We start from the raw sequence: 115343 nt of genomic DNA on the forward strand, positions 1-115343 counted from the left end.
ATTGGCAATGAACAGTCCGGCAATGCCGTACAGCGCCGGAGGAACCTCCTTGCCTTTGCCGGTAGCCAGCTTCACTAGCGGATAGGTGATGAAGCCAAACGCCATGCCGTCCACGATGCTGTAGGTGAAGGGAATCATCACCATCACCAGGAACGCCGGAAACAGCTCGGTCATGTCACCGAGATCCATCTCGCGCACACTCTGCACCATCAGGCCGCCGATCACGATCAGAATCGGCGCAATGGCGCTGTCCGGCACATAAGCCAGCAGCGGGATGAACAGGAAGGTCGCCCCGAACAGCAGGCCGGTGACAAGCGAGGTTAAGCCGGAACGGCCGCCGGCCGCAATGCCGGCGGTAGATTCGGCAGCGGCGACCACCGGACTGCTGCCGAACAGACCTGCTGCGATGTTGGCGAGCGAGAGCGCCCGCAGACTGCTTTTGAAGCGTTCCGGGCGTCCTGCCATCAGCGTCTGGGAAGAGATCAGGCCGATATTCTCGAAGACCACAATCAACAGCAGCAGGAAGACGGCAATCCAAAAGACCAGGCTGACGAATCCGCCCCAGTCCATACCGGCGAACACGCTGCCGTATCCGCTGAACACATGTCCCGGCTCGGTATTCTTCGGCGCATGGGCGGCTCCCAGCAGATAGGCAAGACCTGTGCCCACGAGCATACTGATCAGCAGTCCGCCGCGTGTGCCGCGGATGAACAGCACCAGCGCCAGCAGCAGCGTCACCACCGAGGTAATGACCGCAGGCTCGCTGAAATGCCCGATGGCGACGAAGGTGGTGGCATGGGCAATGACAATCCCGCTTTTTTGCAGGCCGATGAAGGTCAGGAACAGCCCGATGCCGACTGTGATCGCATGCTGCAAATTATGTGGAATGGCATCGCTGAGAATGCGGTAGAGCGAGGTGAAGGCCACAATGGCGAACAGCACACCGGTCACTACTACCACCGCCAGCGCCTCACGCCAGTCCAGCTTCATGGAATGCACCAGCGTGTAGGTGAAAAAGGCATTGATCCCCATACCCGGAACCACGATAATCGGCGTTTTGCCGCCAAAGGCCATCAGCAGGCAGCCCGTGACCGCTGTCAGCAGCGTGGCTACCATCCCGGCCCGCAGCGGCATGCCTGCGTCTGCCAGGATCGCCGCGTTAACCATTACAATATATACCGAAGCGAAATACGACAGGATGCCGGCCGCCCACTCCTGTTTCCAGTTGTCGCCCGGTTCCATTCCCACGCTATTCCGCCAAACATTCGATTTCATGTGTACAAACCTCCACTGATTTTCAAGTTCCGCCAGCTATTCCCCGGCTCGCCGCATCAGGTATCAGCGGCTCCGCCGGTATAGCTATTATGCCTTTCTATTACCGCTTCAAGCCGCAAAAGGGCATACAGCCGGAAACCGGCTACACACCCTTTTACCTGTTAAAACCTTATTCAAATGTAATGCCGCCCGTTTCGAGCAGATCCCTTACCGTTACACTGACCATAATCAGGCCGACTACAGGGGGTACAAAAGAAGTACTGGCCGGAGGCTGCTTCGCCTTGCGCCGGTCCGGCGCATTCGCAGGCACAATCTGCTCCGTCACATCTTCGCGCGGCTTCACGGGCTTCTCGGTGGAGAAGACCACCTTCACGCCCTTCTTGATGCCTTCCTTACGCAGTCTGGTACGGATCACCCGGGCAATCGGATCCATAGTGGTCTTGGAGATGTCGGCAACCTGGAAGCGGGTCGGGTCCATCTTGTTGGCCGCTCCCATGCTGGAGATCAGCGGGATCTTCCGCGCCAGGCATTCCTTGATCAGATGAATCTTATAGATAATCGTATCCGAAGCGTCAATGACATAGTCCAGCTTGTATTTGAACAGCTCCTCGTACGTCTCTTCGGTGTAGAACATATTCAGGGGAATCGCTTCACATTCCGGGTTGATCAGCTTGATGCGCTCCACCATCAGATCGGTTTTGTTCTGGCCGATGGTCGTCGTCAGCGCATGGAGCTGGCGGTTGATGTTGGTAATATCCACGGAGTCCTTGTCAATCAGGATAATCCGGCCGATGCCGGTCCGGGCCAGGGCTTCCGCCGCCATGGCGCCGACGCCGCCGATCCCGAGCACAGCCACTGTGCTGTTCTTCATGATCGCCAGGCCCTCCGGCCCGATCGCCAGCTCCGTACGCGAGAACTGATTCAGCATGATGTCAGCCTCCTATGATTTATTTCTTGTCCTTCTCCGGCTTCGGTGCCAGCTTGATGTGCAGCTGCTCCAGTTGTCCGGCATCGACCGGGGACGGGGCATCCATCAGCAGGTCCGTTGCACTTGCCGTCTTAGGGAAAGCAATGGTCTCACGCAGATTCGTGCGGCCTGCCAGCAGCATAATCAGACGGTCGAAGCCGAACGCGATGCCGCCATGCGGAGGCGTGCCGTATTCAAAGGCATCCATCAGATAGCCGAATTTCTCATAGGCCAGCTCCTGCGAGAAGCCCAGCGCAGCGAACATTTTCTCCTGAACATCACGCTTGTAGATACGTTGGGAACCGCCGCCTACCTCATAGCCGTTCAGCACCAGGTCATATGCCTGTGCGCGGATAGCGCCAGGATCGGTATCGAAGAGATGCAGGTCTTCGTCCATTGGGCGGGTGAACGGGTGATGCTCGGCCACATAACGCTTCTGGTCTTCATCGTAGCCGAGCAGCGGGAATTCCGTTACCCAGGCGAATTTGAACACACTGTCATCGATCAGGCCAAGCTGGCGGCCAATCTTCAGGCGCAGGGCGCCAAGCACATCCGCTACCACCTTCTTGGTATCAGCAGAGAAGAGCAGCAGGTCGCCTTCTTCGGCACCTGTGCGCTCCTTCACGGCAGCGATTTCTTCCTCGGAGAAGAACTTCACAATCGGTCCCTTGAATTCGCCGTCCTTCACCTGAATCCAGGCCAGGCCCTTGGCGCCGTAACGGGCCGCGTAAGGTCCAAGATCATCAATCTCCTTGCGGGTCCAGGTACCGCAGCCCTTGGCGTTCAGACATTTCACTTCTCCGCCCTTCTCGATTACGGAAGCGAAGACCTTCACGCCGCTGGCGGCCACGATGTCATTCATCTCTACCAGCTCCAGGCCAAACCGCAGGTCCGGCTTGTCGGAGCCGTATTTGCCGATCGCTTCAGCATAGGTCAGCCGCTGGAACGGTGCGGATACCTCTACCCCAACCGTCTCCTTCAGCAGGCGCTGCATGAGCTTCTCCATCATCGCCAGCAGCTCATCCTGCGGCATGAACGAGGTCTCGATGTCGAACTGCGTGAATTCAGGCTGGCGGTCAGCGCGCAGGTCCTCATCACGGAAGCAGCGGGCCATCTGGTAATAACGCTCGATACCGCCGACCATCAGCAGCTGCTTGTAGATCTGCGGCGACTGCGGAAGCGCGAAGAATTCGCCTTCATGCACACGGCTGGGCACGAGATAGTCCCGGGCACCTTCCGGCGAGCTTTTGGTCAGAATCGGAGTCTCTACATCGATGAAGCCTTCATTGTCCAGGAAATCGCGGAAGATCTTAGCCGACTTGGAACGGAGCAGCAGCGTCTTATGCATCTCCGGACGGCGCAGGTCCAGGTAACGGTATTTCATGCGCAGGGATTCGTCTACTTCCACCCCGTCTTCGATGAAGAATGGAGGCGTCTTGGCCGCATTCAGCACTTCGATATCTGTAATCTGCACTTCGATCTCACCGGTCGGCAGGTTGCGGTTAATCGTCTCCTCATCACGCTTCACCACGGTGCCTGTCACGGACAGCACGTATTCACTGCGCACCTTATCGGCAATCTGCAGCGCTTCGCCGGAATAGTCGGGGTTGAAGACAATCTGTACAATCCCTGTCCGGTCGCGCAGGTCAATGAACAGCACGCCTCCAAGGTCACGGCGGGTCTGTACCCAGCCGTTCAATGTTACGGTCTCACCGATGCTCGCTGTTGTTAATTGTCCACAGTTATGGCTTCTGGTCATCTTTTATCCTACCCCTTCATGATTGAAATTACCTATACTCGTACTCGCTTAATCGTCTAATTCTGAATCAGCGCCTGGGCCAGCTCGTCCAGCTTGACGGTCCGCTGCTCGCCGGTCTCCATCGACTTCAGTGCGATGACGCCGCTGTTCAGCTCGTCTTCACCGAGAATCGCCGTATACCGGGCCGACATGCGGTCCGCCGACTTCATCTGCGCCTTCATCTTGCGTCCCAGGTAGTCGCGCTCCGCAGAGAAGCCCAGGCTGCGCAGACGGAACAGCTGCTTCGTGATTTCCAGATCTGCCGCCTCGCCCAGTGCGACGAAATACACATCCAGCGGCTTCGCCGCTTCCAGCGCCACACCCTGATTCTCCAGAATCAGCAGAATCCGCTCCAGGCCGATCCCGAACCCGATGCCCGGCTGATCCGGTCCGCCGATCTCCTCGACCAGACCGTTGTACCGGCCGCCGCCGCCCACCGTGTCGATGGAACCGATGCCTGCCGCTTTATACTCAAACGCCGTATGCGTGTAATAATCAAGGCCGCGTACCAGACGCGGGTTGATGCTATACTCCACACCCATCACATCCAAGTGGCCCTTCACCTTGGCAAAATGCTCTGTACACTCTTCATCCAGACTGTCCAGAATGGAAGGCGCCCCGCCGAACTTGTCCTGATCGACCTTGCAGTCCAGCACGCGCAGCGGGTTGCGTTCCATCCGCCGCTGGCAGTCGCTGCACAGGCTCTCTCTCATCGGTCTCAGGAAATCCAGCAGCTTCTCGCGGTAAGCCGCGCGGCTGGGTGCGTTGCCGACAGAGTTCAGCTCCACCCGCACATCCTTCAGCCCCAAATCAATATAGAACTGATATCCCAGCGAGATGACTTCGGCATCGATGGCCGGGTCTACAGCGCCGAACGCTTCAATCCCGAACTGATGGAACTGGCGGTATCTGCCTGCCTGCGGCCGTTCATAGCGAAACATCGGTCCGATATAATACAGCTTGCTGACATCCGGCTCCCCGTAGAGCTTGTTCTGGACATAGGCGCGTACCACGCCTGCTGTCCCTTCGGGACGCAGCGCCAGATCGCGGTCACCCTTGTCCTTGAAGGTGTACATCTCACCTTCCACAATATCCGTTGTCTCCCCGACTCCGCGCTCGAATAGTCCGGTATGCTCGAACAGCGGAGTACGGATCTCCCGGTAATTGAAGCGGCGGCATAGCTCTCTTGCCTTAGCCTCCACCACCTGCCATTTCTCTACTGCACCCGGAAGTACATCCTGCGTACCTGTAGGTTTCTCGAATCTTTCTTTAGCCACAGTCTATCCCTCCTGAAAATAACCCCTTAAAACAGCAAAAAATCCCTCGTCCCTGTTCAATTACAAACAGGGACGAGGGATTATCATAACCAATAATTCACCCGTGGTACCACCCACATTCCGGGCTCAATGCAACTTGCTCTGCATAAGCTCCGCTCTAAGCGGTTAACGCCCGCCTACGCGCATTCGGCTACTGACTGAAGGCTCTAATGCTGCCTGCGTTCGCCGTGCGTTCTCGGGGAGGTCATTCGTCCGTTCATCAACAGAATCCTTACAGCCGTGCGGATCAGCGGTATGGTCCTCCTTAACTGGACGACAGCCATGATCTGCGGGATTCCTCTCTGGGGTTGTGGGTTACGGATTACTTGGTCCCGTCATCAAAACAATATAAACTTACCTATACTGTTAGATTCTACTGAACCACTGCGCTAAAGTCAAGGATTGAATTAGTGTAATCCCTAAAAACAAAAAAGTGACCTGCAGCCGATTGCTGCAGGTCCATCATCATATATTATAAAAAAGGGGGTCATGCTTCTATTATAAACACGCTATATTAAGGAATCATGAATGTAGTGTTACAAATGCATTACAGAAAAGAAAGCGTTTCACCAGGCCGTCCGAATTCCGTCTGTCATGTTAAACAATAGGTTACACTAACACGCTATTCCTTGTCTATAGAATTCATGCCTTTTCCTTCGTATAAATACAAAACAGCTCCAGCCCCTCATAACGGAGGGCTGGAGCTGAACTTAACGTTCAGGTTAAGCAGCGGTCCTGCTTAATCAAAAATCTCCACATAAGCCTGCTTGCCGCGCAGAACCTCTACCACTTCATTGTATTGGTTCTCGGCCACCTTGAGATCCATCACATAATGCAGGTGCTCCAGGTCACTGTCTTTCAAATCGTTCCCTCTGTGGACCTCGCCCTCGTTGCGCACTTCATCTGCCCGCACTTCATCGGTACGGTTCAGATCATCGTCTGCCGCAACGGCAGGGACTATCGCCGCACCTGACCCCATACCGGTTGAACTTCCGGCAGCGTACACGCCTCCTGCACCTGTAGAAGCGGTATTCGTGGAGCCCAGCGGAATCAGAATATTGCGCCGGTTGTTCGCCCCATTATTCAGAGGGTCCGTTAACGCCGATACTTCAATTCCCTCTACACCGTACGGAATCAATGCTGTCTTGGCACCTTCCGCTGCACTTTCTGTACTGAAATAGGCCTGGATTCTTTTACTCATTGTAAATCCCTCCCATAAATTAGTGTTATTCCTCTCGGAGTTTAAGCTTTATTACAACACCTTAAGCAGCTCACGCACAAATGCGGGCTCATCCTTGGGTGTGCGTGAAGTAATGTAATTGCCGTCCACGACAACCTCTTCATCCTTGAACTCCGCGCCGGCATTGATCAGATCATCCTTCAGCGGCGGATAGGAGGTCAACGTGCGGCCCTTGAGCAGTTCAGCACTGATCAGAATCTGTGGTCCGTGGCAGATCGCGGCAATCGGCTTGCCTGCACGGTCTGCATCCTTCACAAATTGCAGAATATCAGGGTCGAGGCGAAGGTTCTCCGGCGATGATCCGCCTGGAATAACTACAGCATCATAATCTGCGGCTTTCACCTCGCTGATAGCTTTATCGGCCGTGTAGGATACGCTTCCTTTTTTGCCGAGCAGTGTCTCATTCTTCTTCAGACCAATGATTTCTGCCTGGTGGCCTGCCTGTAATACCTCTTCGTAAGGAACCTTCATTTCGGAATCTTCAAAGCCATTTGCGAGCAGAAATGCTACTTTACTCATGAGATAGATATCTCCTCTCTACGCTATTCTGTTCTCGTCATTCTATTACCCGCATTCCCCGGCTTTATAACCAGACCGAACCGCTTCCCGCAAATTCTGTCCAGTAAATATTGCCGCGCTGCTCCGAAAAATCCAATTCACCGCATCCCTTTATGTACGCATTTACGTACGCGGCAAAAGACCGCGGCCCCTTCGCTGGAGCCCCTGCAGCTCCTTCAGGTCCCCGGCCTCCTTCGCAGTCGCTGAAGCTTCGGCCATCGACCCGGCCGCATGAGCCTGTATGGTGTTCCATATCCATGCTTTTGGTGCTTGTCTCATTTCTGTTTGCTCCCCGTACTTGTGAATAATGGTTCATCATTCTTAGTCTATCCAGCAAGGGAGGCCGCTATCCCGGATGGTTAACTCCAAGCAAAAAGACCCCACTTATGTGGAGTCCCGTGATGTATCTTATCAAGTGGAAACGGCTTTGTTGTCCTTTGTAAGGACGGTACCGTTTCGGCGAGAAATAGAAGGATAAATTATCGTGTGAAACATATAAATTCTTATATTTACAGTTGAGTCGGCAGCCGCCCGCTCCTAATTCTAACCCTTGCTGTCCAGCAGAAGCGTCACCGGTCCCCAGTTCGTAAGGGCGACATCCATCATCGCTCCGAATACGCCAGTCTCTACCTGCAGGCCTCCGGCACGCAGCTCCTGGTTGAAGTAGTCGTAGAGCCGCTCTGCCTCAGCCGGAGCCGCCGCCGCCATGAAGTTCGGGCGTCTGCCCTTGCGGCAGTCGCCGTACAGCGTGAACTGCGAGACAGACAGAATGGCGCCTCCGGCTTCTGTCACACTGTGGTTCATTTTACCGGCAGCATCCTCAAAAATCCGCAGTCCGGCAATCTTGTCGGCCAAATACTTGGCATCCTTCTCCGTATCCTCATGGGTGACGCCGACCAGCAGCAGCAGGCCCTCTCCAATCGCTCCGGTCACTGCCCCGTCCACCGTCACACTGGAGTTCTTGCAGCGCTGCACAACTACTCTCATCTCATCCTTCAGCTCCTTGCCTTAGCACCTTATTGCATAATGCGGTTAACGGTATACACATCCTTGACCCGCTTCACTTTGTCGACCACAGACTGCAGATGATCGGTATTGCGGATCAGAATCGTCATATGGATCATCGCCATCTTGTTCTTGTCGGAGCGCCCCGTTACCGCTGATATATTGGTCTTGCTCTCCGATACCGCCTGCAGCACCTCGTTCAGCAGCCCGTTGCGGTCATGGCCGGTAATCTCAATATCGACGCTATAATTGGCCTCCATACTGCCTTCCCACTCCACTTCGATCACGCGGGCTGCTTCCTCCCCGTCCATCTCATTCGGAATGTTCGGACAATCCTCACGGTGTACGGATACGCCCCGTCCACGGGTCACATACCCGATGATATCGTCGCCGGGCACGGGATTACAACATCGTGCGAAGCGTACAAGCAGATTGTCAATCCCTTTGACACGGACCCCGTTGGTCGGCTGGTTGCGCTTCTCCCCGCTGGATTTGATCGCCTTCATCTCGGAGGTAAGCTCCAGATGGCCTGCGGCCTCCTCCTGGTCCTTGCGCAGCTTCTCAGTCAGCTTGGAAGCGATCTGCGCGGCGGTAATTCCGCCGAAGCCGACCGCCGACAGCATATCCTCGACATCATTGAAGGCGAACTTCTTCGCAGCCTCGGACAATTTGTCCTCCGTCAGCCAGTCAGAGACCTCCACGTTCAGGCGCTTCAGCTCACGTTCAATGGCCTCCCGGCCCTTCTCCACGTTCTCCTCGCGCTTCTCCTTCTTGAACCACTGCTTGATCTTGCTCCGTGCATGCGAGGACTGGGCAATCTTCAGCCAATCGCGGCTGGGTCCGTATGAATTCTTCGAGGTCAGGATCTCCACGATATCCCCGGTCTTCAGCTTATGGTCGAGCGGAACAATACGCCCGTTCACCTTAGAGCCAATCGTCCGGTTCCCGACCTCGGTATGGATACGGAACGCGAAATCCAGCGGCACCGAGCCTGCAGGCAGCTCTACCACCTCACCCTTAGGCGTGAATACGAAGACCAGATCGGAGAAAAAGTCCATTTTGAGCGATTCCACGAATTCTTCGGCATCCTTGGCTTCATGCTGCAGCTCCAGAATCTCGCGGAAGAACGGCATCCGGTTCTCGGGATTCACATTGTTGCTGCTGCCTTCCTTATACGCCCAGTGGGCGGCAATCCCGAATTCGGCTGTGCGGTGCATCTCCCAGGTGCGGATCTGGACTTCCGTCGGCTCTCCCCCCGGCCCTACTACGGTTGTATGCAAAGACTGATACATGTTCGCCTTGGGCATAGCAATATAGTCCTTGAAACGGCCCGGCATCGGCTTCCAAAGCGTATGAATAATGCCCAGAGTGGCATAACAATCCTTAATATTGTCGACGATAATGCGGATAGCCAGCAGATCATAGATTTCGTTGAACTGCTTGTTCTTCGTGTTCATCTTGTTGTAGACACTGTAGATATGTTTCGGGCGTCCCGAGAGATCGCCCTCGATGCCCATTTCATCCAGCTTGGCGCGGATGCGGCCGATGACACTGTCGATGAACTGCTCGCGTTCCGCCCGCTTCTTGTGTACAAGATTGGCAATCCGGTAGTATTGCTGCGGATTCAGGTAACGGAGCGCAATATCCTCCATCTCCCACTTGATCGCCGAGATCCCCAGCCGGTCCGCAATGGGACAAAAGATCTCCAGCGTCTCATAAGAAATCCGGCGCTGACTCTCTTCGGACTGGTATTTGAGCGTACGCATATTATGCAGACGGTCCGCCAGCTTAATTACGATCACCCGGATATCCTGCGCCATCGCGATGAACATCTTGCGGTAGTTCTCGTTCTGCTGCTCTTCCTTGGAGCGGAAGCGGATGCGTTCCAGCTTGGTCAGGCCGTCCACCAGCATGGCACAGGTATCGCCGAATTTCGTGCGGATCTGCTCCAGGGACACCGTCGTATCTTCCACAACATCATGCAGCAGCGCAGCAATAATGGATATGACATCCATTTGCATATTGACGACAATATCTGCGACCGCGAGCGGATGCAGAATGTATGGCTCCCCCGACTTCCGGACCTGCCCGTGATGAGCCTGATCGGCGAATTCGTAAGCTTCACGGATGCGGAGAAGATCTTTTTCTTTTATATAGGCGCCAGCCTTTTCGGTTAGTTGCTCTATGCCCATTCTCGTCGTATCCGTTTCCCTTCTATAATAAAATGAACCTGCAAGCATGCAGAATTTGCAGGTTCCAAATGTTCCCGGCTGCATTACGCTCAGGTTAAAGTTGTCTATAATTATGACGCTTACGAGGGATTCCGTCAACACTTGCCATAGCGTGGGTTTCCTGTCAGGGAAAGGGTCAAGAAAAGACAATTTTGTGGCACGGGTAAAAATGTTGTTGTAAAAAACCGCTGTTCTATTTAATCTAGTAAAGGCGGTTTTGTATAAAGTAAGCATTGTCAAATCAAATTAGACCAGAAAGAGAAGTGAACTCCATTGCAACGCGAAATTCAAGTTAACGAAAGACTCCCTTGGGGCCCGGGCTTCCTCCTGAGTCTTCAGCATCTGTTCGCCATGTTCGGCAGCACCGTGCTTGTGCCCAACCTGTTCGGGGTAGATCCCGGTATGATCCTGCTGATGAACGGTATCGGCACCCTGCTCTACATTCTGATCTGCCGCGGCAAAATCCCTGCCTATTTGGGTTCAAGTTTTGCCTTCATCTCCCCGGTGCTGCTTGTGCTGAAAGAGCATGCCGGCGATCATGAGCGCGGATATTCGCTTGCACTGGGCGCTTTTATCGTGACTGGCGTTATTTTCATTCTCGTGGCCTTAATTGTACGTTATGCCGGTACCGGCTGGATTGATGTCGTATTCCCTCCTGCAGTCATGGGAGCGATTGTTGCCACGATCGGACTGGAGCTTGTGCCTGTAGCCGCACGTATGGCCGGACTGATTGCTCCTGATGGTGTGGCTGCCGCCGACTGGACGCCTGACGGCAAAGCCATTACCCTGTCGCTCGTTACACTCGGCGTTACTGTTCTCGGTTCCGTGCTGTTCCGCGGCTTCCCCAAAATCATTCACATCCTCATCGGTATCGTTACCGGTTATGTACTCGCTTATATATTGGGTCAGGTGAATACAAGTGCCATCTCTGAAGCAAGCTTCCTCTCCCATCCCACTATTATTACTCCATCCTTCAACTGGCAGGTCATTCTGACGATCATTCCTGTATCGCTTGTGGTCATTGTAGAGCATATCGGCCATTTGCTGGTGACCAGTAACATTGTCGGCAAAGACCTGACCAAAGATCCGGGGCTGGACCGCTCGCTGATGGGTAACGGGATTTCTACAGTAATGTCCGGATTCCTGGGATCTACTCCAAATACCACCTACGGTGAAAATATCGGTGTTATGGCTCTGACCAAGGTGTACTCGGTATATGTTATCGCCGGAGCTGCCGTAATTGCCATCCTGCTGTCGTTCTCCGGAACGTTCTCCTCGGTCATTGCCAACATTCCGCTACCGGTCATGGGCGGTGTATCCCTGCTGCTGTTCGGTGTTATTGCTGCATCGGGCCTGCGTATCTTCGTTGAGCAGAAGGTCGATTTCTCCAAAGCCACCAACATGATTCTGGCTACGCTGGTCCTGGTTGTAGGTATCAGCGGCATCTCTCTGAAGCTTGGCGGTGTAGAACTGAAGGGGATGGCACTGGCGACTATCGTCGGCATGGTCCTCGCCTTGCTCTTCAAGCTGATCGAAGTGCTCGGCCTGTCCAATGAACAGGAAGCGGACAAGTCAGCTCATTAAAATAAATGTCTATATGCGATGCTGAACGTAACTGCGGTGGATTTTGAACTTCCGGCCGCTGTTGTCACCAGATTTCTTGATTAATACCGCTTATTACGGTGGAAATCCGTAGACAAAGGCGGACGCTTACGCTCTACAGTTCCATAATCCCCTCCGTTACTCACATCTGTAATTGTCTATCCAGTTCAACCTATAACAAAAAAGCGGACTGCTGTCTTCATTCGACAGCAGTCCGCTTTATATTTCCCGGGAAAAGTTACCGGGCACGACGATTAATCCTCGTAAGTCAACAGGGTAACCACTTCAATATCCGACAGCTTGTCCCGTCCGGACAGGGCTGTGAGTTCGATCAGGAATGCAGCACCGACCACTTGTCCGCCAAGCTGCTCCACCAGGTTGACAGAGGTAGCAATCGTCCCGCCGGTAGCCAGCAGATCATCCGCAATCAGTACCTTCTGTCCGGGCTTGATCGCATCGGTATGCACAGCGAGCGTATCCTTGCCGTATTCCAGATCATAGCCCACTTCGATTGTCTCATAAGGGAGCTTGCCGCTTTTGCGGATAGGCACGAAGCCTACCCCGAGCGCGTAAGCCAGTGGTGCGCCCACTACAAAGCCGCGCGCCTCCGGTCCGGCAATAACATCGATCTCCAGATGGGCCACCAGAGCCTTAAGCTCATCAATGGCTGCACGGTACGCAGCGCCGTCCTTCAGCAGTGTAGTGATATCTTTGAAGCTGATTCCGGGCTGGGGGAAATCTGGAATTACTCGAATAGTGTTTTTGAAATCCAACATCATCATCTCCTAAAAGTAAGCGGGGATCATCCCCGCTGAAGTAACTCGAACCAAATGGCTGCGGCACCGGGCGCTGACGGTTATGAGACGTCTAAACGGTGCGACAGCATGAATTCCTGCAATTCACTGCGGCTGCCTTCCATGAAATACTGCTCCATCTCCGCCGTCTTGCCCAGTCTGATGAAATGCTCTGATGCGCTCAGACTCTTCGCGGCAGGCTGCGGGACAAAGGTGATATTACCGCCGCTGCGCTCAATGAAGTCAAGCTCAGCAAACACATCCAGCATCCTGCTCACCATACGCACACCAAGCGCAGACTGGCGGCTGAGCCGCAGCAGCACTTCATGCTCAGGAGTTGGAGACGCAGCGATTGCTGCAATCCATTTATATAACGATTTGAAATGATCACGGGTAGGAACCTGCAGCCGGTCACGCCCGTCACGGATCGAATGCAGCAGGGCAATATTCTCCGCCTCGGGAAAAGCAGCGAATAGCGCTTCGAGCTGCTCCGGGGACTCCGGCATATCCAGCAGACAGAGCAGCGACAGTCCCGCTTCGTCACGCGCGGCTTCCGGCTGATGTACAGCAGAGATCCCGGCCGCCTCATCGTATACCCAGAGGGACATGCCCTTCAGATCACGCAGCGGCGTGGTGCGGCTGTTCTGGAATACCGCCGCACTCCGGCCCGGACTGCTGCCGCTATAGGTACGCAGCAGCTCCTGAATATGCGCAGCCTGCTTCACGGCATCAGCTGCTCCGCGCAGATCGAACAGCTGCGCCTTCGGCACCGCCAGATCCTGCAGCATCAGCTGCGGCTTGCGTGAGCCGTTCCATTCATTGACGGACAGCTCCGCGAGTACATCCACGATAGTGCCGTCCGGAAGCAGCTCGGCCAGCGGCCCCTTACCGAAGGCTACGGCTTCAATCGTCAGCTTGTCCTGTTGCAGGACAAGCTTAAGGTGCTTGCCGTCCTGGCCCATCTTGCGTGTCTCCTTGACAGCAGCTCCGCGCAGAATGAACTTCGGCAACGGATTCGCCATCCCGAACGGAGCCAGCCGTTCCAGCTCAAGCGCCGCCTGCAGGGTCAGATCCGCAATGGACACCTCCCCGTCAGCAGCCGTGACCGCTACGAAATCCTCCGGCGTCAGGATAGACGCAGCATAGCTGTTCAGCGCCGCATCGAAGGCTTCCAGCTTATCCTGCGGCAGACTCATCCCCGCCGCAGCCGGATGTCCTCCGAAGTGGTCCATCAGTCCGGCGCAAGAGGACAAGGCCGCATAGATATCCAGACTCGGAATGGAACGGGCAGAGCCTTTGCACATTCCTGTATCCGGGTGAATGTCCAGTATAATGACCGGACGGTAATACCGCTCCAGCAGCTTGGAGGCCACAATGCCGACAACACCGACATTCCAGCCCTGCTCCGCCAGGACAATAATATCCGGCAGTCCGCTCCGGCCGATTCTCTCTTCCAGCTTCGCTGTAGCTTCGGCGACAATTCTCTCCACCACCAGCTGCCGTTCCTTGTTCAGCAGATCCAGCTCTCCGGCAAATTGCTCCGCCTCTGCCGCATCTTCTGTCGTCAGCAGTGTGACTGCCCGCCCTGCATGATCCAGTCTTCCGCTGGCATTAATCCGCGGAGCCATCCCGAAGGCGATATTCACCGCACTGACGGTGTTCATCGCAATACCGCCCACCGAGAGCAGCGCCCGAATGCCCGGGAATGACGAATTCCGCATGCTGCTGAGTCCTCTGCGCACCAGACTGCGGTTCTCACCCACTAGCGGCATCAGATCAGCCACCGTACCGATGGCGGCAATCTCACACCACTCCTCCGGCACTTCGCCGCCAAGGAGCGCTTCAGCCAGCTTATAAGCCACGCCCACTCCGGCCAGACCCTTGAACGGATACGGGCAGTCCGGCAGCTTCGGGTTAATCAGAGCATACGCCTCAGGCAGCAGCTCCGGCGGTTCATGATGGTCCGTGACAATGACATCAATGCCCAGCTCAGCGGCATAGGCAATCTGATGATAGGCACTGATACCAGTATCAACCGTAATTACAAGAGATACACCCTGCTGGACCGCCCAGTCAAGCGCGTGATTATGCAGTCCATAGCCTTCATTGGAACGATGGGGAATATAAATGTCAAAAGAGGCGCCGAGATGACGCAGAAGGTAGATCATCAGCGCTGTGCTGGATACCCCGTCTGCATCATAATCACCGTACACCAGAATATGCTCTTCCTCTTGCAGTGCCTTCTGTATCCGCGGCACCGCTTCAGCCATTCCCTTGAGCAGGAATGGATCATGTCTATCTTCCGCTCCTGAATCCATGAATACCCGTGCTTTGTCAGCGGTATCCATCCCTCTTTGCACCAGCAGCGAAGAAAGGAGCGGAGAAATAGAAAGGCTCCGGGCCAGTTCCGAAATACGCTCGGAATCGGCTGCCGGAGATTGCCATCTTGTTTTTGAATGAAGCAATACAGTTCACCTTTCTCTCACCTTGCAGACTACTGAAGCAGCGTGGGAATATCGTTGTCCACGAGCTCGTGATTGCTTTTATAAGGATAACCCGGATCATACGGCACAACTTCCATATGAACCTCGCCCACATGAACGAACCGGTGCTGCAGCAGCTTCCGCGCACATTCGGAAATATCCTGGGCTTCCATTACGCTGATCCGCGGATTCACACTAATCTTCACATGCAGATTCACATAGCTGCCCTCCTCCAGCGCCCGGAGCTGCTCCACCCGGATGACTCCGTGCACCCGCTGAACGGTCTCGATGAAGCTGGCCGCTTCCTCGGAAGGAAGCTCCTGAATCTTTTTGCTGTACACAGAGGAAGCAATTAATGAATAGCCTTTGCGGAGAATCAGACATCCGGCCAGCAGGGCTGCGATAGGGTCCATATAGAGCAGAGGATGCCAGTTCAGGTATCCTCCGGTCATGGCCAAGGCAATCCCGATAAATACAGTTATCGACGTATACAGGCTGAACCGGTGGCTGTCGGCATAGGCAGCGTGACTGCCGTCGCCCTTTTTCTTGTAATAACGGTACTGGTATTGAAACACAGCTTCTTTGAACACAATGCACAGCAGGACAGCGGCAAGCGCTGACTGCCCCGGTGCCGTTAAATGCCCCCGGGTTAAATCCCGGATGGCCGAGAAGGCAACCTGCAGCCCGCCCATAATAATCAGCACAGAGAACAGGATAGCCGCCATCGGTTCCTTGCTTCCTTGCGCAGCCCGGCTGCGTACTGCTGAGCCTGCGGTCTTATGACTCTGCTTCGGGTTCCACGGAATCACCGCTGCCAGCCTGGCCGCGGCATCTGCTCCGGAATAGATTGCATCCCCCATCAATGCCTTGCTGCCCGACAGATAACCGATACTGCCCTTGACTACAGCCAGCAGCGTATCACTAAGTATTCCGGTCCAGGCAACGGTTTGTTTCCGGGGTAATGGTTTGTCATTCATAACGAGGCCCTCCTTACCACTAGCAGGTAAACTCATGATGATGATATCAAGCACAGCGTTCTGACCCGGGAGATTCCGAAAAGCCGCGTCGCTACAGACGCGGCTTACAGAACAACCGGGTGTTAGACTTTGGCCGGGGTCTTCGCCGCCGGCTTCTGGCGCTTCTTCAGGAGCAGCCAGAGCGGACTTGCGATGAAGATCGATGAATAGGCTCCGAAGAGCAGACCGATAACCATGGCCAGCGAGAACATGCGGATCGACTCGCCGCCCATAATCAGCAGGAAGAATGCGGCGATAAATACGGTGAACGCTGTATAAAGCGAACGCATAAGCGTCTGCGCCACACTCTTGTTGACCAGATGCTTAAGATCCTCATACGACTTTTGTTTGCCGAAGCGCAGATTCTCACGAATCCGGTCAAAGATAACGATGGTATCGTTAATGGAGTAACCGATAATGGTCAGCACCGCGACAATGAAGGTAATGTCTACCTCCAGTCGGAAGATGGAGAAGATCGCTACAACCATAAAAGCGTCATGAAGCAGCGCCACAATGGAGGCCAGCGCGAAACGCCATTCAAACCGGATACTAACATAAATGATAATCCCGATGCTGGCAAGCAGCACAGAATAAATCGCATTCCGGGCCAGCTCCTTGGCCATTTCGGTATCTACGGTGTTGATCTCAAAAGACGCCTTCTCATCAATCTTGTTGATTGACTTCTTGAGGGTCTCGCTCTGTGTATCACTCAGCTCTTGATCATAACGGATGTTGACCCGCTTGTCGCCGATGGTAATCGCCGGTTCGTGCTCGATCCCCGCATCCTTTAGAGCCGGCTGAAGCTCAGTCAGCGTGAGGCTCTTCGAGAGCGACACATCCACATTGGACCCGGCCTTGAAGTCAACGCTGTAGTTCAGGCCGAAGGTGGCCAGAAAGACCAGACCTGCCACAGTAAGGGCAATCGAGAAGATATAGAAGAATTTACTTAAATGTACGAAATCAAGCTCTTTCTTAAAGCGCACTGATGTCACTCTCCTTTACCCCAAATTGCTTCGGCTTCTTGAGTGCGCCGGCTTTAACCAGCACAGTCAGCATCCAGTGGGCAAAATAAAGGTTTGTTACGATACTAAGTACAATTTCCACGATCAGAATCAGTGCGAAGCCTTTGACCGCACCAGTACCGAAGGCGAACATGACAGCCGCTACGATAATAGTGGTTACATTCGCATCCATAACTGTACGGAAGGAGGTCTTGTTCCCTGCTTTGACGGAAGACATAATGCCCTTCCCGCTGCGCATCTCTTCCCTGATCCGTTCATTGGTAATGATATTGGCATCGACAGCCATCCCTATACCGAGAATGAACGCAGCAATCCCGGGCAGAGTCAGCGTAAAGTCCGCCAGGACAAATACCAGAATCAGCAGCCAGGTGTGCAGGATCAGCGCGAAGCTGGCCAGTACGCCCGGAAGCCGGTACATGAAGAGCATGAAGATCAAAATAATCACAGAACCGACAATACCGGCCCTGACAGTCTCATCCAGGGATTGCTTACCCAGTGTAGCTCCTACGCTCTGGGAATATTTCTCAGTCAGCTTCAGCGGCAAAGCACCGAGGTTGATCGTATCGGCAATCTCACGGGCTTCATCCAGTGTATATCCCCCGGAAATCGAAGCCTTACCGTCGGTCAGGACAGCTCGTACCGTTGGAGGCGAAGATAACAGGTTCTCGTCCAGATAGATGGCAAGTTCCTTACCCAGCAGGCGCTCGGTAATCTCTGCGAATTTCTTCTTGTCTTTGATGGAGATGCTGATCTCAGGACGGTTCAGGCTATCGCGCTGCACCTCTGCCGCACCTTCAACAAAGTCACTGCCTACAAGCTCAATCTTGCTGAATACCCCGGGAGCATCCCCTTCTTTGGCACTGCGGAAGGTCAGAACTGCGGGTTCTTTCATTTTCTTGCGGACCTCTGCCTCGTCGGTAACACCTGCGATCTTCAGACGGATGCGGTCCGTCCCTTCGGTCGTTACCTCAGGCTCGCTTGTGCCGAGTGCATTCGCCCGCTTCTCCAGGCTCTCTGCAGTCTTCTGCAGCGAAGAACGGGTCAGAGTTCCTCCCGTATCCATCGGCTCTGCGTGGTACAGAATTTCGAATCCGCCCTTGAGGTCAAGACCCAGACGGACTCTGTCCAGCAGCCCGGGAGTAGTAAATACCATGACGCCGGTTAGAACGACCACGGTAATGATAAAGCTCAACATTCTCTTCATGCTCTAGCTAGTTCCCCTTTCATTACTTCAATATTCCTATTATAGCTACGTGCGAAATGACCGTCAATTCAGAAGGAATGACGGTGTCTTGATTCACACAAAGAAACGGCCGGTTCTGCTGCAAAGCGAGGATACCTCCGTTTGATAGGACAAGTCTGAACACTCTTTCCTTACTTTACTGCTTCCCGTACCCGTTTGCAAAAGAAAATCGTTCCTTTTGACAAATCCCCCCGTTAATTCAATCCCCGGTAGGCCGCCAGAGTCAGATAAGTCATATAGCTGCCTGACTTAAGCGAATAGATGTCATTGACCAGCCGGTGCAGGGGAGGTCTTCCCTCCTTGGCATAATTGCGGCTGATGCAGTCCCAAATATCCTTACCGGTCACATATTCATAGCCGAGGAGCCGGAATTCCTCCGCTTTGCTGATGCACATGGCTTCGATATCTTCACTAAGCTCGTCATATCTCCATTGTTCCGATTCCACGTGCAGGCACCTCCAAAGATTCCTCAATTACGTATGCTCAGTGGTACGTATTCGACCTTACGCTGATACTTTCCTGCTTCCGGCCAAAAAACTTGTCTATGGAATGCTTGTCATGGAGCCCACCTGTACCGGCATATCCTTATACAAGCCTGGGTTGATATTAGCGGTAATTCACCTGCAGTTTCATCTCATATGTAGGAAGAAGGAGTGCCCTGTGAGGAAACAGACTTTTATACAAGGAACGATTATCCTGCTGCTCGCCGGTATCATTAACCGGATGCTTGGCTTCATTCCCCGCATTGCCCTGCCCCGGATCATCGGTGCCGAGGGGGTCGGTCTGTATCAGCTTGGATACCCGTTCTTCATTGTGCTGATTACAGTGATTACGGGAGGAATCCCGCTGGCGATTGCCAAGCTGGTCGCGGAAGCCGAAGGGGAGAACCGCCCGGAGCAGTCACGCAGAATCCTGCAGACCGGCCTTGCCCTCAGCCTGTCGCTGGGCATTGTGTTCACCTTCGTCGCCCTGTTCAGCGCCTCCTGGGTATCCAGCGTTCTTCTGACGGACCGGCGTGTGTATTATACCTTCGTCAGCATGACTCCCATGATCGCAATCGTCGCTGTCTCCTCCATCTACCGGGGGTACTTTCAAGGCAGGCAGAATATGATTCCCTCGGCGTTCTCCTCGGTGCTGGAGTCGGTCATCCGGATCTTCTTCATGCTGTGGTTCTCCTGGATGCTGCTGCCGAAGGGAATCGCCTTTGCCGCTGCGGGTGCGATGCTGGGTGTAACCGTGGGGGAGATCGCCGGAATGCTGGCCCTGCTGGGGCAATATTATTTTAACGACAAAAAAGACAGGTCTGAGCCCCCGCCTTCCGTGGATGTAAGTGTTCAGAATACACAGGCCAGTACCGGACAAGAGCCTGCGCAGACAACCGCACCTGTCCTGAAACGTCTGATCGGCATTTCTGTTCCGGTCACCGCCGGACGCCTGATCGGCTCGTTCTCTTATCTTCTGGAATCCATTATTACCGTGCGCAGCCTCGCCCTTGCCGGAATCGCAGCTGCGGCCGCAACCGCACAATATGGTTCCTTGCAGGGAATGGTGATCCCGCTGCTGCTGCTGCCGGGCGTGCTCAGCTCCTCGCTGGCCGTCTCCCTCGTCCCTTCCTTATCCGAGGCCGCCGCCCGCAATGATCTGCCCACGATTCATAAAAGAATGCACCAGGCCCTGAGACTCGCCATGGTCACCGGTGCACCGTTCGCTGCCGTTATGTATATTCTTGCTGTACCGCTCTGTACGCTAATGTACGGCAATGCAGCGGATACGGCCCCTATGCTAAGGATGATGGCCCCGTTCGCTGTGTTTCTCTACGTCCAGGCCCCGCTGCAGGCTGCCCTTCAGGCCATGGACCGGCCGGGCAAGGCACTGATTAATACACTGATAGGAGCCGTTGTCAAAATCCTGCTGATTCTCCTGCTGGCCTCCCGGCCCGAATACGGAATCCTGGGAGCCATCATCGCCATTATGGTCAACAGCCTGCTTGTCACGCTTCTGCACGGATACAGTGTAATCAAGCTGACCGCCATGTCCTTGCGCTGGTCGGACCCGCTCAAAATTCTGGCCGCCACCGTGATCATGGCCGCCGGAATGTCGTACGTCTATACCTCTGTTCCGGTCTCACCGTCACAGTGGGTACAATTTCTGGCCGCTGCTGCCTGCGGCATGGCCATCTATATGAGCATCTGTCTGTTATCCGGGCTGATCTCCAGGCGTGATCTGGAGCGAATTCCCTTCTTCAGACGCTGGCGCAGTTAGGTCTGCTTGCCTTTATTGGGATTAATCGGGGCAATATAGAGCTCCCCCTTGTGATCCACCGAGCACAGGAAGACATCCCGGAAATCAGAGACACCCTTCTGACGGATCTGGGTTCTAAGCCAGAACCGGTTCTTGCCGATCATCTCCAGATTGCTGTCCTGCACCTTCCCGTCCATAATCAGCGGGATGGGCAGCCCTTCATACCGGATCTTATGCTTCGGCAGCTTCACGGAAGCAGTGCCGCCGGATGATCCGGCATCGCCTGAATCCTCCTGGCTATCGCCGTTCTTCTCCTTCCGCTCTGCGCCGGAGCTGCTGTTGCCCGACTGATTGGAGGAGGTGACATTCTGGTTCTTCTCGATCACCGTTAACTGCCCGCTGGTCTCCAGGATGGCGAATTCCACATCGGCCGGACTGACAATATTCTGCCCGCGCAGCTGCAGCAGCAGATCATCAATGTTATACCGCTGTCTGCGCATCTCGCCCCGGTGAATTTTACCGTCTGAGATCAGGATGCTTGGTCTGCCGTCCACCAGCAGGCGCAGCTTCCGGCTCTTCAGGCTGAGCTGTGCCACGATTACCTGAATCAGCACCAGGGTCGCCATAGGAACGACTCCGTCATAGATGGGACGTTCGATATCTTCAATGACGAACACAGCAATCTCGGCGATCATTATGGAAATGGTCAGGTCAAATACAGACAGCTTGCCGATCTCCCGTTTGCCCATGATTCGCATGCTCAGGAAAATGAAGATATACATCAGCACGGTCAGAAAGATATGAGTCGTAATATGCTGGAACATATTCTCTTCGCTCCCCTTCCGCTTCTCCCCCACACGGGCGGATTAATGTACCCCTATTCTGACCTGACCGGCAAGGGAACATTCGGAACGCTGCTGCTTAATTACTGGTAAAAGTCATACCGACCATTCTTGTACTATTGGGGCAAGCCTCCCCATACAATAATTAGTATCCGGTTAACAAACTTTTAGGGGGTTTTACCATGTCTCTGATCAGGCGTCTATTCTCATGGAAAATATCTAGTCCGGTATTATCGGGTTTAATCCGCTCGTTCCTGTGGATGATGCTGGGTGCGTTCTTCCTCTCCCTTCTGCTCTGGGGCAGCGGACTGCAGGAACAGGACCTCACCATGTACACTTATATTGTGCACGGCGTGGCTGCCGCATTCGGAGGCTTGACCGCAGGCAGCAGGGCCATCCGCAAAGGCTGGTACCAGGGCGCACTCACAGGCATGTTATACGGACTGGCTGTACTGCTGATCGGATTTCTGGCGCTTGACAGCTCTCCGGGGGGAATGGACTTCCTGTGGGTGCTGGCGGCCGCGGGAATTAGCGCACTTGGAGGAATGTTTGGAGTTAATTTACAGAAATCCTAGTTAATATAATTCCCGAAAATTGAAGCCTTTCCTTGAAAATATGGTACACTACAAATATCTGACTTCATATGAGCGATTATCAAGGAGGCTTCGAATGCTTTGCTGTACCAGTCCATGAATCTTGTAGTTGTATATACCGTTGCCATTGTTGTGATCCTAATCTGGATCGGGGCACGGCGCAACCCGCTGATAGCCTTAGTCGAAATCGGGAGAGAACTGCTGCACTCCTATAAATTTGCACTCATTATTATAGGAATGTTCAGCATTCTTGCCCTGAATAAATATGAGCTGCAGATCGAAGAGAAGATGCGGCTGACCGCAGACTACACAGGTTTTGTCTTCGGCCTGGAAGGGCATTTCGTCCGGATATTTCAAGAGCTGTTCTATGCACCTTGGCTGACACCAGTTATTGTCTTCTTCTATATCTTCATGCTTCAAGCCGTGCTGGCGGCTTCGCTCGGGATCTATCTGCTGGACAAAAACCGCGTGATCCTTTATGCAACCTGCTACACCATTATTTTAACGTATGCCATCGCTATTCCGTTCTATCTGTATTTTCCGGTTAACGAGGTATGGTCCTATGCGCCCGCCGGGGTGCGGTTCATCATGCTGGATGTTTTTCCAAAGTTTGAACAGGAATACCGGCCGCTGTCCGGCCTGAATAATTGCTTCCCGAGCCTGCACACGGCAATTTCCGTATCCATGGCCCTGCTCGCTTACCGTTCCGGCAACCGCCGCTGGATGGTGATCACTACCATTTCTGCGGTAGCTATCGTATTCGGAATTTTCTATCTGGGCATTCACTGGCTGACCGATATGATTGGCGGCTCCCTGCTGGCTGTGCTGTCTACGGCGATCGCCGTACCGCTTGCCAAGCTTACCCTGCGCGGCGGGGAACAGGGGCTAAGAGTCAGAGGACGGGTCACCAACACACGTTAATGCCCACGGATTATCTACTATTTCAAAAAAAACCGGCGTTTTCTCCTAAGAGAAACGCCGGTTTTTATGTAATTTGGTGCAGAGACATCTACATCTTGTCTTCTACTTCCACTACTGCATGACTGATCGAGCCCCGGTCAAAGGTCAATCGGGTTACATCATTAACCCGCAGGATCACGATGTCATCCGAAATCTCCATGATTGTTCCGTGCAGACCGCCGATGGTAACTACCTTATCGCCCTTCTTCAGAGCCTTGAGCATTCCGTTACGCGCCTTGGTCTTCTTCTGCTGCGGACGAATCAGCAGGAAGTAGAACACAACAAACATCAGCACGAAAGGACCTACAAGACCCAGTATGCTGCCCCCGCCGCCTGTACCGGCTGCCATATAAAACTGTGACATATCATTTCCCCCCTTTCAAGAATAAACATGAACACTCCGTTACGTAAGGTCTAGAAGCCTTTTAGATTATCATATAATCCGTATTGTGCAAAAAACTCATCGCGAAAATCAAGCAGCCGATCTTCCATGATGGCTTCACGCACTTTACGCATCAATTCCAGCAGGAAGTGTAAGTTATGGTAGGTTGTCAGCCGCAAGCCGAAGGTTTCGTCGGCCTTAATCAGATGACGCAGATAAGCACGGGAATAGTTCCGGCAGGTGTAGCAGGTACACTCCGGATCAAGCGGCCCGAAATCACGGGCGTATTGAGCGTTGCGCACAACGAGTCTTCCCTGACTGGTCATGGTTGTTCCATTGCGGGCAATACGGGTAGGCAGAACACAGTCGAACATGTCTATTCCGCGAATGGACCCTTCCAGCAGCGCGTCCGGTGAACCAACGCCCATCAAATAGCGCGGTTTCCCTTGCGGCAGCAGCGGAACCGTGTAATCCAGCACTTCATACATAAGCTGCTTGGACTCTCCGACGCTGAGTCCTCCAATAGCATACCCCGGGAAATCCATGGAAGTCAAATCAGCCGCGCTCTGGCGGCGGAGATCCTCATGCATGCCCCCCTGTACGATGGCGAACAGTCCCTGATCATTCGGACGGGCATGGCTCTTGAGGCAGCGTTCGGCCCAGCGGGTGGTGCGCTCCAGTGATTTCTTCACATACTCATATTCAGCCGGATAAGGCGGGCATTCATCGAAGGCCATCATAATATCGGAGCCGAGTGCATTCTGGACCTCCATCGCCACTTCCGGAGACAGGAACTTCTTGTCCCCGTTCAGATGGGAGCGGAAATGAACCCCTTCTTCGGTGATCTTGCGCATGTCGCTCAGGGAGAAGACCTGAAAGCCGCCGCTGTCGGTCAAGATCGGACGGTCCCAGTTCATGAACTTGTGCAGGCCGCCCGCTTCGCCGATGATCTCATGACCCGGACGAAGGAACAAATGGTACGTATTGCTCAGAATAATCTGTGCCTCCATCTGCTTGAGCTCTTCAGGACTCATCGTCTTGACAGTGGCCTGGGTGCCAACCGGCATGAAGGTCGGTGTGTCAATAATTCCGTGCGGGGTGTGGACTCTTCCAAGCCGTGCTCCGGATTGCTTACAGGTCTTAATGTGTTCGTAAGTGATTGCTGCCATTGGTTTAACCCTTTCTCTTGCTTAATAAATGAACATTGCATCGCCAAAGCTAAAGAACCGGTACTGCTGCCTGACCGCTTCTTCATAGGCGGCGAGAATCAGCTCCCGGCCGGCCAAAGCGCTCACCAGCATGACCAAAGTGGACTTGGGCAGATGGAAATTGGTGATCAATGCATTGACGACAGTGAATTCATACCCCGGATAGATGAAAATATCCGTCCAGCCGCTGCATGCCTCAATCGGCTCGCCCTGGCATTGTCTGCCTACGGTCTCCAGGGTCCGGCAGGAGGTTGTGCCTACAGCTATTATTCTTCCGCTTCTTGCTCTGGCTTCATTAAGCACATCCGCCGTTTCCTGGGACAGCTCGAAATATTCGGCATGCATGACATGCTCCTCCACTGTCTCTACGGACATCGGACGGAAGGTGCCCAGACCGACATGAAGTGTGATATAGGCGATATTCACACCGATGGCTGCAATCTGCTCCAGCAGCTCTGTGGTGAAATGCAGACCCGCTGTCGGCGCAGCCGCCGAGCCTTCATGCCGGGCATAGACGGTCTGATACCGCTCACGGTCATCGAGGGTTTCCTTGATATAAGGAGGGAGCGGCATAGAGCCAAGCCTGTCCAGAATCTCCTGGAAAATCCCCTCATAGATGAAGCGGAGTGTACGGCCACCCATATCCCCCTCATCTTCAATCACAGCACGAAGCTCTTCACTGAAGACGATGACTGCTCCGGTCTTCAGCTTCTTGCCGGGCTTCACCAGCGCTTCCCAGCGGTCCCCTTCCAGATTCTTAAGCAGCAGGACCTCCGCCTTGGCGCCGGTGTCTTCCTTGACCCCGAACAGTCTGGCGGGGATAACCCGCGTATCATTAAGTACAAGCGTGTCTCCCGGGCGGAACTGCCCCAGTATATCCTTGAAATGACCGTGGTCCAGTTGACCGTTCTCCTTATTGACGAGCAGCAGTCTGGATGAACTGCGGTCGGCAAGCGGAGTCTGGGCAATCAGCTCCTCCGGCAAATTGAAATCATAAAGTTCAACATTCATAATAGGATCTTCATTCCTTAATTATAGTAACGTTATTGAAATAGTGTTGCAATATTTGCTTATAATCATACCCTTTGTCGGCCATCCCCTTCACGCCCCATTGGGACATGCCGAGTCCGTGCCCGTAACCCCAGCCGATGAAATAGAATCCCGGACTGCCGGTCACGACTCTGGACGTCTGATCTGCGCCCATCACGACCGTTCCGCTGCCGCCGGACGTCACTTGGCCCGAGGCAGACAGCACTCCGGCCGAGCCGGAGCTGCCGATTGCAGCTGTAGAGCCGTCAGCGCCTAATACAGTATAACTTCCGGCAGGTACAATATCAAACAAGGTGCTGGGCAATCCGCCGAAGGAGGCACGGAACAGATCCGGGTACTTTACCTGCAGAATCTGCCCGTTCGCCTTGACCTCCACCGCTCTTCCCGACGGCCCGCGCCGGGTAACCTCCAGGCTGGTTATGGAAGAGGGCAGAGTGCCGCTGGTCTTGCCGGCCAGACTCTTCAGCAGCTCGGCCGAAGAATAAGGTCCCTTGATCCAGCTGTAATTGCCGGATTCATAGACCTGATTCAGCACTACGGCGTTCTGGCCGGGATTCAGCTTGCCTGACGGAGCCGCACTGCTGTCAGCGACAGGCAGCGGCCGGATATTCACATCCTTGGTAGTGGCTGTGGCAAGGGGAAGCCCTGCGGCTGTCTTGCTGCCTGTTAATTTGATATTATCCTCCCGGGCATAGCCGGAGACGCCGCTGTCCAGCAGCACATAATACCACTTCTTGGATGAACCCGCCCCAGCCACATCCTCTGCGCTGACCACGCTGCCATAGTTACTGCCTCCGCTGTTCCATACTTCGGACGGATCAGCCGTAACCCCGCCGCTGTTCGAGGAGAACACCGCCTCCACGACCTTGCCCCCGCTCTTCAGCACTTCACCCGCCGTTGCATCGACTGCCTTGATGATTGCGGGTGCTTCTGCACCGATTCCGTTATAGACCTGACTGAGCGTGGTATCCACCACATTGGCAACCTCGAAGCGGGTACCCTGGGACAGTGCATAGCTGCGTGCCGCTACCGCCTGGGCCTTCAGCGCCTCTTCCGGCCAGCTGGAGGATACCTCTCCCCCTACTACCGCATACAGATATTGTTCCAGCGGAACTACGTTAATGACCGACAATGAACCATTCAGATTGCCCAGCTCCATATCGCCGCGGTAGATCCGCTTGGACCGCTCGGTAAGCAGGATTCCCTTCTCATTGCCGGACACGATGAATTTCGTGTCATTACCTGATAACAGATAATGAAAGGCCTGGACTTCACTGCTGAAATCAAGCCCTGCGTCCATGCGGATAATCAAGCCCGGTGTACCCGGAGCCACTGGCGTCAGAGGAAGCTGAGGAAGCAGCGCCGCTGCCGAAGCAGAGACCGCAGCTAGCTCACTGTCACTTGATGCCTCGCCTACCCATACCTCGGTGCGGGCACTGCCGCCTTCACCGGACACGAATACCGGCCAGGCATCCAGACCGGCAGTGGTCAGGCTGCCGACTACCGCCTGGGCCTCCTCCAGCGTGGAATAGGCCCCCGCAGACAGATGCTTCGTTCCGGCCACCGCAGGGGTCTGCCCCTCAGGAATCGGCAGACCGGCTTTGAGGACTGCGCTCAGCCCGTTATTGGCTGCACTCTCACTCGCATAGCCTCCGGTATATAGCTGATATACCTTGCCGCCGCCTCTGGCGGTCATGAAGATCTGCGGCTTATTGGAGGCGGACTGGAGCTTCTTCGCCGCATCCGCAGCGCTCTGCCAGCTTGGCGTCTCCAGCACCTTCACCCGGAACCCGTCCAGACTGACACGGACTTTGTTCTGGGCCGGAACCGACAACAGAGGGCTGCCGCCGGCAGCCGGAAGCAGGCTGAGGCTCTGCTCGGACTGCAGGGTGATCAGCGGTACAGTAGATTTATATTTGCTGCCAATATCGGCATACAGTGCAACCCGGATCGACCCGCCGGAATCGGCGCGGGCGTGATCTGCCGGAAGCAGCAGGCTGCCTGCTGCAAGCAATGCAGCCAGCGCCCCCCGGCCCAGCAGCCCGATCCCTGTTGTTGTCCACTTCGCAAGTTTCATTGTAGGCCTCCTATAAAGTATTAATGATATCAAACACACAAATCCTCACACCTGATTCGTACGATGAGCAGAAATCAGTTCTGCTGCGGAGGAAGCGGAAGTCCAAGATGATGATACGCCGCAGGCGTAACAACACGCCCGCGCGGCGTGCGCTGCAGGAACCCGATCTGCAGCAGATAGGGCTCGTATACATCCTCAATGGTCTGGCTCTCTTCGCCTATCGTAGCAGCGATAGTATCCAGCCCGACAGGTCCGCCCCGGAAGGAGCTGATCATGGATTGCAGCATCTTATGGTCGATGCTGTCCAGTCCCCGGGGGTCCACCTGGAGCATCTTGAGCGATTCGGCGGCAATCTCCGGGGTGATAATTCCGTCACCGCGGACCTGGGCGTAATCGCGTACCCGCTTCAGGAGGCGGTTGGCAATCCGCGGCGTCCCCCGGGCCCGCAGGGCAATCTCTTCTGCGGCATCGCCCAGAATCTCGATGCCCAGCAGCTCGGCGTTGCGGGCCACGATGAAGCTCAGTTCATCGATGGTGTAGTACTCCAGCCGGCTGACCACACCGAAGCGGTCACGCAGCGGAGCAGACAGCAGCCCCGCGCGTGTCGTCGCTCCTATGAGTGTGAAGGGCGGCAGGTCCAGCCGCACCGACCGTGCGCTCGGACCCTTGCCGATCATAATATCCAGCGCGAAATCCTCCATCGCCGGATACATCACCTCCTCCACCGTCCGGTGAAGACGGTGAATCTCGTCAATGAACAGCACATCGCCTTCCTGAAGGTTGGTCAGCAGCGCTGCCAGATCGCCGGGCCGCTCAATTGCCGGACCGGAGGTGGTCCGCAGATTGACGCCCAGCTCATTGGCAATAATATTGGCCAGCGTCGTTTTGCCGAGTCCCGGAGGCCCGTACAGCAGCACATGGTCCAGCGCTTCACTGCGCATCTTGGCCGCTTCTATATAGATTTTCAGGTTCTCCTTCACCTGGTTCTGGCCGATATATTCACCCAGATAACGGGGGCGCAGGCTTAATTCCACCGCCTGCTCGTCCATCATCAGGTTAGCCGATATAATCCGGTCATCCATTCTTCCTCACTCCGTTCTTCAGGGACCTATTTGGCGATATACAGCAGCCCCAGCGCCTTCTTCATCAGCACATCCACCGGTCCGGCATCCGTGCCTTCCTGCTTCATCTTCAAGTACACCCGGTCCAGCTCCGCATCGGTATAACCGAGCGCCTTCAGGGCATCTCTGGCTTCTTCCCACGGCAGCGCCTCCGCCTTGCTCTGCGCTTCTGCCGCTACTGCGAACAATCCCGTCTGCAGGGCTGCCCCGCCGAAGCCGTCCAGCTTGTCCTTCAGGTCCAGAATCATCCGCTGCGCCGTCTTCTTGCCGATGCCCGGCAGCTTCGTCAGGAAGGTGATATTCTCCTGATAGATAGCCGCGATCAGCTGATCCGGCGTTCCGCCGGTCAGAATGCCCAGCGCGACACGCGGGCCGATGCCCGTTACCTCAATCAGCTTGCGGAACAGCCTCTGCTCCTCGCGTGACGGGAACCCGAACAGAAGTGTAGCATCCTCGCGGGTCTGATAGTGAATGAACACCGTCACCGGACCCTCCGTCTTGGCAAAAGCATACGGGTTCGGGCAGAATACCCGGTATCCCACGCCCTGCACATCCAGCACAACATATTCCGGCTCCAAATGGGCAACCGGCCCTCTAAGAAAATCTATCATTTTCGCAATACCTCATTTAATTTGGAATTAAGACTCACGGAATGGGCGTGGCATACCGCCACCGCCAGCGCATCCGCCACATCATCGGGCTTCGGCACAGCCGTCAGCTTCAGGAGCAGCTTAACCATCTCCTGCACCTGCTTCTTCTCTGCCTTGCCGTAACCGACTACGGCCTGCTTCACCATCATGGGGGTGTATTCCGCCACCGGAAGCCCGCGCTGCACAGCAGCCAGAATCAGCACTCCGCGTGCCTGCGCCACCGGCAGGGCCGTGGTCACATTGCGGCTGAAGAACAGCTTCTCTACCGCCACCGCATCCGGCTTATACTTATCGATCAGCTGCACCATGCCTTCATAGACATGCAGCAGACGCTCCTCCTCCGGGGTATGGGCCTCGGTCTGGATACAGCCATATTGGACCGGCGTTAATTTGTTGCCAACCTTATCTACGAAGCCGAAGCCGACAATCGCCAGCCCCGGATCAATCCCCAAGATGCGCACAATCCTTCTCTCTCCTCTATGCCCGGGCGGATACTCCGGCCCTAAAGCGAACATATGTATTCCTTCCACCCATTATAGCAAAAAAATTTCCCCGGGAGACAAAAAGTTTGTCCCGGGGAAAGGAAACGGTGCAGAACACAACAAAGACCCGCAGGCCACTTGCGCACCGCGAGTCTTCATATTACTGCTTTCTGTAATCTCTCCCTCACTCCGCATGCATCACCTGTTCCGAGGAGTCCCGTGCATAGTCGCTGAAGGTGGAGAGGACGCTGTTGTACTCCTCCAGATCCTGTACCCGGATGCCCTGATGAAGCTGCTCCCAGATTCCCTTGGGCAGAGAGGATTTGATCGAGCCCATATCCATCTGGAAAAAAGTCTTCATGACCCGCTCCGCCTCGGGCGGTCCTTGGAACAAGGTCAGGTTGCCCTGCTCGTCCACTCCGAAGTAGGCTTCTTTCTTGGTCAGCGGCGACAGGTCATTGACCCGCTGCTCCAGCCACAGGTCACCTTCCCGGCTGAGCCAGCCGCTCCAGCCCGCATGCCGGACAATCAGCTCGTTAAGCTGGGCCGGTGTCCGCTTGCCGGGCAGGGTCTGCACCTCTTCACCGGCTACATAGAGGGTCTTGAGATGCACCGTTCTGCTGATCGCTTCCTTGTCCACAGCCTTCAGCAGCTCTTGACTGTTCATTAAGGCTACATCCTCTTCAGCATCACTGTCTGTAGGTTTATATACGGCCGCAACAGCCGGAAGGCTGCTTCCGGGCTCCAGATTCTGCCCTGTGCTGCCGCTCAGGAATGACGAATGATTCAACAGGATGCTGATCTCTCCCGGAACCTGCATGCCGCGCCAGGCGAGCAGCGTCAGCACCAGGCAGGCCGCACCTACCCAGGGAGCTTTTTTCCAGCGTCTCCACCGCCGCCACAATTGTTTTTTCAGGTGAATAGCATTCACGTTAATCCCTTCATTCTGGTTTTTTCCTATTGTGACCTGTGAAGGGATCATTTATGCGTAAATGCTTGAAATTCATCCCAGCTTGAATTCAACCTGCGCTCTGCGGATTCTCAATCGCCCCCAGGAACAGCACCACTCCGGTCTGCGTATCCCGTATCATGAACAGGAACGGCCGGTTGACGTTCATTTCGAAGGGCGCGTCTACAGGCGGCGCTGATCCGGCACGCATATCAATTACAGTGGAAGCCGCCGCCTCCGTTCCCCGCTCGTTCACATCAATATGTGTTTTGTGGATGACCTGTTCCACATAAATCGGGCGGTCCAGATCCGCCATAAGGGAGAAATCGCCCTCTCTCTGGTCAAAAGCAAGCTTCACGCCCAGCGTCTTCAGCACCTTGGAGAGTTCTGTGCCGTAGCTGGCCGTGAACCTCGGCAGCAGCAGCGTACCCCGGGAATCGGCAAAATCCGCATCCGGCGCCAGCTTCCCCTGCTCCAATTGACTCACAAGCTCCCCGAGCGAGGAATGTTCCGCCGGGAGGACGACTACCATCTCCATCTGTCCCTCTCCGTAGGGAAGCTTCACCGCCTGCCAATCCTCATGGAGGGCATACGGGAACATTCCGCTCCGCTTCATCATCATCGCCTGCACCGCAGGGCCGGCCGGAGGATTGAAGTCCGCCTGCTTCGTAGCCTGTTCCTCGAACACATCCGTCCAGCTTCCTTTGAAATACAGCGCATTGACAAGGACGGCAACAGCCTGCGGTCCGGGCGGCTCGGTAAGCATCTCCTGGATCTTGTCCCCTGTATGGTCTGCCACCCATCTGTTAATCTCCTTAACAGACTTCGGCGCTGCCAGGTCCGTGGTCTTGATCTGGGCCTCATAGAAGTCCTCACCGTTCCTCAGATAGTCCCTGCGCAGCGGCAGGCCCTTCATGCCCCAGACTGAATTCGCGATCTTCAGCTCTACGCCGGGTCCTCCATTATTCAAAAGCTTCATTAATGACTGATGACCGGTATTCAGCTTCTGCCGTTCGTCCGGCGTATAGCCCAGCAGCTTCCCCAGCTCCTCTGCCGTCTCTCCGGCACTGCCGCTATAGGCCAGGGCCAGAGCGGCATCGATACTATACGGGGATATCGTCAGATTACCGCCACCCTGCTGCCATAATTGGCTGAACAGCTTCACGCCCAGCTGGTTGCTTCTCTCAGCCAGACCCGAGTCGAGCTCTGCTGTGGCAGCCTGTCTCTCTGAATAGCTCATGCCCGAACCTCCTTCACTGCAGCCGCCCAAGAGCAGCACGGCCAGTATAAGTGCGGATAATCTTTTGCCCATGCCGATCCCCTCCTTGGCTCCATCTGTAACTCTACCCACTGACGCTTAGGATGGGGAAAAGTTGCAAATTCATCGCACCGGGAATACAAAATTGCCGTTCATCCGATTGAAGGCTTATCTTTCTATGCCATCATTTGCTATACTCTATATTAACGAAAAAAGTTAAAAACTAAAACAAAGGGGATATCCTTGATGATTATTCAGCCTAAAACACGCGGCTTTATCTGTACAACAGCTCACCCGGAGGGATGTGCCGGACAAATACAGGAACAGATCGATTATGTACGGTCCCAAAAGAAGCTTACCGGCCCGGCGAACGTGCTGGTCATCGGCGCTTCTACAGGCTATGGACTGGCTTCGCGGATTGCCGCTGCCTTCGGCGCAGGCGCGAACACCATCGGCGTCTTCTTCGACAAAGCGGCCGAAGGAGCCCGCACAGCTTCCGCAGGCTGGTATAATTCTGCTGCCTTCGAGCTGGAAGCGGCCAAGCAGGGGCTGAAATCCTTCAGCATCGTCGGCGATGCCTTCTCGGATGCCATCAAGACCAAGACGATTGAGCTGATCAAGGCCGAATTCGGCACCGTTGACCTGGTCGTGTACAGCGTGGCCTCCCCGCGCCGCACCCATCCGGTAACCGGAGAGGTGTTCTCCTCGGTCATTAAGCCGGTAGGCGAAGCCTATACGAACAAGACGATGAACTTCCACACCGGAGAAGTCTCCACCGTTACCATTGAGCCGGCCACGGAAGACGAAGTCCGCCAGACCATCGCCGTGATGGGCGGAGAAGACTGGGGCATGTGGATTAACCAGCTACAGGAAGCCGGTGTGCTGGCAGACAGCGCAACTACAGTGGCTTATTCCTATATCGGACCCAAGATCACGCATCCTATCTACAGAGATGGAACCATCGGTCAGGCGAAGAACCATCTGGAGCAGACCGCCATTTCCCTGAACGATCAGCTCTCTGCCACCGGCGGACGGGCCTTCGTATCGGTGAACAAGGCGCTGGTTACCCAGTCCAGCTCGGCTATCCCGGTGGTGCCGCTGTATATCTCCGCCCTCTACAGAGTCATGAAGGAGAAGGAACTGCACGAGAACTGCATCCAGCAGATGTACCGTCTGTTCGCGGACCATCTGTATAATGGCGGTGAAGCGGCTGCCGACGGCAGCCACCTGATCCGCATTGATGACTGGGAGATGCGCGAGGATGTGCAGATCGAGGTCATGAGACGCTGGAATGAGCTGGAGACGGACAATGTACCTGAGCTGGCAGATCTGGCAGGCTATCAAGACGACTTCTTCCATCTGTTCGGCTTCCGCACCGCAGGCGTGGATTATGAAGCCGAGACAGACCCTGCCGTTGATATTCCCAATATGGTGTAAAAGCTTGCTAATTGCTTAACGCAAGTGGAACAAAATCACCATGCGCGTGTCTAAGATTACCTGCGCGCCTGCACCCAAGCATAATGTATGCTTTTTTCCACATACATTCGGACTATGCACCTGCACCCGAGCACATTGTATGCTGTTTTCCACATACATTCAGCCCATGCGCTTGCATCCGAGCACAATGTATGCTGTTTTCCACATACATTCAGCCCATGCACCTGCGCCATTCCTATATACAAAGGAAGCCGCCCCCTCCCGGGAGCGGCTTCCTTTGCGTTCTGTCCGGCCTTTGAGCAAGACCTGTGCCGGGAAATCCGCATAGCTCCGTCAGTCTATTCGTCCCGCAGCCGCTTCTGGTACAGCACCACGGACACAAGGGTTAACAAGGCTGTCCAGGCCGCAATAATCAGAAGAGGCAGCCAGATCTCCGCTGCCGTATTACCAGCAGGGCTGAGGTTAAGCAAACGTACCAGCTGGCTGCTGGGCATGTAGTCCAGCACCCCGAACAGCGGATAATCCTTTGCAAATACAGCCCCCCAAGGTGCGCCCATGAAGATAAAGGCTACAGGAATGATGGATAAGGAAGCATCCAGCAAGGTCTTGGAGAACAGACCGCAGATCGTCCCGGCTGCGGTGTAGAGAATAATCGACAGCACGATCGCAGCCAAGAATGCCCCTGTATTTACAGGCTCATAGCCAAACAATAGAGTAGAAATGGTGAGAACCACCGCAGACATGACAAAGACCAAACTGCTTTTGCCCATGAGCACATCCATCGTCGTAGCCGGTGTCAGCATGAGGGTGCGAAGCGTGTTGCGCTCCTTCTCTTCCGCAATCAGGCAGGCTTGAGCGAAGCAGGTCAGCAGAACAAACGAACTGTTGTACAGAAGTCCGGCGGCTCCAGGCAAGGGTGTACCTGCGCTTTTGAACAGCACAGCAAACAGAATCGGAAACAGCAGCATAATGGACAGCGCATAATTGCGCGAGAATTCCTTGTAATCCTTCACAAAGATCGCGCTGGCCCGCTTATAGGAGATATTCATAGCAGCTCACTTCCCGTCATTGTGATAAAAATATCGCCCAGGTTCGGTTCCTTCGTCTCTAAGCGCTCAATAAGTCCCCGCTTCATCCAGTCCGCGATCCGCTCACCCGTTCCCCCGTCCACCGGAAGCTCATAGTCTTCTCCGCTGGTCAGCTCTACACGGATTATATTCTCGCGGTGCTGCCGCTTCAGCTCCTTCGGAGAGCCGATCGTCCGGATGCGTCCCTGATAGAGAATCGCCACACGGTCACACAGCAGCTCCGCCTCTGCCATATCATGCGTAGTGATGAAGATGGTGGTACCCTTCTCATTCAGATAGCGTAAGCCTTTATAAATATGCGCTGTATTCACCGGGTCGAGTGCCGAGGTCGGCTCATCCAGGAACAACAGCTCCGGCTCATGAATAATGGCGCAGGCCAGCATCACCCGCTGACGCATCCCTCTGGACAAGGTGCTCACTTTCTTTTTGCGCTCACCGCTTAAATTAACGAACTGCAGCACCTGATCCACCGCAGAGCGGGGAAGATCATACAGCTTCCGGTAGAGCTCCAGATTCTCCTCTATGGACAACCGCTCATACAGGCCGCTGTTATCCGTCAGAATGCCAAAGCGCATCTTCTGGGCCGACTGCTGCATCGCCTCCGCCGGCTGATCGAATACTCTGGCAGCTCCGCCTGTCGGCTTTAGTTGTGCAGTCAGAATCTTGATTAGCGTAGTTTTGCCCGAACCGCTCGGACCGAGGAACCCGAAAATCTCCCCTTTGGGAATACTGAAGGACACCTCTGTCAGCGCATCTCTCGACCCGAAGGTCTTACGGACCTGCTCTACCTGAATAACCGCCATCTCGCCACATCCTTTAGTTGTTGATGGCTTAACGATATCCAGAATCCAGGGGTTCAGCCACCAAAACCGGGTGAATGGTACCTATTTCGGCCTGAATAGTACCTTTTACAGCTTGAGCAGCGCCTTAAGTTCCTGCAATTTGGAGCGGGATAACGGAACCACGGCCTCCTTACCGGTGTTCAGCCGCAGACTGTAGCTGTTCTTCGTCCAGGTAATAATCTCGCGCACCTTTTGCAGATTGACGATGTAGGAGCGGTGGCACCGGAAGAAGCCGAAATTCAGCAGCCGCGCTTCAAGCTGGGTTAAGGTCAGGGCACAGTCATAATGCTCACCGCCCACATGGACCAGAATAGAGCCTTCTACACTTTCAATAAAATCTATCTCGGGCGGATCAAATAAAATCACCTTATCCTCGCGTTTGGTAGAGACCTTCTGCAAGGTGATGTTGGCCTCATCCTGCTTCTGTGCCTCCGGCCTGTCCTCTTCGGAATCCCGGATATCCAGCTGATGAAGCCCGGACCCGCTCAGCCGATAGATGACATCGCAGGAGATCAGCGCATCCTCCAGATTTGAGGTCAGAATGAGTATTCTTTTGCGCTGCGACAGGTCATCCAGTATCCGCTTCAGCTGGCGGCGGTCCTGCTCCTCCAGGTAGAAATACGGCTCCTCAAATACGAGCGTTGACTGATGGGCGAAAAAGGCCCGCAGCAGGGTGACATATGCCCTTTTCGTTGAGCTGAGCTGCATCAATCTGACCTTACGTTCCTCCTTCAGCGCAAAATAATCGGTTAACACAGCCGCGCGCTCCTCCCGTCCCGACATTCGGATCAGAAACGTGATTAGCTCCTCTACCGTCAACCGCATATATTCATTCTGCCCGGCCCACGACAAATAATTGCCGGGTTCCCGTGACAATTGCTCCATCAATAATTGCTTGCGCCTCAAATCTGTTATAATACCAACCGAAGGGTTCGCGGACAAATCGAGCTCGAGCTTCGGCATAATTAATTCTCCGTCTTCATATATAGGTTGAACTTGCATGTCTTCCTCCCGCTCCAGGCTCTCTGGGATATATAGTGCAATTATAAAGTTAAGCCAGGTATTTGTCAGGTACGGCCAAATTCAACGCAAGGAAGGCGGCGTTCTGCCATGGGACTGCATCTGCTGGGATTCGTCCTCCCGATACTCGTATTACTGCCCAATCTTATATTTATAGTGTTCCCGCCCCGGCGTGTTCCCGGCTCCTTAGCTTCCACCCCGCTGATCTTCACGCTCCTGGAGCGGGCAGGCCAGATTGCCTGCCTCACGCTGCCGATTGTCTACGGCCGAATGATTGCCGCTCAGTCCCTGGGAGTATCCGCCATACTGATGGCACTCTGTCTGCTGATCTACTATGGCTGCTGGGTGCGCTATTACCGGAGCGGGAGAGCATTCGCTGCGTTATTCAAGCCATTGCTGGGCGTGCCGGTGCCGATGGCTGTCTTTCCGGCGCTCTATTTCCTGCTGCTTGGCGTTTGGCTCCAGTCCTGGCTGTTCATTGTTCCGGCCTGTCTGTTCGCAGTCGGCCATTTAGTCAACAGCTGGAGCGTCTACGGGCAGGTCCGTCGATAGCAGATCTGCAATATAACTATAGTTTTGTGAAACAAACCTACAGCTTGATCGGCTTATAGTATGGTTAAGCACACTATAGCGATATTATGGAAGGATAGGAACGACACCAGTCATGGACATCTTGAATAAGGTGTATGACCTGATTACAGCATCTGAGGATAACACGGAGTGGGATTTAAGTACAACTCAATAATTAAACAAAGCAAGAGACGATGAGCGTACCCGTTCGTTTCTTGCTTTTTCTCATCCAAGTTCTCCTTTTTCGCATGTATTGATGGCACCCGTGAACAAGCACCAGTCGAAATAACATAAGAAACCTAAAAAAAATGAAAGGCCCTCAGCTTCCCGCCCTCTCCTCCTCTTCAATCCTCATCAATCCCTCAAAATAACGTAAAACATGATGCGGAAAAACGGTTCCGCTTTTATTTTATAATGATGGCGTAGCGCTACACTGAATAGTAAGCGGTTTCAAAATGTGGCTCAACGTTTGAGCAGCACAACCATCAATCATCCCCGAAGGAGACTACTATGAGGAAAAAAAGGTTCTTAATGCTGCCCTTGGTCATCCTGCTGTCATTCATGCTGGCAGGCATCGCCAGTGCAGAAGTTACCTCCAATTATGTGAACCCGCTGATGGGAGGCGCAGACCCCACCATTGCCAGGGCCGCAGACGGTTACTACTATTCCGCTTTTTCCGGGGACAACAACATCACATTGAAGCGGCATGAGACCATTCTCGGCGTCTCCGTTGCCAAGAGCAAGATTGTCTGGAAGAAGCCCGATAACTTCGGATTCGTGTGGGGGCCTTATATCTATCGGCTGGAGGGCAAATGGTACCTCTACTTCTCCTCCGGCCCGGAGGAGAGCTTCGGTTATGGACATCCCAGCTCTTATGTGCTGGAGAATGCGTCTCCCGACCCTTTTGAAGGCACATGGGAGCTTAAGGGCGAATCGGCCAATGCAGACAAGGACGGGCAGGTCACTGTCAAGAAAGGGCTGCTGAACACACAGGGCTACGGTCTGGCCTGCGGCGTAGTCACGATCCAAGGGCAGACCTACTTCACCTACACCAAATACTACTATTACCCGGACCCGCAGAATCCTGCCAACACGAAATTCGATGAGAGTCCGACCATTGTCAAAATGAAGAACCCGTGGACCCTGGAAGGTCCGGAGGGAGTAGTGGCCCGGCCGCAGTATGACTGGGAGAAGCACCGGGATAATGTCAATGAGGGTGCGGCAGTTGTTGAGCGGAACGGTAAAACCTATTTTGCCTATTCGGCCAGCAGCTTCATGAATGACAACTATTCGGTTGGCGTGTCCGTCGCAGGTGACGGCTCCGATGTGATGAAGGCAGAGTCGTGGGTGAAGCATCCCGAACCGGTGATGAAACGATCGGACGAGAACAGCTCCTACGGGCCGGGCTCGCCGCTCTTCCTGAAGTCGGAGGATGACTCCGAGGACTGGATCTTGTATCACGGGATACCGACCCACGGGCAAGGCGGCGGTAACCGCGGAATCCGGGCCCAGCGCATCCATTGGGACGATCAGGATTTCATCAATCTGGGCATCCCCTCCAATCCCGGCACGGTGCTGAACCGGCCCTCCGGCGAAGAGCGCAGCGAAATCTACGAAGCTGAAGATGCCGCTCTGTCCGGCGTATCCAGAATCACTGGCAAAACTGCTTATGCTTCAGGCGGCCTGTATGAGAAATTCAGCAACAATAGCGCCGGTGATTATGCAGAGTTCACGGTGAACACTGACGCCAGCGGAAGTTACTCATTGGATTTCAGATATAACAACGGCTCGGTGAATCCCGTGAATATGAAGCTGGCCGTCAACCAGGGGGCAGCGCGGGAGGTTTCTTTTGCCTCCAATGCCGGCTTCGACGCGAACTTCGATCTTACCTCGGTACAGAATATTCAGCTCAATGCAGGAACCAACAAGATCCGCCTGTCCGGCAAGAGCAGCCTGGCCCTGGATGCCATGATTCTTAAGCGAAGCACCCTGTATGAAGCCGAGAACGCCGTGCTGTCCGGCAATGCCAAGGTGGACCGGGACCATCCGGGATATAGCGGAACGGGCTTCGCGGGCGGACTGTGGGTCTCAGGCTCTGCAGTCAGCTTCAAGGTGAATGCCGCTGCGGCGGGCAGCTACTCTATTAATCTGGCCTACAGTCTGGGCTTCAATGATGACCGGACCTTAAGCATGTATGTGAACGGGCAAAAGATCAAAAAGGTGGATTTCTTCAGCCTGGGAAGCTGGGACCGCTGGGCTGACCGGTATGACAATGTTTTCCTCAGAGAAGGGGAAAATACAATCATGTACCGCTATGACGCCGGGGACACCGGCAATATCAATCTGGACTACATCACCGTTACCGAGGCGGCCACCTGGCATTATGGGGCGGAAGATGCCCTCCTCACAGGCTCGGATGATGCTGCGGTTATCTACGCCAGGAACGGCAATATGGGCACCGGTTATGTATCCGGGCTGGCCCGGGCGAACTCCTCTGTAGCGTTTGCTGTTACTGTGGAGAATGCGGCTTCTTACGATGTGAAGCTGAGATACGCCAGAGAAGCGGCCGGCAAAACGCTGGGCCTGTATCTGAACGGCAGCAAGATCAAGAACATTACCCTCCCTGCTACCGGCGGAGCTGTTGTCTGGAGAGAGCAGCTTGAGACGCTAAGCCTGAAGGCGGGCAAGAACATCATCACTTACAAGAATGAGACGGACAACTCAGGAAGCATCAGTATCGACAGCATTCATCTGACCAAGCGGACCCCTTGGAGATATCAGGCCGAGGATTCAGCCCGGACCGGCAGTCTGCAGGTGGCCAGAGACCATCTCTGGTATGAAGGCAACGGATTCGTAGGCGGATTCGAGCAGACAGGCGATGCACTGACCTTCGAGGTGAATGTGCCCAATACGGCGGCCTATACTTCAACCCTGCGGTATTCCGGCGCACAGAGCGCCAATATCACCATGACGATGGTTGTGAACGGCCAGAGAATCAAGCAGGTCTCCCTGCCGCCTACTGCCAATTGGGAGATGTGGGCGAACAGCACAGAATCGGTGAACCTCAACGCTGGTAAGAACACCATCCAATTCATCCGTGAGCAAGGCGATACCGGCAGATTCAATGTTGACAGCCTCACCATAGACAAGACCAGCGGCGGATTCATGAGCTCGATTGCCAAGGCCATCATCCCCGAGAAGATGGTCAAAATCCAGCCGAAGCACAGTGGAAAAGCGCTCGATGTGGACAAAGTGTCAAGTGATCCGCTGGCGGTCATTAACCAGTGGGCCAACGGAGACGGCAATAACCAGCTCTGGAGATTCCTTGACCTTGGCACCGGCTATTATCAGATTCAATCCGTCCAGAGCGGCCATGTACTCGACCTGCTTCCCGGTTCAGCCATCCAGCAGCTCTGCCAGAATACAAGAGCCACCGATACTATACCGGATACCCAGCAGTGGAAGCTGACTAAGGACGGGGAGTTCTACAAGATTATCAACAAAAGCAACAATAAAGTGATTACGGTTGAAGGCGCATCCGTCAACAACGGGGCTGCTGTAAGGGTCGCGGATGACCAGGGCAAGGATCATCAGCGGATGAGAATCGAAATCCGTAACCTCAGCAACAGCGAGATCAGCGCACTGGCCGAGTCAGGGGGCCGCTATGATGTCACGTTCAATGCCAACGGCGGCAGTCCGGCCCAGACGGTTGTTCAGGCCGTATACGGGCAGCCGCTGACAGCTCCCGAGGTAACGAAAGAGGGCTATGAGCTGGAGGGCTGGTTCGATGATACCGCCAAGTGGGATTTCGCCTCCCGGACAGTACCCGGAGCCCTGACGCTGACAGCGAAGTGGACGCTTAAAGCCCCGGAAATAAAGATTATCAATGAAGGCCCGCTTCGCGCCGGAGCAACAGGCATCCTCCGGGCTGCCGGAACAGGGACAGGAACGCTCTCCTACTCCTGGTATCTCGATCAGGGAGAAGGCTACGGGGAACCGGTCGGCTCGGGCGAGGTGCTAACCATTCCTGAACTGTCGGAAGCCATGAGCGGCTACCGCTACAAGGTGGTCGTGACCGGAGAAGGCGGCCTGACCGGGGAGCAGGAGTATCTCCTGAAGGTGCTTCCGGCCGATGGGGAATGGACGCCTCCGGCGTTCGCAACCGATCTGCCGTCTCTGCTGGAGACCGTAGCGGGCGAGCCGCAGATGCTGCTGGTTGAGCCTGCTGGCGATATTCAGTCTATCGAATGGGAGGTGAAGCAGCCCGGTGCTGAGGAATGGCAGCCGGCAAGTGTAACCGGCGCGGTCTACCGCTTCACCCCGGGCCTTGAAGACAACGGAACCCGGTACCGTGCGGGACTGATCGGCCAAGCGGACGGGAAGCCTGTCCGTATTACCGGAACAGAGCTTACGCTCAAGGTGTATCCGGCGCATGAGCTTCCGGCCATCCAATCATTCACAGCAAGCGTCAATCCGGTCGTGGAAGCCGGACCGGTATCCCTCAGTGTAGTAGCTGCCGCCACCTACGGTGAGCTGAGCTACCGCTGGCTGAAGAATGATCTTACTCTGGACGGCGTCACCGGCAGCAACCTTATGATCGATAAGGCCGCGCTATCGGATACAGGCGTCTATAAGGTAGAGGTGAGCAATACCCGCACCATTGGCAGCCATACGTATGTGGACACTGTCCAGACCGGTCCCATCGAACTGAAGGTCAACACTCCGCCGGTAACGCCGACGAGCCCGCCTTCATCAACGGATCAGCCGCAGGCGACGCCTGTGCCTTCCGCTAAGCCGCAGCCTGCAGCAACTCCGCTGCCCGGGACTGCAATCATTACGGCCGCCCAGTTGACCGGTTCTCCGTTGGACGGAATCGTTACGGTGCAGGTGGGGCAAGCGGCGGCGGTTGAGCTTCCGGTGAATGCCGGGGAGCTGCTGGGCACCCGTTCCCTGCGGCTGCAGGGAGACGGCATAGAGCTTGTGCTTGCGCCCGGGCTGCTGAAGCAGTTGGCTGAAGCGGCACCAGCGGTCCAGGGCAGCGTTGCCAAGATTCTGCTGAAGGCGGAACAGAAGGCGCTTGATGCCAGCAGGCTGAAGACAGAGGCTGGCGTATCCCTGAAGGGCAGACTGCTGGAGTACGATCTGAGCCTGTCAGGAGCGGATGGCACCCTTCACCATCTGGAGAATGCTGCCATGCCGGTCAGCCTGACTCTGGCAGCAGACGGGCTTAACCCCAAGCTGACTGGTCTGTACAGCGTAGGAAGTGACGGTACGCTCACCTATATAGGCGGAGCGGTTGAAGCCGGAAGGCTGACCGCGGCGCTTAACGGCAGCGGGACCTATGCGCTGCTGGAGTATTCCAAGCAGTTCAGCGATGTTCCTGCTGCACACTGGGCTTCGGATGCTGTACGTGAGCTGTCGGCCAAGCATCTGATTCAGGGCATCTCGGAGCTGGCCTTCCAGCCCGGCCGGAATATCACCAGGGCTGAATTCGTCCAGCTGATGGCAAATACATTGCAGATCAGCGGCGGCGGCAGCCATTCCTTCGCAGACGTTCCGCAAGGCGCATGGTATCAGAGCGCGCTGTCCGGGATGGTGCAGGCGGGCCTGATTACAGGACGGACGGCAGATTCCTTTCAGCCGGATGCGGAGATCACCCGCGAAGAGATGACAGTGATTCTGCTGCGGGCTTATAAGTCACGGTCAGGTGCCCTTCCGGCAACTCCGCTAAGTCCTTCCTTCAAGGATACTGCACGCATTTCCGGCTGGGCTGCGAATCAAGTGGCTGACGCCGTTGCACTCGGCTTTGTGCAAGGGCGGGCTGACGGAACCTTCGCTCCGCAGGCCCCTGCCACCCGTGCAGAAGCTGCGCAGATAGTGTTGAATTTGCTGAATGTACTGAATATGCTGAAGTAAGCCGGTCCACCCAAAAACACCTTCAAGGCATTCCGTCCTAAGACAGGAATGAAACCTTGAAGGTGTTTTTATCTCAGCATCTATGACTTGGCCGCGCTGCGGATCAAACCGGCAAGAGCTGCGATTTCCTGCGGATCATACGTGGCTCCGAGCAGAATCCAGCCGGTCATTTGGCTGTGGGGTCCGAGGTAGACGGTCTCGCCGTCTATGGTTTTCTGCTTCATGGAGTTGGGCCGGGTTTTGCACGGCTCCAGCGCATACATCCAGTCCTCTGCCGCCCGTTTGGCAATCAGGGAACGGGGATAGTGGCGCAGGGAGCGGATGACGTAAACTCCTGCACTCTGCCCTTTGTTCACCAGCATCTCGGCCGTCAGCTCTCGGTCTCCGGCAGATGCGGGGCAATAGTCCCGGATCTGCGGCAATGCGGCCAGCCCCTCTACCGGCTGAGGCACGTATTGATAACAACGGATCGGGTCCAGCGGGGTCCGTGAGTCGTATACGGCCAGCGCATCCGCCTCAGGGGGAGCAGAATCGCGGAGCAGCATTTTCTCAGGATCGACCGGCAGCACGTAGCTTCCGCCTTCCGCCATCAACGGCCCGGCCAATTGGATATGGTACCCGTCATCCAGCGGCTGGGCCGTTCCGGTTAGATTCCTCACTGTATCCTCCCGCAATAATGCAGCCGATTGGTAACGGGTGGCCATCCGGATCGTCTTCTCATACACAGGCGAAGCCCCGTACCCTCTAACGGGTACGGAGCTCTCCAGAACAATCTGCTGCTCATCCCAGATGAGCTGTACTGAATCCGGCAGCGCCGGGGAATACGACCCGGTCCCGTGGACGGTCCGGATCTCATCGGGCGTACCGAAGATTTCAGGCCCGATAGCAGCTACAGCAGCATAGAAGCCGGCATCCCAGCCCGAACGCTCATTGTCGGACAGATCCACATGATCGGGGTGCAGCAGATACCGCTCCTCGCGCTCCCAGCTGATCTTCCCGCCATCCAGCCAGATTTCCCCGATATCCATTCCCCGCTCTGGAATGGCCGTATAGCGCAGCCTGCCATTGGATACCGTTATCACATGCAGCTTCGAGCCATAGCGGTCAGTGACGATCGTCAGGCTGATTGATCCCCCTTTCGGCAGCTCGTGCGGAATGCCCGGTTCAAGCCGGGCCAGCTTCATACTTCCGGCCCGCCCACTGCCCGTCCAGCCGCTCTCCCCCGTCCGACTTAGACTCCCCTCTCCGCTCTCCATCGTCCGCTCTATATCCGCTCCCATGCTCTTCTCTCTCCGCTCGTCCTTCATTCAGCTTCACCCCGCATGGTGCCGGGCCCGCCGATCCGGGCCAGCAGCTCAGCAGGCGCAAGCTCCCTGAAGCTGGCTAGAGTGAACCGGGCGCGGCCAAGCCGCTGCGCATCGCCGATGCCGACAACGCCCATGCCTGCGCGGAGCGCCCCTTCTACCCCGGCCTCCGCATCCTCGAAGACGATGCACTGCGCTGGCGCTGCACCGAGCAGCCGGGCCGCCTGGAGGAAGACCTCCGGGTCCGGCTTGGCCCGGGTGATGCTGTTCCCGTCCACAACCGCATCAAACAACGGCCGGACTCCTGTCTTCTCCAGAATCAGCGGTGCGTTTTGGCTGGCCGAAGCAATGGCTGTCCGGATATCCCGCGAGCGCAGATATTCAAGCAGGGCGGTCACACCAGGCAATACATCAGCAGGGGTGAGTGTGGCCAGATACTCCTTATACCACTCATTTTTCCGGGAAGCCAGTGACTGTCTCTGCTCGTCCGTGACGTCTGTAATCCCTCCAGACTGAAGCAGCAGATTAAGGGATTCCAGGCGGCTTACCCCCTTAAGCTGTTCATTCTCACGCTCGCTGAACGCGAAGCCCAGCTCCCCGGCCAGGCGCTTCCAGGCCAGATAATGATACCTCGCGGTATCGACAATGACGCCATCCAGATCGAAGATGGACGCCTCAATTCGTTGTGTCAGCAGCATCGTTTCCTCCATTCAGCTTGTGTACCTTATAAGCATTCGGATGAACTGTAACCCTGTAACGTTCCCCCCGCCAGGCCAGCCGGAAGCTCAGCTCCTCCCAGCCTTCCGGCAGCCGGGGCTGCAACTGAAGGGTATCGCTCCACATTGCGCCCGTCACACCGGCGAACCCGTAGACGATGAGCTGCCACAGACCTCCGCAGTTGGCAATGTGAATGCCTTCCGCAGCCCCCTTCTTCTCCCGGGAGAGATCCGTGTCCATGACCCGCTGCAAGAAGCCTGCCACCGCTTCCTTCTCATCCAGCCATGAAGCCACGATCCCGTGGACCGCCGCTGACAAAGAAGAATCATGAGTGGTCATCGGCTCATAATAGTCATAGGCGGCCTGCATCTGCGGCCCTGAGAATTCCTTAGGGAACAACAACATTAATTCCAGTACATCGGCCTGCTTGAGCGCCTTGGAGCGGTAATTGCGCTCCTGGGAGATGAAGTGGCCGAAGGGCTTCGACCTGTCCGTCCAGACCCGGGCAAAGTCCACCTCCGCATAGGAGCTGAAATCGTCGGATTGCGGAACCAGCTCCGTCTCGCTGTCATAGGGCAGCCGCAGCTTCTCCGCCGTACGCCGGAAGACTTCCCGTTCACCGGGACGAATGTCCAGGCGCGCTGCCGCTGCCCCATAGCCTTCCGGCTTAGTGTCCAGCAGACGGTCAAGCCAACGAACGGTCTGCTCCAGGCTGAATTTCACCATACGGTTGGTGAAGGCATTATTACGGGTGAAAGGCAGATACTCATCCGGCCCCATCACACCGAACAGCTCACAGCCGCCTTCTCCGTTCCAGTCCACCCGGTCACACCAGTAGCGGGCGGTCTCTACCAGAATATCAATTCCGTAGTGCTCCAGAAATTCTTCATCTCCTGTAGCTCTTACATAGTGACATATCGCATATACTATATCCGCTGTTATATGAATTTCATGATCAGCGTATTGCCAGTTGGCGCATTGCTCCTCCCCGCTGAGCGAGGATTCCCAGGCATACCTTGCTCCCCGGTATCCGTAATGCTGGGCATTCCGTCTGGCTCCGTCAAGCGTATGGTAACGGAACATCAGCAGATTGCGGGCTGCCGCCGGATTGGTATGCAGATAGAAGGGCAGCAGATTAATCTCTGTATCCCAGAAATACCGGCCGAAATAGGCTTCCCCGGCATACCCCTTGGCACAGATGGCTACCCGGTCATCCCGTTCGGCATTGGAGCGCAGCAGATGATAGAGTGAAGCACGGACGTTAAGCTGCACCTGATCGTCCCCTTTGATGATCATATCCGCTTCCTGCCATTTGGTCTTCCAGCTCTCCGCATGGCGTTGATACAACTCTTCCCAGCCCAGCTCACGTGCACGGCTAAGCTGCTCAAGCGCCCTAGCGGGCACGCTTCCTTCCTCCCTGTCACGGTCCGTGGTCACCGCTGTCAGCTTGCTGACCGCAAGCCGCTCCCCGGCCTGGAGCCTGCATTCCCCCCGCAGCGCTGCCGTCTCCTGTGTATGCTCTCCCTGCCAGCTCACCGTTTCCAGGCCTTCCAGCGCAGACACCATACAGATCTGATTCCCCTGTTCAGTCAGGATCTCAAGAGACAAACAGCCTTCTGAATCCGCTGAAGGCACAAGGCGGCTGAAATGGTTCATGCCGTTAGTCCGTACATCGGCGCGCAGGCTGGCCGTTATCTCCAGGCTGCCTTCACCCGCCAGCACCTCAAGCTGAACCCGCTGAAGGCATAGATGGGTGTCCGCCATACTGAGGTAGCGGCTATAGCTGAATTGCAGCTTCATGCCCTCTGGCGTATCCCAGATGAAGGATCGGTGCAGACTGCCATCGCGCAGATCCAGCCAGCGGCTGTAGCCGCGGATCCGGCAGCGGTCCATATCCAGAGACTCGCCCCCTGACCGGAATTCAAGACCCAGAACATAAGGGAGATTGACAATCTCCTCCTTCAGCAGCGGATGCTGCGCAACAATGCCCGGGATGAAGGTGCCCTGCTTGGATTTGGGGTGCCGCGGCTTCTCCAACGTAACGTTATCCGGGAAACGCAGATATTCCTCATCCTGGGGCGCATCGCTGCACCCTTCCTCGAAGCTTCCGCGCATATGCATGTAGCCGTTACCTTGGGTAAACAGCCCTTCATAATACTTATGCAGTGCCGCCTGATACCCGCTTTCCTTCAGACACCACAGATGATCCTCATTCATTGGTAACTCCCCCATTTCTCCGGCAGCTTAAGCTTAACTAGTCCCATACCCATCCCATCATCCCTTAACCGCTCCTGCAGCAAGGCCGGACACCACCTGCTCCTGCAGCAGAATATAGACCACAATACTCGGGATAATCACCACCATCGTAGCCGCAAACATGACACCATAATCACTGGCAAACTGGCTTTTGAAATAATAGAGGGCCAGCGGAAGGGTCCGGCTCTGATTCCCCGTGGTCAGAATGATCGCGAACTGAAATTCATTCCAGCAGAGCAGGAACTGCATCACCCCGGCCGTGCCGAAGCCCGGCTTCGAGATGGGCAGAATAATCCGGAAGAAGGTCTGGATGAAGCTGGCGCCGTCCAGATAAGCCGATTCCTCCATTTCCTTCGGGATCGTCAGGAAATAGCTCGATAGAATGTAGAGCGAGACCGGCAAGCCGAAGCCGGTATACACGATAATCAGTCCAATCAGCTTGTCGTACAGCCCGAGCGTATTCACCGTCAAGTACAGCGGCTGCAGCATCGCCGCTCCCGGAATCAGGAGCGACAGCGAGAAGGCTCCCATCAATAGCTTCTTGCCGCGGAATTTGAAGCGTGCCAGGACATAGGCTGCCATACCGAGCAGCAGCAGGTTGAGCAGGGTTCCGAAGATCCCCACGATTACACTATTGATGTAGAACCGGGAGATCGGCGCTATTTGGAAGGCTTTCGTGTAATTGGAGAAGCGGAAGCTGTTAGGCCAGCCGAGCGAATTGCTCAGAATCTCGGCATTCGTCTTAAACGAAGCGAGCAGCACCCACAGGAACGGACCCAGCGATAACAGGACAATCAGGATTACAAATCCATACTTAAGAACACCCAAACCTTTTTTCAACATTCTCACCCCATCCGCTCCATTCAGTTTTGGGAGCTGCCTATTCTGAACAGATTTCGGCACAGCAGGACAAAGATCAAGCCAAAGCCGATTAGGAAGACGCCCACGGAATTGGAATAACCGAAGTTATTGTCCATGAGTGCGGTCTTGTAGATATAAATAGGCAGGTTCATCGTCTCATTGCCGGGTCCGCCGCCTGTGGTCATTAAGATAATATCCATCTTCTGCAGCATGCTGGTTCCGGACAGAATCACGCAGGTGCCGATAATATTGCGCAGCATCGGAATCACAATGTACAGATTGATCTTCAGGGTGCTGGCCCCGTCGATCCGCGCCGATTCATACAGACTTTCCGGAATGGCTGCGATCTCGGCCAGAATCAGGATCGTAACCACCGCCGCATAAGGCAGCCAGGTCATCGTGACAGAGAAGAAAGCCGTAGCATAATCCATGAACCAGTTCTGGGAGTAATCCGCGTTCCCAAATAAGCGGGCAATACTGTTCACCGCACCAAAGTCAGGATTGAGCATACACAGGAACAGCATCCCTACGGCTGCACCCGAGATAATATTCGGAAACATGTAGACCGTGCGCGCGAACTTCCAGTAGAATTCCTTCATGCTGAGAATGATCGCGAACAGGGTGCCGATGGCCACGTGAACCGTAGACTGCAGCAGAACCCAGACACCTGTATTAAGTGCACTTTGGCGAAAATCGGCATCATCCGTAAACAGCTGGATATAGTTAGCGAGGCCGTTAAATACCGGGCTGCGCCCGGCTGACCATTCCGTAAAGGAGGTGCCGAACAGAATCACAAGTGAGACAGCATAGACAAGAATAAACAATATTACAGTCGGTAACAGGAAAAGCGTAATGTACCCTCTATTTTTCCTAACCATCCATATGGTCCTCCCCAATCCTCGTATTGCTTTTTTATTTATTCTTGGCGGCAATATCCGTCAGTTCCTGGGCAATCTCTTCGGCAGTGGCCTTGCCGGCTACCAGCTTCGGATACAGGTTCTTCCAGGCATCCGTTACGTTCGGGAAAACGATGGAGTCGAGTGTCCGGTAATGAAGCTGCGTCTTTTGGGCGACCGTGATGGATTCGACCATAATCGGATATTTCTCCTTCAGAGCATCTGAGGGCTGAACTTCACTCGACACCGGCATTACATTGCCGTATTCAAGCGCGATAGTCTGCCCTTCAAGCCCTGTTTTGAACTTGATGAATTTCTCAGCGGCATCGCGGGTTTCCGGCGTTTTGGCTCCGATCATATAGCCGACCTCATAGGTGGAGATCAGACTGTTATTCGGATAGGCGGCAACACCCACTTTTTTATCGAACCCTTCAGCGGATTTGGTCGGGTCACTGAAATCACCGATCATCCACGGGCCATTGGCAATCATCGCGGCCTTGCCCTGGCTGAACGCGTTCGCTGCATTGGCATATCCCGCTCCCAGCGCATCCTTCGTCGAATACTTCTCCAGCAGCTCCTTCATCATGTTAAGCGCCTGAATCATTTCCGGCGTATTGAAGTTGGTAGGGTGCAGAGTGTTCATGAACGCTTTGCCGTTATCCCCGTTGGTGCCGATCATCGCAGCAAGAATCAGGTTACTCGTCCAGGCATTCTCCCCGGTCATCAGGGCAAGCGGAACGAAGCCTGCAGCCTTCAGCTTCTCGTTGTTGCTCATGAATTCATCCCAGGTCTCCGCCGGTTTGATTCCTGCCTTCTCGAACATTTCTTTATTGTAAAAATATCCGATGTTCTGCTTCTGATCGCTGATCGACCAGATCTTGCCGTCCCGCGTATTGGAGGCCAGGGCATCTTCACCGATGGCGGCCTTCCATTCCGGGTCCTTATCCAGATATTCATTGAAAGGGGTTGCAAGATTCCCCTTAATCAGTACATCATTAATTCCATCCTTGCCCATAACCACATCCGGCACATCCCCGGAAGCCGCCAGAATCTTGATCTTATCGACGTAGGCGGCATCACTTGGAATCTCTTCAACCACAACCTCCACTTCATTGCCGTACTTGGCATTGAACTGCTTGATCTGTTCTTCCTCCATCTTGGCTGACGCATGGGTTCCGACCCGGAAGGTAAGGTAAGAGATCTTCACCGGAGCTTTGGCTGCCCCCCCGGAATTCCCCGAACCGGGTGAAGCGGCTGTGCCATTCTTCGCTGTATTCTCTGATCCGCATGCCGTTACGGATACGGTGAGCAACAGCGCGCAGGCCAGATTCAATCCTGTTCTGTACAATGGTCTAATCATAATTCATCCCCCTTAGCAATTAATGGCCCGTATAGAGCATCGCCCTGCGGCCCATAACAGTGGTTTACAGCTTTCATTGTAGAGCAAAGGAAATTTTGATTGAATTCGTTTTTCGGTAGAATCTTTTATGAAATCTTGAGCAAATCGGGTAAGGCAGCATGAGGGATGAAAGGGCTTTCCGTTTTCTTTAACTCTTCATCGTTTTCTTTACCATTTGGCGCAAACCGCCGGTATTTCCCCCTGTTCGGCTATCCGCCGCCCCCCAAAAATTATATAATACCTTTACTATAGAAACCCTCACCAAGGAGCATCTCCCATGTGCAACCAACGGTTTAACCTTCGCCCGGTTACGGCTTTGTTCACCAGGATTCCCGTAAGAAATAAAATTGTCATGATCATTCTCCTGCTCATCCTGTTGCCTATGACATTCGCCGGCTGCTACTTCTACTGGAATATCTCCCAGGTGCTGACCCGCAATGCCAACGCGAACCTGTCTCTACTGATCCGCCAGACCAATGACAATATTGAGAAATCCTTTCAGATTATTGATAATACCTCCCTGCACTTCCTTTCCAACAAAATGTTAAGAAGCTGGCTGATCGACGATGCAGCGCTAAGCGATGACTTCTACAAGAAGTTTGTCAACAAAAGTGAGATGGAAGAGGATCTGAGATACAGCCTGATGTTCAACAATGCCTGGAATATCAGCCTGCTGTCTACGGCCTATGTGTTTTTTGACAACGACAATTATGTATCCGTTCTGAAGACACCGCCCAATATCGAACAGACGAACAAGAACAATCTTGCCGTCTATCAATCGGTCAATGGCAGAATGGTCAGAGGCAAGGAGATTCTGAAGCCAAGCCCCGGCGACCCGACCATATATTTCACACGGGTAATGTCCAACATCAATCTTCCCGAACAGCGTCTGGTGCTGATCTTCGGCACGAATGAGGCTGATCTGGCCGACGAGTACTCCGGGCTGCTCGCCTTTAATGGCGCTATGGCCTACATCATTGATAGCCAGGGAACCATTTACTCCAGCGCCGCCAAGCAGGAATTAGGCTCTCACATTTCTGCGGAGATTATGGCCTTGACAGACAAGGACGAGGTTAGTGAAGTCAGGCTGGGCCAGGAGACCTATCTGGCCGCTTCCCGCAGCATTGGTACCACCGGACTTACCTTTATTGCCGGCATCCCGAAGAAGCAGGTGCTCTCCAAGCTGTCAGGAAGTATGCACAACTACATATGGATCATCACCTTGATTGCCATCGTCTCCCTCGCAGCCGGCATTCTGATCTCTCTGCGTTTCACCCGGGTCGTCCGTGATCTGCTGCGGAGCATCCGCAAGGTGAAGAAGGGGGATTACAGCACCAGAATGCCAGCCTACAAGGATGCAGAGCTGAACCAGCTTAGCAATACCTTCAATCACATGACAGATGAGATCAGCTATCTGATCAAGGAAGTATACGAGAAGCATCTGCTCATCAAAGAATCGGAGATCAAATTTCTCCAGGCCCAGATGAATCCCCACTTCCTGTTCAATACGCTCATTACCATCGGCTACAAAGCCAAGCTGTCCAGAGATGAGACCGTTTACAAAATGGTGACCTCTCTTACAGAGCTGCTGCAGGCAAGCATCAACTCGAGCAGTCCGGCCAAAATCCCGATCCGTCAGGAGCTGGATTTCATCCAATTCTATCTCTATCTGCAGAAGGAAAGATTCGAAGATAAGATGGAGTATACCATCGAAGTGGAAGACGAAGCCCTGCTGGACCTGTACCTGCCCAAGCTAAGCGTTGAGCCGCTGGTAGAGAATGCGGTGGTGCATGGGGTGGAGAAAAAGCTGGGCAAAGGCCACATCCGCATCCGCCTGTACCACAGAGCCGATTCGGTCTATTTCGAGATTACGGATAACGGCATCGGCTTCGAGCAGGTGCCGCGGAACTGGAATAATTACGAGAACATCACCATACGCAAGCAAGGCCACAACAACATAGGTCTGATCAATACGCATAAGCGGGTCAGGCTAATCTATGGCGAGCCCTACGGGATTGAGGTCGAAAGCGAGCTTGGGGAAGGCTCCACAGTCACCTTGCATATACCAACAGATTGGGGGGAATTACCGCATGTATAACGTGATGATTGTAGACGATGAGCCGGTGATCAAAAAAGGGCTGCAATGCTTCATTGATTGGAGCCTGCTGCAATGTGAGGTAGTATGTGAAGCCTCCAACGGAATGGAGGCCATAGACCAGCTGAACGATCATGCTATTGATATTATCGTTACGGATATCCGTATGCCGGGGATGGACGGTCTGGCCCTGTCGGACTATGTGCAACGGAACTATCCGCAGATCAAGATCATTATTCTTACCGCCTTCGCGGACTTCTCTTATGCCCAGGCGGCCATTCAATATGAAGTCACCGACTTCGTAGTGAAGACCAATCCCACGGAGCAAATTCCCCGGGCCATTGAAAAAGCAACAAAGCAGCTGGAAAAGGAACGGGAGCAGAAGCAGAAGGTGAAGCAGCTGGAGAGCAAAATCCATGACCACCTGTCCGAGATCAGCGAGAAATTCCTGAAGGAGGCCGTTGACGGCCTGATCAGCGATGAGGCCGGTCTGATCAACCGGTCCAGTGAGCTGGGTCTGCAATTGGAGAACTATTTCGCAGTCTACCTGGAGATTCAGGAAATGTTCAGTCCCCAAGCTTATAGCGGAGTGCCGGGCAATGAGCACCACCGGTTCCTGGCATCCATCCGCCAGTTTCTTGCACTCGCCTTTGCCGGGCGTCCTTTATATCTTCTGAACATGGATAAAGGTGCGCTGCTCGCGATCATCTCCATGGATACCGGCAACGCGGCAGTCTCGACTCAAGCCCTGCTTACCAGCTGCCATGAGATTCTGGCCATGGCCGAGCATTTCCGGCAGTACCATGTCAATATCGGCATCAGCCTGCAGCACCGGAATGTGCTCACTCTGCATAGAGCCTGTCAGGAAGCCAGGGAGGCGCTGCGGGGCAGCTTTTATAATGATAATTATGTTGCTGTCTTCATGCCCCACCATACGAGCCAGACCCTGACTCCCGGGAACGTTCCCTATCACGCCGCCGAGCAGATTGCCGAATATTTGCAGAATGGCCAGAGCGATCAGGCGATTCTCCGGCTTGAAGAGCTGCTGGAGAGCTACCGGAACACCACAGAGCCCATAGAGAATGTAAAAGTGGCCTGCCTGCTGATCAGCTCCTATTGCTTCCGGCTGCTGAGCGCCAGCCAGCCCTTCGCAGCGGAGACAGAGGTGAACCAATCCGCGGTATATAAGCAGATCCAGGAGAGCAAAAGCATCCAGCTGCTCACCGATATTTTGGTCCGCCTGATTCACAGCAGCTCCAGCGCCCTGGCACTGAACGACAAGCAGCCGAATTATATCGTGATCGAATGCCAGAAATATATCAAAGAGCACTACAACCAGAACCTGAATCTGCAGATCATTGCCGATCATATTCACATCAACAGCAGCTACCTTAGCCGCCTGTACAAAAAAGTAACCGGGGAATCCATCATCGACGTCATCAACAAGTACCGGATCGAAATGGCCAAAAGGCTGCTCAGGAACCCCTCCAGCAAAGTATTTGAAGTCGCCGAAGCCGTCGGCATCGAGACCCCGGCTTACTTCACCCATGTATTCTCCAAATATACCGGCATGAGCCCCAAGGAATATAAGCTGAATTATTCACAGCTTAACTGATCATCCTCCGGCAAATCGTAAAACCGCAATATAGCGATAGATGAGCACAACAAACCAATAGATTTCATGAGTTATAATAATCTCAAGCACAATTCAGCGATCGTATGGAGGTTATTATTATGGACTGGAAACCGGTAATAGAACAGACGCTTATGACCACCCGCCTGAACATTAAGCGTTTCGGGGAGGCTTTTCCGATTGTAAGCCTTGGAGACGGCAAATACCATTTAACAGAGCAGACGAACTGGACGGAAGGCTTCTGGTCGGGAATTTTGTGGCTGAGCTACGAATACAGCAAGGACCCGGATATTCATGCCGCTGCGGTTCAAACGGTAGATTCTTTCCGGAAACGTATGGAAGCACAGCAGGCACTGGAACATCATGACATTGGTTTCCTCTATTCGTTGTCAGCGAAGGCCCGCTGGATCGCCGAACAGGATGAGGCCTCCCGCCAGCTGGCACTGCAGGCGGCGGATGTTCTGATGCAGCGCTGGCGCCCTGCTTCCCGGATCTTTCAGGCCTGGGGGCCGGAAGGAGATCCGGATAATGGCGGACGGATGATTATCGACTGCCTGATGAACCTGCCGCTGCTCTACTTTGCCGCAGAGCAGACCGGGGACCGCCGCTATGCCGAATGTGCAACAATCCATGCGGAGAAGAGCCGCCGATTCCTGGTAAGAGGCGATGATTCTTCCTATCATACCTTTTATTTTGACCAGGAGAACGGACATGCCCTCCGCGGGGGAACCGCCCAAGGCTATCAGGACGGATCGACCTGGACACGGGGCCAGGCCTGGGGCGTGTACGGCTTTGCATTAGCTTACCGTTATACACGGGAGGAACGTTTTCTTGAGACAGCAAGAAGACTGGCCCTTCATTTCCTGGAGCATCTCCCGTCTGACTATGTGGCCTATTGGGATTTTGAGGCCCCGCAGGAAGAGGGGACTGCGCGCGATAGCTCAGCTTCAGCCATCTTTGTGTGCGGTGTCCTTGAACTGCTGGAGCATTTGCCGGAGAGTCATCCGGATCGTGCCTTGCTGGGTGAAGCGGTGCAGAGGTCTATGGATTCCCTCATCCAGAACTACTTTACCGCAGGCGACCTCTCGGAGGAAGGCTTCCTCCGCCACGGTTCTTATTCGGTCAGAGGAAATTCCTCGCCCGATGATTTCATGATCTGGGGCGATTATTTCTTCCTGGAGGCGCTGCTCCGTCTGGAGCGGGGAGTGCCGGGGTACTGGTACGGGCGTTAAGCCTTATATTACATTTGAACGGCAGGCCTCCTGGAGGGGGCCTGCCTGTTTGTATGCGGATTGATATGGCAGGGCTGAATCCCCTCTCACTTCCCTTACACCTCCGCCCGTGTTATATATGTACTTAACTGAACAAGACAAGGAGAGCCGTGAAGATGTCCAGAATCATGATTGTTGAAGATGATCCGAAGATTGCAGACCTGCTGCACTCGGCTGTTGAGAAATACGGGTATGAGGTCGTCAGGGTCAAAGACTTTCAGCGGGTGTTGCAGGAATTTGAGGAGATGAGACCGGAGCTGGTGCTGCTCGATGTGAACCTGCCCAGCTATGACGGATATTACTGGTGCCGGCAGATCCGCAGGGTCTCCACCTGCCCTGTGCTGTTCATTTCGGCGCGGGCCGGGGAGATGGACCAGATCATGGCGCTGGAGAACGGCGGGGATGATTATATCACCAAGCCGTTCCATTCGGGGGTTGTGCTCGCTAAGATCCACAGCCATCTCCGCCGCGCTTACGGGGAATATGCGGCTAAGCGCGAGGAGCTGATGCTGGAGAAGGAAGGGCTGATTCTGTATCCTGAAAGGCTTGAATTGCAGTACGGGCAGGCGGTCGTGCCCCTTACCCGCAAGGAATCGGATCTCATCGAGAGTCTGATGGAGCGTTACCCGAGGGTTGCCAGCCGGGAAGCGCTGCTGGAGAAGCTATGGGACCCGCAGGCTTTTGTGGATGAGAACACGCTGAACGTGAATATCGCACGGGTCCGCAAGAAATTCCAGGAGCTGGGGATGGAGGATGCTGTGCTTACCGTCAGGGGTTCGGGATACCGGCTGAACAACAGCTGGTCAGGGGCCCAGCCATGAAGCTGTTTCTCCGTGAGCATATGTTGTTATTGGCTGTGCAGATCGTGCAATTCGGTGCTATGCTGTCCATTTACTGGCTGGACGGCTACCGCGATCTGCCGACCGCTCTCTATGCGGTCTTTATTGGCTTCTTCTTCCTCAGTTGTTATCTCATCTACCAATATATCAGCAGGCGCCGTTATTATCTTCGCCTCAGCAGACCTCTGGAGACGCTGGACGAATCCTTTCAGAAGCTGGAGAACCACCCTGTATCCACAGCGCTGGAGCAGCTGCTGCATGCCCAATACGGCTACTATCAGCAGCAGCTGACGGCGGTGAAGCAGCAGCAGGAGCAGCATCTGACTTTCATCGACCAATGGGTCCATCAGATGAAGACGCCTTTGTCAGTCATTGAGCTGACCGTGCAGAATATGGACGAGCCGGAGTTTGCCAGCATCCGCGAGGAGCTGGAGCGTATGCGCAGCGGACTGCATACCGTTCTGTATATGGCCAGGCTGCGGGCTTTTGAGAAGGATTTCCACATCAGGCCTGTCGTCCTGCCGAAGCTGGTGAACGAGGTGGTCCATGATCACAGGCGCCTGTTCATCCGCAGCCATATCTTTCCCGAGGTCCAAGCCCCAGCTCCCGGCCTTACCGCCCAGACCGATGAGAAATGGCTGTTCTTCATGCTGTCGCAAATTATGAACAATGCCATCAAATATTCAGCGGCGGCTAATACGGAGACCGGCCGGAAAATCACTATATCCTGCTATATAAGAGGAACGGAGGCAGTTATTGAGGTTAAGGACCGGGGCATTGGTATTGAGGCGTCTGATCTCAAACGGGTATTCGACCCCTTCTTCACCGGCAGCAACGGGCGCGGGCTGCGGGAGTCTACAGGAATGGGGCTGTATCTGACGAAGGAGTCCGCCGACCGTCTCGGGCACCGGCTTGAGCTGGAATCGGCGGCTGGTGAGGGAACGGTGGTGCGGATTATTTTGACAGCGGATACTTAGCTTACAGGCATGTAATAAAAGTGACATCTAAATCGATAGTTGAGACGCTGCCGTCTCCGGTATATTGGTTACAGAACAAGTGAGGGGGAGTACAGCCTTATGCTGGAGGTTCAAAAGGTCAGTAAAATCTATGGAGGAAACGTGGCCTACCGGGCCTTGACCGACATTGACTTAACCATCGCAGCCGGAGAATTCGTGGGGATTATGGGACCCTCCGGCAGCGGAAAAACAACGCTTCTGAATATGGTAGCCACCGTGGACGTTCCGACTACCGGAAGCATTAGGATCGATCATAAGGACACGGGCAAGCTGAACAAAAATGAACTGGCAGTCTTCCGCCGCCGCGAGCTGGGCTTTGTCTTTCAGGATTTCAATCTGCTGAATACCCTGACTGTCGAAGAGAATATAGTGCTGCCGCTGACCCTGGATGGGACCCGGGTTAGTGAAATGAAGCAAAAGGCCCGGGACATTGCCGAGAAGCTGGGGATTGGCGCCATTATGAACAAACGCACCTATGAGATCTCCGGCGGACAAGCCCAGCGGACTGCGATCGCCAGAGCGATGATTCATGCTCCGAAGCTGCTGCTGGCCGATGAGCCTACCGGAAATCTCGATTCCAAGGCAGCCAAGGATGTGATGGATCTGCTGGAAACGCTCAACCGGGAGCACTCCACAACGATGATGCTTGTTACCCATGACGCTGTAGCCGCCAGCTATTGCCACCGCGTGGTATTCATTAAGGATGGCAGGTTCTATACAGAGATTCATCACGGGGATAACCGCCAGAGCTTTTTCCAGAAAATTATTGATACACTTTCGCTGTTAGGGGGATACAGCCATGACGTTCCGCCAGTTCGCATTCCGTAACGTCTCCCGGAACACGAGGCTGTACACCGCCTATTTTCTCAGCAGCATGTTTACAGTGATGGTGTTCTTTACCTTTTCCATTTTTGCCTATCATCCGGTACTGAGCGGGGGACAAATTCATTCCAGTGCGGCGCTGGCCCTGTCGGTCTCCAAATGGGTGATCTATGTGTTCTCCTTCTTCTTCGTGCTCTACTCCATGAGCGCCTTCCTGCAATCGCGCAAGCGGGAGTTCGGGCTGATGATGATGCATGGCATGACGGTCCGGCAGCTGCGGCGGATGATCTTCCTGGAGAATATGATCGTCGGGTCCGGCGCCACGGTCAGCGGCATCGGGCTCGGCGTGATCTTTGCCAAGGGGATTCTGCTCGCAGGTGAGAATGTGCTGGCGCTGAACAAGCCGCTGCAATTCTATTTCCCGTTCAAGGCGATGGGAGTGACTCTGATCTCCTTCCTGTTGCTGTTCGTCCTGATCTCCCTGTTCATCTCTACGGTGCTGCGCAGCGGCAAGCTGATTACGCTCATTCAGGCGAACCGTCAGCCCAAGCCGGAGCCGAAGGCCTCGCTTCTGCTGTCACTGCTGGTGGTATTGCTGCTTGGGGTCAGCTACTTCCTGTCGCTCCGGGCGAGCGGCCTGGCTGTAGTCCTGCTGCTCGCACCGGTGGTCATTATGGTGTCGGTCGGCACCTATCTGCTGTTCACACAGCTCAGTGTGTATCTGATCCGTAAGCTGAAGGCACGGGAGGGGCTATTCTGGCACAAGACCAATATGCTGCTGTTCTCTGACCTTTCCTACCGGATGAAGGACAACGCACGTTCCTTTTTCCTGGTCGCCATCATCTCTACCGTATCCTTCAGCGCGATAGGAGCCCTGTACGGATTCCAGTCGATGATTAATGGTACGCTTACGCAGAAGAATCCTTATCTGTTCACCTACCTGTCTGCGGACGGAGACAGCAAGGCACAGGCCCATGTACAGCTAATTGACCAGAGCCTGGCCCAAGCCGGGATAGCCGCCGAACCATTGAGTCTGAAGATTAACTATTATAAAGCTGCGGATAGCAGCCAGACGCTGGCTCTGGTGAAGCAGTCCGATTACAACCGCATAGCCGGGCTGATGGGGCTAACGCCCATCCGGCTTGCTACTGGGGATGGGACAGCCGCCATTGTAGACTTCGGCTTGTCCCGCAAGGGGGAGGAGCTGCTCCACCAGCAGGTGAAGCTGCAGTCAGGGATGGACATTGAGGCAGAACAGGCCGTGGTGTCTTCCGCGATACGGGCAGTCAGCGGTTATTACGTCGTCCCCGACGAGCGGATCGGGACGCTGGGACAGCCGTTCAAGGTGAGCCGATATTATGCGTGGCACGGGGCGGCCGGGCAGCACGGGGTACAGCAGGTGGGCGAACTGCTGACCAGTAAGCTTCCTTATGATGAACACGCCACCTTCTATGCGCTGGAGTATCAGACCTCCCGGACCAATGATTACTTTGGCCCCGTGATGTTCATCGGTTTTTTTGTCGGAATCGTATTTTTTGTCTCCGCCGGCAGCTTTCTCTATTTCCGGCTGTACAGCGATCTGGATGAGGATAAACAGAAGTTCAAGGCCATCTCCAAGCTGGGGCTCAGTGACAAAGAGCTGGGCCGGATATTGAACCGCCAGATCAGCCTGCTCTTCTTCGCGCCAATCGTTGTCGCGCTTGTGCATGGAGCCGTTGCCCTTACCGCGCTGTCGCATATGTTCCAGTACTCCATATTCAGGGAGTCTCTGCTCGTGCTGGGCCTGTTCTTCTTCATTCAGGTGATCTACTTCTTCATTGTCCGCCTGTTCTACACCAGACAGATCCGGTCGGCGTTGACCGGATAGAGCTGTAAGAAGCTGTCCCCAGCCATGATGGCTGCTTGGGATAGCTGTTTGTTTGGAGTTGGGATCAACGTGAGCACTTGGACGGACGCTCCGAGAACAGACCGTTGTTCCAATCGCTGTTGTCCCCAGATTTTTTATTGATTCTCCTTAACGGTGAAAATCCGGGGACAAAGGCGACCGCTGCCGCTTTTCCACAATCGTTCCGTTCTCTCTGCTGTTTAAGCGGGCAATGGATCTACCATACAACCCCTTACTGCCCTGGCCCAAACACGCAAAACAGCGATACTCCAATGACCAGGAGAATCGCTGTTTTTTTGTATTTAGTGTGGAGATGAATTGAAACCCGTTCCCCTTACGGCAGAACCGAGAAGGTAATGTCGTCGAACAGCATGTAAGCGAAGCCGCTGGTGTAAAAGCCGACCTTGCCGGACGGGCGGTGGCCCGGATCGGTGCCGGAGAGCCTTGGCGCACCGTCAACGGATACAGCGATATCCCCGTTCTTCGCCGTTACCTTGACCGCATATTCCGTATCTGGCAGCAGGTCATGCCCCGGAAGCACACTCTCGGTAAGCTTCTGCCACGCTGTATCATACAGAATCCAGGAGGAAGATCCGTCTGCCCGGGTCCGGTACCCGATCCGGGTCGAGCCGCTGCTGTCCTGGCGGTCGAAGATATACAGAATGCCGTTATCCGGCATCACGGCTGGTGTCTTCAGCTTGAAGTCAAGCTGATAGGAGGTGAAGCTGCGGTCCAGCAGGCCGCTTGCGCCGTTCAGCAGCTTATAACGGCGGTTGCCGTCCGAATCAGCGGCAATGCTGCGGTTCGGGTCCACCGGCCAGCCGTTGCCTCCGTTCTCGAAGTTGGTCTCATGCATAATATTCGAGACGGTGACTGTAATATCCGCCTTAATCAGCGGATTCACCGTTGACACAGCCGAGATGACCGTCTGCCCCTCGTATACGGCATGCACCACACCCGTACTGTTCACTGTAGCGACCGCCGGGTTAGCCGACTCCCAGGTCAGGCCTGTATCCGGCGTATCCGCAGGGTCGAAGGCTACCTGTAACGCCTTATCTTCACCTGCGGCCAGACGCACGTTATTCTCTGCCGGAATAATCCCGGCCAGCGTTGTCGTCAGCTCCCTGAACTGAATGTCATCGAAGTGCATCTGGCTGACATTGCTGACATAGAAGCCGACTTTCCCTTCCGCATTGTGTCCCGGATCATTGCCCTTCAACCGGAATGCTCCATCCAGGTAGACACTGATATCGCCGCCCTTCACCAGCATTTTGACACTGTACTCCGTATTCGGCTGCAGGTCATGGCCCGGCAGCTTGACTTCCTTCAGCACCGTCCAGGCTGAATTATACAGCAGCCAGGCTGAGCTTCCGTCCGCCCGGGTCCTATAGCCGATCCGGCTGGAGCCGCTGCCGGCCTGACGGTCGAAGATATAGAAGGTGGCATTATCCCCCATTACCTCCGGGGTCTTCAGCTTGAAGCTGAGCTCATAGTCCGAGAAGGATTTGGGGCTGAGCGCCGAGGCCCCGTTCAGGATCTTGTACCAGCGGTTCGTGCCGATCTTCTCGATGCTGCGGTTGGCATCCTGCAGCCAGCCGTTCGCGCCGGATTCAAAGTCCGTGAAGTCCATCACTCCGTCGCCTGCCTGTACATGAACCGTGACCGTGGCGCTCAGGAGCGGATTCTCCGCTGAAGCCACCGTGATCACCGTGCTGCCTACCGACCGGCCGGTGACGGTTCCTGCACCATCGACAGCCGCCACCCCGGGATCAGCCGAAGTGAAGGTCAAGGCCGGATTGTCCGCGTTCCAGGGGAGGACCGCCGTGCGAAGCTTCACCGTTTTCCAGCGGTCTACGTTAATCTCGCTGTCATAGACACTCACGCCCTGCACAGGATAGCTGTCCGCACCGGCTGTCGTGCCAGCCTTACCTGCAACGCCGATCTCGGCGAACGGAATGTCGGGGAATCCGGGAATGACATCGAAGACATCCGCATCCGGCCGCAGCGACAGATCGCCTCCCGCCAGATCGGTGAACCCGGGATCTCCTGCGGTTACCCAGTTATTCGCATACTGGACCAGCCCGAACTTGTCATAGGCCCCGTACACATTGGTTGTTACACTGCGCGGAAGGGACGGGTTATAGATAACATTGCCCTGGAACGTATTCGTATCAGGATAATAACGGTTCTCCGTGAAGAAATCCGCCAGCTCGGGATACTTCGTCAGATAAGGAGTTCCGGTGAAATTATTGTTCGCTGCGAACAAGGCCTGCCACTTCGGCATGTAATTCAGCGGCACCTGATCATCCGGCTCATCGCCGAGGAACATATCCGCATAGTCATACGGAATTTTGCTGTCAATGAAGATATTGTTGCGGGTCAGGATATGGGCGCCGCCGTTATTTTTAATAGCCGAATTGCCCATCTTGTAAAAGATATTCTCGTCGATCGTCAGACCCATCGTGAAATTGTCCGGGTATACACCTTCTACGCCCGCTTTGCTCTCCCCGATGTTATGGAAATAATTGCGCCTGATCACCGTACCCCGCTCATGGGGCTGTTCCCCCGCGTTCATATAGATCGCGCCGAGGTCCGAGAAGGTCGTGCATACATCATAGATCTCGTTATATTCCACGGTATGATCATTGCCGAAGATCAGCACGCCGGGATGCGGCGCATCATGCAGCTCATTATGCGACATGCGGTTACCCACGCCGGACAGCAGCACCCCGGGATTATAGGCTTTGTGATAGTAGGCAAAATCGTGAATATGCGAATTCTCCACCCTGTTGTTTCCCGGGGCAAGCGTTGTTTTGTTGCCTCCCGTCAGCGTGACGGCGGTGCCGCCGATATGATGAATATGCGTGCTGACAATGGCGTGATCCGTTCCCGGTGCCCCTTCGAAATTATTGTAATAGAACCGGCTCTGGGTATTGACCAGCACCCCGCTGTTGGTGAAATTGCGGATCTCGCTGTTCAGAATACGCATTTGCTTGCCGCCCATGAACACCGCTGCGGAATCGCGGCCGTTCTCCAGCACCAGCTCCGAGAAGTCGATGTACGAGGCGTTCAAGGCGTTGATCATCGGACTCTTCAGCATCGTGACTTCAATATCCGGGTTCCCGGCAGTAAATTCCGCGTTCGGCAGAAAATACAGCTTCCCGGCCTGGCGGTCAATATAATATTCGCCGGGCATATCAATTTCCTCCAGCAGATTCTGCGCGAAGTGGAAATCCGGGTACCAGTTCTTGAAGATCCCGCTCATCTCTCCGTAGCGGAGGGTGATGCTTTTGGCAGCTGTATCAATGGAAGCAATCTTGTTGTACGACCATTCCCAGCTGTAGCCGAAGATGCCGTCCAGCCAGATGTCGTCCGCCTGCGTCCAGTACTGGGGACGGTCATACGTGTAGGTGAAGGTTCCCCCGCGCGTATGCACTTCGCCGTTCGGGTCCTTCCGGGTCGGGCCGGGATCAAGAATCTCATCCATCTGGACCGTGCCTTCATTCGGCCAGCGGGCCAGTGTCATGCCCTGCCCGGCCACGTACAGCTCCATCGGCGGCACCTCGCTCAGATCATTGGCCAGATAATAGCCGTGTCGGCTGAGCTGGCCGTAATCGGTAATGCCGAGCGCTCCCAGATCGGCGGCCAGCACCTTCGTTCGCGCCTCCGGGCTGATGATCCGGCTGAGAATGGCCGTGTCGGTAACCGGAACGAAGGCTGACTTGGCGAGTTGGCGGGAGCCGGACAGCGTGACCTCCTCTCCCGGATAAGCCGTATACGTGATGGGCTTGTCGGCTTCGCCGGAGTCCTGTTCACGCAGCTCGAAGCTGGAGGTCCGCTCATACCTTCCTTCCCGCAGATACACGGTGACTCCGCCGTCCGGCAGTCCTTCCTCCGTCTTCAGCGTACGAATCGTATCGCGCGCCTTCTCAAGCGTCTGGAACGGGGCATTTAGCGTCCCAGCATTGGAATCGCTTCCATTATTGGCCACATAAAAGGCCGTCCCGGACGTTCCTCCCTCCGCATATGCAGGGGCTTCAAACGGCAGAGAGGGGATCAACAACAGACTGGCTGCAAGTGCCGCAAGCAAACGTTTTTTCACCAAGGCTCCTCTTCCTTTCAACGTGGGATGTAGGGGCTTACGCCAACTTCAGTCTGGCGAAGCCCCCCATGAGCAGCAGGTTTCTCCGGTTCTCCTCAGCCGTGCAGATCTATTCTGTGTCCTTACACCTTACGCCTTACTTCTTCAGACCTTTATCCTTCAGGAATTGTTCGAATTGTTTGGTGACTTCCGCCACGTATTTCTCTTCGCCGGCTTCCTTCAGCTTGCCATAGAGCGCAGGCCAGGTTTCATCAAAATCAAGCGTACCGGTAACCAGCCCCCGTTTGTATTCTCCCCACACGGCGTTCAGGTTGGCGATTTCGGTATTCACCGGCTCGGAATTGAACTTGAAGGCACCAACCGGATTCACCTCGGAACCGGAATTGATCTTCTTGGTCTCTTCCCAGACATTCTCCGGCTGACCTTCCTTCAGATACGAGTTGAATACGCTGCCGAACACCCAGTCCATATTAGGCAGGTAACGGGAATCCGCTTTGGCCTTGATGTACTCCCCGTCTGCCTTATCATAATGCTCACCGGCAATCCCGTTACAGAGCAGATTGTACAGCTCCTTGTCGGTATTCACCAGATTCAGGAACATCATCGCGCGCTCCGGATTAGGGGCCGTACGGCTGATCGATTGGTTGGTTGTGGCCGAATAACCATTGGAGAACCAGTCGCTGAGCGGAACGGTGATTACATCGTTACCGCCGTTTTTGGCCTTCACCTCAGCCTCAACGCCCGGCTTCAGCGTCACGTTGAAATCGACGGCAATCTGCCCTTTGGCGAGGTAATCATTCGCTTTTTCGGTAGCGGCATCCTTGTAAATATAGCCATCCTTATACCACTTGCTGGCCAGCCGGAAATTGTCCAGTTCTTCTTCCGGGTACCGCTGGAGCGTATACGAAGGATCATCTGTCTTAATATAGAAATGGTCATCCAGACCCGGAACTACCCAGTACTTGTCGTCATGCGACTGCGGATTGATGAAGGAAGTGCCGAATACGCCAAACGGAATGATATCCTTCTCGTTCTGCTTAATCTGGGCCAGGAACGGCTCGATGTCCGCTATTTTTTTGATGGAAGCGGTATCAAGTTTGTACTTGTCAGCGAAGCGCTTCTGGATGATGAAGCCATACCGGGAGCCGTTGATCTGCTGGTTCGGAATACCGTAGATCTCCCCGTCCACCGAGAGGCCATCCCACATCACCTGCGGCACATCCTTCTTCAGCTCCGGCGCATACTCGTCAAGCAGCTTATCCATCGGCTGAATCGCTCCCTTGCGCACCAGTTCCTCCGGCTTCAGCATATAACCGGTCCAGAGAATGTCGAATTTCTCGCCTGCCGCAAGCACGGTGTTCATCTTCTGCACATAGTCCCCGATTGCTACAGGCATCAGCTTCACGGTGGCGTTGATCTTCGCCTTCGTAATCTTGTTCACTTCCTCCTGCACCTTATCCTGGTCTGCCTGCAGCTGCGACAGCGGATAATACCAGGTCAGTTCGACCGGCTTCAGCTCGCCGTCCTTCCCGGATTCCGGTGCCGCGCTCTGCGCAGCCCCCGTTCCGCTTCCTTCCGTACCCGTAGCAGCATTGCCATTGCCGCCGTTATTGTTCCCTCCGCAGCCTGACAGCACGGATGCAAGCAGCATTACGGATGCCAATACGCCAACCAGCCCTTTTTTCATGTGAGTGACCTCCTGTACTTAGTACATGTAATTGTATGTTAACCCTTTAGGGAGCCAACCGTAAGCCCTTTGACGAAAAACCGCTGAAAAAACGGGAAGATGACCAACATTGGTCCGCCGGCCAGTACGGCAATAGCCATCCGCGCGGAGCTGTTCGGGAAGCTGCTCAGGTCAATGCCAAGCTGCCCGGTAAATTCGGAGTTCGTCGTGAGAAACTCAATGCTGTTGAGCGTCCGCACCAGCAGGAGCTGCAGCGGCACTTTATTCGGATCATCAATATAGAGCATCGCGTTGAACCATTCGTTCCAGTAGGTGAAGGAGATCAGCAGACCCAGTGTAGCCAGGGCAGGTGTCGAGAGCGGCAGGATGATCCGGAAGAAAATGCGGAATTCCCGCGCTCCGTCGATTTTGGCCGATTCAATGATCTCCAGCGGAATCTTGGACATGAAGCCCTTCATGACCATAATGTTGAACGGCGACAAGAGAATCGGCAGAATCAGCGCCAGCAGGCTATCCTTCAGATGCAGGTATTGCGTAATGAGAATGTAGGAGGGAACGAGCCCCCCGCTGAACAGCATGGTGAAAAATACATAGAAGGTCGTCGCCCGGTTATACCGGTAATCCTGCCTTGAAATGACGTAGGCGGTCATCGCGGTCAGCAGCAATCCGGCAAGCGCGCCGACAATCGTCACCGTGAACGTTACTCCATAAGCCCGGAGCAGAATGTCGGGAGCGTCCAGCAGATAGCGGTAGGCATCCAGACTGAAGGATGAAGGAATGAACTGGTACCCGTTCTCGGTCAGCGACTTCTCATCCGTCAGCGAGACCACGATGACCAGCAGGAACGGCAGGATCACCACCAGCGACAGCACAATGAACAGCAGATTAATAAACAGCTTGGAAATTTCGAATTTTTTGCCCATGCTTAAGGGCACCTCCTTACCACAGGGAATTATCGGGATCGACCTTGCGCACAATTCCGTTGGCCGTCAGCACCAGCACCAGACCTACAACCGACTGGTAAAAGCCAGTAGCCGCAGACATGCTCACATTGCCGACCTCACGCAGCGCACGATATACATAAGTATCAATGATATCTGTAGAGCCATAGAGAAAACCGGAGTTATTCGGGATGAAATAATGCAGGCCGAAATCCCCGCGGAACATATTGCCGATCGACAGAATCAGCATAATAATGATGATCGGAGCCATCAGCGGGATGGTGATTTTGAAGGCCATCTGCCGCTTGGTTGCCCCGTCAATCCGCGCCGCCTCGTAATATTCACTGTTAATGCCAATAATGCCGGCAAAATAAATCAGCGTGTTGAACCCCACCACTTTCCACAATTGAACCAGAATCAGAATGACCGGCCACGGTCCGGGATTCTGATACCAGCTCACCGGATTCAGCCCGAAGGATTCCAGCGTGCGGTTGATGAAGCCGTCCGAGTGGTTCAAGAAGGCGTAGGCCACATAACCCACAAGCACCCATGACAGGAAATGCGGCAGGAACAAGGCCGTCTGATAGAACTTGCTCCACTTGGCCTTGATCTCATTCATCAGAATAGCCAGCAGCAGCGCTGCCGAGGTGCCGATCAGAATATAAGCGGTGTTGTACAGGACGGTATTCCGGGTAATCCGCCACGCCGTGTCCGTAGTGAACAAATAACGGAAGTTATCCAGCCCGACCCATTTGCTGCCGAAGATCCCGAGATCATACCTGTAATTCTTGAAGGCAATAATCAGACCGATCATGGGGATATACGCGAAAATCAATTTGTACAGCAGTCCCGGCAATGAGAGCAGGAACAGCTCCCGGTTGCTTTTGAAATGGGCCAGCTCCCTGCCGATCCAGGATTTCTTGCGCGTAGCCGGCGGCGCCCCTGAGCTTGCTTGTTGTTCCGCCAGCGGAACCTTATTCAACATAACCTTAAGCCCCTTCCTTTCCTTCCTTAGCTGCAGCTGTGTGCCTGTGTCCCAGGCTTTGCACGACTAACATAGCGCAGAATCAGGCCGCCGCGTTACTGTACAATTGCAAGAATGCTGTAACGGCGGGCTGTATAGTTGCCAGATTCCTGCTTGCACGGGGGCAGACTCATTCGCGGCGCAGCAAAAAGCCCGCTACATGAACAGCGCTCATGCAGCGGACTCTGCCTTACGTATGGGGATGCGGAATTATTTGCTGCGGTCAATGGCTGACTTCAGGCGGTACTCCTTCGGTGTGATGCCATAACGCCGCTTGAACAGACGGTAGAAATAACTCTCGTTCCCGAAGCCGACCTTCTCCATAATCTCTGTCACGGTGAAGTCCTTTTGCTCCAGATATTCCTTGGCTCTGGCCAGCCGGGTGGTATTGATCTGATCCACCACGCCCGTGCCTTCCTGCGCCTTGAACACCTGACCCAGATAGACCGGACTCATCTTGAGCATATCGGCAATCCGCTGCACATTGAGGTCAGGATCGGCGTAATGCTTGTCAATAATCTCCTTCACCGTCTCTGCCAGCAGCCGGTTCTTGTCCTCGCGCCCGCTCCGGCGCTGCTCGGCGACTTCCCGCATCACCTCCAGCAGGACCGTCTCCATCTCATCCAGCGTCTCCTTCTCCAGGATCCGGCGGTTGATCGCCTGCAGGTTAAGCGAGACCGGATGGACACTCAGGCTGTTCATCTCGGCCAGCGTCTGGCTCAGGGTCACAGCCAGGTGAAGCACCGCCGAATACATATTCTCGTAGCTGAAGCCGCCAAGCAGCGCTCTCCATTTGCGGATCGTCTGCTCGGTCTCGGCCAGATCCCCGCCCTTCAGTCCCTCCGTCAGCTGCCGTTCCAGCTCCTGCGGAATGCGCAGCGCTTCATTCTCTTCATTCGCCCGGAGCATCTCAGGCTCAAGCACCGCCGCTTTGCCGTAGATCATCCGGTAATTGGAGTGGCGCTGCGCCAGATTGTAATGCGCGGTGATACTGCGGTAGTCCGTGAAGACCTCGCTTAGCGTCACCGTAAAGGTAATATGATAATAGTTGCCTATTGTCTGCTGAAGCTCCCGGAAGTGCTCATCCAGCTTCGTAAGGGTCCCGGCCCCGCTGCTGACTATGAAGACCAGATGGCCGCTCTTCATATCCGCAGCTTCACAGGACCCCTGCGTGCGCAATAATTCCTGTCCGATATTGGAGATGGCGAAGTACAGCAGTGATTCCATCGGCAGTCCCGGCTCCGCCGCAAGTCCCTGCAGATTGTCGATCTGTACCAGTGCCAGACGAAGCAGGGACGGATGGGCAATATCAATGCCGTGCTGCTCCTTAAGCTGCAGGAAGGATTGTTCATCCAGGCTGTGGCTTGAAGCGATCAGGCTGCGGAGCTGATAGAGCTTGGCAATATTGGACTGCGAGGCCCGCTCCAGCTCCAGCCCCTTTAGCTTGCTGATCATCTCCGTGAGGTTGGCCGCAATCAGTGACAGCTCATCCTTGGCCTGTGGCGCGCCCCGCACATCGCCGGGAACCAGAGTCAGCAGCTGGCCTACCGGCTTATACAGCCGCACCGCGAAGAACACGGACAACAGCACAGCGAGCAGAACAACGGACAACGTGACCGCAATCTCTGTCCATTTCATCTGCCGGACGCTGCCCAGCACCACATCATAATCCTGCATGCTGACAATCTGCCAGTTGTTCAGGGCTTTGCTCAGATAAGTCACCTTATACTTCCTGCCGTCATGCGTATAGTTGAAGGAATCCAGCGGCATGCCCGAAGCGCTGATCCGCGGCAGCAGCTCTCCCTTCAGGTTAAGCCCGGCAGGCAATTGTCCGCCGGTTGCGATCAGCACCTCACCGTCGGTATCTGTCACGAATAACACATCATTCTGCCGCTCGGCCACCTGGTTAAGCGCTTTCATATTATCCAGCATCCATCCCGGCTTCACCGTCAGAATCAGCACATTGTCATTGATGGAACCCAGGGTATCCCCGTCATACAGGAAGAAGGCGAAGACATCAATCCGCCCGCCCTTTCCGTCCAGGTCCAGCGGAATCAGCTGCAGCTTCGGCAGGTCTGCCCGGGAATCCATATACTCCTGGAGGGCACTGTACAGAAGACTATTGTTAATCTCATGATTAAGCGACGAGAAGAACCGGTGCTGGGCCCCATTATAAAAGACGGCCGCATGCAGGTACGGGGAAGCTGCGACCGTATGATTCAGCCGCTCAATCTTGAGGATGCTCTGCCTGTAATCCGCACCGGATTTCAGCGCCAGCAGCTCCTCGTCATTGTACAGGGAGACTGCCAGATCTTTTACAATCCCGTTCATGTTCTCGATGTTGTAATTGATCTGGGTCAGCAGCTTGCGGTCCGCTTCATTCTGGAGGCTGAGCACCTTACTGCGGGCACCTGAGTTCACGAACAGCGAAGCCACAGCCAGTATGGCGACAACAAGCATAAAGCTGAGTAGAATCCGCTGCAAGTATTTGCGCGAACGGATCGTCTGCAGTACATTCATGTGATCTCTCTCCCGGCTCTTAGGGTGTCCTAACTATAATCCCGCGCCAAATTGCTTGTCAATCCGCATCTCCGGCTCTGCACCGGACAACTCCCGGAGCAGAGTACACGCAATCACCCGGTGCCCCGGGGCATCCGGATGGATACCGTCGCCATATCTGTAAGCAGCGTTCTGCGAGCGCTCATGCCGGATAAGCTCCAGCAGCGGTGTACGCAGATCGATCACGCAGTCCGCAGGGCAGCCCCCCGACAATAGCCAGCCTGCATAACGCTCCAGCACCTGATCGTAATCGCGGTATGGCGCAAGATAACTGAAGTCCGCCGCATCCGCAGTCCGCAGCTCCCCCTTCATGGACAGGGCATCGAACGGCGGCGGCGTCATAAGCACCACCCCGGCTCCGGCTTCACGGATCTCCCTGCTGAGCGAGAGCATACCCGCCTGATAAGCGGCGAACCGCTCTTCCGAGAAGGGATGATAGATCCCATCATTCATGCCATAGCAGGCTATCACCACATCGGGGACAGCTTCCGCAAGCTCTCTTGCCAGCCGCTCATGCACGCAAGGGCGCGGATAGGGATGCGCCGCTTCGCTCAGACCCGAGACCGTCTCGCTGGGCACTCCGGATGATATCAGCTCGGCGTTCCACTCCGGCCGGTGTGTGTTCAGCCATTCCCGGATCAACCTGATATATTGTCCGTCAGCTGTAATGCTGTCCCCGAGGAACAGTATCCGGGGATTTCCGTTATTCAGTGTAATTCTATCCTTAAGTATATTCCGCATTCTTTGCCCTCCTGACCTTGACGCAGGTCTCACTGCCCGGCCGCACCCAAGCCGGTACACCCGCCACCCTAATGGTAGCGCCGCCCGCGCCTTTGCGCCTTGACGATCCCGACCTTCTTTAGCATAATATGGCCATGACCACCAAAATCCTAGCGCGGGATATCGGCCTTGAGCCCGGTTTTACCTTTAGAATCCAGAAATGCCCGCTGACCCATGATTACTACGTCCACAGCCATGATTTCTCGGAACTCGTCGTTATTCTGTCGGGACACGCCATCCACATCATTGAAGGGAGGGAGGTGCCGGTTAAGGCCGGACAGGTTTTTCTAATCCACAGCAACGTCTCCCACGGCTACAAGAATGTTGACGGGATCGAATACGTAAATGTGATGTTCCAGCCGGAACAGCTGCTCCAGCAGTCCGAACTCAGGCTCTTGCCCGGCTTCCAGGCCTTATTCTACATTGAGCCGTTCTACCGGAAGGAAATGTATTTCAAAGGCATGCTCTCTCTTGAAGAGGGACAGCTCCGGGAAGCTACGCGGCTGCTTGATCAGATCCTGGAGGAGCATGACCGGCAGCCCGAGGGCTACCGGCTGATGATCCGTACCTATTTCACTGCTCTGGTAGGCATGCTCTCCCGCTATTATCAGAACAGCAGCAGTCATGAGGATAACAAGGCACTGCGGATCGGGGAGACCGTTACCTATATCGAAGAGCATTTCCTGCAGCCCATCACGCTGCAATCGATGGCGGAACGGGCTTATATGTCCACCCGCCAGTTCCTGCGGGTATTTACCCGCAACTACCATACCACCCCTATGGATTATGTCATCCGCAAGCGGCTGGATTATTCCTGCACCCTGCTCCGCAGCCCGGGCCTGAGCATCTCGCAGGTGGCGATGGACAGCGGCTTCCATGACCAGAATTATTACTCCCGCCAGTTCCGCAAGGTATTTAACTGTACCCCCAGCCAATACCGTGAACGGATGCTCGGCTCCTGACCGCTGTCCCGGGGGGAGACGCTCAGTTCTCCCCGGGACCGGTCACAGCAGCAGCCTCATCCCGCTGGCGCAGCCGCTGCCGGTAGGCTCCCGGAGTCACACCGAACCTGGCGCTGAACAGCCGGGTCATATAGTTAGGGTCCTGAATGCCTACCCGTTCGGCAATTTCCGAGATGCCCAGCACCGTACCCCCCAGCAGCTTCTTCGCTTCTTCCAGACGCAGATGCAGTACATATTGCAGCGGCGTGGTGCCGATATGCTGCTTCATGCATCTGGTAATATAATCAGCCTGGAAATGCAGCTCCTCCGCAAGTCCCGCCAGATGAAACGGCTCCCGCCAATGAACCGCCAGATAAGCAGCGGCTGCCCGGGCCAGCCGGACCGCGGGCTCCGGCTGATCCGTCCGCTCACATTCCTCCTGAAGCGCCGCCAGCAGTCCGGCGAGCAGCAGATGAAGCCGCATGGCATTCTCTGCGCTGAGCCGATTATGAATCTCGTTCATCTCCTGCAGGATCGGCTCCAGTCTCTCCAGATCAACGGCAGCGAACTTCGGCAGATACAACCGCTGCTGCACGGAAGGCTCCTCATCCTCCACCGTTCCCTTGGCCAGCAGTGAAGACCAGGGGATATCCCCGCGCCGGATATACGCCGGTTCAGCTTCATGAATGAAATGCACCCAGTAGATCTCCGTATCCTCCTCGCAGGCACGGTACCCCTCATGCGGCAATCCGGCCTCCAGCACCAGCAGCATTCCCGGCCCTACTGCATATTCCTTGCCTTCCTCCATCATATAGAGCGTTCCCCGCTTGACCAGCAGCAGATCATATACACCGAAGGTGCGGGCGAAATGCCGGTCCCCCGGTGACCAGACGGCATGTCCTACCGTGACAAACTGCGGCAGCGGCGGAATTGGAAACTCCAGGCATAGCATGCTGTCCCCTCCTGTCCAAAGTCGGTTTTGTGCTATTCAAAGTCTATATTAACACTGGCTGATCCCGCAATAAAGAGGTACAGTGACTGGGAATCTTCTTTTCATTCCATTCCATAAGGGGCTGTGTATCCATGCGTTTTCGTCAGGTTCATCTTGATTTCCATACCTCAGAAGCCATTCCCGGCATTGGCCGGGAGTTCTCCAGAGCCCAGTTCCAGGCCATGCTGCGCACAGGTCATGTAGACTCGGTCACCGTATTCTCCAAATGCCACCACGGCTGGGCCTATCACCCCAGTGAAGCCAATGAGATGCACCCTGAGCTCACCTTCGACTTGCTGGGTGAAATGATTGAGGCTGCCCATGAGATCGGTGTCCGCACACCGGTGTATTTATCGGCCGGCCTGGACGAGAAACTGGCCCGCCGCCACCCGGAGTGGCTGATCCGTGATGCCGAGGACCGGACCCGGTGGGTGAAGGATTTCATGACGCCGGGTTACCATGAGTTCTGTATGAACACGCCTTATCTCGACATCCTGCTGGCCCAGATTCATGAAGCTGCCTCCAGGTATGATGCCGACGGCATCTTCCTGGACATCGTAGGTGTCCGTAAATGCCGCTGCCAGTACTGCGTTGCCGCACTGCGGGCAGCGGGTCAGGACCCCCGGGATGAAGCCGCCGTCATCGCCCTCGGCGAGCAGACTTACCTGAATTATGCCCGCCGTGTGCGGGAGACTCTGGATGCCGTGAAGCCCGGACTTCCCGTCTACCACAACAACGGTCATCAGCAGCGGGGACGCCGTGACCTTGTGCAGGTCAACACGCATCTGGAACTGGAGTCCCTGCCCACCGGGGGCTGGGGTTATGATCATTTCCCGCTGTCTGCGCGGTACGTCCAGACGCTGGGCATGGAATTCCTCGGCATGACCGGCAAATTCCATACCTCATGGGGAGAATTCGGCGGCTATAAGCATCCGAACGCACTGCGGTTCGAGACCGCGCTTAGCCTCGCCCATGGCGCCAGATGCTCGATCGGTGACCAGCTCCATCCCTCCGGCCTGATGGATGAGGCGACCTACGCCTTAATCGGCGCTGCCTACAGTGAGGTTGAAGCGAAGGAGGAATGGTGCAGCGGGGTAACCGCTGTGGCCGACATTGCCGTATTGTCACTGGAGGCGGCACGGGAGGCGTGTCCCGGCGGGCAGGCACTCAAGGGAGAGCGCAATCTGGCCGACGCCGGAGCGGTGCGTATGCTGACCGAAGGGCATTACCTGTATGATATCGTAGATACATTCAGCGATTTTAGCGCCTACAAGGTGCTGATTCTCCCGGACGAGGTATCCGTGTGGCCCGGGCTGGCTGATGCCATAGCGAGCTTCACTGCGGGCGGCGGCAAAGTGCTGGCTACCGGCCGCTCCGGGTTGAACCTGGCTGGCGATGCTTTTGCCCTGGACCTGGGAATCACCTGGCTTGGCACCAATCCCTACCAGCCTGCATATTTCAAGCCCTATTTCACTCCCGGGGCGCTATTGCCTGCTTCCTTTGTCATGTACGGCGAAGGCCAGCTGGTGGAATTGCAGGAAGGACAAGGACAGGCGCTGGGGCATCTGGAGAATCCTTATTTTAACCGTGATATCTTCACCTTCTGTTCCCATCAGCACACGCCGGGCGCCAAGGAGAATAATGGCCCGGGGATGGCCCTGAGCAGCAACGGCATCTATATTGCCTGGGAGGTATTCAGCGAATACGCTGAATCCGGCTCTCTCATCCTGAAGGAACTGGTGCTGCATGCACTGTCACAGCTGCTTCCTGAGCCGTCACTGCGTACGGATCTGCCGGCCCGCGGCATAACGACCCTGCAGTATCAGCAGGCAGAGCAGCGTTATGTGAATCATCTGCTCTACGCCGCTCCTGCCCTGAAGGGCCGGATTGAAGTCATCGAGGACCTCGTGCCGCTCTATAATATTTCCGTCAGCCTGCGGCTCCCGGCTCCCGGCCCCGTCCATCGGGTCTATCTGGCCCCTTCCATGACAGAGCTGCCATTCACGCTCAGCCCGGATGGCGGGATTACCTATACCATTCCTTATTTGGAGAACCACCAGATGGCAGTGGTTGAGCTGGTGTAGCTTGGCCTGCCTCCTGTTATAGAATCCCTAACCTTGAGTTTTCAGAGGCCTGCTCCTGCTTATGTAGGGTAGGCCCTATTTGGTCTGGAGTCCGCAACACTCTTGCAGATAATGATCAAGAATCCGAAGGGGCTCTTGTAACGCCTGGTTCGGAAACTTATGAGTTACCTTATAGCCTACTCTTGGAGGCACCGACACCGCCAGCTTCTGAAGCACAAACTCTCCCATTCCCATCATATGTACACCAATCGAAGCGGGAACAATCGTCCATTGCCGGGCATCGGTCAAAAAAGTAGTGATGAGCCCCGCAGTGTCCAGATGAACACGGGACGGGCACAGCGGGTCCCACCACTGGTCATGTCTGAATTGAAACTCTCTATTCCAATTCACGAATACCTCGTGCTCTGCCGCCAGCTCTTCCATTGCCACCGTATCTCCAGCCTGCCGCCCCGGTACAGCCAGGCGCAACAGCACCATCTCTTCCGAGAAAAACGGTTGAACAGTAACACTAGGCGACACAATCTCCCGCACCACAAACGCCACATCCATCTCACGCCGCTCAATACTATCGAAAGCCTCCTGAGTATGCTGGGTACGAATCTGCAGCCGGATGGACGGGGTATGCTGATTAAGCAATCTATACACAGGAGGCAGAACAAAGTGACTAATACTTTCGGCAGCGCTTATGGCCAGACTTAGCTGCGAACCGTTAGCCTTTAAGATTTGCGTTTCCCGCCAGAGCGCCTCCCATCTTTCCGCAATGCTAAAAAAGTTCTCCCCCTTTGGGGTTAAGCTGATTTTGGGTGCCCCTTTTCTCCGCTCCACCAACAGGCCCCCCATCTCCTGCTCCAAAGTCTTTAACCGGTAACTTACCGTAGCCTGTGACAGATGCAGCAGATCGGCCGCTTTACTGAGACTCCCGGTCCGTACGATAGCTAAAAATGCTTCAACCCCAGGAAAATACATATAATCCCCCTCGATATATAGAAAATATTAATATAGTTCACAAAATATTTGCGTTTTACAACATTATTCGTTATATCTAAAATTATCATTAACATAGATAAAGGGTCAAATAGTCCAGGTTAAGAAAAGGTGGTTTAACCATGAAGGTTCTCATCGTTGGTCATTTTAATGAAACTGCACGATCAAATATTGCCGGGTATTTTCCGCAAGACTGGAACGTTGTCATCGTACCGCCGGGACAAGAAATGCTGCATCACATCGAAGATTGCCAGGTCCTAATTCCTGAACATATCAAAGTTGATCATAGCCTGCTTGCTGCCGCCAAACAATTACAATTGGTACAGACCGGTGCTGGTTTTGATAATGTCGATATCTCTGCCTGTACCCAGCTCGGCATTTGGGTGGCCAATGCTGCAGGAGTGAATGCACAGGCCGTGGCCGAGCACGTAATGGCATTCATATTGTCTTATTATAAAAACATACCGTTTCTTGATTCTTTCATGAAAAACAGGCTGGATGAACATCAATTGGACTATACAGGAAGTGAATTAGAGGGCAAGACCATAGGGATTATCGGGCTCGGTGCTATCGGAAAAAAGGTAGCAGCGTTTTGCAGCGTTTTTGATATGAATGTGCTGGCTCATGCGAGAAAAGCTGTAGTCCCATCTGACGACTTTGTAAAAATGACCGATTTCGATACTCTGCTAAGTAACTCGGACATAATCAGTGTACATGTTCCCTTGACGGAGCAAACCAAACATCTGATCAACCAAGAAGTATTTAAAAAAATGAAGAATACGGCTCTTTTTATCAATACCGCCCGCGGGGGAATTGTCAACGAAAGGGACTTAATCAATGCGTTAAAAAACGGGGATATCTCAGGCGCATGCCTGGATGTCTATGAATCTGAACCGCTTCCTATAGACAGCGAGCTCCGCAATCTGGGTAATGTAATTCTTACTCCTCATACCGCAGGAATGCCAGACGGCCGAAAATTCCACAAGAAAAGATATGATTTCTTCATAAATAATATAAAACGTGTACAGAACGGGCAAGAGCCGCAAAGCAAGCTCAATCAGTTATTATAGTGCCGGTGATAGGTGCAAGTGAAAACGGCGGTGCCATCCTTTTAACTCTTCCATCCGTCAGCTTTCTGACGACACCCAGTGTTAACCATGAGTAGCCTTATCCTTATTACACGGAAACTATAGTTTCCTAACAATTAAAAAAGGTTTATGAATTGTATTTATACAATTCATAAACCTTTTTTTCATACCGGCGAGAGGACTCGAACCTTCATGGTTTCCCACTCGATTTTGAGTCGAGCGCGTCTGCCATTCCGCCACGCCGGCTTTAATATGATATATATCCGCTAAGGACAATTAAGTTTTAGTTAGTTATTCGATGATGTTAAAATGGCGCGCCCTGAGAGATTCGAACTCCCGGCCTTTTGATTCGTAGTCAAACGCTCTATCCAGCTGAGCTAAGGGCGCAAAATATGGAGCGGACGACGGGAATCGAACCCGCGACCCTCGCCTTGGCAAGGCGATGCTCTACCGCTGAGCCACGTCCGCACACGGTATGTATTCAACTGCTTCAAAAAAAATGGCGGAACCGACGGGATTCGAACCCGCGATCTCCTGCGTGACAGGCAGGCATGTTAGGCCAACTACACCACGGTTCCAAATAATTGCGGGGGCAGGATTTGAACCTGCGGCCTTCGGGTTATGAGCCCGACGAGCTACCGGGCTGCTCCACCCCGCGTCAGTAATAAATATTCTCTTATTGCTTGCAAAGTCTGCATGGTGGAGGCTGAGGGGTTCGAACCCCCGACCCTCTGCTTGTAAGGCAGATGCTCTCCCAGCTGAGCTAAGCCTCCATCGAAGAAGCAACTTAATGATCATAACACATTTTCATGAGATAGACAACCATTATTTATTTCAGCTTTAGAGATTGAAGAAGTGAATGGTGACTCGTATGGGATTCGAACCCATGTTACCTCCGTGAAAGGGAGGTGTCTTAACCCCTTGACCAACGAGCCAGATCAACAAACATTCTTTCGACAACAAAAGATATTATATCAAATAAAATAGAATAATGCAATAGAAATGATATTATTCTTCAATATATTCCGGATATGCATCACACACAAAGAGCTTGCTCTCAAGCCCGCTAAGACACAGCTTCACCTTATTGGGGTCCTGGAGCCCTCTTGCTTCACAACGGCGCTCCAGCCTGACGTACAAGGTCTCTGAGGAAGCAGACCATAAGAAACGACGGTCTCTCTTCCTTCCTCTTAAGTCTGCCCATGATTGCTATGAAACACATCAGTAATAGCATACAAAAAGACCACTGTCTGAGAATCAACAGTGGTCTTGCGTGCTTGGCAACGTCCTACTCTCCCAGGACCCTTCGGTCCAAGTACCATCGGCGCTGGAGGGCTTAACGGTCGTGTTCGGGATGGGTACGTGTGGAACCCCTCCGCTATCGCCACCAAACGTGCACTTGCAGGGCAAATGCAATTATTCAGGTCTCAGCATCGCCAAATGCTGAATATCAAATCCTCTTCATCAAGCTACTAGAGCCTGCTGAATCAGAACTTGATTCCTGAAAACTGAATCCGAAACGAATCTGCGTTTGCCCTTCTTACGGGGCCCCCGGAAAGTATTCGGAATCGGCTTCGTCAGCCTTTTCTTCACTTTTTGGGGTATTTTTTTGGATAAGCCCTCGACCGATTAGTATTGGTCAGCTCCATGCATTGCTGCACTTCCACCTCCAACCTATCTACCTCGTCGTCTTCAAGGGGTCTTACATACTGGGAAATCTCATCTTGAGGGGGCTTCACGCTTAGATGCTTTCAGCGCTTATCCCGTCCGTACGTAGCTACTCAGCCATGCTCCTGGCGGAACAACTGATGCACCAGCGGTACGTCCATCCCGGTCCTCTCGTACTAAGGACAGCTCCTCTCAAATTTCCTGCGCCCACGACAGATAGGGACCGAACTGTCTCACGACGTTCTGAACCCAGCTCGCGTACCGCTTTAATGGGCGAACAGCCCAACCCTTGGGACCTACTTCAGCCCCAGGATGCGATGAGCCGACATCGAGGTGCCAAACCTCCCCGTCGATGTGGACTCTTGGGGGAGATAAGCCTGTTATCCCCAGGGTAGCTTTTATCCGTTGAGCGATGGCCCTTCCATGCGGTACCACCGGATCACTAAGTCCGACTTTCGTCCCTGCTCGACTTGTAGGTCTCGCAGTCAAGCTCCCTTATGCCTTTGCACTCTGCGAATGATTTCCAACCATTCTGAGGGAACCTTTGAACGCCTCCGTTACTCTTTAGGAGGCGACCGCCCCAGTCAAACTGCCCGCCTGACACGGTCCCCGTACCCGATAAGGGCACCAGGTTAGAACCTAGATACGATCAGGGTGGTATCCCAACGGCGCCTCCGCAGAAGCTTGCGCTCCTGCCTCACCGGCTCCCACCTATCCTGTACAGATCGTACCCAAATTCAATATCAAGCTGCAGTAAAGCTCCATGGGGTCTTTCCGTCTTGTCGCGGGTAACCTGCATCTTCACAGGTATTAAAATTTCACCGGATCTCTCGTTGAGACAGCGCCCAAGTCGTTACGCCATTCGTGCGGGTCAGAATTTACCTGACAAGGAATTTCGCTACCTTAGGACCGTTATAGTTACGGCCGCCGTTTACTGGGGCTTCGGTTCACAGCTTCGGATTGCTCCTAACCGCTCCCCTTAACCTTCCAGCACCGGGCAGGCGTCAGCCCGTATACTTCGCCTTGCGGCTTCGCACAGACCTGTGTTTTTGCTAAACAGTCGCTTGGGCCTTTTCACTGCGGCCCCCTCGGGCTATTCACCCTACCGAGGCACCCCTTCTCCCGAAGTTACGGGGTCATTTTGCCGAGTTCCTTAACGAGAGTTCTTCCGCGCGCCTTAGAATTCTCTTCTCGCCTACCTGTGTCGGTTTGCGGTACGGGCACCTTCTCCTGGCTAGAGGCTTTTCTTGGCAGTGTGAGATCATGACCTTCGCTACTATAATTTTCGCTCCCCATCACAGCCCAGCCTTACGATGTGCGGATTTGCCTGCACAACAGCCTCACTGCTTAGACGGACATCCATCAGTCCGCGTCACTACCCTCCTGCGTCACCCCATCGCTCGTAGCGGATTACGGTGGTACAGTAATTTCAAACTGTTGTCCTTCGACTACGCCTGTCGGCCTCGCCTTAGGTCCCGACTTACCCTGAGCGGACGAGCCTTCCTCAGGAAACCTTGGGCTTTCGGCGGATCAGATTCTCACTGATCTTTTCGTTACTCATACCGGCATTCTCACTTGTATACTCTCCAGCGCTCCTTACGGTACACCTTCAACGTATATACAACGCTCCCCTACCCCAGATACAAAGTATCTAGCCATAGCTTCGGTGGTGTGTTTAGCCCCGTTACATTTTCGGCGCAGAGTCACTCGACCAGTGAGCTATTACGCACTCTTTCAATGGTGGCTGCTTCTAAGCCAACATCCTGGTTGTCTGTGCAACTCCACATCCTTTCCCACTTAACACACACTTGGGGACCTTAGCTGATGGTCTGGGCTGTTTCCCTTTTGACAATGGATCTTAGCACTCACTGTCTGACTCCCGGCAAGAAGTAAATGGCATTCGGAGTTTGACTGAGCTTGGTAACCCTTGCGGGCCCCGCACCCAATCAGTGCTCTACCTCCACCACTCCATTCACCGAGGCTAGCCCTAAAGCTATTTCGGGGAGAACCAGCTATCTCCGAGTTCGATTGGAATTTCTCCGCTACCCCCACCTCATCCCCGCATTTTTCAACATGCGTGGGTTCGGGCCTCCAGTGCGTGTTACCGCACCTTCACCCTGGACAGGGGTAGATCACACGGTTTCGGGTCTACGTCCACATACTTAGTCGCCCTATTCAGACTCGCTTTCGCTGCGGCTCCGGCTTCTCACCTTAACCTTGCATGTTAAACGTAACTCGCCGGTTCATTCTACAAAAGGCACGCCATCACCCCTAAAACGGGCTCTGACTTTTTGTAAGCACACGGTTTCAGGTTCTATTTCACTCCCCTTCCGGGGTGCTTTTCACCTTTCCCTCACGGTACTGTTTCACTATCGGTCGCCAGGTAGTATTTAGCCTTAGCAGATGGTCCTGCTGGATTCATACGGGGTTTCACGTGCCCCGCACTACTCGGGATCCGTCTCGGAGGGAACACAGTTTGGGCTACAGGGCTTTTACCTCTATCGCGGGCCTTTCCAGACCTCTTCACCTACCGTATTCCTTTGTAACTCCATGTGAGACGTCCCACAACCCCAAGAGGCAAGCCCCTTGGTTTAGGCTGTTCCGCGTTCGCTCGCCGCTACTGACGGAATCACTATTGTTTTCTCTTCCTCAGGGTACTTAGATGTTTCAGTTCCCCTGGTCTGCCTCTACGCATCCTATGTATTCAGATACGAGTAACTGCGAATTACCACAGCTGGGTTTCCCCATTCGGACACCCCCGGATCAAAGCTTGCTTACAGCTCCCCGAGGCAGTTTCGTTGTTCGCCACGTCCTTCGTCGGCTCCTGGCGCCTAGGCATCCTCCGTGTGCTCTTAGTAGCTTAACCAACGTTCCGGTATTTTGCTTGTTTGCACAATCAAAACCCTTCACTCAGTATTACTAAAAACTTCAAACTTGTTTACACAAGTTCAGCTTAAAGGAATGTTCTAAAACGCAAATTCGTTTCGGTATCCAGTTTTCAAGGATCAAGTCTTACTGAGAGTTTGAGCTCTCAAAACTGACCAACGAGTGAGTATTCGAACCCAAGGGTTCATTGTGGAAGCAAAGCTTCCGATTTGAATGTTTCCGTTGCAGGAAACGATTCTCCATAGAAAGGAGGTGATCCAGCCGCACCTTCCGATACGGCTACCTTGTTACGACTTCACCCCAATCATCTACCCCACCTTCGGCGGCTGGCTCCCTTGCGGGTTACCCCACCGACTTCGGGTGTTGTAAACTTCTCGTGGTGTGACGGGCGGTGTGTACAAGACCCGGGAACGTATTCACCGCGGCATGCTGATCCGCGATTACTAGCAATTCCGACTTCATGCAGGCGAGTTGCAGCCTGCAATCCGAACTGAGACCGGCTTTGCTGGGATTGGCTCCACCTCGCGGCTTCGCTTCCCGTTGTACCGGCCATTGTAGTACGTGTGTAGCCCAGGTCATAAGGGGCATGATGATTTGACGTCATCCCCACCTTCCTCCGGTTTGTCACCGGCAGTCACTCTAGAGTGCCCAGCTCAACCTGCTGGCAACTAAAGTCAAGGGTTGCGCTCGTTGCGGGACTTAACCCAACATCTCACGACACGAGCTGACGACAACCATGCACCACCTGTCTCAACTTTCCCCAAAGGGCACCTGATGCATCTCTGCTTCGTTAGTTGGATGTCAAGACCTGGTAAGGTTCTTCGCGTTGCTTCGAATTAAACCACATACTCCACTGCTTGTGCGGGTCCCCGTCAATTCCTTTGAGTTTCAGTCTTGCGACCGTACTCCCCAGGCGGAGTGCTTACTGTGTTAACTTCGGCACCAAGGGTATCGAAACCCCTAACACCTAGCACTCATCGTTTACGGCGTGGACTACCAGGGTATCTAATCCTGTTTGCTCCCCACGCTTTCGCGCCTCAGCGTCAGTTACAGCCCAGAAAGTCGCCTTCGCCACTGGTGTTCCTCCACATATCTACGCATTTCACCGCTACACGTGGAATTCCACTTTCCTCTTCTGTACTCAAGTCACCCAGTTTCCAGTGCGACCTCAGGTTGAGCCCAAGGTTTAAACACCAGACTTAAATAACCGCCTGCGCGCGCTTTACGCCCAATAATTCCGGACAACGCTTGCCCCCTACGTATTACCGCGGCTGCTGGCACGTAGTTAGCCGGGGCTTTCTTCTCAGGTACCGTCACTCCGGTAGCAGTTACTCTACCGGACGTTCTTCCCTGGCAACAGAGCTTTACGATCCGAAAACCTTCATCACTCACGCGGCGTTGCTCCGTCAGGCTTGCGCCCATTGCGGAAGATTCCCTACTGCTGCCTCCCGTAGGAGTCTGGGCCGTGTCTCAGTCCCAGTGTGGCCGTTCACCCTCTCAGGTCGGCTACGCATCGTCGCCTTGGTGGGCCGTTACCCCACCAACTAGCTAATGCGCCGCAGGCCCATCCCCAAGCGGCAGATTGCTCCGCCTTTCATTCTCTCCTCAGGAGAAGAAAGAAATTATCCGGTATTAGCTACCGTTTCCGGTAGTTATCCCAGGCTTGAGGGCAGGTTGCCTACGTGTTACTCACCCGTCCGCCGCTAAGTCTAAAAGGAAGCAAGCTTCCTTTTAGACTCCGCTCGACTTGCATGTATTAGGCACGCCGCCAGCGTTCGTCCTGAGCCAGGATCAAACTCTCCAAATTGGTATTTAGAAAGAGCGATTGCTCATTTTGAAACATCTGACGAGAATTGTTACATCCTCTATTTTTGGATCTCACCGAAGTGATTTCCCACTCACTCGTTGTTCAGTTTTCAAAGATCAAGCTCGTTGTTGGCGTCGATTAGCTCGTCATCAGCAACTTTTATAATATAACATCTTCTCCTTCTGAATGCAACATTTTTTTCTAATGAAGTAAAATGTTTATTCGTAGGAGTAGCATGTCCAATCCTCTTGCAAGGCATCTGCCTTTCGACTGGATATACAATATATCATGTTAACTAGCTGCTAACAACCCGTATTTTTTTACCATTTTCGTAGTAGTTCTATAGGCTTTCATAGATAAACTATATAATGCTGTGTACCTGCTTGCTTTACACAAAAAGCACATGCAGCCCTCTTATATCCAGGACCTGCATGTGCAATCTGCCCATTCGGGACTGTTTAATTTGGAATCCACGGACCGCTCTTCTTAACTGCTGCACTTGGACGCGTGTTAGAGTTCGATCGCGGTTTGGCGTGAGCTTTATCCTTGGAGGAAGAGGTCTGGCTGGACGTTTTCGCTTTTGACGCACCCTGTTTGTTATTTGCTGGTTTTGAATCTTTTTTGGCTGCTGTAGTCTCAGCTTGCCCCTTATCAGGCTCTACCGCTTCCTCCACCACAGGCTCAGGATTCTGAATCTCGGGTACGCGGTTATGGGCAAAGTTCTCCATGCCCGGATAAGCCGGATATGGCGGGATATTCGATACCATAAGCTGTTCATACATCGGCGATACCATGTTAGGCATTCCATTCATTCCTGCCGCATAAGGGGCAACCATTCCCATCTGCGGCATGCCATACACCGGATACCCGTTATACATTGGCTGCTCATACGGATAGGGCTGAATCGACATTCCGCCGCATCCGCAGGAAGGCCACGGAAGATTAACCTGCTCGCTCTGGTACTGCGGTGCAAAAGCAGCATTATCACCGGCAGGACTGACTGCAGACATATTCACATTATTGTAATCCGGCGCTGCATTAGGATACCACGCTCCGGGATATTGCTCTGCCTGACAGGCATTAACCGGCTGAGCATAGATCGGCGGACATTCCGGCATGAACGAAGCAGGCTGAGCATAACCCGGAGCGATATTCATGTTATTCATATTGTTCATGTTGTTCATATCCATATTGGCCATTGGCTCATATATGGGATACACCGGTGCATAATTCATGAAATACGGATTCTCGTTGAGACCGGGATAACCGCTGCTCTGTTCCGATGGCGAGGCTTTACCCTCCCCCCAGGAGGCGGGCTGAACGTCTGTCTTATGATGTACTTCTTTGGACTTCTCTTCCTGCGCAGGAACAGAGATTTGCACATACAAGCTTTGTTTCTCATGAACGGCTTCCTGAACCGGCTTGACTTCCGGCGCTTTATTGGGTGCAGGAACGGATAACGGAATAGGAATTGCTTCTGCCGCAGGAGCAGGAACTGGCGCTTCTGCTGGTGCCGGAGCCGGTTTTTCGATGACACCGGTGTAGGTTTTACCGCCAATCGCTGTTTTATCTACTACTGCCGGAGCAGCGGACTGTGCCTGAATGGGGGTCGTATTAGCTTTTACCGGGGCGGTGGATTGGGCCTGGATTGGAGAAGTACTAACTTTCTTAGGGATATTCACAACCTCACCTGTCATTAGTGCATTAGGATTCTTAAGCTGCGGGTTGGCATCAATCATATCCTTGAGTGTAATGCCCCAAGCCTTCGAGAGCTTCCATAAGGTATCGCCTTGCTTGACTGTATGCTTATAGTAGATATCATTGTTGTCCGGCACAGGCAGAGCTACGGGCGCAGCCGGGATCTTAACCTTGTCTCCTACCGCAAGCACATCAGGATTGGTGATTTGCGGGTTGGCCTCAACTATTTTTTGCAGCGGCACTCCATACTTCTGTGATAACGCAAACAGCGAATCACCTTGCTTTACAATGTGTATTTTCACGCAGCATTTACCTCCTAAAAGTATCTATTGATCGGCGTTGCACCCCGGTTCAGGGATGTTAGCCCTCCAGATCGGTAGTTGCGGTACAGCCGCCTCCTTCGTTACTACATCTTATGCAGCCCATGGGCGAATGACATCCCTATATGCAAAAAAAATCCTTCCATGCTTGGCATGAAAGGATTTTTCTCTATTGGCTCGTGCGAATGTACTGGACTATTCCCAAACCTTGTAGCCATCTTTATCAACCACATTGCGGAATTCTTCCAGCAATTGCAGCGTGATTGGCCCGGCCTGGCCGGAACCGATGACTCTGCCGTCGATCTCACGGGCGGCAATTACTTCTGCCGCTGTTCCGGTGAAGAAGACTTCATCGGCAATATAGACATCATGCATGGTGAACGGCTCTTCCTTAAGCGGCAGCCCAAGCTTCTCACACAGCTCAATGATCGCCAGACGGGTGATGCCTTCCAGAGCGCCCAGGTAACATGGCGGTGTGTAGACTACCCCTCTTTTGATAATGAAGATATTATCGCCAGAGCCTTCGGTTACATAGCCTTGAGCATTCATCATGATCGCTTCATCGGCTTCCGCCAGGTTCGACTGAATCTTCACCAAGATATTGTTCAGATAGTTCAGCGATTTGATCTTCGGATTCAGGGCATCCGGAAGATTGCGGCGCTGGGAGACCGACACGGCACGAAGGCCGTTCACATAAGCCTGCTCCGGGTAAATGGCCAGCTGCTCTACGATGATAATTACACTTGCAACGGGGCAGCGGCGCGGATCAAGACCCAGGTTGCCGGGACCGCGTGATACGATCAGCCGGATGTACCCGTTCCGCATTTCGTTCAGGCGGATCGTCTCGGCCATGGCCTCCAGCATCTCATCATAGGTCAGCGGAATGTCGAGCATAATCGATTTCGCCGAATCATACAGCCTGTCCAGGTGCTCCTTGCATTTGAAGATATTGCCGTTATAGATACGGATACCTTCGAAGATTCCGTCTCCATATAAAAAGCCGTGATCGAATACGGACACCATTGCCTTGTCCTTCGTTACATGTTGTCCATCCAGATAGATCCATTGCTCAGCCATGAACTTACTGCACCTCCGCTTTCTCTTCCTCATAGGTGTATGTGGGATAGGACCCCAGAATCCGTACCTGACAGCCCAGGGCTTTGATCTCTTCAATCGCACCCGGGAGCAGTACCGATTCAATCGGTTCCAGCACATCAATATAGAAATAATAAGTACCCAGCTTCTTCTTCGTCGGCCGTGATTCAATACGGGACAAGTTCAGCTTACGCCAGGCAAAAGCAGCCAGCACCTGATGCAGCGCACCAGGGAAATCCTCGGGCAGCGTAACAAGAATACTCGTCTTGTCCCCGCTGCTCTTCTGCGGAAGCTCCAGCTTCTGCGGGCCAACCAGTACAAACCGCGTGAAGTTGTTGTTATGGTCTGTAATCTGGCGTTCCACTACTTCCAGCCCGTGTGTAGCCGCTCCGAGCGAGGTACCAATGGCAGCCCAGCCTTTGCCGGGATTGCCCTTCACAATCTCCACCGCTTCAGAGGTGCTTCCCACGGACTCCAGCTCAGCCCAAGGCACAGCCTTACGGATGAACTGCGTGCATTGCGCCATCGCCACCGGATGGGACAGAATTTTGACAATCTTTGAATAATCCTTAGTCCCGTTCTGATCCGTGAATTCTTGGGGATTGCCGATCAGATTCTGCACCGACGGGAAAATCCACTCCGCCTGCATCGGCAGATTCACTTCATTAATGAGCCAGTCAATATGCAGGCTGACCGAGCCTTCAATCGTATTCTCAATCGGAATTACACTGTAATCAGTAACTCCGCCGGCCGTGGACAGAAAAACATCGGATATCAGCTTATGATGCTTAATGCCAACAGGATTACCGCCAAATAGATGCAGCAGCGCTTCATGCGAGACCGAGCCCTGAGGCAATACCGCTATTGATTTCATGACTGTAATTCTCCTTTTATCATATCCAAAAATGATCCGTTTTGCATCCCGTTTCTTTCAAGCAGCTCCGCAGTGACACCTGTGGTGCAAGGAGGCAGCCATAAAGTACGGGCAGAGATTCCGTTCTCCTGCATGGTCTCAGTTAAAAACAGCTCCAGCTCCTGCTTCCGCTGCTCGCTGCGGTCCACCATACATAACAGAGTCGGGCCTGCACCGCTAAGCGCAATCCCCAGCGCGCCGTGGCCCGGAGCTTCAGCCAGCAGCTTCTCCATTCCCGGCACCAGCGGTGCACGGTAAGGCTGATGCAGCCGGTCCTGCATGGCTGTGCCAATCAGGTCCAGCCGCCCTGCGGCTAACGCTGCGGTGAGCAGCGAGGTACGGCTGATGTTGTGGACAGCATCGCTGACCGTAACCTCCGCAGGCAGCGCCTCTCTGGCCTTGACGGTCTCCAGCTCGAATTCAGGAATGACCACCAGGAATTCCAGCTCCTGCGGCGGCTCGATCCGGATATAATCGGCATGCTCGCCATCCCATACGGCCGTAATAATTCCCCCGAACAGCGAGGCTCCGACATTATCAGGATGTTTCTCGATTGCAGTAGCCATATCGAACAGCTTCGCCTGACCGAGCGGTGAACCTATCATAGCATTCGCCGCAGCCAGGGCGCCAATAATGGCCGAAGCACTGCTGCCAAGCCCGCGGGCCAGCGGGATTTCCGAATACATGGAGATGGACAGCTCCGGAACCTGGACCCCGGCCTCTGCAAATACCATCTGGGCAACCTTGTAGAGCAGATTGCTTTTATCCCGGCGAACTCCGGCCATCTCATCTCCATACAGATGAAATACGGTTTCAGCCGCTTCCTCCATTTCAATCCAGGCATACAGCGACAGAGCCATGCCCAGCGTATCGAAGCCCGGACCGAGGTTGGCGGTGCTGGCAGGGACCTTCACTCTAGACCTTCCGTACATACTCATGGCGGGTAAATCTCCTTCATTATATTTGCACGCAAGCCCTGTGTTCCAAGGACGCTGCGATGTTTAGCCTTCTACACGATAATGGCTCTTGATGCGGTGAATGACATTCAGCTGCTCCAGATGGCGCAGCACTTTGTTCATACTGGCCCTGCTGGCGTTATGCGTCACAATGATAATTTCGGCGTCCGGATTATTAGGATTGGCCTGCTGTACCACAGAATCCAGGCTGACATCATATTCGGCAAACACCTGGGTGATCTTCGCAAGTACCCCGGCCTTGTCATCGACATGAAGCAGGAGGAAGTTTTTGTAATAAATATCTTCGTCGCTCTTCAGCTTCTTCTGCTTATACGGCACAATCTGCTTGAGCCCGTTGACCCCCAGCTTCAGGTTCTTGATGACGGCCACGAGATCCGCCACAATCGAGGTTGCCGTAGGCATCGCCCCAGCCCCCGCACCGTAGAACATCGTCTCCCCTACAGCCTCACCATATACATACACCGCATTAAAGACGCCATTCACGGAGGCAATCGGGTGGTTCATACGGATCATCGTAGGCTGGACGCTAATGCTGAATGCTTCATCCTGGCGTTCGGCAATCCCGAGCAGCTTCATCTCGTACCCCAGCCGTTTGGCAAAAGCCATATCCTCCTTGCTGACGCCGGAAATCCCGCTCACACTGACATCGCTCAGCTCCACATTGGTCCGGAAGCCCAGCGTACCCAGAATGGCCATCTTGCGGGCCGCATCCAGTCCCTCCACATCGGAGGTCGGATCAGACTCGGCATACCCCAACTCCTGCGCTTCCTGCAGTGCGTCGAGGTAAGACGCGCCTTCCTGGCTCATTTTGCTGAGAATGTAGTTGGTTGTCCCGTTCACAATCCCCATAATCTTCATAATCTTATCCGAGGAAAAGCCTTCGATCAGCGTGCGGATAATCGGAATGCCTCCCGCCACACTTGCCTCATAGAACACATCACACTGCTTCTCCTGCGCCTTCGCCAGAATCTCCGACCCGTGCAGGGCCATAAGGTCCTTATTGGCGGTTACGATATGCTTGCCGCGCTCCAGCGCCTCCAGAATGTATTCCTTCGTCCCCGCGATTCCGCCCATGACCTCAACAATGACATCAATCTCCGGGTCACGGATAACTGCCCACGGATCATCGGTTATCTTGGACGGGTCCACTTCGATATCACGCGGCTTCTCGGTATTCTTCACGGCAATACGTTCAATCAGGATCGGCGAACCAACCTGGCTGCTCAAATCCTCCTGATTTCCTTCCACAATACGGACAACGCCCGTACCTACAGTTCCCAGACCCAGCAGACCTACTCTAACCGGCTTCATTCGTATTCTCACCCCTGACCAATAATTAACGCACGCTTCACACCGGGAATCGCCTTCAGACTGTCCAGCAAATCGCCCAGTTCTTCATTCAGATGGGAGATCTCGACAGAGATCACCACGTTAGCCCGCCCCTGCAGCGGGATACTTTGATGGATCGTCAGCACATTCGCCCCGTGGACTGCCACGGAACCGAGCACCTTGGACAGCATGCCTGACTCGTGCTCCAGATCAATCGAGATCGTCACAATGCGTTCGCGCTCCAGCTGATGAATTAAGTGTATCCCATCTTTGTATTTATAAAAAGCACTGCGGCTAAGTCCGACCTGTTCCACGCCCTCGTGTACGGTTTTGGCATCTCCTGCTTCCAGCAGCTGTTTGACCTGCATGGTCTTCAGCACCGCATCGGGCAATATGTCCTCCCGGACCAAATAATAGCGTTCTTTCACGAACGTCCTCACCCCAAAGACTTTTGTATGTACATAGTGGACATTATACGGGATTGAAGGCTTTTATGGCAATAACTTTCTGCAAACATGCGAAAAAGGCTGTCCCTCTATCATCTAGGAGGAACAGCCTTCACCAGCAATAATATTAAAAATGATATCCGCCTTGTAGGATCAGCTATAAGCAATGGTCGTCCCACAGTAATCACAGTTAGTGGACTGATCTGGAGCTACCGTATTCTGGGCCCCGCAGCCGGGACAACGCACTGACTTGGGAAGCCGCTGCTGCTGATCGGTCTGCCTTGCAGGCGGCGAGAAGGGGGACGAGGCAGCTTGTCCTGCCGCACTCTGCGGCATTGTATCGGCTCCTTCATGGAAGAGCAGGCCGGAGGCCAGCACTCCATACTTTTGCAGATAGTTGAGATCTCTGTTCACATCGCCTTCGCTCTGCCCGGTGCGGTCAGCCAGATTACCGGTATAGCGGACTCTCTCCACCGTGATCAGATGTACATACTGATTGGCGAGCTGCGAGAAGCGGAATCTGGCTTTGGCAGCGCTTCTGGCAAATACAGCCGCGGGCAGGAGCAGCACCAAACCTACGAAGATCAAACCTGATATCAGTGTTGTGGTGTCCATCCCCGCATCACTGAAGATGGAAATTACGACAACACCCATCATTTGCAGGAATCCTCCTACAAATACATGGAACAACAGACTGTAATTGACGGGCTTGCGGTAATTTTTATAATGAGTGCCCAGCAGGCGCACCAGCGCAAGCACAAGTCCGAGCGGCATAAACAGATATCCGGCACCGATAGTTACAATATCAAAAGTGGTCCGCTCATACTTAGGCAGACTATCTGAGGGCTGTCCTTCCCGGCCCGGCAACAGTCCCCCCAGCTGATTCCCTATCCCCATTGCTGTCTATTCCTCCTATTTAAGCGCCGCCAGCTCCTGGTTACGCCGCCGGAGCGTGCCGGCAATACTCTCGGTTAATTCCTCGGTCTCCGTGTCCCAGCGGGCCGGCGGCTCCTTCAGGACAAGCAGCAGAGCCACATGGTCATGCAGCAGGGAGATCTGCTGCCTAATGATGTCTTCCGTTGCATACAATCCCGGTCTCGATACCGGATCACTATAGCGGAATTTCTCCTCCAGCGCCCCGATCATCTCCATCAGCCTGCCCGCCTCAGGATGCTTCCAGGTGCCTGCAATCACTCTGATCTCATACAGCTCCTGAATGTGAGTACGCAGGCTCCGCGAAGCGTCCGCAGCCCTGCGTTCTCCCGAGGCGGCATTCCAGCCATAGGCCCCTGTAGCCGCAAGCACGATGGCTGCTGCAATCAGGACAACCAGCTGCTCTACCGCATACCAGAGCGGGCTCAGTTCCAGAATCCAGTCCAGCAGAATAGCCGAAGCAAGGACCGCAGTAACATATAAGGCCAGAATCACAGCCCCGCTGATGAATACCGGTGAAGTCCGGCCCGCTTCAGCAGCGCGGCGCAGCCATAGCATACAATATACATAAACTGCGGTCTCTGCCATACAAACAGCGAGCAGAGTCACTACGAAGCGCGGCAACGATTCCGAGAACCCCAGCGTGAAGAAGGCACCGGCAGTAACCGCCAGAACAGCAGCATAAAGGACAGTGACAAGACCCGTAAATGACCTCTGGCTCTGCACTCCGTTCACCCGTTAGCCGCTCTGGTGCCGCACTCTGCGCAGAACTTCTGTCCGGGCTTCAGCTCATGCCCGCAGCCTGTGCACTTCAGGATCAGGCCTTCTCCGCAGTGCGGACAGAATCTGGCACCGGGGATGACCGCCTTGCCGCAGCTATGGCATACCTCATTCTCCGCTGCGAGTGCCGGTTGCAGGCTGCGTCCGCAGCCGGTACAGAAGCGTGCATCTGCCGGATTATGGGTTCCGCAGTCCGGGCAAGATTTAGAAGCGGCAGGATCAGGTGCCGGCTGGCTGACTGTACTGCCGTCCAGGGACATGCTCCGGGTCATACGGGTGGCTATCTCCGCCGCAGGTCCGGCCAGCCCAAAGCCCATGCCGAGTCCCAGGCCCGCATTCATCATGCCCGCGCCTACATTGCCGGGATTGCCTGCCGCTTCCTCCATGGCATCGAAGCTCCGCTCCTGCTGGTAGGTGAAGCCGATAATGTCCATCTCTGCTTTTTTGGCTAAGGCTTCCTTGAGGCGCAGGGTTGCCGGATCATCATCGGGAATATTGATCGAGTCAATATAAAAGTTGTTAAGTTCAATACCGCTATCCAGGAACGAAGAGGACAAGCGCCCCTGAATATGCTTGGATATCTCAACCACGTAGGCGTTGATCTCCAGAATGCTGATTTTTTTGTGCACCAGATAAGAAGAAATCAGTTCATTGATGTTGGACATCAGCAGGCCGCGGAAATAACTGATCATCGTATCCTGATCGAAGACCGGCAGCGTCCCCACCAGCTTCAGCAGGAACTTGCGCGGATCTTCGATTCGCACTCCAAACTGCCCGAAAGCACGGACCGCCACCATGAGTTTGTACTTGGGATCCTGGAGCTGCAGCGGAGCACTGGTCCCCCACTTGACGTTCATGGAGTTCATCTTGTTCACAAACCATATCTCTGCGGTGAACGGAGACTTGCCGCCGAACGGCAGATTCACCACATTCGACAGAATCGGAATATTCGCTGTGCTCAAAGTGTGCCGTCCGGCTGTGAACGAATCCAGCGCCTGCCCGCCCTTGAACAGAATCGCTTCCTGAGATTCATTCACTATCAGCTGTGTCCAGGTGCCCAGCTCCTGGTTCGGATACTTCCAGGCGAAGACACCCGGAGGCCCGTCATATTTGACTACTTCAATAATTGCCATCTGTCCATTCCCTCTTTCCTGACAGGTATGTATGATATACGCAGATTACACCCTTTGGATTCAACTTCGTGTCCCTTATATAATGATTGTAGTAAATTAATCCGGATATATAAAGAAAACTTTATTCGTAGAAATGGCTATGCCCTCTGTGAAGCGTCCCTGTATACATCAAAAAAGGCCGCATCCCCCTCTCGGAAGATACAGCCGGTATCCTGACGTATCTATTAATAGTAGCTGCTGTTCTCGACAAATTCGAATTCGAAGTCAGCAATCCGCACGATCGTACCTTCCACAGCCCCGCGTCTGCGCAGTTCGGCATCGACACCCATGTGACGCAAAGTACGGGCCAGCCTAAGAATGGCATCATGTGTGCTTAGCTGCATCCGCTTGATCATCCGCTCGATCCGGGGACTATTGACTACAAAGGCCTCGTTGTCACGGGTAATTGTGAATGAGTTATCGTCTTCCTCTTCCAGCTTATACACCTTGCGCTCTTTGCCGGCTACTTCTTCAACCACCGGAGCCACAGGAATACTGTCCAGAATATCCGTAGCACGGTAGAGCAGCTCTTGAACTCCCTGACGGGTCAGGGAAGAGATCGGCATAATCTCAAGATCCGGGCGAAGCTCCGCGACACGCTCACGGAAGGCAGCCAGGTTCTCCTCCGAATCAGGCATATCCATCTTGTTCGCCGCCACAATCTGCGGACGGTCGATTAGCGCTGCATTGTACTGCTTCAGCTCATCGTTAATCAGTACCCAGTCTTCAAAAGGATCGCGGCCTTCCGAGCCGGACATATCCACGACATGAATGATGATACGCGTGCGTTCAACATGGCGCAGGAACTCATGTCCAAGCCCCACCCCTTCACTAGCGCCTTCAATCAGTCCAGGCAGATCCGCCATTACGAAGCTGCGGCCGTCTCCGACATCAACTACACCCAGATTCGGGGTAATGGTGGTAAAATGGTACGCTCCGATCTTCGGCTGAGCCGCGGACACGACCGACAGCAGCGTAGATTTGCCGACACTTGGGAAACCCACCAGGCCTACATCTGCCATGACCTTCAGTTCCATGACGATGTAACGTTCCTGGCCCTCTTCACCATTCTCGGCAAGCTCCGGCGCCGTATTATTCGCTGTGGCGAACCGGGTATTCCCCCGGCCGCCCCGGCCGCCCTTGGCCACAACAACCTGTTGACCATGACGGGTCATATCCGCAAGGATCTCCTGGGTATCATCATCAATCAACACGGTTCCAGGTGGAATCCGTACGATCATATGCTCTGCATTTGCCCCGTGCTGGCTCTTGTTGCGTCCCTTAATTCCCTTATCGGCCTTGAAGTGCCGCTGATAACGGAAATCCATCAGGGTCCGCAAGCCTTCATCCACGCGGAAGATCACATCTCCCCCGCGGCCGCCATCTCCGCCGGCAGGACCGCCGTCCGGTACATATTTCTCCCGGCGAAACGCTACAAGACCATCTCCGCCGTCTCCGCCTTTTACATAAATCTTAGCCTTATCTACGAACATGAATGTTCACCTTCCTTACATCTCCAGCGGTAACCGCAGTTCCACATAACCCTTGGCAGGCTGTACCTGCTCCGCCTTCATGATTTTTCCTTGTACTATATTATAAATTTGCCCCTGAAGCAGTTCGGGATTGCCTTGCTCTCCCTCACCTCTGAAAGAGATCAGAATGTCCCTTCCCTCCTGTGAAAAGCTGAGCTCAAGCTTCCGCGTGTCTCCATGCGCCGTGATTCCGCTGTACTGGTACGCCCTGACCGTCTGCATAATGACCGAAGTCAGCTCTGACCCCGTCCCGGGACTCAGCTTGTCCTCCAGCTGCAGCCCTTCCTCCACCTGAATGTCCAGCTCCAGACTGCTTCTGAACGTCCGGAAGGACTGCAGGTAGAATACCAGGGAAGGCACTCCCAATTTGGCAATACGGCTGTCCAGCGCAATACGCTCCTTTATTCTTTCCACACATTGTACGGATTTATCAGGCTTGCCCAGCTGGATATATCCGTAAAGCACCTGCAGATCATTCATCCAGTCGTGACGATGATGATTGAGTGTCCGGTTTGCCGCCTGCTGCAGAGTATTCTCCTGTATACGCAGTTCCTCTTCATATTGACGCCGGTTGTAGACAAAGCTGAATGCAAGCACTGCCGCTACCCAGATTCCGAGCAGCAGGCATGTGAAAAGGGAGGTTTGCCAATACACGAGACCTAAAGGAAACACTGCGGATAACATGACTGCCCAGACCTTACTTTTCCAGGATTTCATTCTTTCTCCCCGTCCCTTGGTTCGCAAAATTGATTCCAATGTAAGCACTGCTCATCTTGCTTCATATTCACCATTTTCCAGTATACCACAGGCTTTCTCCGCAATCACCAGAATCCCCACACAAAGTGAGGCTTAAGCTTCGATAGCGTGAAACATATAAACCCTTATAGTTTCAAAAAAAGCCCCCGGCACTGATGCCGGAGGCTTCTCATCTTCATAGGTTCTGCAAGCTTACGCTTCCAGTGCCGCTGCTACCGGAGCGACATCCACCGGATACACGCTCACTTTTTTGCGGTCGCGTCCCCAACGTTCGAACTTCACTACACCGTCCACAAGTGCGAACAGTGTGTCATCCTTACCGATGCCCACGTTCGTGCCCGGGTGGATTTTGGTTCCGCGTTGACGAACCAAGATGTTACCGCCGGTTACTGCCTGACCGTCAGCACGTTTCACGCCAAGACGCTTAGAGTGGGAATCACGTCCGTTCTTTGTGGAACCTACACCTTTTTTCGATGCGAATAATTGAAGATCCAATTTCAACATGTTGTCAACCTCCTTCTTCAAATGATGACTTCCTGTATCTGAATATATTTCCTGTAGGATTTAGCAATATCCTTGAGCATCAGCACCATGGACTCCAGCAGAAGCTGTACCTTGGCGGAGACTTCGGGATCATTCACGGGAACCAGGGTTCCGCTTAAGAATCCATCCTTCATCGAAGTATCCAGAACGACACCGGTCAGGCTCTCAATCGCATTCACAGTTCCCACCGTAACGGTCGAAACACCCGCGCAGACGATATCCCTGCCGTTCCTTGCGTATTCCGCATGCCCCTTGACGGCAAAACCGACAATGACACCCTGAGCAGAAGCCCGTGTAATCCGCACGTTAATCATTAACGCACCTTCTTACGCTTGAATCTTCTCGATAGTTACTTTGGTGTACGGTTGACGATGGCCTTGTTTCTTGTGGTAGTTCTTCTTAGGTTTGTATTTGTAAACTACAACCTTCTGACCCTTACCATGCTTCTCGACTTTGGCTGTTACAGACGCGCCGCTTACCAGCGGAGTTCCTGCAGTCAAACCACCTTCGTTAGAAACAGCCAAGACACGGTCAAACGTTACGCTTGCGCCGTCTTCAGCTTCCAGCTTCTCAATGAACAAAACATCGCCCTCTTGGACTTTGTATTGTTTACCGCCAGTTTCGATAATTGCATACATTGTACTTGCACCTCCTCATGTCTCAGACTCGCCTAGTCAAGGTGGCAATCCCCGGAGGAATTACGCTTCATCTACCCGATCGGAGCGGTTACAGCATGTGCAGGATTGGAACAACCAAACACATACTTGAAGATATTATCATAGATATAAGTCCAAGTCAATATCTTCCCACAAAACAAATACATCCTTTGGTCGTCTCTTCTACTCCAGCCATGTCCCCACCTTGCCCGTACCGCCGCAGCACTGGCAGGTAACCGGAGCAAATCCGGCAGAATCATGTCTGGCCTTCTTCCGGGTCATCTCCAGCAGACCGAGATGGGTCCAGCCGAGAATATGCGTCTTGGTCCGGTCCCGGCTGATAATGCTCTCCAGCTTGTCCGTCACCTGCCTGCGGTGCTCTTCCCGCTCCATATCAATGAAATCAACAATAATAATGCCGCCCGTATCCCGGAGCCGGACAAGCCGCCCGATCTCCTCCGCAGCCAGCAGGTTGGTCCGTGTCACCGTATCCTCAAGGTTCGTCCCGCCGGTGTACTGCGCTGTGTTCACGTCAATAACAGTCAAGGCCTCTGTCTCATCCCAGATAAGCGTAGCCCCGCCTTCGAGGATAATCTTACGGCCGAAGCTCTTGTGAAGCTGATCCGTTACTCCGTAAGCGGAGAAAATAGACTCCTGCCCCCTGTAGAATCCTACAGGCTTGAACCCTTCAGGAGCCATATCCGCAAGGAAGGCTTCCGCCTCCTTAACCGCTTTGGCCGAATCAATCATCAGCTCGTCACGCTGCGGATTGAAGGCATCCCGGATGAACCGCTGGACGATGCTCAGATCACAGTGCAGCAGGGCGGGCGCCTCCGCTTCCTTGGAACGCCGGGTAATCACTTCCCACTGCGCCCGCAGAAAAGCCAGATCCCCCTCCACGGCATCCGCCGGCTCGTCCTCGGAGACGGTGCGCATAATGAGACCTTCCTCACCCTGGCGCAGCCGCTCGCCGATGCCTTTGAGCCGGCTGCGCTCGGATTCCCGGCTTATTTTTTTGGAGACCCCGACATATTCGGCAAAGGGCATGTATACCATCCAGCGTCCGGGCAGCGTATAATGCGTGGTTACCCGCGCGCCCTTGCCGCCCCGCGGCTCTTTTCTCACCTGGACGACAATCTCCTGGCCCGGCTGCAGCAGCGTCTCAATCGAAGGCTTGACCTCCGGCTGCTTGTCCAGATGGGGATGCAGTACATCATCTACATAGAGGAACGCATTCTTTTTCTGTCCAATATCTACAAAGGCCGCCTGCATACCCGGCAGCACATTCATTACCCGGCCTTTATAATAACTCCCGACCAGACCTTGCTGCTGATCGCGTTCAGCCGCATATTCCACCAGCCTCCCGTTCTCCAGAAGTGCCATGCGGGTAATATGCTGTGTACAGTGAACGATCATTTGTTTCATGGCTTCACCTCTGGTTTGAATCATTTCTCGCTTTTACTTTCCGAAATAAGAAGCAATCAGACGCTGCTCCGGCACAACGGTTACAATATCCCGGTCGCCATTCATCACATAGATATAATGATAATGGTTACGTTTAAATAGACGCAATATCTCATCCAAAGGTTTCGCAAGCGGGGCAACTATCGGGCGGGCAATGCTCTCCGCCAGCAGATACCGCTCATAGATCCGCTCACGGTTCATCAGAAAGGCAACAAACCGGTACGGCAAATTGCGCTGGTCCTCCCAATTGGAATAGAGCAGAAACGCTCCGATCATCAGCAGGTTAAGGCGGAGACCGCCACCGTTCCCCAGCGGAAGCAGTGCGAACACGATCACTAGCAGACTGGCCGCAATGCTGACTCTGCCGGTCCACAGCAGCGTGTAATAATACGGAAGCAGCAGACTCAGGGCAGCCTGCAGGATTTTGCCTCCGTCCAGCGGAAGCACCGGGAGCAGATTGAACAGAGCAATCATCGCATTGGCTCCGATAAAATAATCCAGATAGGCAACATTTCCATACTCCACCTGCTTGAGCGCCAGCGCCATCAGAATCATTATTCCGTTCTGCAGGGGTCCGGCCAGGGCAATTCCAATTTCACGGACAGCCGTAAGCCGCCCGTGATCCTCTATTACCGCAACGCCGCCGAACGGCAGCAGTTGGACCGATCTGACGGTGACTCCGGCCAGCAGCGCCGCACATGCATGTCCAAGCTCATGAATGAATACGATCAGGAACAGCGTGAGCAGCTCCAGGAACTGTCCGGTAAACACAGAAACTATAAGAATCAGCACGAAGAGCGGATGCAGCGACAATTCAATGCCGTAGATCCTAATCAAACGATACCACTTCGGCGGGATCAATATAAGACTTGTCTTTCATAACCGCAAAAAATAGCAGCGGGACCCGGGCATCCTCCGTCCCTTGAATCCAGCCTATTTCGTCTCCGCTCTGTACCCAGTCATCCACCGCGAGCCGCGTCCCGCTCAAGTGACCGTATTCTGCTGTGATCTCCCCGGTATGGCGGACCGTAATACGGATGCCTCCCCGGGCTTCCTTCGACACGGCCAGTACACGGCCCGTATCTACACTTTTCACCGTGACACTGGCACTTGAATCGTCTGCCGGTATGATTTCAATGCCGGTAAGCGAAGTGGCAAAGGGACGCACAATGCTTCCCGCAAGCGGGGCGCTAAGCTCATGGGCGGCTGTCACCTTCTCCGCCGGTACCTGTTCATCTCCGAAGATCGGAATGAAGGAAGGGGCTCCATTGAAGTGTTCCTCATACCACACCTGTGCCGCTGCAAAGTCCATATCATTGCTGAGAATGTCTGTAATAAAATACTGCGCCTTCACTGCCCATGGCTCCTGCACGGCAAATATGCCCCATACAGCGCCGAAGACCAGCAGACTGGCCACCGTCCGCCGCAGCAGACCTGCACGGAATCCCTGTCCCGGTCCCCGCCCGTCCTCATCCTCCCAGTGGTTACGCTGCTGCTTCCACATCGTTTCGGGGTCAGGCTCAGGAGAAGAGGCAAATTCATTCCTGTCTCCTGCCCCCCATTCTCTGAATGAAGAAGGACTGTCAGGCAAACGGAACAGCTCTGGTGCTGCTCCCGCTGCCGGCTTCTCCTCCAGCAGACTTTGTATACGTTTCTTGCGGCGGTTCTTGGACTCTCTCGGGTATTCCATATTGATCCCTCCGGCGGGCTTGTTTTACTTTCATTTTATGAGTGGCGGAAGCCGCTTTAGAACAAGCCCTGTCCAAGTTCCTGCGCAACAGAAATAAGCCCGCTGCTGATCTCTCAGCAAGCGGGCTCTTAACGGAAGATCGCCATCTATAAGTGCGTGGCCGGGATTCAGCCCATTCCAAAAAATTTCTTGAGCTTCTTGAAGGCGCCTGGCTTCTGGTCAAGCTGCATCAGCGGTACTGCATCGCCAAGAATACGCCGGGCAATATTACGGTAGGCTATCGCTGCTAAGGAGTCCGGATTCATCACGGTAGGCTCTCCGTTGTTCGCCGCCCGGATGACCTGTTCGTCATCGGGCACAATCCCGATCAGGTCAATATTGAGCACCTGCAGAATATCCTCGATATCGAGCATATCCCCGGATTTCACCAGTCCTTGCCGGATGCGGTTCACCACCAGCTTCGGAGATTCCACATGCGACTGCTCCAAGAGACCGATAATCCGGTCTGCATCCCGCACCGCAGCATGCTCTGGAGTCGTGACCACAATTGCTTTATCGGCACCGGCAATGGCATTGCGGAAGCCGTGCTCAATTCCGGCCGGACAATCGATCAGAATATATTCATATTCTTTCTTGAGTTCCAGAATGATATCCTTGACCTGCTCCGGTGTAACGGCCGTCTTGTCCTTGGTCTGGGCTGCGGGCAGCATGTACAGCTCATCAAAACGCTTGTCCTTGACCAATGCCTGATTCAGACGGCAGCGGCCCTCCGCCACATCGACCAGATCATAGATAATCCGGTTCTCCAGCCCCATGACCACATCCAGATTCCGCAGTCCAATGTCCGTATCCACCAGACATACTTTTTTGCCCTGCAGGGCAAGCGCGGTCCCAATGTTGGCTGTTGTGGTTGTCTTGCCAACTCCGCCTTTGCCCGAGGTTACGACAATCGCTTCTCCCATGGAGGCTACACCCCTTTAAACACATTTAAATCCTGACGTAACTTCACTATATTATGAATTTTGTCGATTTGCATAGCGCCGCCTGATAAATAAGCAAATTCCATGCTGCTCTCCCGGGTACCCCATTCATCCGGGGGCCTGCTGATAATCTCAGCAATCCGGAGCTGGGTGGGCGCGAGCAGGGAAGCGGCAATAATTGCCTCCTGGTTACCGTTGATCCCGGCGTGGGCCATCCCTTTGAGCGCGCCAAGAATATAGATATCCCCTGAACAGGTAATCGTTCCTCCCGGATTCACATCGCCGAGGAACAGCAGATTGCCCTCATGATGCAGCACCTGGCCAGAGCGGAGCATTCCGCTCATCATGAACAAGGCCTCCGGATCTTTCTCTTCAGGATCTTCAATAGCTTCAACCGAACGGATCAGCAGATTCCCCTGACTCTTGAGGATCTCCAGTACCGCCTCTTTATCTTCTTCAGTAACCGCACGGTTGCCCAGCTTAATATCCACATGCACAATCGGTCCGGTCAGAATATTTTGATGGCTGTGCTCCAGCTTGTAACGAAGCTCGCTTAAGAGGTCTTCGAAGGGACACTTGTCGTCTAACAGGAATACCAGGCCATCCTTGATGCCCTTGATCCTTACATGCTTGGATTTAACTGTCATATGCCTGTCCCCCTATTCTCATTCATTCGTGCCGGGCCGGGCAAATTCCTTCTTTGGGCGATAAGAAAATACCGCTGCCGCTTAGGCAGCATCCTCATCAAGCGTCTCTTTCTTCAGCAGCTCCAGCTGGCGCCGGAGCGGAATGTAGAGAAGCAGGCCTGCAGCAAAATGAATCAGCATGGTAGGCAGCATATGATGCAGGAGCGCCCAATTGTAAGGCTCCTGGCTTAGATTAAATACATTATAAATGGCAAACAGAATACTGTCTTCCAGCAGACTGCCGAGCAGCACCACTGTCATCATCAGCGGCAGCGGAGCGCGGGGAATTTGGAAGATCAGTCCAATCATGTATGCAGATAAGCCCATAGCGAAGGAATGAGCCCCCAGAATGCGGCCATAGAAGACCACATCATGCAGCATCCCGAAGGATAAGCCCAGAATAAGCGCCGTATGCCGGTGGTGATATACTGTTACGAACAGAATGACGATGAAGACGAGATCAGGAATGATACGCATCTGCCAGGCGTCAGGAATCAGCCAGGGAAGCACTGTGCCTTCGAGAATAAATAAAAAGAATAAGGAAAGTACCAGGACAGGTCTGCGCATCCTCACTATTCTACACGCTCCTCCGTATAGACAACGAAGAGTTCCTTCCAGTCCTGGAATCCTGCTGCTGGCTTGATGATTGCTGTTGAGGTGAACCCGTACTGCCCTATCTTGACTTCTTGCACTTGGCCGATAGTCATTCCACGGGGATACATTCCCCCGCCGCCAGAGGAAATAATCATATCGTCCTTGGCAATCGGATCGCCTACGGGAATTTTGTTCATCAGCAGCATTCCGGTCTGCTGGTCGTAGCTCTCAATCATCCCAAAGGTCTTGCCTTCCTTGTTAACAGCGGTTGCCGATATAGGAGGCTGTGAATTGGGGTCCTTGCTATCCATCATGGTCATCAGCTTCACGGTAGAGGTGAATTTACTTACATTGCTTATGACCCCTACAAGGCCCTCGACAGAAGTTACAGACATATTCAGCCGGATGCCATCCTTCTCCCCAAGATCAATGACAAGTGAATTATTGCCCGGCTCTGTCGTTACACTGACAACATTGGCGATCAGATATTCATATTTATACATGTTTTTTTGGGCTTCCGTAAATTTAAGATCTTTTTTGTAGCCCTCATTCTCAGCTTTAATAAAATTCAACTGCGCCTTATCCCGGGCGTACTGCGCAGCCAGAATCTTAAGCTGCTTGTTCTCCTCAGCCAGCTCATTCAGAGTTCCGATATCTTGGAAGAAGCCCGCTACGTATCCAGCGGGCTTGTAGAACAATTTCTGTACGAATCCGGTCGTATCCCTGAGGAAGTTCTCCGGCCAGGACAGGGTTTTCCTCTGCCCCAGGCTGAAGCCCATCAGAACGATAAACGTAACCAGCGTAATCAGCAATATAAACAGTCGTTTATTGTTAAACAGTTTGAACAATCTCGAGCACCCTCTAATAACCGTATTTCTCCAACCTCAGGGGTTGACGTTCACAGTCAGTATGATCCTAGCGTTTGGAGCGAAGGCCCGAACCGCTGCGGCTCTTGAACAAGTGGATATTCTCCAGTGCCTTGCCCGTGCCGATTGCAACACAGTCCAGCGGATTCTCGGCCACAATCACCGGCATTCCGGTCTCACGCGCCAGCAGCTTGTCCAGGTTGCGCAGAAGCGCGCCGCCGCCCGTAAGCACAATGCCGCGGTCCATAATATCGGCAGCCAGCTCCGGCGGACACTTCTCCAGCGTAACCTTCACGGCTTCAACAATCGCATTCACGGTGTCGGACAGAGCTTCACAAATCTCATCGGAGGTAATGGTCAGCGTCTTCGGCAGACCGGTTACCAGATCGCGTCCGCGGATCTCCATCGTCTCGGCCTTCTCAAGCGGCAGGGCAGAGCCCACATCCATCTTGAGCTGCTCGGAGGTACGTTCACCGATCATAAGATTATACTGGCGCTTGATGTATTGAATGATGGACTCATCTGCATCATCCCCTGCCACACGTACAGAACGGCTGGTAACAATACCGCCGAGCGAGATTACCGCCACCTCGGTAGTACCTCCGCCGATATCGACAACCATGCTTCCGGTCGGCTCCCATACAGGAAGATCCGCACCGATGGCAGCAGCAAAAGGCTCCTCGATAATATAGGCTTCACGCGCTCCGGCCTGCTTCGTAGCATCCTCTACCGCACGCTGTTCAACGGCAGTAATACCGGAGGGAACACACACCATGACATTCGGATGGCGCTGGAACATCGAGCGCTGCTTCTGGGCCTGGCGGATGAAATATTTGATCATCGTTGCTGTAGTATCGAAATCGGCAATGACCCCATCCTTCATCGGACGGATGGCACGGATGTTGCCCGGTGTGCGTCCGATCATCTTTTTGGCAGATTCCCCTACGGCTTCAATCGTCTTGCTGTCTGTATTAATGGCTACCACGGACGGCTCTCTGACAACAATCCCTTTACCGCGCACGTAGACAAGCGTATTCGCTGTCCCCAAGTCAATTCCTAAGTCTTTCGTAAAACCACCTAACATCTTGTATGCTCCTTTTCCTTGTGAATCTAGACAATTGTATTACATGTAGCCTTTCTCTTTCAAACTTACGTAGCTGCTATCTCCGATCACCAGATGATCCAGCACATCAATACCGACAATCTCGCCCGCCTGCATCAGCCTGGAGGTCAGGGAGATGTCTTCAGGGCTCGGCGTAGGATCACCGCTCGGATGATTATGTGCGCATATAATTGCTGCGCTGCTGCATTTCATGGCTGCCCGGAACACCTCGCGGGGATGCACAATGGAGGCATTAAGGCTACCCATAGACAATGTTTCCTGCGCAATAACATGATTCTTCGTATTCAGGAACAGGCAGATAAAATGCTCCTTCTGCAAATAACGCAGCTGTTCGGTCAGAATCTCCGCCGCATCCTGGGGACTGCGGATGGTGACCGGTTCGGTAAGCCGGGAATTCGCCATGCGTCTTCCCAGCTCTATGCCTGCTTTGAGTTGCACGGCCTTGGCAGGGCCGATGCCGTTGATTGTCGTCAATTCTTCAATGCTCAGATCCGCCAGTCCGCGGAGACCGCCTGCATGGCTCAAGAGCCGCTGGGCGATAAGGATGGCTGATTCACGGTGCGCACCTGTGCGCAGCAGAATAGCCAGAAGCTCCGCTTGACTTAATGATTCCGCCCCATAATGCATCATGCGCTCTCGTGGTCGTTCTTCATGGGGGAGGTCACGCAGCATAAATGTTTGCGACTCCATCCCTAACCTTCTTTCTTCGGCTACCTTACCGGTTCAGCACCGAAATGCCAAACCCGGACAACATACCGCTCAGCAGTGACAGCGGCAGACCGACCACGTTAAAATAGCAGCCTTCAATTTCTTCCACCAGGGTGGCGCCCAGTCCTTGTATCGCGTAAGAGCCGGCTTTGTCGGCAGGCTCCCCGGTCGCTATGTAAGCGGAGATCTCATCTTCGCTCATTGCTCTCATAGTTACAGAGGTTACCCTATGATCTACCAGGGTACGTCCTTCTGCGGAACCGATGCAGGCCACCCCGGTGTATACCTGATGCGTCCGGCCTTGCAGCATGCCCAGCATTCTGGCGCTGTCCTGCTCGTCCGCCGGCTTGCCGAGCACCATGTCGTCAAGCACAACAATCGTGTCGCTGCCGATAATAACGGCATCCCGGTCTCCGGCAACAGGAATCACGGCTTCTGCTTTACGCAGGGCCAGATTCCGTACAATAGCTTCAGGACTCCATTCAGGCGGCGTACTCTCATCAGCATCGCTGGACAGCACCTCGAAGGGCAGGCCAAGCGAGGCTAACAACTCACGCCGCCGCGGCGAACCTGAGGCCAAAATAATATGCCGTGTGTTGTTGTCATGCTCCACTGTGATTAACGTCCCTTCCTGATGCTGCCAGCTAAGGCTACAGCCTGCGGTACAGCCATACGGCTGTAATAATCCCGGCAAGGCTGAGCAGGCACAGTTTCAAATGGATTGTGATGTCATAGGTTATGATGTCTAAATCGGCTTGCGGCGACCACTTGAGCACAGTCGAAGCTGTAAGAAAAGACAAAGCTTGTACAGGTTCCAGCAGCTTGGCAATCCAGGCTCCGGCCAGCCAGCCCAGAATAAGAAATAACAGCAGTGTTCCTACATTTTTCTTCTTCATTCAAGTCTTCCCTCGCCATTTTTTGACACCCTAATTATTATACGGTGAAACGGAGATCAATACAAACTCAAAATCCATCCAGGAAATGTTTACCACGCACACAGCCGGCAAATTTCATCATTCGCAAGAGGATCCACCCTGAAACACAGCAATCCCCCGCCGGGCATACTGCCCGGTACGGGGGATCCTTTATCCTATGCTTAGCGGCCCGTTAGTAATGCTGGCGCCTAAGCGGTCAGCTCATGGCGGACAACAGGCTTTTCTGGCCGGTCAGAAAGCTCATCATGGCCTCCTGCACCTCCCAGAGCAGCCCCTCCGCCTTATTCTTGCTGTACTCGTTCAGGGCGGCTATTCCCCGGCTCATGGATTTCTCCAGCCCGGCGGCGATTTTCTGCCCTTCGGGAGTCAGGCCCGGTTCCAGTGCCTTGACCGCCTGGGACCACTGCATATGGAGATCACTTACCGCTCCGCTGCCGTTCCCGCTGTCCCCCCCGCCAAGCAGGGAAGCAGACAGGCTGCTGAGCTCGCTTAACAGCTGGCTGCTGAGTGTGAAATAGCTGTCCACCGCCTCCGCTGTTCCGGTATAGCGGACCTGGTTCACAGCTGGCAGAGCCACTTCCCTCACATACAGCTCGATCCCCTGTCCCTTGAGGCCACTGCTGAGCAGCTTGGCCTGCTCGCGGTCAGGAGACATCCCGGCGTATACACGGTTGCCGTCAGCCGGGTCAAGACCTGCGGCAAGGCCTGCGGTCAGCAGCTCCTGCCGGGCCTGCTCCGCCCCTGCCGGTGTACTGAAGACGCCATATTGCAGCAGATAATAGCTCTGTGCCGCAACCTGAACCGGAACCTGCACCGACGCCGCCTCTCCCGTCTGCTCAGCAGGCACGCCCGTAATCTCTGCTGCGGTATCGCTGTTTGCCGCCTTCTGCCCCTGAGTGATTCCCGTCTTAACCGCCGCATTGCCGGGAGCGGTACCCGTCTCCCCCGTCCCTCCTGTTATGAACGACAGGGCGGCGTATCCGAGCAGGATTCCCGTTCCCAGCGCCCCTGCTACGGACAGTGCGAACTTCCACCAATACGAGGGACGGCGGGTATGATAGGAGCCGTCGTAGCTGTTCCCCTGAGCGCCCGGCTGACCATAACTGTCAGCGGCTGATTCCAGGTTATCTTCGTACAGCGGGTAGTGCTCATCTGCTGAATACAGACCTTGTTCACCCGCCCCTCCGTAAAGGGAATACTCCTCCGAATCTTCACCCTGTTCCCATAGATTCCTTGCCGAAGCAGGACGGACAACCGAATACAGCCCCAAATCATAGCTATCCTCAGGAGTATCCCGGTTGCGGCGGCCGGAGCCCGGGGGCTTCATGTAAGCTGACTCTACAGACCGGGGCAACTCCACCTTCTCCAGATCCACAATATATTCACCGGTCTTGGAAAAAGAGGATGGATGACCCCCCCGGCGCTGCACCTTGTCAGTCTCCTTATCCTCCGGAACCGCACCGGTTTCTTTCACCGCCTGGAGGTCTACCGTCTCTGTCCGCTGTCTTCCCTGGTCCCCGTCGAACCGGAATGTCATTCTTCCGTTACTCAATACCCTCACCTCGCCATCTTCAGTTCTATACTGAAAGATATGAAAGATACGAGAGAGATATGCTATTTTAATATATTTACACCAGACTAAGCAGCCTCGCCTTCACTCCGTCTGCGGCATAATGCTCGCTAAGCGTCCGGTAGGCCTGATCCGCAATAATGGAGCCGAGCTCCGGCGTAGTCAGCAGCCTGATCAGATGATCGGCAGTACCAGCCGCTGTTCCAGCCAGCAGAATATTCCGCCCCGGCTCACAGATCAGCTCCTCCGAGCCCTTCAGGCTGCTGACCACCGGGGTACGGAGGGCCCAGGCCTCCAGAATGCTGCTCTGACTGCCGCAGTCCCCGCAGCATGAGGCAACCACAGCTCTGGCCCTGCGGATATAATCGGCTGCCTGGTCAGCTTCCCCGATGATTAGAATAGAAGAGTCCTTGCGGGCGGCAGCCGCAACCTCTGCATGCACCTCACGGCTGATAATCCAGCACCGGATATCCGGCACCGCGGCCTGAATCAGCGGATATACCTTCTTGAAGAACAGCAACGCTGCATTCTTGCCGTGAGTGGAATGCATGTCCCAGTGCAGAACGATGGAGTTATCCCTGGCTGTATCTCCGGCAGCCGCATAAGGGAGTGTGCTCAGGTCAATGTAAGGCGGAACTACATGCACCTTGCCCGCATCGGCAAAGGATACCGCCTTGAAGGAAAGCGCCTCTTCTTCTGAAGCGGCCAGCAGCAGACTGGTCTTGTTCATTAACCGGCGCTCTTCGCGGCGGATCAGCGCATCATTCAGCTTGCGGTAGCCTGTGCTGATTCCCCGCTTGCCAGCCGCCCTGCTCTGCACCTGCAGGCCGCCTGTACGGCGGGCATCGGTGACAATAACAGCACCGGGAAGCAGGGAAGAGACCAGGTCCAGCCCGTTGCCGAGCATGGCATACGAAACAAACACATGGCTGTAGGCATGCTGGCTGCACATCCCGGTAATGACCGCCCGCAGCGACTTGTCATTGCCGATCATCGTGGCATCCGAGCGGAGCCTGTTCAGCGGAAACAGCAGGCTTCTGCGGGTGGATGCAGGCCGCTTCACCTGATGCACGGTCAGGGCCGGACTGCGCAGAATCTGCGTCTCGCGGCGGTGGTGACAATACTCCAGCAGATCAATATCAAACCGCTCCAGCAGAATATCAAGGAAATTCTCTGTTCTTAGGTCTCCTTCCCGGTCTGCCGGCATGTGACTCCGGGCAGACAGGAACAGCATTCTCTCTCTCATGGCTATAGCTCCTTGGTTCTATGTAAATGTGTGTGAATATGTACGAAGCAAAAAAGGCCGGATGACATCCAGCCCAGGATTGTGAAACTTTCGATGTAGATCTATAGTAACGCAGTCCCCCTGAGAAGGTTGTCGATTTATGGAGGAAAATAATTTTTTCACCTTCCGCATCCCTTCAGACCAGGCGAAGCAGCTTATCCTTGACACTTTCCGCCTCATAATGTGCCAGCAGAGTCTCGTAGGCACGGTCCGCGAGCACTACTCCTCTTTCATGATCCTGAAGGAGCTGTGTCACACTATCGGCAAAAGAAACCGGATCATCGGCAATCATAATGTTCCGCGAATGCTCGCAGATCAACCCTTCCGCCCCTTTAGTGCTTGAGACCACAGGGGTCTTCAGCGCCCAGGCCTCCAGGATTTTCAGCCGTGTCCCGCTGCCTTCCTGCAGCGGAGCAATGACCACCTGCGCCTTGCGTATATAATCCGCTACACTATCCACATATCCGGTGATGACGATAGAGGAATCCTTCAAGGCCAGCGCCGCTACCTCCGGATGCACATCCCGTCCGACAATATACCATTTGATATCCGGTACCCTCGCCTTAACCAGCGGATATACCTCGTTGTAGAAGTAGAGAGCTGCGTTAATGTTAGGGAAGTAGTTCATATTACCCGGAAGGATAATCCACTGCTCCTTGGGCAAAAGCGTCTTGGTCCGGTAATCCTCTATCCGTATGAAATTAGGAATGACATGAACCTTATGCGACTGGCTTGGGGCCAGCGCCTTGAAGGCCAGAGCATCCTCTTCCGAGGTGGCCAGCAGCAGACCGGTCTTGTCCATCAGCTTCAGCTCATCCTTGCGTGTCCATCCGGCATTAAGGGAATAGTAGAGCTTGGCAATCCCCTTTTTCCCGCCTGCAAGCTGTGCAGACAAGCCGCTCTCAAAATTATGCGCATCTGTAATGATTACAGTGTCAGGCAGGGAGCGCTGAACCATGTCAATGCAGCAGCCCAGCAGGCTGTGCGATATAAATACATGGCTGTAGGACCGGCGGCTGCAGAGCTCCTTGATCTTGTCCTTCATGTCCACATCGACATGACTCATATACGAACAATTACGCCAGGTATACAGGGAACGCAGAAGCGCTCTTCTGTAGCTGACCGTACGCTTCACTTCATGCACCCTAAGTGACGGAAGCATCTCCGGCGCCCCTATCTTCCGGGGATTGGCATAGGTGATAAGATCCACATCATATTTGGTAAGCAGAAGCTTCAGAATATTGCCTGTTCTCAGCTTGCCCCCGCTGTCCTGCGGATATGGATTCTCTGCGGAAATGAATAGCAACGGTTCCTTCATGGCTTGTTCTCCTACTCTCTATTGGTCAATTGTCATGGACTACCCAGGACATCTAGGATCTATTACCCAAAGTTGCAGGCGGTACCATTAACCTAGAACCTAAAAGAAGCGGCCCCACACTCCTTATTGAAGGAATGTGGGGCCGCTTTTATTCCAATGCATGCTATTTTACCGGTTCTTCAAGCTGTCTGCCAGCGCATAGCCGACCTTCCAGATATCGCCTGCACCCATGGTGATGACCAGATCACCGGGAGCAATCCGGTTCTGCAGATCAGCCAGCACCGCTTCCTTCGTAGGCAGATGCCGCGCACCGGCGTTGCTGTTCTGCACAATCAGCTCTACCAGCTTGGCGGAGGTGACTCCCTCAATCTGCTTCTCGCCCGCAGGGGAATAGATATCGGTGATAATCACTTCGTCGGCCTCGCTGAACGCACGGCTGAACGCATCCAGCAGGAAGAAGGTACGTGTGTAGCGCTGCGGCTGGAACACGGCGATAATGCGTTTGCCGGTTGCTTTGGCGGCGCTGATCGTAGCCTGAATCTCTGTAGGATGATGCGCATAATCATCAATAACGAGAATCTCGTCAACCTCGCCCAGCACCTGGAAACGCCGTTTGGCACCGTGGAATTTCACAATCGCAGCCGCAATGGCTTCAAAGGCAATGCCCGATTTCAGACAGGAAATTACTGCCGCCATGGAATTATACAGATTGTATTGTCCCGGAATAGAGAGCTCAATACGGCCCAGCACCTCTGTTCCATGATTCATGGTGTAGGATACCTGGCGGTCGCCGAGAACAATATCAGTCGCTCTATAATCAGCCGTTTCTGATTCGATTCCATAGCTGATGACTGTGCCTTTCACCTTAGGCAGCAGGGATTTCAGATTCTCATCATCCGCACACACGATAGCCGTTCCGTCCTCGCGCAGCTGATTCATGAACTGAACATAAGCGTCCTTCAGCTTGCCGAAGTCGCCGCCGTAATTCTCCAGATGGTCGGCCTCTATATTCGTTACAATCCCCAGCCACGGATGGTACTGCAGGAATGAGCCGTCACTCTCATCGGCCTCGGCCACAACGAATTCCCCTTGTCCCGCTTTGGCATTCGTGCCGACATTCATAATCTCCCCGCCGATAATATACGTAGGGTCCACGCCGCAGTCTTCCATGACCAAAGCGATCATAGAGGAGGTGGTAGTCTTGCCGTGCGCTCCGGCAACAGCTACTCCCTTCCGCTGATTCAGCAGCCGCGCCAGCATCTGCGAACGGTGCAGAATCGGAATCTTCAGCCGCTCCGCTTCCACCCACTCCACGTTATCCGCTGCAAGCGCCGTGGAATAGACGACCAGATCCGCGCCTTTTACCTGTTCCGCCGTGTGCCCGATGAAGACCTTGGCACCTTTGGCAATCAATTTCTCCGTTAACTCTTGTGCAGCTACGTCAGAGCCCGTAACTGTATATCCCATCTCCAGCATCACCCGGGCAATCGCGCTCATGCCATAGCCGCCGATCCCTATAAAATGCACACGTTCAGTAGTATCCAACAGTTCGTCACCAGCCTTTTTCAGAATCGGGTTGCCGTAAAAGCGTACTGCGCACATCAGAAATCAAATACAGCGTTCCGGACACAACTGCAAGGTCATCGTCCGCTGTGATCGTCTGCAGCTTCTGCAGCGCCTGGCCCCAATTACGTTCTACTATGATTTCCAAGTTATCCTTGGCATATTGATTCCGCAGACTCTCTGCGATCGCCTGCAGATCTTCCGCGTCCATTTTCTTACGGAAATCCGGTTCGGTCAGGATGAGCGTATCCACTATAGGCAGTATATGCTTGAGATACGACTCGTGATGCTTATTTGCCAGCATCCCCAGCAGCAAATTTAATTTACCGTAAGGCCGGAACTGCGGAAGGCTCTTCGCGAGGCTCTCAGCCCCTTCGGGATTGTGCGCACCGTCCAGAATGATTCTGGGCGAAGTGCTCACTTCCTCCAGCCTTCCGGCCCAGAATGTGCCGCGGAACCCCTCAAGCACATCCTCGTCCTCCAGCATGAAGGCCATATACTGCCGCAGCACCTCAAGCGTCATCATGGCCCCGGCCGCATTCTCCAGCTGGTGCTCGCCTTTCATGGCAATATCCAGCTCAAGCCCGCGGAACGGCCCCTTGAAGGTGAAGTGCTGGCAGCCTTCTCTCTGCCGGGCATTACTATAGCTGAAATCTTCTCCGGCTAAATAGAGTGTCGAACGGGTAGCTGCTGCCTTGGCCTTCAGTACGGCGACAGCCTCCGGCTGGCTCACACAGCTGACTGCAGGAACGCCCGGCTTAATAATCCCGGCCTTCTCGCCCGCGATCAGCGTAAGCGTATCTCCCAGCACATCAGTATGGTCATGTCCAACATTCGTAATGACCGACACAATCGGAGTAACAATGTTCGTTACATCCAGCCTTCCCCCAAGCCCTGTCTCCCATACGACTACATCGGGATAACAGACTTCGCCGTAATAGAGAATGGCCAGCGCCGTCGCCACCTCGAACATGGTCGGTGAACCCAGCTCGCTCCCCGCAATATCCTCGACCAGCGGATGTAGCCGATTGGCAAGCGCAAGCAGAGTCTCCTCAGGAATATCGGTGCCGTTGTACTGGAAGCGGTTCGTGAACTTCGTGATATAAGGAGAGGTGAAGGTACCTACCGAATATCCGCTCTGAATAAGGGCCGAGGTTAAAAAGGCGCAGGTCGACCCCTTGCCGTTCGTCCCCGCCACATGAATGAACTTGAGCTTCCGGTGCGGATGTCCCAGCTTCTCCATTAGAAGCTCTATCCGCTCCAGACCCGGCCGGATTCCAAAAGGAATCAGACTGTTGATCCAGTCTACCGCTTCTGTATAAGAATGTAAGGGAGCGGCATTGCCGCTCCGTGTGATCTCTTCCATGTCCGTTATCCTCTCAGCTCTGCAATACGGGCCAGCACTTTCTCACGTCTGTCGGAATAATCCGCCTGCTTAGCCCGTTCCTCTTCGATGACTTTAGCCGGCGCTTTGGCCACAAACCCCTGATTACTGAGCTTCTTCTCCACACGCTCCACTTCGCTGTTCAGGGTCTGAACTTCTTTTTCGAGACGGGCAATCTCCTGATCAATATCGATCAGACCGGACAGCGGCAGAAGCAGCTCCGCTCCGGTAACCACGGCGGACATCATTTTATCCGGCGTCTGCGGCGCAAGGCCTGCTTCGAACGAAGAGGTATTGCAGAAGCGCCCGATGTAATTGTCGTTGCGGGAAATAATATCCAGGGTGTCCTGGCTGCCGGCTTTGATAATCAGCTCGACCTTCTTGCTCATCGGCGCATTCACTTCTGCCCGGATACCGCGAACGGCCCGGATGATATCCATCAGCAGGTTCATCTCTGCCACTGCCTGCGGATTCTCAAGCGCTGCATCGTACTTCGGCCATTCGGCCAGTGTGATCGATTCGCCCTGATGCGGCAGATGCTGCCAGATCTCCTCCGTAATGAACGGCATGAATGGGTGAATCAGGCGCAGTGTGCGGTCCAGCACGTACGCCAGAACAGACTGGGTCTTGGCCTTGGCGGCTGCGTCCGCTCCATATAGCGAGAGCTTGGCGAATTCGATGTACCAGTCGCACAGATCATCCCAGATGAAGTTGTAGAGCAGGCGGCCGGTCTCGCCGAACTCGTACGAGTCAATTAGACGCGTAATATCGCGGGAAGTTTCGTTCAGGCGGTGCAGAATCCAGCGGTCCGCCGTACCAAGCTCACCTGTAATGTCAATATCTTCAAAGGCTACGCCTTCCAGATTCATCAGCGCGAACCGGGAGGCATTCCAGATCTTGTTGGCAAAATTGCGCGCCTGCTCCACCTTCTCCATACGGAATCGCAGATCCTGGCCCGCAGTGCTGCCGGTCGTAATCATATAGCGCATGGCGTCAGCGCCGTACTGCTCGATCACATCCAGCGGATCGATGCCGTTGCCGAGTGACTTGGACATCTTGCGTCCATCGGCATCGCGTACAAGTCCGTGCATCAGTACATCGGAGAACGGCTTCTGTCCGGTGAATTCCATGGCGGAGAAGATCATGCGCGCTACCCAGAAGTAGATGATATCGTAGCCGGTAACCAGTACATTGTTCGGATAGTAACGCTGGTAGTCGCTGCTGTCCCCATCAGGCCAGCCTAATGTAGCGAACGGCCAGAGGTTCGAGCTGAACCAGGTATCCAGAACATCCTCATCCTGCTTCAGGTCGGACAGCCCGCTGATACGGCGCGCTTCTTCCTCATCATGCGCAACTACGATCTCCCCGGTGGATTCGGAGTACCACGCCGGAATACGGTGGCCCCACCACAATTGGCGGGAGATACACCAGTCACGGACATTCTCGATCCAGTTCAGGTAGGTCTTCTCGAAGCGATCCGGCACGAAATTAACGCCGTTGCCTTCCTTCTGTGCCGCAATAGCAGCTTCGGCCAGCGGCTGCATCTTCACGAACCACTGGGTGGACAGATAAGGCTCTACCACGGCTCCCGAGCGCTCGCTGTGCCCAACCTGGTGTACATGGTCCTCGATAGAAATCAGCACTCCCTGCTCTTTCAGGTCGGCAACGATTTGCTTGCGACATTCGCTGCGGTCCAGCCCCTGGTAAGCGCCTGCCTCCTCATTCATCACGCCGCCTTCATCCATCACATTGATCTGCGGAAGGTTATGGCGGACACCCATCTCGAAGTCGTTCGGATCATGGGCCGGTGTAATCTTAACCGCGCCGCTGCCGAACTCCTTATCTACATACTCATCAGCAATCACCGGAATTTCCCGGCCGGTAATCGGCAGGATCAGCGTTTTGCCGATAAGCCCCTTATAACGGTCATCCGCAGGATGAACTGCAACCGCTGTATCGCCCAGCATCGTTTCGGGACGGGTTGTAGCTACAGTAATATAGCCGCTGCCATCCTTGAGCGGATAACGCAGATGGTACAGATGGCCGTTCACTTCTTTGTATATAACCTCAATGTCCGACAGAGCCGTACGGGCAGCCGGGTCCCAGTTAATAATCCGCTTGCCGCGGTAGATCAGGCCCTTCTGGTACAGCTCTACAAAGACCTTGCTTACCGCCTGCTTCATGCCTTCATCAAAGGTAAACCGTTCGCGGGAGTAATCCAGGGATAGGCCCATCTTGGCCCACTGGTCATGAAT

90 protein-coding genes, 7 tRNA genes and 3 rRNA genes (2 of these 100 cut by a window edge) are annotated in these 115343 nt (G+C 54.2%); 17 read left to right on the plus strand and 83 right to left on the minus strand.

Annotation, left to right across the window (positions count from 1 at the left end; genetic code table 11):
- The 9 genes from MHH28_RS14960 to MHH28_RS15000 all read right to left on the minus strand — a co-directional run.
- Window positions 1–1275 carry the 5' portion of an NCS2 family permease gene (locus MHH28_RS14960; protein ID WP_405116190.1) on the minus strand. 27 nt of this gene lie to the left of the window's left edge, so only the first 1275 of its 1302 coding nucleotides appear in the window; the start codon lies at window positions 1273–1275; the stop codon falls past the left edge of the window.
- Window positions 1276–1444: 169 nt separating this feature from the next.
- On the minus strand, window positions 1445–2203 hold the full coding sequence (locus MHH28_RS14965; RefSeq protein ID WP_405116193.1) for a ThiF family adenylyltransferase: 759 nt from the start codon (window positions 2201–2203) through the stop codon (window positions 1445–1447).
- 19 nt (window positions 2204–2222) lie between these two features.
- Window positions 2223–4001 carry an aspartate--tRNA ligase gene (aspS, locus tag MHH28_RS14970; protein ID WP_405116196.1) on the minus strand — a complete coding sequence of 593 codons (1779 nt, stop codon included), beginning with the start codon at window positions 3999–4001 and terminating at the stop codon, window positions 2223–2225.
- Window positions 4002–4057: 56 nt separating this feature from the next.
- A complete protein-coding gene (hisS, locus tag MHH28_RS14975) occupies window positions 4058–5317 on the minus strand; it encodes a histidine--tRNA ligase (RefSeq protein ID WP_405116198.1) in 1260 nt (419 codons plus the stop codon).
- A 778-nt stretch (window positions 5318–6095) separates the two neighbouring features.
- Window positions 6096–6557 (minus strand): hypothetical protein, encoded by a 462-nt coding sequence (locus tag MHH28_RS14980; protein ID WP_405116200.1) that lies wholly within the window; start codon window positions 6555–6557, stop codon window positions 6096–6098.
- A gap of 51 nt (window positions 6558–6608) precedes the next feature.
- Complete coding sequence (locus MHH28_RS14985) at window positions 6609–7115, minus strand: type 1 glutamine amidotransferase domain-containing protein (RefSeq protein WP_405116203.1); 507 nt, start codon at window positions 7113–7115, stop codon at window positions 6609–6611.
- A gap of 162 nt (window positions 7116–7277) precedes the next feature.
- The gene (locus MHH28_RS14990; RefSeq protein ID WP_405116205.1) at window positions 7278–7433 is read right to left on the minus strand and encodes a hypothetical protein; all 156 of its coding nucleotides are present in this window, start codon (window positions 7431–7433) and stop codon (window positions 7278–7280) included.
- A gap of 264 nt (window positions 7434–7697) precedes the next feature.
- Window positions 7698–8141: a D-aminoacyl-tRNA deacylase gene (gene dtd, locus MHH28_RS14995; protein ID WP_405116208.1), complete on the minus strand. Its 444-nt coding sequence runs from the start codon at window positions 8139–8141 to the stop codon at window positions 7698–7700.
- A gap of 29 nt (window positions 8142–8170) precedes the next feature.
- Window positions 8171–10351 (minus strand): bifunctional (p)ppGpp synthetase/guanosine-3',5'-bis(diphosphate) 3'-pyrophosphohydrolase, encoded by a 2181-nt coding sequence (locus MHH28_RS15000; protein ID WP_036690535.1) that lies wholly within the window; start codon window positions 10349–10351, stop codon window positions 8171–8173.
- 312 nt (window positions 10352–10663) lie between these two features.
- On the opposite strand from MHH28_RS15000, the gene uraA reads away from it, so the two are divergent.
- Window positions 10664–11974, plus strand: a complete 1311-nt coding sequence (gene uraA / locus MHH28_RS15005) for a uracil permease (RefSeq protein WP_405116212.1) — start codon at window positions 10664–10666, stop codon at window positions 11972–11974.
- Window positions 11975–12246: 272 nt separating this feature from the next.
- Here uraA and MHH28_RS15010 read toward each other — a convergent pair whose 3' ends face one another.
- From MHH28_RS15010 to MHH28_RS15035, 6 genes are all read right to left on the minus strand, one after another.
- A complete protein-coding gene (locus MHH28_RS15010) occupies window positions 12247–12765 on the minus strand; it encodes an adenine phosphoribosyltransferase (protein WP_405117110.1) in 519 nt (172 codons plus the stop codon).
- Window positions 12766–12848: 83 nt separating this feature from the next.
- Window positions 12849–15251 (minus strand): single-stranded-DNA-specific exonuclease RecJ, encoded by a 2403-nt coding sequence (recJ, locus tag MHH28_RS15015; protein WP_405116215.1) that lies wholly within the window; start codon window positions 15249–15251, stop codon window positions 12849–12851.
- A 29-nt stretch (window positions 15252–15280) separates the two neighbouring features.
- Complete coding sequence (locus tag MHH28_RS15020; protein ID WP_405116218.1) at window positions 15281–16246, minus strand: cation diffusion facilitator family transporter; 966 nt, start codon at window positions 16244–16246, stop codon at window positions 15281–15283.
- Window positions 16247–16368: 122 nt separating this feature from the next.
- On the minus strand, window positions 16369–17268 hold the full coding sequence (secF, locus tag MHH28_RS15025; protein ID WP_405116220.1) for a protein translocase subunit SecF: 900 nt from the start codon (window positions 17266–17268) through the stop codon (window positions 16369–16371).
- The gene (gene secD, locus MHH28_RS15030; protein WP_405116223.1) at window positions 17258–18511 is read right to left on the minus strand and encodes a protein translocase subunit SecD; all 1254 of its coding nucleotides are present in this window, start codon (window positions 18509–18511) and stop codon (window positions 17258–17260) included. The genes secF and secD overlap by 11 nt, the downstream gene beginning before the upstream one ends.
- A gap of 233 nt (window positions 18512–18744) precedes the next feature.
- Window positions 18745–18996 carry a post-transcriptional regulator gene (locus MHH28_RS15035; RefSeq protein ID WP_036690543.1) on the minus strand — a complete coding sequence of 84 codons (252 nt, stop codon included), beginning with the start codon at window positions 18994–18996 and terminating at the stop codon, window positions 18745–18747.
- 214 nt (window positions 18997–19210) lie between these two features.
- Here MHH28_RS15035 and spoVB point away from each other — a divergent pair, with 214 nt between their 5' ends.
- Window positions 19211–20812, plus strand: coding sequence for a stage V sporulation protein B (spoVB, locus tag MHH28_RS15040; RefSeq protein ID WP_405116226.1), 1602 nt, complete (start codon window positions 19211–19213; stop codon window positions 20810–20812).
- Here the strand turns inward: spoVB and MHH28_RS15045 are convergent.
- Complete coding sequence (locus tag MHH28_RS15045; protein ID WP_405117113.1) at window positions 20809–21615, minus strand: YetF domain-containing protein; 807 nt, start codon at window positions 21613–21615, stop codon at window positions 20809–20811. The genes spoVB and MHH28_RS15045 overlap by 4 nt on opposite strands.
- Window positions 21616–21815: 200 nt before the next feature.
- Here MHH28_RS15045 and MHH28_RS15050 point away from each other — a divergent pair, with 200 nt between their 5' ends.
- Together MHH28_RS15050 and MHH28_RS15055 are read left to right on the plus strand one after the other, a co-directional pair.
- Entirely contained in the window at window positions 21816–22208 is a 393-nt protein-coding gene (locus MHH28_RS15050; protein ID WP_405116229.1) for a TIGR04086 family membrane protein, read from the plus strand.
- Window positions 22209–22307: 99 nt separating this feature from the next.
- Window positions 22308–23147, plus strand: coding sequence for a phosphatase PAP2 family protein (locus MHH28_RS15055; protein WP_405116231.1), 840 nt, complete (start codon window positions 22308–22310; stop codon window positions 23145–23147).
- Window positions 23148–23235: 88 nt separating this feature from the next.
- On the opposite strand, the gene yajC is transcribed toward MHH28_RS15055, so the two are convergent.
- The 9 genes from yajC to MHH28_RS15100 all read right to left on the minus strand — a co-directional run bounded on the left by yajC (window position 23236) and on the right by MHH28_RS15100 (window position 32417).
- A complete protein-coding gene (gene yajC / locus MHH28_RS15060) occupies window positions 23236–23550 on the minus strand; it encodes a preprotein translocase subunit YajC (RefSeq protein WP_036732365.1) in 315 nt (104 codons plus the stop codon).
- Between the two features lie 50 nt (window positions 23551–23600).
- Window positions 23601–24737 carry a tRNA guanosine(34) transglycosylase Tgt gene (gene tgt / locus MHH28_RS15065; RefSeq protein WP_340752148.1) on the minus strand — a complete coding sequence of 379 codons (1137 nt, stop codon included), beginning with the start codon at window positions 24735–24737 and terminating at the stop codon, window positions 23601–23603.
- 21 nt (window positions 24738–24758) lie between these two features.
- A complete protein-coding gene (gene queA / locus MHH28_RS15070) occupies window positions 24759–25787 on the minus strand; it encodes a tRNA preQ1(34) S-adenosylmethionine ribosyltransferase-isomerase QueA (protein WP_405116235.1) in 1029 nt (342 codons plus the stop codon).
- A 10-nt stretch (window positions 25788–25797) separates the two neighbouring features.
- Entirely contained in the window at window positions 25798–27903 is a 2106-nt protein-coding gene (locus MHH28_RS15075; RefSeq protein WP_405116238.1) for a SpoIID/LytB domain-containing protein, read from the minus strand.
- Between the two features lie 74 nt (window positions 27904–27977).
- Window positions 27978–28985 carry a Holliday junction branch migration DNA helicase RuvB gene (gene ruvB, locus MHH28_RS15080; protein ID WP_405116241.1) on the minus strand — a complete coding sequence of 336 codons (1008 nt, stop codon included), beginning with the start codon at window positions 28983–28985 and terminating at the stop codon, window positions 27978–27980.
- Between the two features lie 26 nt (window positions 28986–29011).
- Complete coding sequence (gene ruvA / locus MHH28_RS15085; protein ID WP_405116244.1) at window positions 29012–29635, minus strand: Holliday junction branch migration protein RuvA; 624 nt, start codon at window positions 29633–29635, stop codon at window positions 29012–29014.
- Entirely contained in the window at window positions 29632–30135 is a 504-nt protein-coding gene (gene ruvC, locus MHH28_RS15090) for a crossover junction endodeoxyribonuclease RuvC (protein ID WP_036690559.1), read from the minus strand. Before ruvC ends, ruvA begins: the two co-directional genes overlap by 4 nt.
- Window positions 30136–30340: 205 nt before the next feature.
- The gene (locus tag MHH28_RS15095; RefSeq protein WP_405116246.1) at window positions 30341–31087 is read right to left on the minus strand and encodes a BofC C-terminal domain-containing protein; all 747 of its coding nucleotides are present in this window, start codon (window positions 31085–31087) and stop codon (window positions 30341–30343) included.
- 88 nt (window positions 31088–31175) lie between these two features.
- Entirely contained in the window at window positions 31176–32417 is a 1242-nt protein-coding gene (locus MHH28_RS15100) for a serpin family protein (protein WP_405116248.1), read from the minus strand.
- A gap of 192 nt (window positions 32418–32609) precedes the next feature.
- On the opposite strand from MHH28_RS15100, the gene fabV reads away from it, so the two are divergent.
- Complete coding sequence (gene fabV, locus MHH28_RS15105; RefSeq protein ID WP_405116250.1) at window positions 32610–33800, plus strand: enoyl-ACP reductase FabV; 1191 nt, start codon at window positions 32610–32612, stop codon at window positions 33798–33800.
- A 338-nt stretch (window positions 33801–34138) separates the two neighbouring features.
- Here fabV and MHH28_RS15110 read toward each other — a convergent pair whose 3' ends face one another.
- The 3 genes from MHH28_RS15110 to MHH28_RS15120 all read right to left on the minus strand — a co-directional run bounded on the left by MHH28_RS15110 (window position 34139) and on the right by MHH28_RS15120 (window position 36693).
- The gene (locus MHH28_RS15110) at window positions 34139–34849 is read right to left on the minus strand and encodes an ABC transporter permease (RefSeq protein ID WP_405116252.1); all 711 of its coding nucleotides are present in this window, start codon (window positions 34847–34849) and stop codon (window positions 34139–34141) included.
- Window positions 34846–35691 (minus strand): ATP-binding cassette domain-containing protein, encoded by an 846-nt coding sequence (locus MHH28_RS15115; RefSeq protein WP_405116254.1) that lies wholly within the window; start codon window positions 35689–35691, stop codon window positions 34846–34848. Before MHH28_RS15115 ends, MHH28_RS15110 begins: the two co-directional genes overlap by 4 nt.
- Before the next feature lie 105 nt (window positions 35692–35796).
- The gene (locus MHH28_RS15120; RefSeq protein ID WP_405116257.1) at window positions 35797–36693 is read right to left on the minus strand and encodes a LytTR family transcriptional regulator DNA-binding domain-containing protein; all 897 of its coding nucleotides are present in this window, start codon (window positions 36691–36693) and stop codon (window positions 35797–35799) included.
- A 147-nt stretch (window positions 36694–36840) separates the two neighbouring features.
- Between MHH28_RS15120 and MHH28_RS15125 the strand changes: the two genes are divergently transcribed.
- The gene (locus tag MHH28_RS15125) at window positions 36841–37302 is read left to right on the plus strand and encodes a hypothetical protein (RefSeq protein ID WP_405116258.1); all 462 of its coding nucleotides are present in this window, start codon (window positions 36841–36843) and stop codon (window positions 37300–37302) included.
- A 528-nt stretch (window positions 37303–37830) separates the two neighbouring features.
- On the plus strand, window positions 37831–43236 hold the full coding sequence (locus MHH28_RS15130; RefSeq protein WP_405116260.1) for a CBM35 domain-containing protein: 5406 nt from the start codon (window positions 37831–37833) through the stop codon (window positions 43234–43236).
- An 80-nt stretch (window positions 43237–43316) separates the two neighbouring features.
- Here MHH28_RS15130 and MHH28_RS15135 read toward each other — a convergent pair whose 3' ends face one another.
- From MHH28_RS15135 to MHH28_RS15160, 6 genes are read right to left on the minus strand one after another with little or no spacing between them, the layout of a single operon-like run.
- Window positions 43317–44543: a DUF4432 family protein gene (locus MHH28_RS15135; protein ID WP_405116262.1), complete on the minus strand. Its 1227-nt coding sequence runs from the start codon at window positions 44541–44543 to the stop codon at window positions 43317–43319.
- Entirely contained in the window at window positions 44540–45238 is a 699-nt protein-coding gene (pgmB, locus tag MHH28_RS15140) for a beta-phosphoglucomutase (RefSeq protein WP_405116264.1), read from the minus strand. The genes MHH28_RS15135 and pgmB overlap by 4 nt, the downstream gene beginning before the upstream one ends.
- Entirely contained in the window at window positions 45216–47474 is a 2259-nt protein-coding gene (locus tag MHH28_RS15145; protein WP_405116267.1) for a glycoside hydrolase family 65 protein, read from the minus strand. Before MHH28_RS15145 ends, pgmB begins: the two co-directional genes overlap by 23 nt.
- A gap of 57 nt (window positions 47475–47531) precedes the next feature.
- Window positions 47532–48341 (minus strand): carbohydrate ABC transporter permease, encoded by an 810-nt coding sequence (locus tag MHH28_RS15150; RefSeq protein ID WP_405116268.1) that lies wholly within the window; start codon window positions 48339–48341, stop codon window positions 47532–47534.
- A gap of 35 nt (window positions 48342–48376) precedes the next feature.
- Entirely contained in the window at window positions 48377–49252 is an 876-nt protein-coding gene (locus MHH28_RS15155) for a carbohydrate ABC transporter permease (RefSeq protein ID WP_405116269.1), read from the minus strand.
- Window positions 49253–49286: 34 nt separating this feature from the next.
- Window positions 49287–50630 carry an ABC transporter substrate-binding protein gene (locus tag MHH28_RS15160; protein WP_405116270.1) on the minus strand — a complete coding sequence of 448 codons (1344 nt, stop codon included), beginning with the start codon at window positions 50628–50630 and terminating at the stop codon, window positions 49287–49289.
- Between the two features lie 316 nt (window positions 50631–50946).
- Between MHH28_RS15160 and MHH28_RS15165 the strand changes: the two genes are divergently transcribed.
- The 7 genes from MHH28_RS15165 to MHH28_RS15195 all read left to right on the plus strand — a co-directional run bounded on the left by MHH28_RS15165 (window position 50947) and on the right by MHH28_RS15195 (window position 60212).
- On the plus strand, window positions 50947–52767 hold the full coding sequence (locus tag MHH28_RS15165; RefSeq protein WP_405116273.1) for a sensor histidine kinase: 1821 nt from the start codon (window positions 50947–50949) through the stop codon (window positions 52765–52767).
- Window positions 52760–54379 carry a response regulator gene (locus MHH28_RS15170; protein ID WP_405116275.1) on the plus strand — a complete coding sequence of 540 codons (1620 nt, stop codon included), beginning with the start codon at window positions 52760–52762 and terminating at the stop codon, window positions 54377–54379. Before MHH28_RS15165 ends, MHH28_RS15170 begins: the two co-directional genes overlap by 8 nt.
- A gap of 119 nt (window positions 54380–54498) precedes the next feature.
- Window positions 54499–55629, plus strand: a complete 1131-nt coding sequence (locus MHH28_RS15175; protein ID WP_405116277.1) for a glycoside hydrolase family 88 protein — start codon at window positions 54499–54501, stop codon at window positions 55627–55629.
- Between the two features lie 155 nt (window positions 55630–55784).
- Complete coding sequence (locus tag MHH28_RS15180; RefSeq protein ID WP_405116278.1) at window positions 55785–56489, plus strand: response regulator transcription factor; 705 nt, start codon at window positions 55785–55787, stop codon at window positions 56487–56489.
- A complete protein-coding gene (locus tag MHH28_RS15185; protein WP_405116280.1) occupies window positions 56486–57484 on the plus strand; it encodes a sensor histidine kinase in 999 nt (332 codons plus the stop codon). Before MHH28_RS15180 ends, MHH28_RS15185 begins: the two co-directional genes overlap by 4 nt.
- A gap of 99 nt (window positions 57485–57583) precedes the next feature.
- The gene (locus MHH28_RS15190) at window positions 57584–58351 is read left to right on the plus strand and encodes an ABC transporter ATP-binding protein (RefSeq protein WP_405116283.1); all 768 of its coding nucleotides are present in this window, start codon (window positions 57584–57586) and stop codon (window positions 58349–58351) included.
- On the plus strand, window positions 58323–60212 hold the full coding sequence (locus MHH28_RS15195; protein ID WP_405116286.1) for an FtsX-like permease family protein: 1890 nt from the start codon (window positions 58323–58325) through the stop codon (window positions 60210–60212). Before MHH28_RS15190 ends, MHH28_RS15195 begins: the two co-directional genes overlap by 29 nt.
- A gap of 352 nt (window positions 60213–60564) precedes the next feature.
- On the opposite strand, the gene MHH28_RS15200 is transcribed toward MHH28_RS15195, so the two are convergent.
- From MHH28_RS15200 to MHH28_RS15225, 6 genes are all read right to left on the minus strand, one after another.
- Window positions 60565–64332, minus strand: coding sequence for an Ig-like domain-containing protein (locus MHH28_RS15200; protein ID WP_405116288.1), 3768 nt, complete (start codon window positions 64330–64332; stop codon window positions 60565–60567).
- Between the two features lie 136 nt (window positions 64333–64468).
- Window positions 64469–66019 (minus strand): ABC transporter substrate-binding protein, encoded by a 1551-nt coding sequence (locus MHH28_RS15205; RefSeq protein ID WP_405116290.1) that lies wholly within the window; start codon window positions 66017–66019, stop codon window positions 64469–64471.
- A 38-nt stretch (window positions 66020–66057) separates the two neighbouring features.
- Window positions 66058–66942: a carbohydrate ABC transporter permease gene (locus MHH28_RS15210; RefSeq protein ID WP_405116291.1), complete on the minus strand. Its 885-nt coding sequence runs from the start codon at window positions 66940–66942 to the stop codon at window positions 66058–66060.
- Between the two features lie 16 nt (window positions 66943–66958).
- Window positions 66959–67945 (minus strand): ABC transporter permease, encoded by a 987-nt coding sequence (locus MHH28_RS15215; RefSeq protein ID WP_405116294.1) that lies wholly within the window; start codon window positions 67943–67945, stop codon window positions 66959–66961.
- A gap of 249 nt (window positions 67946–68194) precedes the next feature.
- Window positions 68195–70504, minus strand: a complete 2310-nt coding sequence (locus MHH28_RS15220; protein WP_405116296.1) for a helix-turn-helix domain-containing protein — start codon at window positions 70502–70504, stop codon at window positions 68195–68197.
- A gap of 33 nt (window positions 70505–70537) precedes the next feature.
- Window positions 70538–71284 (minus strand): SGNH/GDSL hydrolase family protein, encoded by a 747-nt coding sequence (locus tag MHH28_RS15225; RefSeq protein WP_405116298.1) that lies wholly within the window; start codon window positions 71282–71284, stop codon window positions 70538–70540.
- A 134-nt stretch (window positions 71285–71418) separates the two neighbouring features.
- Here MHH28_RS15225 and MHH28_RS15230 point away from each other — a divergent pair, with 134 nt between their 5' ends.
- Window positions 71419–72285 carry a helix-turn-helix domain-containing protein gene (locus MHH28_RS15230; protein WP_405116300.1) on the plus strand — a complete coding sequence of 289 codons (867 nt, stop codon included), beginning with the start codon at window positions 71419–71421 and terminating at the stop codon, window positions 72283–72285.
- Window positions 72286–72307: 22 nt separating this feature from the next.
- Here the strand turns inward: MHH28_RS15230 and MHH28_RS15235 are convergent, their stop codons facing one another.
- Window positions 72308–73216 (minus strand): AraC family transcriptional regulator, encoded by a 909-nt coding sequence (locus MHH28_RS15235; protein ID WP_405116302.1) that lies wholly within the window; start codon window positions 73214–73216, stop codon window positions 72308–72310.
- 131 nt (window positions 73217–73347) lie between these two features.
- Here MHH28_RS15235 and MHH28_RS15240 point away from each other — a divergent pair, with 131 nt between their 5' ends.
- Window positions 73348–75339, plus strand: a complete 1992-nt coding sequence (locus tag MHH28_RS15240; RefSeq protein WP_405116305.1) for a beta-galactosidase trimerization domain-containing protein — start codon at window positions 73348–73350, stop codon at window positions 75337–75339.
- A gap of 75 nt (window positions 75340–75414) precedes the next feature.
- On the opposite strand, the gene MHH28_RS15245 is transcribed toward MHH28_RS15240, so the two are convergent.
- Complete coding sequence (locus tag MHH28_RS15245; protein WP_405116307.1) at window positions 75415–76305, minus strand: LysR family transcriptional regulator; 891 nt, start codon at window positions 76303–76305, stop codon at window positions 75415–75417.
- Window positions 76306–76445: 140 nt separating this feature from the next.
- Between MHH28_RS15245 and MHH28_RS15250 the strand changes: the two genes are divergently transcribed.
- Entirely contained in the window at window positions 76446–77393 is a 948-nt protein-coding gene (locus MHH28_RS15250; protein ID WP_405116309.1) for an NAD(P)-dependent oxidoreductase, read from the plus strand.
- 185 nt (window positions 77394–77578) lie between these two features.
- Here the strand turns inward: MHH28_RS15250 and MHH28_RS15255 are convergent.
- The 41 genes from MHH28_RS15255 to MHH28_RS15455 all read right to left on the minus strand — a co-directional run.
- Window positions 77579–77657, minus strand: a tRNA-Leu gene (locus tag MHH28_RS15255).
- Between the two features lie 64 nt (window positions 77658–77721).
- Window positions 77722–77798: transfer RNA gene (locus MHH28_RS15260), tRNA-Arg, on the minus strand.
- Between the two features lie 6 nt (window positions 77799–77804).
- Window positions 77805–77879, minus strand: a tRNA-Gly gene (locus tag MHH28_RS15265).
- Between the two features lie 32 nt (window positions 77880–77911).
- Window positions 77912–77989: transfer RNA gene (locus MHH28_RS15270), tRNA-Asp, on the minus strand.
- 6 nt (window positions 77990–77995) lie between these two features.
- A tRNA-Met gene (locus MHH28_RS15275) sits at window positions 77996–78069 on the minus strand.
- A 39-nt stretch (window positions 78070–78108) separates the two neighbouring features.
- Window positions 78109–78184: transfer RNA gene (locus MHH28_RS15280), tRNA-Val, on the minus strand.
- Window positions 78185–78271: 87 nt separating this feature from the next.
- Window positions 78272–78346 (minus strand) — tRNA-Glu (locus MHH28_RS15285).
- Window positions 78347–78686: 340 nt separating this feature from the next.
- Window positions 78687–78803: ribosomal RNA gene (gene rrf, locus MHH28_RS15290) — 5S ribosomal RNA — on the minus strand.
- A gap of 217 nt (window positions 78804–79020) precedes the next feature.
- Window positions 79021–81945, minus strand: a 23S ribosomal RNA gene (locus MHH28_RS15295).
- A gap of 265 nt (window positions 81946–82210) precedes the next feature.
- A 16S ribosomal RNA gene (locus MHH28_RS15300) occupies window positions 82211–83772 on the minus strand.
- Together the 16S, 23S and 5S rRNA genes with 7 tRNA genes alongside form the textbook arrangement of a ribosomal RNA operon.
- A 458-nt stretch (window positions 83773–84230) precedes the next feature.
- A complete protein-coding gene (locus MHH28_RS15305) occupies window positions 84231–85772 on the minus strand; it encodes a LysM peptidoglycan-binding domain-containing protein (protein WP_405116311.1) in 1542 nt (513 codons plus the stop codon).
- A gap of 213 nt (window positions 85773–85985) precedes the next feature.
- Window positions 85986–86867, minus strand: a complete 882-nt coding sequence (gene ilvE / locus MHH28_RS15310; protein ID WP_405116313.1) for a branched-chain-amino-acid transaminase — start codon at window positions 86865–86867, stop codon at window positions 85986–85988.
- Window positions 86868–86871: 4 nt separating this feature from the next.
- The gene (gene pheA / locus MHH28_RS15315; RefSeq protein WP_405116315.1) at window positions 86872–87759 is read right to left on the minus strand and encodes a prephenate dehydratase; all 888 of its coding nucleotides are present in this window, start codon (window positions 87757–87759) and stop codon (window positions 86872–86874) included.
- The gene (gene thrB / locus MHH28_RS15320) at window positions 87756–88736 is read right to left on the minus strand and encodes a homoserine kinase (RefSeq protein WP_405116318.1); all 981 of its coding nucleotides are present in this window, start codon (window positions 88734–88736) and stop codon (window positions 87756–87758) included. Before thrB ends, pheA begins: the two co-directional genes overlap by 4 nt.
- A gap of 63 nt (window positions 88737–88799) precedes the next feature.
- A complete protein-coding gene (locus tag MHH28_RS15325; protein WP_405116321.1) occupies window positions 88800–90086 on the minus strand; it encodes a homoserine dehydrogenase in 1287 nt (428 codons plus the stop codon).
- An 8-nt stretch (window positions 90087–90094) separates the two neighbouring features.
- On the minus strand, window positions 90095–90532 hold the full coding sequence (locus tag MHH28_RS15330; RefSeq protein ID WP_036698990.1) for an ACT domain-containing protein: 438 nt from the start codon (window positions 90530–90532) through the stop codon (window positions 90095–90097).
- Window positions 90533–90703: 171 nt separating this feature from the next.
- Entirely contained in the window at window positions 90704–91447 is a 744-nt protein-coding gene (locus tag MHH28_RS15335; protein WP_405116323.1) for a hypothetical protein, read from the minus strand.
- A 15-nt stretch (window positions 91448–91462) separates the two neighbouring features.
- Window positions 91463–92218, minus strand: coding sequence for a hypothetical protein (locus tag MHH28_RS15340; protein ID WP_405116325.1), 756 nt, complete (start codon window positions 92216–92218; stop codon window positions 91463–91465).
- Complete coding sequence (locus MHH28_RS15345; protein WP_405116327.1) at window positions 92215–93396, minus strand: SPFH domain-containing protein; 1182 nt, start codon at window positions 93394–93396, stop codon at window positions 92215–92217. Before MHH28_RS15345 ends, MHH28_RS15340 begins: the two co-directional genes overlap by 4 nt.
- Window positions 93397–93620: 224 nt before the next feature.
- Window positions 93621–94928 carry a GTPase ObgE gene (gene obgE, locus MHH28_RS15350; protein ID WP_405116329.1) on the minus strand — a complete coding sequence of 436 codons (1308 nt, stop codon included), beginning with the start codon at window positions 94926–94928 and terminating at the stop codon, window positions 93621–93623.
- A gap of 15 nt (window positions 94929–94943) precedes the next feature.
- Complete coding sequence (locus MHH28_RS15355) at window positions 94944–95684, minus strand: Spo0B domain-containing protein (protein ID WP_405116331.1); 741 nt, start codon at window positions 95682–95684, stop codon at window positions 94944–94946.
- 231 nt (window positions 95685–95915) lie between these two features.
- Window positions 95916–96227 carry a 50S ribosomal protein L27 gene (gene rpmA, locus MHH28_RS15360; RefSeq protein WP_020429282.1) on the minus strand — a complete coding sequence of 104 codons (312 nt, stop codon included), beginning with the start codon at window positions 96225–96227 and terminating at the stop codon, window positions 95916–95918.
- A gap of 17 nt (window positions 96228–96244) precedes the next feature.
- Window positions 96245–96580 (minus strand): ribosomal-processing cysteine protease Prp, encoded by a 336-nt coding sequence (locus MHH28_RS15365; RefSeq protein ID WP_036698984.1) that lies wholly within the window; start codon window positions 96578–96580, stop codon window positions 96245–96247.
- A gap of 12 nt (window positions 96581–96592) precedes the next feature.
- Window positions 96593–96904 carry a 50S ribosomal protein L21 gene (rplU, locus tag MHH28_RS15370; protein ID WP_341017227.1) on the minus strand — a complete coding sequence of 104 codons (312 nt, stop codon included), beginning with the start codon at window positions 96902–96904 and terminating at the stop codon, window positions 96593–96595.
- A gap of 201 nt (window positions 96905–97105) precedes the next feature.
- Window positions 97106–98347 carry an Rne/Rng family ribonuclease gene (locus tag MHH28_RS15375; RefSeq protein WP_405116335.1) on the minus strand — a complete coding sequence of 414 codons (1242 nt, stop codon included), beginning with the start codon at window positions 98345–98347 and terminating at the stop codon, window positions 97106–97108.
- Window positions 98348–98380: 33 nt separating this feature from the next.
- Window positions 98381–99223 carry a M50 family metallopeptidase gene (locus MHH28_RS15380; RefSeq protein WP_405116337.1) on the minus strand — a complete coding sequence of 281 codons (843 nt, stop codon included), beginning with the start codon at window positions 99221–99223 and terminating at the stop codon, window positions 98381–98383.
- A complete protein-coding gene (locus tag MHH28_RS15385) occupies window positions 99216–100076 on the minus strand; it encodes a peptidoglycan DD-metalloendopeptidase family protein (RefSeq protein WP_405116340.1) in 861 nt (286 codons plus the stop codon). The genes MHH28_RS15380 and MHH28_RS15385 overlap by 8 nt, the downstream gene beginning before the upstream one ends.
- Before the next feature lie 167 nt (window positions 100077–100243).
- A complete protein-coding gene (gene minD / locus MHH28_RS15390; RefSeq protein ID WP_405116342.1) occupies window positions 100244–101038 on the minus strand; it encodes a septum site-determining protein MinD in 795 nt (264 codons plus the stop codon).
- A 5-nt stretch (window positions 101039–101043) separates the two neighbouring features.
- A complete protein-coding gene (gene minC / locus MHH28_RS15395; RefSeq protein WP_405116344.1) occupies window positions 101044–101703 on the minus strand; it encodes a septum site-determining protein MinC in 660 nt (219 codons plus the stop codon).
- 81 nt (window positions 101704–101784) lie between these two features.
- Window positions 101785–102315 (minus strand): rod shape-determining protein MreD, encoded by a 531-nt coding sequence (gene mreD / locus MHH28_RS15400; RefSeq protein ID WP_405116347.1) that lies wholly within the window; start codon window positions 102313–102315, stop codon window positions 101785–101787.
- Window positions 102315–103184 carry a rod shape-determining protein MreC gene (mreC, locus tag MHH28_RS15405; protein ID WP_405116350.1) on the minus strand — a complete coding sequence of 290 codons (870 nt, stop codon included), beginning with the start codon at window positions 103182–103184 and terminating at the stop codon, window positions 102315–102317. The genes mreD and mreC overlap by 1 nt, the downstream gene beginning before the upstream one ends.
- 67 nt (window positions 103185–103251) lie before the next feature.
- On the minus strand, window positions 103252–104286 hold the full coding sequence (locus tag MHH28_RS15410; protein ID WP_405116352.1) for a rod shape-determining protein: 1035 nt from the start codon (window positions 104284–104286) through the stop codon (window positions 103252–103254).
- A gap of 39 nt (window positions 104287–104325) precedes the next feature.
- Window positions 104326–105015 (minus strand): DNA repair protein RadC, encoded by a 690-nt coding sequence (gene radC, locus MHH28_RS15415; protein ID WP_405116355.1) that lies wholly within the window; start codon window positions 105013–105015, stop codon window positions 104326–104328.
- A 25-nt stretch (window positions 105016–105040) separates the two neighbouring features.
- Window positions 105041–105646, minus strand: a complete 606-nt coding sequence (locus MHH28_RS15420; protein WP_405117116.1) for a Maf family protein — start codon at window positions 105644–105646, stop codon at window positions 105041–105043.
- 37 nt (window positions 105647–105683) lie between these two features.
- Window positions 105684–105929 (minus strand): DUF4321 domain-containing protein, encoded by a 246-nt coding sequence (locus tag MHH28_RS15425; RefSeq protein WP_036698966.1) that lies wholly within the window; start codon window positions 105927–105929, stop codon window positions 105684–105686.
- Window positions 105930–106164: 235 nt separating this feature from the next.
- The gene (locus MHH28_RS15430; RefSeq protein ID WP_405116358.1) at window positions 106165–107505 is read right to left on the minus strand and encodes an SPOR domain-containing protein; all 1341 of its coding nucleotides are present in this window, start codon (window positions 107503–107505) and stop codon (window positions 106165–106167) included.
- Between the two features lie 91 nt (window positions 107506–107596).
- Window positions 107597–108784, minus strand: coding sequence for a glycosyltransferase (locus MHH28_RS15435; RefSeq protein ID WP_405116361.1), 1188 nt, complete (start codon window positions 108782–108784; stop codon window positions 107597–107599).
- Window positions 108785–108959: 175 nt separating this feature from the next.
- Window positions 108960–110141, minus strand: coding sequence for a glycosyltransferase family 4 protein (locus tag MHH28_RS15440; protein WP_405116363.1), 1182 nt, complete (start codon window positions 110139–110141; stop codon window positions 108960–108962).
- A gap of 168 nt (window positions 110142–110309) precedes the next feature.
- Window positions 110310–111686 (minus strand): UDP-N-acetylmuramate--L-alanine ligase, encoded by a 1377-nt coding sequence (gene murC / locus MHH28_RS15445; RefSeq protein WP_405117118.1) that lies wholly within the window; start codon window positions 111684–111686, stop codon window positions 110310–110312.
- 7 nt (window positions 111687–111693) lie between these two features.
- Complete coding sequence (locus MHH28_RS15450; protein WP_405116366.1) at window positions 111694–113070, minus strand: bifunctional folylpolyglutamate synthase/dihydrofolate synthase; 1377 nt, start codon at window positions 113068–113070, stop codon at window positions 111694–111696.
- A 5-nt stretch (window positions 113071–113075) separates the two neighbouring features.
- On the minus strand, window positions 113076–115343 hold the 3' portion of the coding sequence (locus MHH28_RS15455; protein WP_405117120.1) for a valine--tRNA ligase. The gene runs 369 nt beyond the window's last position; 2268 of the gene's 2637 nt are visible here — the last part of the coding sequence; its start codon lies off the right edge, out of view; the stop codon is at window positions 113076–113078.

This window comes from Paenibacillus sp. FSL K6-1217 (assembly GCF_045040735.1).
Classification (GTDB): Bacteria; Bacillota; Bacilli; order Paenibacillales; family Paenibacillaceae; genus Paenibacillus_AQ.

What these genes read in the sequence shown, in the direction of transcription:
- MHH28_RS15000 (WP_036690535.1), bottom strand. Translation starts at nt 10,351, where the DNA reads ATGGGCATAGAGCAACTAACCGAAAAGGCTGGCGCCTATATAAAAGAA.
- MHH28_RS15220 (WP_405116296.1), bottom strand. Translation starts at nt 70,504, where the DNA reads ATGAATGTACTGCAGACGATCCGTTCGCGCAAATACTTGCAGCGGATT.
- MHH28_RS14965 (WP_405116193.1), bottom strand. Translation starts at nt 2,203, where the DNA reads ATGCTGAATCAGTTCTCGCGTACGGAGCTGGCGATCGGGCCGGAGGGC.
- rplU (WP_341017227.1), bottom strand. Translation starts at nt 96,904, where the DNA reads ATGTATGCAATTATCGAAACTGGCGGTAAACAATACAAAGTCCAAGAG.
- MHH28_RS15115 (WP_405116254.1), bottom strand. Translation starts at nt 35,691, where the DNA reads ATGGCGGTTATTCAGGTAGAGCAGGTCCGTAAGACCTTCGGGTCGAGA.
- MHH28_RS15430 (WP_405116358.1), bottom strand. Translation starts at nt 107,505, where the DNA reads ATGACATTCCGGTTCGACGGGGACCAGGGAAGACAGCGGACAGAGACG.
- MHH28_RS15175 (WP_405116277.1), top strand. Translation starts at nt 54,499, where the DNA reads ATGGACTGGAAACCGGTAATAGAACAGACGCTTATGACCACCCGCCTG.
- MHH28_RS14985 (WP_405116203.1), bottom strand. Translation starts at nt 7,115, where the DNA reads ATGAGTAAAGTAGCATTTCTGCTCGCAAATGGCTTTGAAGATTCCGAA.
- MHH28_RS15215 (WP_405116294.1), bottom strand. Translation starts at nt 67,945, where the DNA reads ATGTTGAATAAGGTTCCGCTGGCGGAACAACAAGCAAGCTCAGGGGCG.
- minD (WP_405116342.1), bottom strand. Translation starts at nt 101,038, where the DNA reads ATGGGAGAAGCGATTGTCGTAACCTCGGGCAAAGGCGGAGTTGGCAAG.
- MHH28_RS15325 (WP_405116321.1), bottom strand. Translation starts at nt 90,086, where the DNA reads ATGAAGCCGGTTAGAGTAGGTCTGCTGGGTCTGGGAACTGTAGGTACG.
- MHH28_RS15365 (WP_036698984.1), bottom strand. Translation starts at nt 96,580, where the DNA reads ATGATTAACGTGCGGATTACACGGGCTTCTGCTCAGGGTGTCATTGTC.
- MHH28_RS15185 (WP_405116280.1), top strand. Translation starts at nt 56,486, where the DNA reads ATGAAGCTGTTTCTCCGTGAGCATATGTTGTTATTGGCTGTGCAGATC.
- MHH28_RS15165 (WP_405116273.1), top strand. Translation starts at nt 50,947, where the DNA reads ATGTGCAACCAACGGTTTAACCTTCGCCCGGTTACGGCTTTGTTCACC.
- MHH28_RS15450 (WP_405116366.1), bottom strand. Translation starts at nt 113,070, where the DNA reads ATGGAAGAGATCACACGGAGCGGCAATGCCGCTCCCTTACATTCTTAT.
- queA (WP_405116235.1), bottom strand. Translation starts at nt 25,787, where the DNA reads ATGAATGTTGAACTTTATGATTTCAATTTGCCGGAGGAGCTGATTGCC.
- MHH28_RS15100 (WP_405116248.1), bottom strand. Translation starts at nt 32,417, where the DNA reads ATGGGCAAAAGATTATCCGCACTTATACTGGCCGTGCTGCTCTTGGGC.
- MHH28_RS14990 (WP_405116205.1), bottom strand. Translation starts at nt 7,433, where the DNA reads ATGAGACAAGCACCAAAAGCATGGATATGGAACACCATACAGGCTCAT.
- MHH28_RS15195 (WP_405116286.1), top strand. Translation starts at nt 58,323, where the DNA reads ATGACGTTCCGCCAGTTCGCATTCCGTAACGTCTCCCGGAACACGAGG.
- aspS (WP_405116196.1), bottom strand. Translation starts at nt 4,001, where the DNA reads ATGACCAGAAGCCATAACTGTGGACAATTAACAACAGCGAGCATCGGT.
- MHH28_RS15225 (WP_405116298.1), bottom strand. Translation starts at nt 71,284, where the DNA reads ATGCGGAATATACTTAAGGATAGAATTACACTGAATAACGGAAATCCC.
- minC (WP_405116344.1), bottom strand. Translation starts at nt 101,703, where the DNA reads ATGACAGTTAAATCCAAGCATGTAAGGATCAAGGGCATCAAGGATGGC.
- obgE (WP_405116329.1), bottom strand. Translation starts at nt 94,928, where the DNA reads ATGTTCGTAGATAAGGCTAAGATTTATGTAAAAGGCGGAGACGGCGGA.
- MHH28_RS15440 (WP_405116363.1), bottom strand. Translation starts at nt 110,141, where the DNA reads ATGAAGGAACCGTTGCTATTCATTTCCGCAGAGAATCCATATCCGCAG.
- MHH28_RS15245 (WP_405116307.1), bottom strand. Translation starts at nt 76,305, where the DNA reads ATGTATTTTCCTGGGGTTGAAGCATTTTTAGCTATCGTACGGACCGGG.
- MHH28_RS15210 (WP_405116291.1), bottom strand. Translation starts at nt 66,942, where the DNA reads ATGGGCAAAAAATTCGAAATTTCCAAGCTGTTTATTAATCTGCTGTTC.
- MHH28_RS15190 (WP_405116283.1), top strand. Translation starts at nt 57,584, where the DNA reads ATGCTGGAGGTTCAAAAGGTCAGTAAAATCTATGGAGGAAACGTGGCC.
- ruvA (WP_405116244.1), bottom strand. Translation starts at nt 29,635, where the DNA reads ATGATAGATTTTCTTAGAGGGCCGGTTGCCCATTTGGAGCCGGAATAT.
- MHH28_RS15145 (WP_405116267.1), bottom strand. Translation starts at nt 47,474, where the DNA reads ATGAATGAGGATCATCTGTGGTGTCTGAAGGAAAGCGGGTATCAGGCG.
- MHH28_RS15250 (WP_405116309.1), top strand. Translation starts at nt 76,446, where the DNA reads ATGAAGGTTCTCATCGTTGGTCATTTTAATGAAACTGCACGATCAAAT.
- MHH28_RS15045 (WP_405117113.1), bottom strand. Translation starts at nt 21,615, where the DNA reads ATGTTCCAGCATATTACGACTCATATCTTTCTGACCGTGCTGATGTAT.
- MHH28_RS15375 (WP_405116335.1), bottom strand. Translation starts at nt 98,347, where the DNA reads ATGAAACAAATGATCGTTCACTGTACACAGCATATTACCCGCATGGCA.
- MHH28_RS15435 (WP_405116361.1), bottom strand. Translation starts at nt 108,784, where the DNA reads ATGAGAGAGAGAATGCTGTTCCTGTCTGCCCGGAGTCACATGCCGGCA.
- MHH28_RS15345 (WP_405116327.1), bottom strand. Translation starts at nt 93,396, where the DNA reads ATGGCAATTATTGAAGTAGTCAAATATGACGGGCCTCCGGGTGTCTTC.
- MHH28_RS15110 (WP_405116252.1), bottom strand. Translation starts at nt 34,849, where the DNA reads ATGAATATCTCCTATAAGCGGGCCAGCGCGATCTTTGTGAAGGATTAC.
- MHH28_RS15020 (WP_405116218.1), bottom strand. Translation starts at nt 16,246, where the DNA reads ATGAATGACAAACCATTACCCCGGAAACAAACCGTTGCCTGGACCGGA.
- MHH28_RS15335 (WP_405116323.1), bottom strand. Translation starts at nt 91,447, where the DNA reads ATGGGGATAGGGAATCAGCTGGGGGGACTGTTGCCGGGCCGGGAAGGA.
- MHH28_RS15050 (WP_405116229.1), top strand. Translation starts at nt 21,816, where the DNA reads ATGTCTCTGATCAGGCGTCTATTCTCATGGAAAATATCTAGTCCGGTA.
- ilvE (WP_405116313.1), bottom strand. Translation starts at nt 86,867, where the DNA reads ATGGCTGAGCAATGGATCTATCTGGATGGACAACATGTAACGAAGGAC.
- MHH28_RS15125 (WP_405116258.1), top strand. Translation starts at nt 36,841, where the DNA reads ATGGGACTGCATCTGCTGGGATTCGTCCTCCCGATACTCGTATTACTG.
- MHH28_RS15160 (WP_405116270.1), bottom strand. Translation starts at nt 50,630, where the DNA reads ATGATTAGACCATTGTACAGAACAGGATTGAATCTGGCCTGCGCGCTG.
- MHH28_RS15385 (WP_405116340.1), bottom strand. Translation starts at nt 100,076, where the DNA reads ATGGAATACCCGAGAGAGTCCAAGAACCGCCGCAAGAAACGTATACAA.
- MHH28_RS15410 (WP_405116352.1), bottom strand. Translation starts at nt 104,286, where the DNA reads ATGTTAGGTGGTTTTACGAAAGACTTAGGAATTGACTTGGGGACAGCG.
- MHH28_RS15355 (WP_405116331.1), bottom strand. Translation starts at nt 95,684, where the DNA reads ATGAAATCCTGGAAAAGTAAGGTCTGGGCAGTCATGTTATCCGCAGTG.
- MHH28_RS15155 (WP_405116269.1), bottom strand. Translation starts at nt 49,252, where the DNA reads ATGGTTAGGAAAAATAGAGGGTACATTACGCTTTTCCTGTTACCGACT.
- MHH28_RS15235 (WP_405116302.1), bottom strand. Translation starts at nt 73,216, where the DNA reads ATGCTATGCCTGGAGTTTCCAATTCCGCCGCTGCCGCAGTTTGTCACG.
- pgmB (WP_405116264.1), bottom strand. Translation starts at nt 45,238, where the DNA reads ATGCTGCTGACACAACGAATTGAGGCGTCCATCTTCGATCTGGATGGC.
- rpmA (WP_020429282.1), bottom strand. Translation starts at nt 96,227, where the DNA reads ATGTTGAAATTGGATCTTCAATTATTCGCATCGAAAAAAGGTGTAGGT.
- MHH28_RS15180 (WP_405116278.1), top strand. Translation starts at nt 55,785, where the DNA reads ATGTCCAGAATCATGATTGTTGAAGATGATCCGAAGATTGCAGACCTG.
- secD (WP_405116223.1), bottom strand. Translation starts at nt 18,511, where the DNA reads ATGAAGAGAATGTTGAGCTTTATCATTACCGTGGTCGTTCTAACCGGC.
- MHH28_RS14980 (WP_405116200.1), bottom strand. Translation starts at nt 6,557, where the DNA reads ATGAGTAAAAGAATCCAGGCCTATTTCAGTACAGAAAGTGCAGCGGAA.
- fabV (WP_405116250.1), top strand. Translation starts at nt 32,610, where the DNA reads ATGATTATTCAGCCTAAAACACGCGGCTTTATCTGTACAACAGCTCAC.
- ruvB (WP_405116241.1), bottom strand. Translation starts at nt 28,985, where the DNA reads ATGGATGACCGGATTATATCGGCTAACCTGATGATGGACGAGCAGGCG.
- MHH28_RS15425 (WP_036698966.1), bottom strand. Translation starts at nt 105,929, where the DNA reads ATGAAGAAGAAAAATGTAGGAACACTGCTGTTATTTCTTATTCTGGGC.
- radC (WP_405116355.1), bottom strand. Translation starts at nt 105,015, where the DNA reads ATGGAGTCGCAAACATTTATGCTGCGTGACCTCCCCCATGAAGAACGA.
- MHH28_RS15170 (WP_405116275.1), top strand. Translation starts at nt 52,760, where the DNA reads ATGTATAACGTGATGATTGTAGACGATGAGCCGGTGATCAAAAAAGGG.
- MHH28_RS15205 (WP_405116290.1), bottom strand. Translation starts at nt 66,019, where the DNA reads ATGAAAAAAGGGCTGGTTGGCGTATTGGCATCCGTAATGCTGCTTGCA.
- thrB (WP_405116318.1), bottom strand. Translation starts at nt 88,736, where the DNA reads ATGAGTATGTACGGAAGGTCTAGAGTGAAGGTCCCTGCCAGCACCGCC.
- MHH28_RS15240 (WP_405116305.1), top strand. Translation starts at nt 73,348, where the DNA reads ATGCGTTTTCGTCAGGTTCATCTTGATTTCCATACCTCAGAAGCCATT.
- dtd (WP_405116208.1), bottom strand. Translation starts at nt 8,141, where the DNA reads ATGAGAGTAGTTGTGCAGCGCTGCAAGAACTCCAGTGTGACGGTGGAC.
- pheA (WP_405116315.1), bottom strand. Translation starts at nt 87,759, where the DNA reads ATGAAATCAATAGCGGTATTGCCTCAGGGCTCGGTCTCGCATGAAGCG.
- MHH28_RS15075 (WP_405116238.1), bottom strand. Translation starts at nt 27,903, where the DNA reads ATGAAACTTGCGAAGTGGACAACAACAGGGATCGGGCTGCTGGGCCGG.
- tgt (WP_340752148.1), bottom strand. Translation starts at nt 24,737, where the DNA reads ATGGCAGCAATCACTTACGAACACATTAAGACCTGTAAGCAATCCGGA.
- MHH28_RS15135 (WP_405116262.1), bottom strand. Translation starts at nt 44,543, where the DNA reads ATGAAGGACGAGCGGAGAGAGAAGAGCATGGGAGCGGATATAGAGCGG.
- yajC (WP_036732365.1), bottom strand. Translation starts at nt 23,550, where the DNA reads ATGTCACAGTTTTATATGGCAGCCGGTACAGGCGGCGGGGGCAGCATA.
- MHH28_RS15120 (WP_405116257.1), bottom strand. Translation starts at nt 36,693, where the DNA reads ATGCCGAAGCTCGAGCTCGATTTGTCCGCGAACCCTTCGGTTGGTATT.
- MHH28_RS15230 (WP_405116300.1), top strand. Translation starts at nt 71,419, where the DNA reads ATGACCACCAAAATCCTAGCGCGGGATATCGGCCTTGAGCCCGGTTTT.
- MHH28_RS15130 (WP_405116260.1), top strand. Translation starts at nt 37,831, where the DNA reads ATGAGGAAAAAAAGGTTCTTAATGCTGCCCTTGGTCATCCTGCTGTCA.